The sequence below is a fragment of the Flavobacterium sp. WC2509 genome (assembly GCF_052683105.1).
This window is the reverse complement of record NZ_JBQZFG010000001.1, coordinates 692,057-807,399: the sequence shown is the minus strand read 5'-3', so window position 1 is coordinate 807,399 and position 115,343 is coordinate 692,057. Positions and strand designations below refer to the sequence as shown.

Here is a 115,343-nt window from a genome sequence, read left to right as displayed (position 1 = left end):
CCTGCTAAGATTAATTTTCTGCAGGTTTTTTTGTTTTTTGCCACAGATTTAAAAGTGAGCTAACTCTAATAAAAACTAAAGAAATTTAACCGCAAGGATTTTGATTCTTAAAAAAGCGCTAAGAGCGCAAAGCTTTGCGAACCTTGCGAAATACTGATATTGAGATGGAAATCTTGCGTACTTTGCGGTAAATAAAAGATTAATTGGCTTTAGTCTATGGTTTACTTGATTCCCAAATCCGCATAAAACTGATCGATTTCTTTGGTGTTCCAACCCATTGCAATAATTATACTTTTAGCTTTTCGGGCATTTTCTACTGCATTTTTTTTATCATTTATTTTATTGTACAATCTCGCTAATAACAGCGTGCTTTCGGCAGAATTATTAATTTCAATGGAGCGTTTTGCCCAAGAAATAGCTGATTTTAAATTTTCTTTATCATTTATATGTTCAATATAAATTTTAGAAATCCCATTAATCGTAGAATAATCATTCCAAGCCCATTTTTGAACAGATTCTAAAGTGGTCTGTTGGTATTTTTTCCAGCTTTTTGTAGCTTCATACATTTGTAAATCATACTTGAAAACCAAAGAATCTACTTTGGCGATAATAATGTTTTTTGCAAGTATCCTGTTTTTCGAATAGTTGATGGAATCCAAATAATTCATGTTTTGGGTTAATGTTCTTTTTACCACACTTACAATTTTCGCTTCCACTCTTTTTGGTGACGCCACTTTGGCAAAATCACTTTGATTATTTATTATTGTTTCGAATCCTTTTGAATTCAAATCATTAACGCCAAAAGCAACAATTTTCCAATTGATAGGAGTTATTAGTTGATCTTTGGATTGGGTTGCTAAATATTTGGCAGTAATGTCATCGCTTTTATCAGAATCAACACTTTTTCTTAAGGCATTCAAATAGAGTAAACAGTTTTCGGGATTTTTTATATCTTCATTAAATTTTCTTTCCAAATAAGGCAATTGTGTATTTGGATTCAACGCTTTTTGAGCTTCAGCAAGAAATTCTGGAGTGGTAAATTCGCCTCCAGTACTATAAAGATGGGTTTCTTTTTGATCCAAAAACAGAAAAGTAGGAAAGGATTTTACGTTGAATTTTTTCATAAAGTCTTTTCCTGTCTGTGTTTCTTGATCCATCATTACATTGATAAAATTGTCGTTGAAAAAAGTAATCACAGCAGGATCTTTCAAAACGGTGCTTTTCATTTTATTACAATGGGTGCACCAAGTAGCATAGACCATAACAAAAATTGTTTTTTTGGAAACTTTGGATTGTTCTAGTGCTGATTTATAATCGTTTTCTATAAAATTTATGGCTGTTTTTTGTGCTTTTAATGTTGCCGATAAAAGCAATAAAATAATAATAAAAGTATGTTTTACAGAAGCTTTCATGTAGTGACGATTTGGTGCTGAATTCTTTGATATTTTGAAGCTGCAATTTAATGCTTTTTGACTGTTTAAAATAGAGTTCCCTGTATTAATTGAGGTTTTGGATTGTCAGTAAAAGGAAAAGTATCAATTACAAAAAACTGTTTTACATTCTCATCAAATTGTCTCAAAACCACACTGTCGCAAATAAAATCTAAATTTATTGCGTTAAAAAATTGATTTGCTTTTTCTAGATTTTCAGGACTTAATCGTCGGGCAATGGAGAGATGTGGATTGTCACTTTTTTTCATATTATGGAGCCGAAGTGATTTGTTAAAATGCTTCATAATATGTTTCAAATCTTTTTTTGAATCACTGTCTGGAGCTATGAAAAATGCTCCATTTGGAAATGAACCAAACGTATTTACATTCACATTAATTGGACTCAAAGAGTTACATAATTGACTTATTTGCTTTTTAATAATTTCAATGATTTCGTCTGTAGCTGTGAATTCGCAAATGGTAATATGTCCAACAGAGTTTCTGCTATTGTACCAGCCTACTTCATTTGCCAACTGATCTTTCATATATTTTATCAGAACAAGAATTTCTTTGGGAGGATGAATGACGAGAGAATATAGCTTTTCCACTAGAATTTTTTTAATATGTAAAAGTAAAACAATTTATAGCAATTTTGTTTTACAATTTATAACCGTGGTTGGTAATTTTAGCTTATAATTGTATTTTTTACACTCATGTATTTTTAGAGTTGAAAAAAATAATTTTTTTTAAATAATTTTTTGATATCTAATTTGTTGAATATATAACTGCTAATGGAATTAATTTTCAAATTAAGTTATATTATCATGAAAATAAGATTGTAAAAAAGTTTTTATTCTTAAAATATTTGCAGAAAAATTAAAATAATCTTTAGTTTTGCATCCAAAATTTGTATAAATATTATTTAATTTCAATACTAATTTAGAATTCACAAAAACAGCGAAATACGCAATTATAATAACCATAAATCAAGCAGAACAAATAAAAAAACTTATGCTCTCAAAAACCAAATTATTACTATTTATCAGTTTACTATTTTTTAGTTCCAATATTGGAAAAATAGTAGCTCAAACGCGAGATACTATTCATCTTGAAGGACAATGGTCGTTTCAAGAAGATGCAAAGGATCAAGGTGTCAACGAAAAATGGTTTAGTAAAAAACTAAAAGAAACGATTGCTTTACCTGGATCGATGACTACAAACGGAAAAGGAAACGATATCACTATTAAAACCGAATGGACAGGAAGTATTTATGATAGTTCCTTTTACTTCAATCCTCGTTTTAAAAAATACAGAGAACCTAAGCCTAAATTCCCTTTCTGGCTTACACCAAAGAAAAGATATGTTGGTGCTGCTTGGTATCAAAAAGAGGTGATAATTCCTAATAATTGGCAACAAAAACACATCAGTTTGTTTTTAGAACGCCCTCACACCGAAACAGTTTTATGGGTTGATGGTCAAAAAGTAGGTATGCAAAACTCTATGGTATCTCCTCATGAATATGAATTGAGTAGCTTACTTACGCCTGGAAAACATACGCTGACTATTTGTGTAGATAACAGAATTAAGGATATTAATGTCGGAATTGATTCCCACAGTTTAACTGATCACACACAAGGAAATTGGAACGGTATCATTGGAAAAATAAAACTGATTTCGACTTCAAGTTTATATGTCGATAACATTCAGGCTTATCCAGATTTAGCCAACAAACAAGTACAACTTGTAATTGCTTTAGCTGGTATCAAGGATGATAAATACAATGGAACACTTAATATTTTTGGGAATAGTTTCAACTCTGCTAAGAAGAACCAAATCAAACCAATAAATGCTTCTTATAGTTTTACAGGTAAAAACGACACGATAAAAGTCAATTTGCCTATGGGAAACAATTTCTTGACTTGGGATGAATTTGATCCTGCGCTGTATAAATTAAAAATAGAGTTAACTGATAAAAAATCAGGTAAGGATGTGACTGAAACCCAATTTGGGATGCGAGATTTTAAAGCTAAAGGACGTAGTTTTATCATTAATGGTCGCCCTGTTTTTTTAAGAGGAACAGTTGATAATGCTGTTTTTCCACTCACTGCTTATCCTGATATGAGTCTTAGTTTTTGGGTTCGAATATTTAAAGTAATAAAAGATCACGGATTAAATCATGTGCGTTACCACTCTTGGAGTCCACCAGAAGCTGCTTTTAAAGCTGCGGATTTAGCAGGTGTGTATTTACAGCCTGAAGGACCAAGCTGGGCCAATCATGGTTCGTCAATTGGAAATGGAAAACCAATCGATAAATTCATCTATGATGAAACGAACAGAATGGAAAAATACTATGGTAATTATGCCTCTTATTGCATGTTGGCATATGGAAACGAACCTAGAGGAAATCAGGTTAAATATTTAACTGAATTCAATAATTATTGGATTAAAAAAGACAGCCGTCGTTTATATACTGGAGCATCAGTAGGAGGTAGCTGGCCTGTGATTGATAATAATGAATTTATGGTTCGTGGTGGCGCAAGAGATTTAGATTGGAAAAGAGCTACTCCTTTTACAACTGACGATTTTACTAAAGCTATAGAAAAATTCAATGTTCCTTTTGTGGCGCATGAAATGGGACAATATTGTGTTTTTCCAAATTTTGATGAAATTAAAAAATACAAAGGAGTACTCGAAGCTCTAAATTTTGAATTATTTCAAGAAGATTTAAAAGATCATCACATGGCTTCACAGGCTCATGATTTCTTTATGGCTTCAGGAAAATTACAAGCTTTGAGTTATAAATTTACTATGGAAAAAGCTTTGCGTACTCCTGATTATGCAGGATATCAATTGCTTTCACTAAATGATTATCCTGGACAAGGAACAGCATTAGTAGGGATATTAGACCCTTTTTGGGATCCAAAACCTTATATTAATAATGTAGAATTTAAAGAATACAGTAATAGCACTGTTCCATTAGCAGAAATTAAAAAATTTGTTTACACAAACGATGAAAGTTTCTCGGCAGCAATAGAAATTTCGCATTTTGGTAAAGAAAAATTAAACAAAAACATCAATTGGAAAATAACTTCTGAAAATGGAAATGTTTTCAAAAAAGGAACTTTCCCTTCAACTGAAATTAATTTTGGGCTCAACAAAATTGGCGCAATTGAAGCTGTTGAATTAAACAGTATTACAGTTGCTCAAAAGCTAACGTTCACCGTTGCTATTGAAGGAACTTCGTTTAAAAATCATTGGGAATTTTGGGTGTATCCAAAAACGTTACCAGAAATTAAGTCTGAGGTTTATTATACTGATATTTTGGATACTAAAGCTGAAGATATCTTGAAATCAGGTGGGAAAGTATATTTGAATTTGGCAGGAAAAGTGGTTAAAGGAAAAGAAGTTGTACAAACATTTTTACCAGTTTTCTGGAATACTTCTTGGTTTCAAATGAAACCTCCGCATACTTTAGGAATTGTTGTAGATCCTAAAAACCCTGTCTTCAAAGATTTTCCAACAGAATATCATTCTAACTTGCAATGGTGGAGTATTTTGAATAATACACAAGTCATGAACTTAGAGGATTTTCCAGATGATTTCAAACCACTTGTTCAGCCTATAGATACATGGTTTATGAACCGTCGTTTGGCTAACTTTTTTGAAGTAAAAGTTGGAAAAGGAAAACTTTTAGTTTCAAGTGTTGATTTGAATAATGCTAAAAAAGATGCTGCATCAAAACAATTATTTTATAGTATTCAGAAATACATGAATTCTGATGCTTTTAATCCTAAAACTGAAATTGACCTAAAATTGATTCAAAATATTTTGACAGAAGAGTCGAGAGAACAATTTAAGAAATATTCTAAAGACAGTCCAGACGAATTAAAACCGAAAAGCAGTCTCATTACTAAATAGAATTAATTTATTTTTAGCAAAAATAAGCCTATTTGTAAAGTGTTTGTAAAATAATAAAGTTTAGATTGGAACCTAAAAAAGTACAGTGAAAACTGTACTTTTTTGTTTTATAATATGTGGTCAAAAATGGTTGAAAATTATTCCACAAATTTTTTATGCAAGCTATTAGAAAAAGGATTTGATCTATGTCAACTGTGTATATTTAAATAATAATCAATCTATGATTTTTAAATAGGAACATTAAAGGTAATTCGAGTCCCTTCATTAGGAATCGAATTGAAGAAAACACGACCATTTATATATTGAATGCGTTCTTTCATAAAGAGCATTCCCATTCCAGACTCACTATTTCTCTTTTTCTCAACAGCATTTATGTCAAAACCTTTTCCGTTATCGTCTACGATGATACTCAAAAGAGTAGCGCTGTGGGAAAGCTGTACAATGATATGAGTAGAGTCCGCATATTTTATGGCGTTGTTAATAGCTTCTTGTGTGAGTCGATAGATGTTTATTTCGATTAAAGAATCTAATCGGGCACTAAAATCGGTTTTGTTATAAAATAAAATATTTTTTCCGGTTAGTTTAGAAAGTTCTAAAGTTAGTTTGGAAAGTGCAGAATTGAGACCATGATCACTCAATTCTGGAGGCATTAAATTGAAAGTTGCGGTACGAACTCCTTTGATAATATCGAGGGATAGTTTTTTTAAGTATTCTATTTTTAGGGCCGCTTTTTCTTTATCGTCTAGGTTGATACTTTCAAGGCTGAACTTTAATCCAGTAAGCATTTGACCTATTCCGTCATGAATTTCTCTTGCGATTCTATTTTGTTCGTTCTCTTGATTCTCGACAATCTTGCTTGAAATTATTTTTTGCTGGTTTAATTTGTTGTTAATATTTATCGTGTTGAGACGTTCCACTTCTTGAAGCGCTTTTTTACGTTCGGTAATATCAAAACAAATTATTAAGAGTTCAGATTCATCTTTTTTTATCGTTACTGGAATCAAAGAAAGATCCAGCCAAATAGATTGTTCTGCTCTGGTAGTAATATTTAATTCGCCTTGCCAGCCTCTCCGGTGGTTTTCGAGTACAATGCGATCGATGAATAATTGTTCTTTTTCGATAGGAGATAAGACTTCTCCAAACTTTATTTCGGTATGAAACGGATTGTACTGTATGAGTTTTGAAAATTTATCTCCAATATGAATTATAGTACCGTCAGGTGCAATTCGGCAATAGAGTAGAGTATTCTCCATTGCATAATTTAGTGATTTTAATTCTTTAACGGAGTTTTCTTTGGCCTCACTAATGATTTCGGTGTTGCGTGCTAGTTTTAAAGCTTTCTTCTCCGAAAATAATAATTTTGAAATTAATGTTTCTATTTTTTCATTGGTTGGTCTGAAAATAAAAATAAATTCTAATACCAGTATTAATAGAGTGAAAAATAAAATAGCATACTCAGTTCTACTTTGTAATCTAACTTTTTCGAGAGCTTCTTTGTCGTAATGACCAACAATTTCGTCCATTTTGTTTAAGAAAATAGCTGAATTTTCTATAATAATTTGAACGAGTTCCTGATTCTGTTGTTCGTTAATGCCTAGCTTTTTATTATTCAAAAATGTAGTAGAAGCTTGTAAAAGAGCCTCAAAATTTGGCTTAATAGCTGTAAATAAATCCGTAAGTGCTTTACTTTTTTCTTTTGGAAAACCAAGACTGTCGTTTCCTTTTTCAACGGCATATTGATTGAATTTCCAACGCTGAATGATCTCATTTATTTTGTCAATTTCAGCCTTACTTTTTTTGGCATCAGTTACAAAATTTAATATCAGAATTTCTTTAGTCAACTTTTGACTGAGGAATCTTTGTTTTCCCGAAAAATTGATAATACGAGAGTCACTCAATTGACTGTTAAGGTTGTATTGTATCAATAATTGACTCAATAAAACCGTAACAGCAATAGTTAATAAGGCAAATAAGTATAACCGCCTTAATTTTTTAAAAGAAATATTATCAAAAGATACTTTGGATTTTTTTTTCATGCTAGAAGACCCTAACTGTTTTTAAATTGGCCACAAATTGAAATGATTAAAAGGATTTTTGAAAAAAATAATCTGTGGAAATCTTTTTAATCTGTGGCTCTAATTTTTTTAAACCAAAATCAAATTACAATCCTAACGAATCTTTTATTAATTGAAGATTTTCTGGGGTGTAATTAATTTTTAAAGCTTCTTGATGTCCTTTTTCAGACATTTTATTCCAAGTTTTTAGAATGATGTTTTTTAATTTTTCGGTATCGTGTTTATGTACGAATGGGTCTAAATAAAATTCTAAGAAAACCAGACAAATAACATCTTCTAAAAGTTGTGTTTCTTCGTCTTTTTTAAGTAATTTTTTCTCAATTAAAAAAGAAACACGGTCTATAAATGCATCTTCATAACCTGCTTTTTTTAAGATTTCGGCAGTAGTTTTTGCATGGAATTTTTTTAAATCTTCTCGCCATTTTAAATATCCAACACGATCCATTGGATAGGTTTCTCGTGCTACTTTCCAACGGCAAATATGTTGTGCTTTGGCTGCTATTTGAACTTCTTCGGAAGCGCTTGGTTGAAAGTCCATTAGTCTTTCATACATTCTGTCCGAATATAATAATTCTTTTGGATAGGTTATATCCTGATATACTTCACTGTTTGGATCGGCTTCGTTTTCGGCATCAATCCACGCGCTGGCGTTTAAAAAAGGCATTGTTTTCATTTGAAAAAGTATAAAATCATTGGGAGCTACTAATTTTATAGGATTACAATTTTGTATGTCCTAATATAAGAAGTTACTATCACATAGTAATATGCTTATTTCAAAGATACATACATTATTCTAAAAACCCAACGAATACTTCATCTCCTTCAATTTTTACAGGGTAAGTTGCGATTTTAAAATCGTCTCCATTTAAATTAGAACCGTCTACTAATGAAAATGTTTTTTTGTGCATTGGACAAGCAATTTTCGGAACTCCATCTGCAGAACCTGTCATTCCTCTAGATAAAACCATTTCCATTTTATGAGGGCAAACATTTTGGCAGGCGTACCATTCATTTCTTCTTTCGAAGTTAAAAATCGCAATTTGCTTATTTTTATATTTAATACATCCGCCTCTATTACTTGGGAAATCTTTAATTTTTCCAGCTTTGAACCAAACTTTTACTGCACTTAAATTTACGGTTTCGTATTGAGTTAATAGGTCTTCCATGGGATTTAGTTTTGTTTTCTGATCCCAGCCCCACCTTATGAGGAGTAGCAGAGCTGAGAGCGGAAATTATTATTAATATTTTATGATTTAAGATTTGGCTTGGATTACCAAGCTTTTGGCATTTTTTGGTCTCTTAACTCTACGTATTCAATGTTGTCATCTCTTTCGTCTGAATTCACGAAGTGATTAAAACGTTTCATTAATCTAGGTTTTTCCAGAACTTCATTCCACTCACATTCGTAGCTATTTATTAAAGAAGCCATTTCTGTATCTAATGTTTCGCAAATTCCGATACGGTCAAAAATGATAACTTCTTTTAGATAATCTAATCCACCTTCTAATTTTTCTAACCAAGTTGAAGTTCGAACTAAAGGCCCTGCAGTTCTGATATAATACATCAAGAAGCGATCCATATATTTAAGTACAGTCTCTTTATCAATTGCTTCTGCTAATAAAACAGCATGTTTAGGATTTGCTCCTCCATTTCCACAGATGTAAAGGTTCCAACCTCCTTCAACAGCGATCAATCCAAAATCTTTACCTCTTGCCTCAGCACATTCTCTGATACAAGCCGAAACACCACCTTTGATCTTATGAGGAGCACGGATTCCTTTGTAACGATTTTCTAATTCAATAGCAAACCCAACACTATCATCCATACCGTAACGGCACCAAGCATTACCCACACAACTTTTTACAGCTCTTAATGACTTACCGTAAGCGTGTCCTGTTTCGAAACCATTATCGATTAATATTTTCCAAATAGCAGGCAAATCATTTAATTGTGCCCCAAATAAATCAAGACGTTGTGCACCTGTTATTTTGGTATATAAGTCGAATTGTTTAGCAACTTCTCCGATTACGATTAATTTTTCAGGAGTAATTTCACCACCTGCAATTCTAGGTACTACAGAATAAGTTCCATTTCTTTGAATATTACCCAAGAATCTATCATTTGTATCTTGCGTAGTAACGTGTTTATTTGCAGTATCATTATAAAGACTTGAGAAAACCGAAGCCACTACTGGTTTGCAAACCTCGCAACCGTCTCCGTTACCATGATGATCAATTACATCATAGAAATTCGAGTATTTATTAATTTTTACAATATCAAATAATTCTTGTCTTGTATAGTTGAAATGCTCACAAATACTGTCTTTTACTTCTTTTCCTAATGATTTTTGAGTTGCTTTTACCAAATCAACAACCATTGGCTTACAACCTCCACAACCAGTAGTTGCTTTAGTTAATTTTACAACATCGCTTAAAGTGTTTGCAGTACCGTCAATAAGAGAACAACAAAGTGCTCCTTTAGTAACGTTCTCACAAGAACAAATTACTGCAGTATCAGGCAAATCAGTTGCGCTTCCAAAAGTAGATGCTTCACCACCTCTTGAACCTAAAATCAAATCTTCTGGATTTGCAGGCAATGCCATAGCATTAGCATAAATTTGAAACAATCCGTTGTAATCAGATGAATCTCCTACTAAGATTCCTCCTAAAAGTGTTTTCCCGTCTTTGGTAACATTAATTCTTTTATAGATGCCGCTAAATTTGTTTTCATAAACAATTGCAGTAACATTTTCATTTTCAATAAAAGGATCACCAAAACTCGCAACTTCAACTCCAATTAATTTCAATTGAGTAGACATATCGATGGTTTCTCTCATCGTTTTATCCCCTTTAAGGATTTGTTCGGCAGCAACATCGGCCATTTCGTAACCAGGAGCTACAAGTCCGTATATCATGTGATTGTATAAAGCAACCTCCCCAATAGCGAATATATTAGGATCTGATGTTTGCATTTGGTTGTTTACCACGATTCCGCCTCTAACGCCTACTTCAAGCCCCGAAACTCTTCCTAGTTCGTCACGAGGTTTTATCCCAGCCGATATTACCAACATATCAACCTTTAACAATTCCTCATTGGCAAACATCATTCCTTTTATGCTCTCTTCACCATCTATATATTCAGTCGATTTATTAAGATGGATTCCTATATTCAATTCTTCAATTTTAGATTGAAGCATATCACTTGCGCCTTGATCTAATTGTCTTGGCATCAAACGTGGTGCAAATTCAACAACGTGAGGATTTAATCCCAAATCACGTACAGCTTTTGCAGCCTCTAATCCTAATAATCCACCACCAAGAACGGCAGCTTCAGTAGCACCATTGGCTTTTATTTTTTTGGCGTAAGCCATAATAGCATCAAGATCTTCGATAGTTCTGTAAACAAAAACTCCTTCTTTTTCTACACCTTCGATTGGTGGAACAAAAGCAGCAGAACCTGTCGCCAAAACTAAGTAATCATACTCATACGTTTTTTCTAAGTGCGTATGTATCGTTTTTTGCTCTCTATTGATATCTGTAATTAACTCCGAAGTGTTTAATATAATATTATTTTCTTCATACCAATTTGCTGTAGACATAGATAAGTCATCAGCCGTCTTTCCTGCAAAGTATTCACTCAAGTGAACTCTGTCATAAGCGCGTCTTGGTTCTTCGCCAAATACTGTAATTTGATAATTTTCTTGCCCAGATTTCGAAATGAATTTCTCGCAAAATTTATAACCTACCATGCCGTTTCCGACTACTATTACATTAATCATAATCTGTTAATTAAGTATTACTACGCAAACATACGTATAAATACTTAATTTGTGTACTTATTTTGTTGTTTTTTTTCTAAATTAGAATGATTTTTAATAGTGTCTAATTAGATTCGGATTAAATACGTAGTTATTTTTGGGTGTATCCTCGTTGCAGAACATTCTGGTTTTGAATACTATTTACAGGTGCAACAAGGTCAGGCTGTCCGCTGTATCTTTTCTTTTTTTAAAGAAAAAAAAGAAAAGGATGCCGCTTCCATCCTTCACACAACTCACTGCATAAAAGAACATTTTAGGATTAAAATAGTATAGAATACTTATTAAGTACTAAGTAAGAGGGTAAGAGTACCTATAATTTTGATAGGAGGTCCTATGTTTTAGGTAGGAGCTCCTGTCATTTTGGTAGGTTGTCCTATGGTTTTGGTAGGAGGTCCTTTAGTTTTAGTAGGTCATCCTATGGTTTCGATAGGAGCTCCTTTGGTTTTAGTAGGAGCAGCTATCTTTTTGGTAGGAGATCCTTTAGTTTTAGTAGGAGCTCCTATCATTTTGGTAGGTTGTCCTAAGGTTTTGATAGGAGTACCTTTAGTTTTGGTAAGTGCTTGTGAGAATGTATGCTAAACTTCAATCTAGTACAATTACTAAATTTTACTCTGTTAGTAATGTGAGGCCCGACAAATCCGCTTTTTCGTTTTTTAAAAAGGCATAAGTCATTTGGTCTACTTTGCAATCAATAAACACTACACGTTTCCATCTGCTATTATTTTTAAAAAAAGTATTGATTAGCGTTGCATTCTGGAAAGTTACTCGATAAAAACCGCAGTTTTCAAAATAACAATCTTTCAATATGCCATTGAAGACTGTATCGTCAAATTTTATTCCAATAAAAGAGGTACGGTTCCATATAGCATTATTGATTGTGTTTTTTTCGAAGTTACTGGATTTAAACGATGCACCGGTAAAATCGGTATTAGAGAAATCACAGTCACCAATATTACTTTCTGAAAATTCTGTCTCTTTCAATGAACAATTTTTAAACAGATTTTTGTCTATGTTAGAGCGTTGAATGTGGCTGCCACTGATATCTGAACTGGAAAAATCACAGCTATCAACATTATTGCTTTTTAAAAGAAGTCCAGATAAATCTGAACCAACAAACTTACAACGCTGGATATTGGAAGAACTAAATTTTTCGTGTAGATTTTTTAATCCAGAAAAGTCAATGTCAGCGAGGTTTGAACGTGACATATCCCAGCGGAGTTTATCCTGTTGCTTTTCGGATGGCAACCCAGCGGATGGTGCAATCAAAGGGGCATTAGCTGTAGCGGTGATGGCTATAGATTGAAAGTTTTCGGAAAAATAGTTTAGGTCAACACCCAAAATTTCAGCGAGACGATCAAGCGTAATGATGTCTGGCATTGATTCTCCTCGTTCCCATTTTCCAACTGCCTGTGGACTAATAAATAGACGTTCGGCAAGCTGGGCTTGAGAAATGTTTATTTTTTTTCGTGCGTCGGTAATTTTATCACCAATTCTATTTGACTTTAACATAGCGATTTATTTTATATTTTTCTAATTAAACTACCCGACAAAGATACTTCGGATCCATTTTCGAAATCAAATAAATACAGTTACGATTAGTTGTAAATAGACTACTTATGGTTGTTTTTTGACAACCAATAGTTGTTTTTTTAAAGATTCTATCGGAATGCGAAATTTGCACTGTATTTGAGACAAGATATGTTAGTTATTATGGAGTCGGATATAATTATAAAGAGATTTATAGGAAAAAACAGGAAGACTTTTTTATGGTGACGTTTCTTTAGTAAAAAGTGGAAAGGCATTTAATTTTTGGAAGCGATTTAATAAAACGTAAAAAGTTGTTGTTTAAATAAAAATAGTTTTCAGGAATACTAAAGCTCTAGCCCTGATAGTAGTGAAAATCCTTGTGAGCTGGAGTTCAGCTCACAAGATTGTAGCGTATAGCAGGTATCAGCTCCTAAATATTTGTATTCCATAGTTTTTTTGACTAAAACTTAGCCATTTAATGTTTACTAGATTTTAACTCATTCTCCTTTACCCTAAATACAACAATTTGTTCTATCAGCCAATAAGGAATTGGATGGTCAATAGGAAACTGAACCGAACCTTTTCCCTGTTTGTAATTGGAAAGTTCATTGGCAAACTCCGAGTGTCCTGTTGGTGTTGCATAAAACCCGATGTGTTTTTTATAGCCGGCAAAATAGACTAGAGGTTTTCCGTTTGTTTTGTAAGCAGGCATTCCATACGATATACTTTCAACGGCTTCAGGTGCTTTTTTGATAATCGATGCGCGGACATTTTCCAAGAGCAATTGTATGTCTTTTGGAAAAGTTTGGATGTATTCGTCAACAGATTTGAAATCAGTTTTCATAGTGTTAAAATTTATTGTTTGTGGTATTTATATAATGATTGCTAAGTCATATTTGGAAAATTTTAAACTCTAATAAATGTGTTTTTATCATTAACTAAATTACAAATAAAAAAGGTATTCTGGTCAAAGGCAGAATAATTCTAAATTACGTTTTTGAACTGTAACTATAAATTTTATCTATTGTAAAAAATATTATCATAAAATTAAATTTGGTAAATTCGTAAGTAAGTTTTTAAAAATCATCACATTATGGAAAGTAATACAAATCAGAATTCTAGCGGAGAAAGCAAATGTCCGTTTTCGGGAGGTAGTTCAAAACAAGGTGCTGGATCAGGTACAAAAAATACTGATTGGTGGCCAAATCAGTTGCAAGTAAAAATCCTTAGACAAAATTCATCCTTATCCAATCCGATGGGGGAAGATTTTAATTATGCAGAGGTGTTTAAAAGCCTCGATTTAGATGCGATTAAGAAAGACCTCCACGATTTAATGACAGATTCTCAAGATTGGTGGCCGGCTGACTTTGGTCATTATGGCGGTCTATTTGTTAGAATGGCTTGGCACAGTGCAGGAACTTATCGTGTTCATGATGGCAGGGGAGGTGCTGGTGCTGGTCAACAGCGTTTTGCTCCGCTCAATAGCTGGCCGGATAACGTAAGTCTTGATAAAGCAAGAAGATTATTATGGCCTATAAAACAAAAATACGGAAGAAAAATATCGTGGGCAGATCTGATGATATTAACTGGGAATGTTGCTTTGGAATCGATGGGATTTAAAACCTTTGGTTTTGCAGGAGGAAGAGCTGATGTTTGGGAACCTGAGGAGGCCGTTTATTGGGGTTCTGAAACTACTTGGCTTGGTGGAGATGAACGTTATAATAATGGTTCGGATGGTGTGCCGAAAGATCATGGAGTTGTTTCATCTGATGATGATGCGGATGGTCAAATTCACTCTAGAAATTTAGAAAAACCTCTTGCTGCTGTACAAATGGGACTTATATATGTAAATCCAGAAGGACCTGATGGTAATCCCGATCCTATTGCGGCTGCAAAAGATATAAGGGATACTTTTGACCGTATGGCTATGAATGATGAGGAAACGGTAGCATTGATTGCTGGTGGACATACATTTGGTAAAACCCATGGAGCAGGACCTTCCGATCATGTGGATAAAGAGCCAGAAGCAGCAGGTCTGGAATTGCAAGGTTTTGGATGGAAAAGCAGTTTTGGTTCAGGGAAAGGGGCTGATACAATTACAAGCGGATTGGAAGTAACATGGTCAAAAACACCAACGCAATGGAGTAATAACTTCTTTGAGAATTTATTTGGTTTTGAATGGGAACTTTCTAAAAGTCCAGCTGGTGCACACCAATGGATTGCAAAAAATGCCGAAGCAATTATTCCTGATGCTTTTGACAGTGCAAAAAAACATTTACCAAAAATGCTGACAACTGACTTATCACTAAGATTCGATCCTGCCTATGAGAAAATATCACGCCGTTTTCTTGAAAATCCAGATGAATTTGCTGATGTCTTTGCTCGTGCATGGTTTAAGTTAACCCATCGTGATATGGGACCGCGCTCTCGTTATCTTGGAGATGATGTTCCTCAAGAAGAATTGTTATGGCAGGATCCTATTCCAGAAGTTAATCATTTACTAATTGATGGAAACGATATCGTACAATTAAAAGAAAAAATAATAAATACAGGTTTAAGCACTTCGCAATTAGTTGCAACAGCATGGGCTTCAGCTTCAACATTTAGAGGATCAGATAAACGCGGAGGAGCAAACGGCGCGCGTATAAGACTGGCACCACAAAAAGATTGGAAGGTTAACAATCCTACTGTACTTAAACAGGTTTTGGATAAACTTGAAAGTATTCAGGCAGAATTTAACAATTCGCAGCTAATTGGCAAAAAAATTTCTTTGGCTGATTTAATTGTTTTGGCAGGTAATGCTGGGGTTGAGAAAGCGGCAAAAGAAGCAGGATTTTCAGTAACTGTTCCTTTTGTACCGGGTCGTATGGATGCGTCTTCAGAGCAGACTGATGTTGAATCTTTCGGGTATCTTGAACCCAAAGCAGATGGTTTCCGTAATTATCGCAATACAAAATCGGTTGTATCTACAGAAGAACTTCTTATTGATAAAGCAAATTTATTGACGCTAACTGCACCAGAATTAACCGTGCTTTTAGGCGGGCTGCGTGTGCTTGATATTAATTCTGATGGATCAAAGAATGGTGTTTTTACCCATCGTCCAGGTCAGCTTACTAATGATTTCTTTGTAAATCTTTTGGATATGAATACCAAATGGCAGGTATTGTCTGATGATAAGGAACTTTATGCAGGGAACGATTATAATACAGGTCAGCCGAAATGGATAGGAACGAGAGCTGATCTTGTCTTTGGATCAAATTCAGAATTAAGAGCCATAGCTGAAGTATATGCTAGTAGTGATGCAAATGAAAAATTTATAAATGATTTTGTTTCTGCATGGGATAAAGTAATGAATTTAGATCGTTTCGATTTAGTATAACTATCTAGTTTTTGATTATTATTTAAAAGGTGGCTAATTAAAGCCACCTTTTATTTTTTTAATCTAAACCGAAATTTTTTCAATTAAAATTTCATAACCTGATTTATCAAAATAAGTACAGGTCATTTCAATGATATCAACTCTCCATCGGGCAATACCGCACTGGCCAGCATGATTGCAAAAAGTTAAATAATCAGTTTGACCATCTTGGTGCATCACCAAAAATTCGATGAACCGCTCTTTATTGGCTGATGCAGCAATTTTTATTTCATCATATTTTTCATCAGCAGTAACGGAGTAATTATTTACCCCATAATATTGAACATGGCCATCATCTACAAAGGTATCGTATCCTTTTATGCCCAAAATGATTAAATCTTGTATGTAATTTGGAAAATCAGCACCACTTTTTACTTTAGCATGAGCCTCTTTTATTTGTTCGATTGTAAACATATTTCGTTGGTTTTTAAATTAATTATAAACTTATAAAATCATCACTTTTAGGAAAAACGCTCAGCGCATCCACCACAAGCTGTGGAGTAGGAGAGGCCAGTTTTCGTAGTTTGGTATCCATCCAGGCACCGTCTACGGTTATGACTGCACACAAAACATCTTCTTTATAAAACTCATGAATAATAGACCAACGCGAAGCATCAGCTTTCATTTTTGCCATTTTCGTTTGCATGATAATAACGTCTGAGAGTTTGATTTCTTTTCTAAAAACACATTCTTCTCTAAATAATATGGGACCAATGTGTTCTGTTTGCATTACTCTTAATGTTAATCCTAATTGTTCGAGTAGTTCAACACGATGTTGTGCGCCAAAATCATAATAGGCACTATGACGTAAGTGAAAATTGGGATCTAAATCAGACCAACGCAAGGATAATTGTTTGCTAAATGTTGTCATAAGAAAGGGGATGTTTTTTGTAAGCTATTATGTTTTATACAAAAATACCTTAAAAAGCAAAACAGGAGTGTTTACTTTTTAAGGTATTTTGCTATTATAAATTTGAATTTTAAAATAACATTTGCGCTAAAGGAGTAAGTGATTGAGCCGATTTAGGCAACAAAGGGGTAAGAGCAGTAAATTGCGCTGGAGTAATTAATTTTTTTATTTTAGCTGTAAAAGACTCTCTAGTGGCAGTCATTTTGGAAGTATAATCTGCAGCGTCAGTTTTCTTGGTAGGCAGAATACTTTTCTTTTTATTTAATATCTCATTTACTAATGAATTCACGGCTGGTTTTTGAGCATCGGTTAATTTTAATTTTGGAGATAATAGCCCCATAACCTGATTAGAAATACTGGCAACATCAAATGAACTTGCAGCTGCCGAGGTTGCTGTATTGGTTGCTTTTGTAATATCTCCCATGCTTTGTGCATTGGCAAATGTAAATGTTCCAAATAAAAGTGCTGTGATAATGAGTTTCTTTTTCATAGATGTAAAATGTTTAATTTATTAATCTTAGTTAAAGGTATTAAAAATTAAAATAGTTTTTTGACTGTTTTATAAAAAGGAAGCTTATTTTATGCTCAATAATACAATCTAAAATCCAGTAGTTTACAGAGAGCATAGTGTTTTTGATGTAATTCTTCAACAATTTCTATTACATCGTCTAGCTCTTGGCATAAACTAAAGAAAGCCTTGTCAATGGTACCGCTACTAGGTATTTTATTATAAGATGAACCATAACCCGAAACACCACGGGCACCTGTAATGTCCAAAAAATATTGGGCTTCTTCCTGATTTAAATCCAATACTTTGGCATTAGCAAAATGGACGATTTTACCTTTCATTTTGCCTTCAAAAAGTTCGGCTATTTCTTCAAAACTGTAATAGTAGTTATTGAGGCAAATGGTGTTTTTTTTACCCGGCATCACTAAATAAATGATTTCATAATCGCCAAAGCTATGATCATCATAAAGTAAAGCATTTAGGCTTTCTTCTAATCCTTCAATAGTATCACAGGTTTTGTAAATACTTGTAATGCCTTGTTCAATTGCTAATTGTTCTAAGTTTTTGACTACTTCGGTAGTAGTGCTTGTTTCTATGTCAGGAACTGCTTCAAGGCAGAAAATAAATTTATCGTTATTCATAATAATAGATAATGAATATACAAATATAAAAAAGTGTAGTGGAGTTTGTTTATTGAAATGGAATAGATTTTAAATGATTTGATTTATAAATTTAGCTTTAAAAAACAAATAAACAATCCCTTATTTTAGTTAAGGCAGATTATATTAATCTATGGATCTGCGATGAAAAAAAAACTAGATGTTACTTACTCTTAATAAAAAGAATGCTGGAATGTTACTAATAACACCCAGCATCTTTTGCTAACTAATTAAACTGTGAAATTTTATTTTTGAATTATATGAAAAAGCTGCTCAAATTTCGAAAGACAGCCTTTAGATTTTTTTATTGATTAAAATTATAAGTACAAAATTAGGTTTAATGGATGTAAATAAACGTATCAAAACTCGCCAAAACACTTCATATCTCGTCAAAACACTTTATATTTTGTCAAAATCATGTTTTGTGGATACTTTATTTTTTTAATATTTAAAAAGTATAAACTATAAAAAAAGTGTCTATTTTAATTGTTATTTATACTGTTTGACTGGTACTGATATGTTTTGGCAAATCTTGATAAGTTGATTATACTGCGTAATCTCTAGATTTGTTTTATTATTAACCTATTTAACTAAATAAAATAATGAAACAAACTTACATTAGATTATTTCTAATTTTGTGTATGATTTTTACACTGCCAAATGTCAATGCGCAACGCATTGTTCAAGACTTGGATAGAGGTGTGGTTGCTATACGTCCGGCCTCAACTAAGGCTTTTATATCTTGGCGTTTATTTGCAACGGAGCCTTCGACTGTCGGATTCAATTTATACCGATCTGCAGCTGGTGGAGCTCCTGTAAAATTGAATACTACTGATCTAACTCAAGGAACTAACTTTACTGATTTAACAGCTAATTTTACAGTATCCAATGAATATTTCGTAAAAGCCGTGATTAATGGTATTGAGCAATCAGCAAGCAGGTCGTTTATGATGCCAGCAAACACTCCTGTTCAATCCTATATGAAAATTCCAATAAATCAAACTCCTGCGGGATATGTTGTAAATTACGTACGTGTAGGAGATTTAGATGGGGATGGCGATTATGATTTTGTTATGGTCAAATTCCCATCAACTACAGGATTGCCTATAATAGCAGAAGCTTATTTACAAGATGGAACTTTCTTATGGCAGTTGGATTGTGGTCCAAACAGTTTAAATACCTACAACAATGAGCCAGGTTCATCAACATTAGATTGTGGACATGGAGATAATATTGAAGTGTATGATATTAATGAAGATGGCAAAGCTGAGGTACTTATTAGAACTGCTAATGGGGTAAAATTTGGAGACGGTGCTGTATTGAATTATCCGTCTGATAATAACGTTCAATTTATATCTGTTTTAAACGGAATGACCGGAGCAGAGATGTCAAGAACTCAGTATAACAATCCTTATTTAGTTGAAGGACCTATGAATGGTCACTTTGGAATTGCTTACTTAGACGGTATTCATCCAAGTCTAATTTGGGAAGCTAAGAATAGAACAGGTGATACCGATTTTAATGATATGACGACCGCTTGGGATTGGAAAAATGGAACATTGGTCCAAAAATGGCAATTTATTTCAGCTCAACAACAAAAATCACTTCCAACAGGACACCAAATACGTATTATTGATTTGGATGGCGACGGAAAAGATGAAATCTGTCCTCAAGGTTTTGTTATTGATGATGATGGTACTTTGAAGTATACTTTAGCAGATAAAGATATCTATCATGGAGATCGTTTTTTTATTGGTGACTTAGATGCTAAAAGACCAGGTTTGGAAATGTATGGAATTCAACAAGGGTATAGTAAATCTGGTATCATGTGGTATTATGGTGATGCCAAAACCGGAGAGATTCTGTTAACTCAAAAAGATCCTGCTAACCGAGATATGGCAAGAGGAAATGTAGGTGATTTTGATCCTCGTTTTTCGGGTTATGAGTTTCATACTTTCGTAGATTATCTTTATAATGTTTCTGGGGCTGCTACTTCTACCAGTAATTTTTCATCATATCCTAATTTTAGAATTTTTTGGGATGGAGATTTATTGACTGAGAATCTGGATTACGGAAGAATGATAAAATGGAATTATCTGACTAATAATGAATCGAGAATTCAAATTGATGGCTATAATAGTTTTTGGGGTGTAAATCCTAATGTTGGACCCAATACACCTAGTTTTGTTGGAGATATTCTAGGAGATTGGAGAGAAGAGGTTATTTATGCATCTTCAGACCAAACAGAATTGAGAATATATACCACTCCAATTACGACTAATGAGCGTATATACACGCTATCACAAAACCCAGCTTATTTAAATAGTATGCACGTTAGAGGTTATTATCAAGGACATTTGACTGATTTTTATATAGGTGATGGTATGCAAGAACCACCTCTTTCTCCGATACAAAAAGCGGATAAATATTGGGAAGGGACTACTTCTGTATGGGATAGCTCTTCGCCAAACTGGACTTCAACAACAGGGAACAAAATTTTCTCGAATGGAGATTCAGTTATGTTTGATGTTAGAGGAAATAATACCAATCCAATTCAGTTAACTACTGATTATTCTCCGTCTAAGATTATTGCAATGAATCCTCAAGGAAAAGACTATGTTTTTTCAGGAACCGGAAAATTGACAGGAACGATGGAATTTGTAAAAGCACTAGCTGGAGCTGTTACATTCAATGGAAATTATGATTATACAGGTGCAACTTCAATTACTGAAGGGACATTAAATGTAAATGGAAGTTTAGTAAGTAATGTTACGATAGAGCCTAAAGGTGTTATTGGTGGAATTGGTACTTTCAAAGGAGCTGTTACACTTAAAAAAGGATACAATATCGATGGAGGAAAAATAGCTCCAGGAAATGGTAACGCAGACAATTTAATAGGTTCTTTAATTATAGAAGGTAACCTTGTTGTTCCAGGAGATAATAATTTTGCTTTTGATATTGTTCCTACAGCGACCAAAATAAATGATTCATTAGTTGTAAAAGGAAATTTAACTTTTAGTGGAAAAAATACTTTGATTATCAAATTTAAAGATGGTCTTGCTAAGTCAGGAACGTATAGTCTTATAAAATGTAATGGAACACTTACAGCAAACGCCGCTGATTTTACAATTTTTGGATTGGATGGGGTACCAAGTGAAGTTTTAGTTGAAAATAACCAAATAAAACTTAAGGTTTTGGGTCTAAGAGGTCCTGGATTAGTAACATGGAAAGGAACTGTTGATAATGTATGGGATGTCTATAAAACAAATTTTGATTTGAATGGAGCCACAACTGGTTTTACTCCAAAAGACACTGTTAAATTTGATGAAACGGGATTGATAAAATCGGTTCAACTTTCAGATTTTGCTGATACTTCAGGTATAATTTTTGACGCTACATCTGATTACACAATCAATGGTACTGGTTCGATTGATGGTACTGGAGATTTGATTAAAAATAATACTAATACAGTAACAGTCAATTTAACAAAAAGTACCTATACTGGTAAAACCATTGTAAATGGTGGAACACTTGCTGTTTCAACTATTGATTTTGGAGGAAGTCCATCTTCAATAGGCGCTACGGCAAATACTGTGGGTAATTTTGTGGTGAATAATTCGACCCTGAAGATTAATCATAACAGTACTACTGATCGTGTTTTGACCATTACAGGAAATACAACGATTAACACTCCAAATACAAGTGAGTATGCTATTTTTCAAGGAGATATTACTGGTTCAGGTAATTTGATTAAAGAGGGAACCGGCGTACTTTATTTATTATATAAAAATTCGTATTCCGGAGAAACGATTTTAAAAGATGGAACTCTTTATTTAAGGGGAGCTTTAGGAAATGGTAATGGACTAGGAACATTGGGTAAATTAACTATTGAATCAGGTTCTTTTATCATGGAAAATAGGCAGGCAAATGATAATCCGAATTGGAACATTGTAGTGCCTTCGGGTAAATCGGGTTCTTTTACCCCTGATGGCAGATGTACGCTTAATGGAACATTAACAGGGGCAGGAACATTGATGCTTAACATTCCTTTTATCCGTACAGCCTTCCGTGGCGATTGGTCAGCTTTTTCAGGAGCTATTAATGTCAATGGTGATTTTAGATTGGATAATACTTTTGGATATAGTAAGGCTACAATTAATTTAATTGCTTCTTCTAGTAGTTATGCAACTACGGCTTATTCAGTAACCTCGTCAAGAACAATCAAATTTGGTGAATTAAATGGTGTAGCAGCAACTAGCCTTTCAGCTGCAAATTGGGAAATTGGAGCTAAAAACACCAATTCGGTTTTTAATGGTACTATAGCCTCAAATTTACTTACAAAAGTTGGTACAGGATCTTTGACATTGACAGGAAATAATACCTATGCAGGTGTGACTACTGTAAGTGCTGGGCAACTTATTGTAAATAATACAACAGGAACTGGCGCAGGAACTGGTGCTCTTACAGTTGCTAATGGAGCAGCTTTAAAAGGTACTGGAATTTTAGCAAATGTTATTACAGTTTCTAGCGGAGGTACTTTAGCTCCGGGTTATCCATCTTTTGGAACACTAACTAATAGTAAAAATGTAACGTTGAATGCTGGAAGTTTTTATGAGTGTGATGTGAATTCAACAACAGATACAGCTGATCTTCTTTCTACAGGTGCTAATGTGTTAACACTTAATGGAACACTTAAAATTACAAATCAAAGTGGAGTAGCTTATGTTATTGGAGATACTTTTAAAATTTTTAACGGAACTAATATTACTGGTAATTTTACAGCAATTAACCCTGCACAACCAGGAATTGGTCTAGTTTGGGATCTATCTTTATTGAAAACTACAGGGGTTATATCTGTAATTAGAGATCCTAATTTATCAACAATTGTATTTAACTCAAATACTGTTACGCCAGAAGCATCAGTTTATCCTAATCCAACTTCAGGTAACTTCACAGTAGAGTTAAACAGTTTGAATGAAGGAGATGGTACTATAAGTATAGTAAATATTAAAGGAGAAACTGTTCAACAACGTAATGTTACATTTGTAAAAGGAAATCAAACTTTATCATTTGATATTAGTAGGTTTTCAAGTGGAGTATACTTCGTTAAAATTAATGGAGTTGATGGTACAGTAACTAAAAAAATAGTTTTGGTAAATTAAATAAGAACTCATTATTAATTAAGCAGCTCGTTGCAAAATAGTAACGAGCTGTTTTTTTTTAATATAATTATAAAAAATAATGTTACAAAAACCAATCGAAAGGATTTGCAGTCGGTAAATGCAATTCTGTTATTATACAATTTGACGCTATTCAAAAAAATATTATTTTTGCAGATATAAAAAACAAAATAGAATTCGAATATGTGAAAATAATTTCTTTCAGACAACTATAGTTCGCAAACCATCAATCGGTTTGTGGCATTGTTTAATCTTTAAAGAAAGAAATTATGTTAACCTTACAACACATTTCATATACCCATCTCAATAAAAATTTATTGTTTGAGGACATTAATCTCACTATAAATAATCGTGACAAAACTGCTTTAATTGGCAGTAATGGAACCGGAAAATCGACCTTGCTTAAAATTATAGCAAAAGAATTACTACCCTCGCAAGGAAAAATAATCGTTGATACGGCACCCTATTATGTACCTCAAATTTTCGGACAATATAATCATCTAACTATTGCACAAGCATTACAAATTGAAGGTAAACTCAATGCATTAAAAGAAATTTTGAACGGAAATACAGCCGAAGAAAATTTTGAAATACTGCATGATGATTGGACCATTGAAAACCGCTGTAACGAAGCTTTAAAATATTGGCAGCTTAATGATTTGGATTTAACTCAAAAAATGGAAACGCTAAGTGGTGGGCAAAAAGCTAAAGTTTTCTTGGCTGGTATTTCTATTCATCAACCGGAATTGATTTTATTAGATGAACCGAGTAATCATTTGGATGTTTCAGGCAGACAATTGTTGTATGATTTTATTCAATCAACAAAATGTACTTTGATTGTAGTGAGTCATGACCGAAAACTGCTGAACTTTTTGGATTCGGTTTGTGAATTGAGTAAACACGGGATTAAAGTATATGGTGGCAATTATGATTTTTATGCCGAACAAAAGCAAATAGAAAACAACGCTTTAAATCAAGATATTCAAAGCAAAGAAAAGGCTTTGCGAAAAGCCAAAGAGAAAGAATCTGAAACTTTAGAACGACAACAAAAATTAGACAGTCGTGGAAAAGGAAAACAAGAAAAATCAGGTGTTTCCCGAATAATGATGAATACTTTACGAAACAATGCGGAGAACAGTACTTCAAAAATGAAGACAGTTCACGCTGAAAAAATTGGAGGTATTTCGAAGGAATTACAAGAGTTACGTTCTACTTTACCTGATTTTGATAAAATGAAATTCGGTGTTGATAATTCGGTATTACACAAAGGCAAAATAGTATTTACTGCAACGAATGTAAATTTTAGTTATAACAACGGTCAAGCACTTTGGAAACACAATCAGAATTTTCAAATCACAAGTGGAGAACGGATTGCGCTGAAAGGAAAAAATGGCTCTGGAAAAACGACTTTAATCAAACTAATTTTAGGGAGTTTAGAACCACAATCGGGAACAACGTACCGAACCGAAAGTAAATCGATTTATATTGATCAGGATTATTCTTTGCTCGACAATAAACTGGAAGTGTACGAACAGGCGCAACAATTTAATACTGCTGCAATGCAGGAACACGATATTAAAATGAGACTCAATCGCTTTTTGTTTACGAAAGAGGATTGGGACAAATCTTGTAGTGTATTGAGCGGCGGTGAAAGAATGCGTTTAATACTTTGTTGCCTTACTATTTACAGCCAATCACCCGATATCATTATTTTGGATGAACCAACTAATAATTTAGATATTCGAAACATTGAGATATTGGCAGCTGCTATTAATGAGTATCAGGGAACTTTGATTGTGGTTTCTCATGATGAAACTTTTCTAGAACAAGTTAATATTCAACGTGTAATTGATCTTTAAAAACACTTTCATCATTTTAGTAAAAATCAAATGGAGATTATAATTCTAGTATATTCTAGATTTATATGTTATTTTTGAGTCTATTCGAGAAAATTATGAAAAATTTAATTTCGATTTCAGTTGCTTTCATTTTATTGGCGTGTCAAAATAGTTCTGATGCGCTTACAACACTTTACAGTTTACCCAAAAAACTTAAAGAAGTTTCTGGAATTACTTATTTTCCTGAAACGAATTTGGCTTATACATTAGAAGACAGTGGGAATGATAATAAAATATTCGCTTTAAATTCGGAGGGGAAATTAGAAAAAACCATTACAGTTACCAATGCAACAAATGTAGATTGGGAAGATATTACAAAAGATAAAATAGGTAATGTTTATATAGGAGATTTTGGAAACAATGATAATGAACGTAAAGATTTATGTATTTATAAAGTTGCCAAAAGCGAATTGAGTAAAGAAAACGCAGTTTCAGAATATAAAATTTCTTTTTCATTTCCAGAACAGACTGAATTTCCACCAAAGAAAAAAGAACTATTTTACGATGTTGAAGGTTTTTTTGAATACCAAAATTACTTTTACCTTTTTACAAAAAATAGAAGTAAGGATTTTGACGGAACAGCTTTTATTTATAAAATTTTAAATGCGCCAGGCACTCAAAAAGCAACAAAGATTGGCGAATTTAAAACCTGTGATAACTACAATCATTGCGTGCTGACAAGTGCAACCATTAGTCCAGATGGAAAAAAAGTAGTTTTGTTAAGTCACGATAAAATTGTTTTATTTCAAAATTTCAATGGAGATTTATTTCATAAAGGTTCTCAAACAGAAATAAAACTGAATCACTTTTCGCAAAAAGAAGCGATAGTTTTTAAAGACAATAATACACTTTTAATTGCCGACGAAAAAACAAAGAAGATAGGAGGTAATGTTTATGAGTTTAAGTTGAAGTGATAAATAAAGTTGCTAAGATTCTAAGTAACTAAGTTTTTGACTTAGAATCTTAGTAACTTAGTAACTTTCCTAAAAACTATATGCTGCTCCAAAAATAACTCTTCCAGCTTCATCAGAAGATTTAAAATAGGTAATTCGAGCTGTTATAGTATTTACGGCATTTAACCAAAGTCCGCCGCCATAATCATTATGCCATTTTCTAGAATCTTCACCTTCAAGCCAGATTCTTCCGTAATCAAAGCCACCTAAAATTCCGTACGTCATAGGTACAATTGTACGTTGAATTTTACCAATAGTAAGTCTTACATCACTACTTTGAGAAAAATAGGAATTTCCTAAAAATCGCTCGTTTCTATACCCGCGTAAATCTTTATCACCTCCTAAGGTAGCACCTTGATAGAACTCATAATTGTTATTAAAAATTGTTTTTCCTTTCAGGTATGTAGCTAAAATTAATTTTCCGTTTTTGTCAATTTTATGAGTAAAACCCAAAAGACTTTCCAGTGTTGGGAAGTTTTGTTTGGTGTCTTCTAAATTTGCTGTCCAGCTGGCCTCAATTCCAAAAGCTATTCCTAAAGTAGGTTTTGCTTTAAAATCAGAATTTCTAAAACTATATTTGATTTTTGCACCACCAAAAGTCTTAGCGTTAAAAACATCAGGATCAATACCATTCAGAGTGTTTATAAATCGATCTTCGGTTTCTTCTATTTTCATTCTTTCCAAAAATGGCTGAAAACTAAATTCGCTTCCATAACGGCCGACATGGCGAATAGCACCAGCAACTTTTAACTGCTGAATGCGGACTCTGTTGTAATCCATACCCAATTCCTGATCATAATTTGGAGTTTCGTTTCCATACCCAAAATAGTTCTTCGCAAAATTGGGAGTTGTGTATTGCGATTCGACATCAATAACCCATTTTCCTAACAAGCCAGGAAAATGTGCAACATAATTAAACTCAAGTCCACCAGTTGCAAAGTAATAGAAGGCATTTAAAATGTGTCTTTGTGTATATGGATTCTGTTTAAAATTGTTAACCGTATAGTTTACATTAATACCCATTTTTACGCCATCATCGGGATTATAACCAATGTTTGGAATTCCAGAAATGACATTATATTTTGGTCTTTCGTAATTGTATAAATTCACATCATAATCATCCGTCAGTTGAGTTTGGGTTTTAGAATCTAAATTATAGGTGTTTTCTTTTGATTTAAAATCATACACGATAACTCTTTTTCCGTTCTCAACGTTATAAATATCATTGTTTTGTCCTCCGATTAAGCGAATTTTTATATTCGATTTTTTCTTACCAATAACCTGAAATATGTCATTATCATCCAAACCATAAATCCATAAATTTTTAGTTTTAGCGTCGTTGACATTTTTGGTATAAACTAATTCGTCACCTTCTTTTTTTACTCTAAAAACCTGAATTTCGATATTTTTACTAGCGTTATGATTAATGATAAATTTGTCTTTTTTATCGGTTCCAGCAATCATTACAGTTTTACTCAAAACATCAAAATATTCCGAAGCATATTTCTGAAGTTCTTTTTTTCTGTTTTTTAATTTAGCCTTAATATCTTCAATAGTTTCATCTTGAACTTCTTTTGGAAGTGATTTAAAAGCATCATCAATATCATTGTCTGTTAAATGCTCCTGAATATATTTGGCTTGAACTAACCAATCTTTTTCGTCAGCAGTTCTTAGAAAAGCTAAATCAAGTGGATAAGGTTCTCTATTAAGCCATTTTACATTGTCAATTTCTTTTTTAAAAGTTCGCATGTGACGAAGCGCAGGAATATTCATTAAAAGCGAAAGTAATGTTCCATCATACTTTGAAAAAGCCTGATCGCGATCTCGTGGAATTGGTTTGTAAATTACTTTACCATCTTTTTTGTATTCTCCCCAACGCCATTGATCACTGTGTCTGTCCCAATCTCCAATCAACATGTCAAATAAACGGGCTTTTATATATTCTTTTTCATCGACACTATATTTTTCGTCTTTATGAAGATTCTGCATCATATCATCGGTACCGATAATATCTGTTGGGTTGCCAAAACTTTTTACATCCAAATGGTTGTCTCCAGGACGCTCTTCTATCATGTATAATGCGTCACCAAAATTTGCATTAAATTCTCCCAATTTTTTTTGTTTTGGGATATAATATAAGACCGGATTTGTATGAGCTATTCCCAATTTTTCTGCCATATCGCCAACAGCAAATGGCGTATATGGATGAGAAGTTGTGTAAAAATCCAACAGGAAATTTTCAGCATAAGTATCCTCAAAATCATTTACTATATATTGATCTTTGAAAGCTACTGACTGTAAAAACTGTGTTGCACTTTTTTTCATGCCACGCATCACATATTCTCTTCCTTTTGAATCAGCCATTCTAAGCGAAACGGATTGATGTCCTCCACCTTCACGAATAGGTTTCAGACCTCCAAAAAGTGTGTCTAAAACAACGGTTTTAGCTTCGATTGGTAAACTGTAATATTTTCTGTAATGATTTCCGAATAAAAATTTATGGACTAAACTCTTTTGCGTCATTTCTTCAGAATAAATTGAAGTAACGAAACTTGGCGGAAAATTATTTGGAGTATCAGCTGCCCAATTAATCTCTTTGGCTTTTATAATTTCATGTTCAAACAGCAATTTTTCTGTATTATTTTCATTTCCAAAGTAAGCCACTTTTGCATCACCACTTTTAAATAAAGTAAGCACTGCATATCCATTTCCTCCGTATGAAAAATCACCTGGATTAATGGCTCTTGCAGCTTCAGATTTGGAACCGGCACCACTAATAATCTGTGGAATATTTTCTTTGTTGATATATTGAAGATTATGATCGTGTCCAGAAACTACGATTACATTTTTCTGCCTTTGTAAAAGTGTTTTAATTCTCTTGGCATAAATGGTATATTGTTTGTTTTGAAGATCCTGAGGACTCACTCCAGAAGTTTTTCGTAACAAATTAATAAAGGAACCTATTACAGGAAGCGGGATTTTTTGTTCCAAAGGAAATAATTGTTTTTCTAATGAAAACTGTCCTCCATGAGTCCCATTACTAAACAAAGGATGATGAATCGCAATGATAACTGTTTTTTCCTGATTTTTATTCAATAGATTTTCCAGTTCATCAAAAAAACCTTCTCTGGTTTTGATGTCGCAATTGTCGTTTATTGTTGGGTGATTATTCCAATCTTCTAGAAACCATTCGCTATCAATAGTTATCAAAGCGGTGAGACTGTCAATTTTCACATCTTCAATCGGGCAGCTTTTTCTAGGTAAAAAAGCTTTTTTATCATTTAAATATTTAGTTACAAAATCGGCCTGATGTTCCAGTCCTTTGCTGCCACTATACCAATCATGGTTTCCAGGAATAACAATAGTCTTTCCTTTAAACCCTTCGGTTAATTTTAATTGATTCGTTAATTTTTTTTCTGCTAAAGCTTTTTCGGATGCATTATTATCGCTAGGAAAACCTTTAGGATATATATTATCGCCTAAGAAAAGTAAAGTGGCTTTTTTATTCGATTTTTTTAATTTTTGATGTAATAATTCCAGCGTTTGCTGCGCTTGTTCTTCATCTGCATTTCCTGCATCTCCAATTAAATAAAAAGTGTGTGTAATTTTTATAGTATCAGTTGCGTTTTCATTTTCATTGGCACTCACATTTTTTCCGTATTGAGGTTTATGTGTCGCACAGGAACTCAGTATAATCAATAAAGCTATAGTGGTAGAATAATTTTTAATTGAAGTAATAAAACGATTATCCAGAAACAATTTCATAATTTAGTCAGATTAAAATATTCTTTATGAATCTAGTAGAACAATCAGAAGATTTGGTCAGTAATTTACTCAAAGATAAACTATCTAATCTATATTCTTACCATAATTTAAATCATACTCTTAATGTGGTTGGTGCAGTTAATAAACTTTGTATCAAGGACAACGTAGAAGGGATAGAAAAAGAAATGCTTTTGGTAGCTGCTTGGTTTCATGACACAGGTTATATCAATGGTGTAGAAGACCACGAAGAGGAAAGCGTAAAGATTGCTACTAATTTTTTAAAAGAAAAAGGGCAGTCCGATGAGTTTATAACAGCGGTTTCTAAACTTATTTTGGCGACTTCAAAATTTTATGTACCTCAAAACCAGTTAGAAAAAATAATAAAAGATGCTGACTTTGTTCATATTACGAGTTTAGAATATACTTCAACTTGTGAATTATTACGTTTTGAGTTAAAAAATACGATGAATCTTTCTTTTGACAGTTTAGAATGGGCAAAAGAGAATCTTAATTTTTTAATGAATAAACATCAATTTTATACGGATTATGCTTTGAAAAAATGGCAGCCTTTAAAAGAGAAAAATATAGAGATGGTTCAAAAAAAACTCAATAAACAAGAATTGAAAAAAGCGAAAGAAATAGAAGAAGTAGAAAAGAAGAAGATCAAAGAAGAAAAACCAGATCGTGGTATTGATACTTTATTTCGGGTAACGTTAGGAAATCATACGCGTTTGAGCGGTATTGCTGATAGTAAGGCTAATATTTTACTTTCGGTAAATGCTATTATTATTTCGATAGCTCTCTCTGTTTTGATTCCAAAATTGGATAGCCCAAAAAATGCACATTTGGTTGTTCCTACTTTCATTATGTTGATGTCTAGTGTTATTACTATTATTTTTGCCATCCTCTCTACACGGCCAAAAGTGACCAAAGGGGTTTTTACTAAAAAAGATGTAGAAGATAGGAATACAAATCTTTTGTTCTTTGGAAATTTTTATAAAATGCCTTTGAAAGACTATCAATGGGCTATGAATGATATGATGAAAGATCGAGAATATCTTTATAATTCATTAATTAAGGATTTGTATTTTTTAGGAATAGTATTAGAAAAAAAATACAGATTATTGCGAATTGGTTATAATGTTTTCATGTTTGGATTGGTACTTTCGGTAATTGCTTTTATAATCGCTTTTAAAGCAATTAGCATTTAATTTTCTGAAGTTTTTTCACCATTAATTTTGTAATAAAGCATCATAATTCTGTAATTCATATCATAGTTTTAAGTTCTTACTTTGTAGTGAACTTAAACTTTGTAATTATGAAATCTTTATCTATAATATTTTTAGTATTAGTGTTTGCTTCCTGTCAGAAACAACAGAATGAAGAGATCAATAGAGCAAAACAAGCTAGTATTGATTCTATGAAAACGGAAATCAATAGGCAAAAAGTTATTGATTCGATGCAGTTAGAAATGGCAAAAATTGAAGAAAAAAAAGAACGCCCCCAAAATGTAACTGTAGTAAATCAACCTGCATCCACTGCTGTGGCTCCTGCTAAAAAGAAAGGATGGAGCGGAGCAGCAAAAGGAGCCGTAATTGGCGCTGGTGTTGGTGCTGCAACTGGTGCAATTGTGAGTGAGAAAAAAGGACAAGGTGCAATAATAGGTGGACTAGTTGGTGCCGGAGTTGGTGCGGGAACAGGAGCTATTATTGATGACAGTGCAAAAAATAAAGAGAAATAAATAAATTATTATTTTTACAAAAGAGCCTTTGAATTTCAATCGAAATTCAAAGGCTCTTTTTATGTTTGAAAAATTCAATTTTTAAATCAGTATCTTTTTTAAAGATTCGGCAATGCTTCTCCATAAAAAATTATAGAAAGACTTCTCCTGAATTCGTTCTAATTCTATTTTTGCTTCTTCTGATTTTCCATCTGAATCATTTTTTAGAAGTAAATTGGCAACAGTACTTTTTAATTTGGCTTTTTTATCAGGATCTTCTTTTTTGTATAAAGTCACATTTAGATCGTGGTATTCTAAACTGGCATTACCGTGTGCGTTTTTGTCATTACCAACAATATTAAAAGTATAGGACTTAAAAACACCATCAAAAGAAGCATTGATATAAGGTTTTGTAAATTGGTACAATGCCTTAATGTCAAAATTTTGAATTCTACCTTTTATCGTAAAACCATCTTTTTTATCAAGTACATTGAATGTCCAATGCACTTTCAATGGTGAATTTTTCATAAAACGGCAATTGATTTTGATATCAACATCAGCAGTTTTTTTTAGGCCAAAACCACTTTTAATGTGAGTTGCTTTCAAATCAAAATGATCAAATGTTAATTTGGCCGGTCCTTTCTTAAAATTGATTTCTTCTTCGTAAACTAATTTAGAATGATGGATTAAAAGTGTATCTATTTGCAACGGAAATTTTATTTTTCGAAGTAATGCGTTATACAATGGCTTTTTACTTAAATCATCTTCGGGAATTTTGTTGCGATAAATATTAGCGTTTACACCATCTAGAATTAATGATTTGGCATTAAAGAAAAAAACATCATTTTTAAATCCCCAATCCATTGATTTTATATCTAATGAAGATGCTTTAATAGTAAAAAGATCTTTCTCTTTTGGTATCTTTTTTACAAATTCAGCGCGGGAATATTCTGGTAAATATTCGAAATCCTTTATGTGTAGCGTATGATTTGTAGTTCGTATTTCATGCGCTTTAATCGTGTAAAAATCATTAGGTTTGAAATACAGACTGTCACAATTTACAACGTATTTATCGAATAAAAATGGAATGGAACGTTCCAATACCGCATCAGTAATTACGATATCTTCTATTTTTGTAGTGATGTTTTGGGTACTAAGAATGGTTTTATCATCTTGTGTAGAAATAACAGCAAGTTTTCCTTTGTTTAAGAAAATATTAGACACTATAATAATTTTCTCAAATGGCTCAACGACCTCTTTTCTAACATTACGAGTGTTCTTGTCTTTTTTGTATAAAATGACATTGGGTTTATCAATTGTGATGCTTTGAGCTTTTATAATATCATTAAAAAGTAAATTCCAAATGCTAAAATTAGTTATAGTAATGGATTCAGTTTTAGCATAAACTCCAATTTTGTCAATACTGTTTTTGGGTTTTATTTTAGGAAGTACTACCGCATTAGAAATGTAAATATTGGCTGGAAGTAAATCAATTTTTAGCTCTTTATAATCAATGTTATAAGGAGTTTCGTTGTTTTCTTTTATAATTTTAGGAAGCTGGTTTGTAAGCCAAAAATTCAAACCAAAATTGGCTAAAAGCAATAGTGCTAAAAAAGCAACAATTCCGAGGATGATTTTTTTGGTTAAAGTCATTTCCAGTTATTTGATTTTAAAAACTATAAATTTAAAGTTTTAAAGCCTATCGCTATTTACATAATTAATGGTAAGTTTTATGAGTTTTAATTCTGTTCGTTTACTAAATCTTGGTAAGTACTATCTTGTTTATAATTTGGGATATTGGTATTAATTACTTTTACCCGAATTGCTCTTAATCCTGATACGCCTTGAAGTTCTTCAACTTCGAATTGCTCAATAGTTGGCTCTAATATTTTTTTGAATTGCAGGTATTTGATGTATTTCAAATATTCGTTTTGTTCCGAATTATGAGAGTACACAATAGTGATTTTTTCTTTTTGGGTTATTCTTTCTTTTGTCCCTTTTATTGTTGCTTTATCGATGCGTTTTTTGACCACTTCATAACGGGCATTATAAGTTCCGTCAACATCAAAACGTTTTTCATCCATTCGAAAACGAATAGAAATAGGGGAACTAAATACTAAAATTAGTGAAGTTACATCCAATTCATAAGGCAAAGTAGCTTTGAGCTGATGGTGTTCCAGTTCCATTTCGCACAATGTTTGCAGTTGCCAAAGCCTTAGATTATTTAAATACAGATTATCAAAAGGTTTTGTTGGGGCAATAGATTCGCCAATATAAAGGTTGTGTTCTACGCCGTCGGTTTTAAAACGTTCATAATAATGCGGGTAAATTAATTGGGCGTCTATTTGCTTTTGGTCCAAAATAGCAGCTAATTTTTTATTGATAATAGACATGGTATTATCAAATTTCTTTCGAGATTGATAGAACATTTTTGTTTTTTCATCCAAGCTATCAAAATAGTGTTGTTTTTCGATTTCATGTTCCACATCCATTTCGGTGTTTTGGAGTATCGGATGAATTTCGGTTTCAATATAATTCTGAATTTGTTGTTCTGTATCTGCTTTTAATATAGAATCGAGTTCGGTGTTAAAAGATTGTAATTCAAATATTCGTTGTTCCAGCAAAATGAAACTTTCATTTGATTTTTGACTTTCAAAGAGATTTATAAGCGTGTTTAATTGATTTTTTAAATCTTCTTTTACCGTTTTATTTCGATGTTCAGAAGAGCCTTTAATATCAATTTGACCATACAATGGATAGACTTCTTTGAATATAATTTCTTTAAAAATATAATCTTTTGAAGGAGAGTTTGACTGAAAATATTTCAGAGCTTCTCTTTTAAATTTCCAATAAACACTAGAATGAATGGCTGTATATTCTCTTTGAATAATGGCTTCAATTTGGTTTTGTTTATCAATCTTATAGCTTTCGAGATTATCAACCAAATAAGGTAAAAACAAATCCAAATTGATTGCATTAATGCTATTTAGGGCTTTTGGTTTTGATGAAACCAATTCAATAATCCCAAGAAGGGTGTCGTCTTTTATGACTGGTGCAAAAATGCAACTTTGTATATTTTGTTGTAGTAAATGATGTCCTAGCGTTTCATTTCCTTGAATTTTTGAAAATTGTTCAACATCAGAAATTATAATGTTTTTTTTATTTTCTATAATGGTTTTAAGACAATGACCATAAATACCGTTTTTACAATCCATTTCCCCAATATCATTCAAAATGTAACTTTTGGTGACTTTATCAGTGTAAGGCGGGATTGTAAATTTGTTTTCTTCTTCGTCGTATAGAATAAAACCAATTCCTAAATCAGGGATTTTAAAAATCGATTTAAAAATGGATTCAAAACTGATTCCAGATTCTGTTTGCGGCGATTTTGCTCTTAAAAGATTACTTTTTAAATTTGAGACAGCACTTTCTCGGGTAACATCAAAAAGGCTTACTATTCCAAATCCTTTTAATATCCAACTTTGAAGAGGGAATTTCTCTTTCCAAAGTTCAATATTATCATAATTATTCATCAACAGATTAATATCGTCCTGAGTAATTTTTGGCGCATTTTGAGTTGGGATAATTTCAATAAAATCGGCATTATATAAAATTCTGTAGTGATACATTACACCATTTGCATTTGGAATATCGTAGAATAAAGGTTTGTTGAAATCAAAATTCTGACCGTAAACTGCATTTAAAATCAGTATGCAATTAAGAATATAAAATTGATCCTCTTCAAAATCACGTATTTCCATGTCAAATGTCATTCCTGCATTTTGAAGGATTCTTTTAAACCTTTCAGAATAATTAAAAGTCACATTTTGGAAAGGAATAGTTATGGCTTTAATCTCGTTATTTGTTAATGCAGTAGGGAAGAGGTCCGCAAATAAATTATGGATTAGTTCTTCGTGTTTATTTATAAAGTTCAAATCGGGAATTCCTTCTCTGAATTCAGGATAAGGTTCAATTTCTTTGAGTAAAGCTTTGGCATAATTGGAGCGATAATCCACATTGGTTGCAGCAATTTTTTCCAGATTTTCTATCAATTTATGAAAGGAAATCAGCGTTTTAAATGGGCTTTTTGTGAATGCAGTATTGCTCATAACAGGTAAGTTTTCTAAAAGTAAAATTATGGCTGGTAATAAAGATAAATATATGAAATAATGACGAATGCTGTACTGTAATTCAAAAGGGGAATGGACTAAAATATAAATTTGTTTAGTTTAATATGTTTTATGCATAAATGAATGATTAAAGAATTGGATATCAACTTTAAATTTTAGTTTTGTAACTAAAGTTAATTACCATTAAAAGGATTAATCTTGATAAAAATTAAAAAGAAGTATAATGAAAGTTTTCCTGAAATTTATTTTAACACTTATCGCATTTTTCATTTTTAGCACTTTGCAAGCGGCTGAACCTTTTATCACCACAGAAAAAAAACCGAATGTGGTTGTACTTAAAGAAAAAACGCTACAGCTTTCTTTTTTTGTAAATGATAGAGTAGATAAAGGTATTTTGCGAGCCGTAAAAAATCTGCAATCTGATTTTGAAAAAGTAACAGGAGACAAGCCCACTATTTTTAATCAAATTCCAACTATTTCTTCACCTCTAATTATCATTGGAACAATAGGTACTAATTCAGTAATTGATGATCTGATAAAACAAAATAAAATTGAGGGTAAAGAACTGAAGAATAAAAACGAAAAATTTATAATTCAAAACATAAAAAATCCATTTAGAGGTGTTTCAGATGCTATTGTAATCGCAGGTAGCGACAAACGCGGAACAATTTACGGAATTTATGAATTATCAAAACAGATTGGCGTTTCACCATGGTATTACTGGGCTGATGTACCTGTGATGCAGAAAAAAAATATCTATTTCAAAAATGGGATATACACAGATGGTGAACCAGCGGTGAAATATAGAGGGATTTTTTTGAATGATGAAGCTCCTGCTTTGAGTGGTTGGTCTAAAGCAACTTTTGGTGGTTTTAATAGTCAGTTTTATGAGAAAGTTTTTGAATTATTGCTTCGACTTAAAGCGAATTATATGTGGCCTGCCATGTGGGGAAATGCTTTTTATGAAGACGATTCTGCCAATGGACCGCTAGCGAATGAAATGGGTATAGTGATGGGAACGTCACACCATGAACCAATGGCGTTGGCACAGCAAGATTGGAAACTTTATATCAAAAAAAATAATCTTCCGAATATTTGGGATTATTCTAAAAACAAAACGATTTTAGATCAATTCTGGAAATCAGGAATACAGCGAAGCAAAAATTGGGAAAAGCTAGTTACTATCGGAATGCGAGGAGACGGAGATGAGGCAATGAGTGAAGGTACCAATATTAGTTTGTTAGAAAATATTGTGAAGAACCAGCGTCAGATTATTGCTGAAGAAACTGGTAAAAATGCCAAAAACACACCACAGGTATGGGCTTTATACAAAGAAGTTCAGAATTATTATGATCAGGGAATGAGAGTTCCGGATGATGTAATTTTGTTGTTTTGTGATGACAATTGGGGAAATGTACGCAAACTTCCAGATCTCAGTAAACCTTTGCACAAAGGAGGTTATGGAATGTATTACCACTTTGATTATGTAGGAGGACCAAGAAACTCAAAATGGATAAATATTAGTCCAATACAAAGGGTTTGGGAACAAATGAATCTTAGCTATGAGCATGGCGTTGATAAAATTTGGATTGTAAATGTAGGCGATCTTAAGCCTATGGAATTTCCTATTAGTTTCTTTTTAGAAATGGCTTGGAATCCAAAACAAATCAATTCTACAAATATTTCTGAATTTACCGAAAATTGGTCAGCACAACAATTTGGCAGCCAATATGCTAAAGAAATCGCTAGACTTTTAAATACATATCCAAAGTATAACCGCCGCGTTACTCCCGAAATGCTTGACAGTAAAACGTACAGCCTTGAAAATTATAACGAATTTGAAACCGTTGTAAATGATTATAAAAATTTGACACTTGATGCTTATCGTATTTATGAAGAGATTCCGAATCAATACAAAGATGCTTATTTTCAGTTGGTTTTATATCCTATAGACGCCTGCAGTAATCTCTATGAAATGTATTTTGCGCAAGCAAAAAATAAAAAATTGGCCGATGATAAAAATGTCCTTGCCAATTATTATGCTGATAAAGTGAAAATGAATTTTGCTCGTGATTCGATTCTTCAAAATAAATACAATAACCAAATAGCTGGTGGAAAATGGACTCATATGATGGATCAGATGCATATTGGGTATAAAAGTTGGAATGATTCGCCTAAAAATATGCTTCCAGAAGTTACCTATGTTTCAGAAAATGAGAGAGCTAAAAAGATAGTTTTTAATGAAAAAAATGGATATGTTTCGATAGAGGCCGAGCATTTTTCTACAGCAAACAATTCAAAAAACACACATTGGGAAGTGATTCCTGATTTTGGAAAAACAAAATCTGGGATTACCACTTTTCCGCAAAATAGTTATCTGAAAGCTGATGGAAACATTTATATTGAATATGACATAAATTTCAGTTCTACTGGCGCATTTGAAGTGCAATTACTATTGGCACCAAGTCTTAATTTTAATAATAATAAAGGGTTGCGATACGAAATTTCTTTTGATGGAGAAAAGCCTCAAACTGTAAATTTTAATGGGAGTTATCGAGGTGAATTAGGACAATGGCAAACTGAACATATCATCAAATCGATTACGAAACATACTATTTTAAAACCAGGAAGACATATATTACGTTTCCGAGTATTAGAACAAGGAATTGTTTTAGAAAAGATTTTAATCGATACAGGCGGATTAAAACCTTCTTATTTGGGAGCGCCTGAAAGCGATATTATTTACGAAGATTGAATGCAATCGTTTTGAATTCTATTTAAAAAAGAAGTTATAAAAGTTTATAAAAATAGAAAGGCCACTTAAAAATTAAGTGGCCTTTCTTTAGTTCTGATTATTGTTATTTAACAATAATTTTTTGAGTAGACAATGTTTTTTTAGTTTCCGGATCTGAGAGTTTTACAATAAAAACACCTTTGGAGTGGATAGTTATATTTTCGGGTGTTTTGTCTTGAATTTTTCTTTTTAAAACTGTTTTTCCTGAAATATCAATTATGCTTAATTCTGATTCAGGAATAATATTCTCTGACAGAACAGTAAAAGTTCCATTGTTTGGTACTGGCCAAACTTTAAAAGATGTTTCAAGTTCATTTGGACTTTCTACCGCTAATTTTGAACTATATCCGCTCACGATATTTACTTTACGAGTCATAGTTCCTCCTGCATTATCAGTAACAGTAAAATCAAATGAGCATAAACCATTTGCTGCTGGCGTAAATTCTACTGTATCTGAATTTAGAACAGCATTTCCATTTACTGAATTTAATAATGAGTAATTAACACCACTTGTAAATCCTCGAGAAAGTTTTTGAATATTAATCACTACTTTATTTCCTGTTGGAGAATCATAGTGAGGTTGAGACATCCATTGTAAATAGGTGTCTAGATTAGTGTAACCATCGGAATTAGTATCAGCATTGGCATCCGAAAAATTTCCAACTGGTGAATTTACGTTAGTTCCCAAAATAGTTTCCCACCAATTTGGCAAACCATCTTGATCAGTATCCCAGTTAACATCTCTATTGATTACAGGATAATTTTCATAACCACCAACATCGGATTCGTTATCAGGAAATCCAGCTTTATTGGTTACGCTACCTCTGTATGTATACGTTCCGCCTAAGGTTTCAGTGATAATTCTTTGATCGTGATCATCAAATTCAGGTTGGGTACAACCTACATCAGAAAGCACAATTTTATAAGCATTATCAGCAGATTGTGTCGTTACATAAGAGGGAAAAAACGGAGTGTTCACAAAGTTTTGGAAACTGACAGTAACTCCAGTAATTCTTCTTCCGTTTGCTTGGTTACTTTCATTAAAATATCCAGGCATTACATTGCCATTAAAAAAACATTGTTGAGTTCCAGTTCCAGCACCTTCATTATCTGCACTAAAGGCAATAAATAAATCTGTACCAGCTCCTGGTTTATAATAATTATTGACAAAATTGACTTCTTTGGTCCCACCATCCGTGGATCTATGTCCCCAATTGTAAACGACATTATTGGTGATATCCATTCTTCCTGCATAAGCACCGTTTCCGTCTAATCCGCCGGCTAAACTCCAGTTACGTCCATAACAATGCGCTAAAAGATTGTGGTGAAAACTTCCTATATCACCACCTATAGAACCTGCATAACCATGCTCCGTTCCAGCAGGATAATTTTGATGCCCAGCCGCATTTAAGGCTTCTGAGATTAATGTTCTTTGCAGTGTAATATTTTTACCCGAACGGGAGCTAAAGGCTTCATCAATAGTCCAACTGATAGAACAATGATCAATTATACTGTAATTAGCACCTGTTAATCCCATTCCATCAAAAGTTGCTCCTCCGCCTAATCTCACTCTTACATTTTGAACAATAGCATCATTACCAGTTACTCCAAAAGGAGCAGAGCGTATACAAATACCTTTTCCTGGTGCGGTTTGTCCCGCAACAGTTACATAAGGTTGGCTCAAAACTAATCGTGAAGTAAGTTGTATAATTCCAGAGGTATTAAAAACAATAGTTCTTGGTCCAATATCATTAGTTACGGCTTCACGGAAGCTTCCTGGACCGGAATCATTTAAATTGGTTACGGCAACTACTTTTCCGCCTCTTCCTCCACGAGCAAAACGACCATAACCTTCGGCATCAGGAAAAGCTAGTTGAGCAGGACGGAAACGCCATACATCTCCTTTTACGACATCATTATTAGCTAAAACTTCATCGACACGCCAATAATAAGTGGTTCCCGTGTATAGTCCATTTGTTTGATAAGAGGAATTCGCTTTTGGTTGATTTCCTTTGTATTGTGGGGATGCCGTTGTTGCGGATTGTACAGATACTACATCTGTTCCGAAATAAATATTTTGGGAAACGGTAGTTGTTGATGGAGTCCATGATATTAGTTTACCTCCCGAATTTAGCTGAACATGTTCGTCATTATGTTGAGGAAGAGGGGTTGTTGCTTTAAGAGCGATGTTAGATGTGTTTAATTCTAATCCGTTTAGCATTACGTTTTTATAGGTTTCGTTGCCAGATGTTTCGGCAGCAAAAACAATTACTACATCGGTATTGGCAGTAGCCTGTAAATTTAAAAAGGCTGATGTTGCATCTGCAGTTTTTAAAGCTCTTACACTAGGAATTATATTATCTACTACTTGAGTACCATCGACTGTAATATCGATTGGGCTAAAAGAAAATACGGGACTGTCTACTGCATTTAAGAACGCTAATAAAGTATGATTTCCTGCGGGCAATCCGCTGATTCTAAGTTCTATTTGTCCTCCTTCGTTTGCGGTTGTACCTTTTACTGTAAGTCCATCACAAACTAATTTTGCATAAGAAGGAGCTTGAATACCTGCTTTATACCAATTCGTTCCTAAAGCATCTCCCTTGGTACCAATTCTGGTTACTGTAAAGGTAACACCATTTATGGTTTGGCTAGCTGGACTCGTCGTTACAACCCAAGGACTATAATCAGTATCACTTACTTCTGCAGATTGTCTTCCAGATTGGTCAAAATCAATTTTTACTACTGGAGTTTGGGCAAAAATCTTTGTCACAGGCATAGTAAGACAAGCTATTGCCATTACGAGCGAAAATTTTATTGAATTGTTAAACATTTTAATTGGTTAGTTGTTTGGTTAGTAAATAGTTTATGAATTCATATTATTTAATTAGTAAGAATAATATCTCAATAAAGGTGTAAAAATTTAATCATGTTGTTCTATTCTGTACTGTGCTGCATTGTGTGTTGTATTTAATTTGTTAGTATGATTGAATTAATTGGTTTTAATAAAAATTATTATTTTTTAATTTCTAAAAGTAAAAGGATATTTAAAAAGGCAACTATCTCAGAATTTGAGACTGTTGCCTTTTTAAATAAATAAATCTATTTTTCAAGTAATAATGCTTTGCCAGTGAAGTTGAATCTTCCAATTTGGGTATCTGTTGATTCATCAGGCTGTTTTCCTCCTACAGATACAGTAAACCATCCTGGTTCAACTACACGTTGGTCTTTTTTATTTATTAATGAAAGCTGTCTTGGCGTAATTTTAAAACGGACAGTTTTCGATTCACCCTTTTTTAGATTAATGCGTTCAAAGCCTTCCAATTGCCAGATAGGGCGTGGAGTAGAGGCTTTTTCATCTTTCAGATACAATTCAGCCACTTCGTCTCCATCACGGTCACCAGTGTTGGTTACCACTACAGAAACTTCAAAATCTTTTTCAGAATTAATATTTTTAGGAACTTGCAAATCACTGTATTTGAATTTTGTATAACTTAAACCAAATCCAAAAGGGTACAGTGGTTTTTTATGAAAATAGCGATAGGTGCGACCTTCCATATTGTAATTTTCGAAAGCTGGAAGTTGATCTACTGATTTGTAGTATGTAACAGGAAGTCTACCAGCTGGATTGTAGTCACCAAAAAGTACATCTGCAATAGCATTACCGCCCTGTTGACCAGGATATCCAGCAGTAAGAATTGCAGGAACATGGTCATTTGCCCAATTTATGGAGAGTGCACTTCCGTTTATTAAAACTAAAATGACTGGTTTTCCTGTTGCTACCATCGCTTGCATCAGTTCTTGTTGATTAGCTGGTAAGTCAAGACTGGTACGATCTCCACCTTCAAAACCATCAGCTTCTACTTTCATTTCTTCTCCTTCCAAACGCTCATTTAAACCTAATACAAGGATTATGGCGTCAGCTTTATTAGCAGTTTGAGTCGCTTCCTGTAATACATTTTCTTCTGGCTCCGCCCACAATAGTTGAGCTATTGCATCGCCATAGTAGTTTTGGTATTTAACTGTTATTTTGTATTTTTTTCCAGCTTCCAATTCTATTTTCTGTGCACGAATTCTAGGATTGTGTTTGTTTTTTCCGCCAGTACTTTTTCCACCTTCAATTTCAACAGTCATAAAGGGTTTTGACCATTCAGAAATATTGTATAATCCAGTTTTTGGAGCTACAAGATACCCCGTCCATTTAATGCTGTAATTACCCATTTTCATACGAGGATCCGGAGTGTCAATATCCCAATGAAAATCGATATTATCGTCTGTACGTGTAAAAAGTGGTTTTCCATTCCAATCAGCGTTGTCAAAGTATTCGCCCGTTAGTCCTTGTGTACCATTTTCATTTTGAAAGTAAATCGATGGAATAGCTTTCATTGCAGGAACTCCTTTAGCAAGATCTGTCCCTTTTGCGTATAGCACTTTTGCATTCGGCTCCAGTTTGTTTTTGATGCCTTTTAGCACGGTTACAGGATTGCTGGGAATACCGCTATAGTTTCCCCACAAAGACTGAATATCATCAGCATTTGGTCCTATTACGGCAATCGTTTTTATGTCTTTCGAAAGAGGAAGGGTTTGATTTTGGTTTTTCAAAAGAACAATGCTTTTTTGCGAAGCTACTCGGGCTAGCCAGTCATGAGCAGGACTATTATTTTCGGAATAAGGAATTTGAGCATAAGGCACAATTTCTTCTGGATCAAACATTCCTAATTTAAAGCGAGCGGTAAAAAGACGTTTTACGGCAACATCTATTTCTTTTTCGGTAATTAGATTGCGATCAATGGCTTCTTTTAATGTCTTAAAGTTGCTTCCACATTCTAAATCCAAGCCATTTTTTACAGCCAAAGCAGAAGCTGTTGCTGCATCGTTTGTAATTTTGTGGTATTTCCAAATATCAACGACAGCGCCACAATCTGACACAATATAACCATTAAATCCCCAATCTTTTCGAAGAATATTAAATAGAAATGGACTAGCACTGGCTGATTCTCCTCTAAAACGGTTATAAGCCCCCATTACTGAGTAAACATGACCTTCTTTTACCAAGGTACGGAAAGCAGGAAGGTAGGTTTCGTAAAGATCAATATTACTGGTTTCAGCATTGAATAGGTGTCGAGAAGGTTCTGGACCTGAATGAACTGCGTAGTGTTTCGCTGTGGCTATTACTTTTAAATATTTAGGATCATTACCTTGAAGACCATTAACAAAATTAAGCCCTAATTGACTCGTAAGAAAAGGATCTTCTCCATAAGTTTCGTGACCGCGACCCCAACGAGGATCACGAAAAATATTGATGTTTGGTGACCAAAAAGTTAATCCTTCGTACATACCGTGTTGTCCTCTTCTTAAATATTCGTGATGTTTGGCACGAGCTTCATCAGAAATTGCATTGGCTACATCAAAGATTAATTGACGATCCCATGATGATGCTATTGAAATAGATTGTGGAAAAACGGTTGCATAACCAGCACGAGCAACGCCATGCAAAGCTTCGTTCCACCAATTGTATTCTGGTATATCAAGGCGTTCGATGGCTGGTGAGGAATCCATCAATTGACTAATTTTTTCATCTATGGTCATTCTGGAGACCAAATCGTTTACCCGTTGTTCAGTAGGTAAGTCAATATTTTTATACGAGAAGTTTTTTTGGGCAAAAGTGTTTAGTGCTAACAGGTTCAATAAAAGCACTAAGTAATGTTTTTTTCTCATCGAGCTTTTTTAAGATATTTTGGTTTATAATTACTTTATCAATAATTGTTATGTAAAAATAATATGGACTTTTTATTTTCAATTATGATTTAGTACAAAATAAGCAATTTTGTTTTTTTTAAATTGGGATAAATCACTATTTAAAGGATGATGCAAAGCTTATTCTTACACTTTTAATTTTTTACACCATCAAAACAGGGGACAAAATGCTAATTAAGAAGGGGTATTTAGCTAGTGAGTTGTCGAATTTTAGGTTTAGACTATAATTATGATATTTTTGTATCAACATTAAGTTAATAAAAATATAAATTTTGAAACAAAAGGTAATTGTAATTCTTTTTTATTTGGTTAGTACACTATGTGTGTCCCAGCCCTCTGGAATATTGACTCATTTTTCGCATGATGTAAAATTGAGTCAATCCCGTATTATAGATATTCAACAAGATAAAAAAGGATTTATTTGGTTAGCCACTTATAATGGTTTGATTCGTTATGATGGATCTATTTTTCAAAATTTTAAAGTAGGACAAAACGACTCATTAAACTTACAATCAAATCGTGTAACAAAATTTAGATTTGATAAAAACGGACGAATTTGGATTCAGTCTGAAAAAAATGACATTTATTATTTCGATACAGATCAGTTAATTTTTCATTATCCAATTGAAGGAAATTCTACTCATTCTTCCAATGATTCTTTTAAAGATTTCAGAGTAATGCCTTCTGGGAGGGTTTGGTTATTTTCTGAAAATAAAAATTACCTGACTGCTTTTGAAGGAAATAAGCAAATTCACAAGATCGTTTTTGATTCAAAAAAACTATCTGGAAAAATCCGTGATGTTTTTGAAGACACTTTGGGAACCACTTGGTTTTTGACAGACTCAGGTATTTGCCGACTGAAGAAATCGGGTGGAGAGCCTGAGTATTTCTTTTTTAATATGAAAGGAAACTCTGGGCAACCTTATTCGTTTACAGCTGTTATGGAAACAGAAGATGATATATGGTTTGGAGGTGCCAATGGCAAGCTTACACGTTATACTAAAAAGTCAAGTACTTTTTTTGATTTTGAATTAGGTATAAAGGAAAATGTTATTCAGATAAAGTATTTATCAGATAGTAAAGTCTTGATAGTGACAGAACAAGGTTTTTATTTTTATGATACAAAAATAGGGAAACTGGATGTTTATAATAGTAAAATAGTGCCAGGATTCCCTAGTGGAAAAGTTTATTATTTAGGGTTAACCCGCTCGCGACAGTTTTGGTTTGAGGCTTCGGGTTCAGGAGTCTATCAATTTGATTTGATTACCAAAAAGTTAAAACACATGGAGGTCAATTCAAGTGATCCTTCTAGTGTTGGTGTAGACCGAAAAAGCTTTCTGCTTACTTCGCCTGACGGAACAGTTTGGATTCAATCCAATAAAGGTGCATTTGCTTATTGGGATGAAAAACAGAATAAATTAAGTTCTGTAATCCAGTGTATTAAGGAATCTAGTGAGACGTTTTCGGATGTAATGCATACGGCAATGTTCGACAGATTGGGGAATTTATGGTTTTGTTCTTATAAGCAAGGGTTAGATTTGATAACGTTTAATAATAATAATTTTTTAAGGCTAAACTTGGATTTTGCGAAGGATCGGCAAAAGCACAATGTTAGATGTCTGATGAAAGACAAAAATGGTAATCTTTGGGTTGCCAGTCGGACGGAAAAAATCACACTATTTGATTCTCATAAAAATAAAATAGGATTGTTAGGTGCTGATGGTACTTTGTCTGCTAATAGTCCAGGGTGGGGAGCAGATATTTACAGTATAATGCAGGATACCCAAGGGAAAATATGGATTGGAACACGAGGAAACGGGGTGTTTTGTTTGACTCCTAATGGGGCAAAATTCAATTATAATGTGAGTCATTATAAATATGATGAGAAGAATAGTTATAGCATCAACTCTGATAATATTTATAAAATTTTCCAAGCAGCATCTGGTCAGATTTATTTGGCTACATGGGGAGGTGGAGTGAATATTATTCGACAGTCAAGTGCGGGAATTCAATTTATTAATTGTAAAAATGAATTAAAAAACTATCCAATAAAAACGGCTGACAAAGTTCGTTCGATTGTTGAAGATAAGAATCATAGGTTATTTTTTATTTCATCTTATAAATTGTTTTCTTTTTCTGAAGGAAATAAACCAGCGAATCTAAAATTTAAAGAGTTTTCTCAAGTTTCCGGTAATGATATTTTGGATATTATAGTTACTTCTGATAACCGATTAGCATTGGCTACTAATGGGAAAGGTCTAATTTTAGCCGATTCAGATAAACAGGGTCGGTTAAAGGTTAAATCCGTTTGGAACGAAACGATTTCATTTCTTATTCAAGGAATTGTGTCTATGCAAGAGGATAAATTAGGTAAAATTTGGCTTATGGGCGATAATCAGGTAGTTCGTTTCGATCCCAAAAATAATAGTGCAGAAACGTTTCCTGAACTAAAATCCATCATTGGAAACGAAATATTTTCAGAGGCTACAAAATGTCTTCTTGCAAATGGAGAGATTATTTTTGGCTATTCCAATGGTGCTATTTATTTCAAACCTGAAGCAATTAAGCCTTTTAAATTCAAGCCCTATTTGGCAATATCTGGATTTACAGTTAATAATACAGAACTGCATGAAATAAATCCTGAAACTCCTAGAAATCCAGATTTACTTGAAGAAGTGACGCTACAGCATGATCAGAACTTTTTTAGGGTCCAATTTTCTGCCTTGGATTATATTAAAAATGAGAATATTGTTTATCGCTATAAATTAGAAGGAGTTGACAAACAATGGAATTATATAAAAGGAGGGCAGTCGATTAATTATACGAACTTGGATAGGGGAAAATATACTCTTATAGTAGCATCTACAAATGGTCATAATTTATGGGTAGCTAATGAGAGACGAATTAAAATCATTATTCGTCCATCCATTTGGGGGACAAATTTGGCTTATTTCTGTTATATTTTATTAGCCATTGGATTGTTTTTATCGATTCGCCGTGCAATTTTGATCATCTTAAAACTGCGTAGCGATGTAGAGTTACAGAAACAAATGGGTGAATTAAAGCTAAAATTCTTTACTGATATTTCGCATGAAATCCGAACACCTCTTACGATGATTACTGCTCCGGTAGAGAAAATGCTTTCAGATGATGATATATCGGATTTAGTAAAAACTCAACTTAAAGTTATTGAAAGAAGCAGTAATAAATTATTGAATTTGGTAAATCAGATTTTAGATTTGAGAAGAATTCAAGACAGAAGATTAGCAATTAGCGAAATTAATTTGGGTGAGTTTGCGACTAAAATATGTGAAAATTTTAGTGAGATGAGTTTACAACGTAATATAGGATTGAAATTAAGCATTGTTGATTCCAGTCCAAAAATATGGGCCGATACCGATAGCCTTGATAAAATTTTTGTAAATCTAATTTCAAATGCGTTTAAATATTGTCGTAAAGGTGATACAGTTGAAGTGATTATAGAAGAATCTGATAAACAGGTTTTTCTAAAAATAAAAGATAATGGCCCTGGTATCAATCCTATAATTCAAAAAAGATTGTTTGTGCGTTTTTCTAATTACAATGAAAATCCATACAATCCTAGTACAGGTATAGGTCTTTCTATTGTGAAGGATTTAGCGGATAAACACGGTGCAAGTATTATAGTCGATAGTACTTTGGATAAAGGAAGTTGTTTTCAACTTTGTTTTTTAAAAGGCTATAAGCATTTTGCTGAAGATGTTGACATTTTGTTTGAGGAAACGGATGAGTATGTAATGGATGAGGTGGAGTCTGAAAAAGAGCATGTTGAAATTCCATCGGATGTAATAATAGAAGGTAAACCAGTAGGTTTAATTGTGGAGGATGATCCGGAATTGAGGGAGTTTATTGTTTCTGTTTTAGAAAAGGACTATACAATTTATATCGCTGAAAATGGTATTGAAGGACATTTAAAAGCAGAAAGTCTATCTCCTAATTTCATTATTAGTGATATTATGATGCCAGAAATGGACGGTATAGAAATGCTAAAATTAATTCGAAATAACTTTGCTACTAGTCATATTCCAGTGATTTTACTTAGTGCAAAAACTGCGATCGAAAGTAAATTGGAAGGAATGGAATATGGAGCTGATGATTATCTAACCAAACCTTTTAATGTTAGTTTTTTAAAAGCAAGAATAAAGAATGTTTTAGAACAGCGCTTGCGTCTTCAGCATTTATATTCTACGGGTAATGTTATTGAAATTTCGGAAAAAGAACCGTTACAAATTTCCAATAAGGATAATAAATTCATGTTTCAAGTGATTGAATTTGTAAAGGAAAATATGTCTAAATCAGATTTCTCAGTTGATGAATTAGGGAAATTAATGTATATGTCACGAGCTAGTTTTTTTAATAAGCTTAAAAACATAACTGGAGTTTCGCCTGTCGTTTTTATTCGTGATATGCGATTGAATGAGGCTGCGGAGCTTCTTAAAAATGGAGATATGCTGATAAAGGAAGTTTGTTTTGAAGTTGGGTTTAATGACCTAAAATATTTTGGAAAATGTTTTAAAACAAAATTTAATTATACTCCAGCTGAATACCGTCATCTGCATCGCTAGGTAATAAATATAATTTCAAAATGATACTGGGTTTGTTTCGTTTTTAATTAACAAGCTCAGCAGATTTAGTGTTAAGGTTATTTTTGACAGGGGCTTTTAGTCCCTGTTTTTTTATTCGAGAATGAAATTTGAATTCTCTTCTTCATTTTTTCTCCATACTGTTTCAAATAGCGGTATAGGATATCAAAATACTCCTCTTTTTTAAAAATCGTATTCCTTTTTTATCTCAAATTTTAAAAAAGGGAAAGCCTTGATTTCCACTATTTAGGATTGCTTAATATTCTAAAATTTGGATCAAATAATCGTAGATAATAGGATGTGTGATTTCTTTCTGTATTTTTTATTTTCTCATATTTTTTTTACATAATAAAAAAAATATCCTAATTATTTATTGATTCAATAATTAATTAGCACTAAAATTAGTGATTTCACCCTTATCGAAAAGCAATATTTCTACCTCATTAGCAATTACTATATCTAGTTTTGCATCTTAACCAAACAAAGTCTTTCTATAGATTTTGTAAAATAATAACTAATTAAAACCAAGCTTATGAAACAAATTTGCACTTTCATCCTACCAGTAGTAATGGGTATGTTTATAGTGTTTAGCAACCAAAGTGATCATCCTATGGTAGAGAGAGCTAATAATGCTCTTAATCTGGCGACAAATGTTGAACCTTCTAAACGGTGTGTGACTTATATGCCAATTCTAGATGTAAACTATTTAGGAGAGTCATTCAACAAGTCAAATTCAACCAACATGGAATCATCTGGTACTAATAACACCATCTGTAAAGAATTTCAATTTTAAATTTTATGAAAAATATAAAAAATATAATACTTGAAGGAATGGTGCTTCTTTTGATGCTGTCTTCCTGTGCTAGTGATGAACTAAAATACGATTCTTCGGTTGTCAGAGATTATGCGCTACAATTGAACGGCAAACCTTGGAATATAAATGTAGGTATTTCAACAAGGCCTATTTTTATTTATAAAGAGAACGGAGATTATTTTGGTAATTACAGTTCACTCTATCGTTTTTCTCTAGACAATGGAAGTTACCATTTTATAGCTTCCGATATTCCGGAACAAATGGTCACTTTACCAGTAAATCTAAAAGACCTTGTTGTTCCTCAAGCACCTCTTGCAGATCAAAGAGTGGATCTTTCGGCCGCTGTGGTTTATGAATCTCCATTTAAGGATACGCTCAAATTGAACATTCTTAATAGATCGGGTACATTACGATTGAAATCTAAAGATGTCGTAGCGGATCCAAGTTATGCTATTATTAAAACGACGGTTTTTGTAAAACGAAATGGATATAAAGTTTCTGATGAAACATTTATAAAAGGAGACATGTCAGTTGCCAGATCTAAAAAAACAACTACAGGGGGAATTAACTATTTAGATGATTTTATTGTATTTCAAACTGACGAAGAAGCCAATAATGTTAGTGTCAAAATAGAGTTTATGACTGCAGATTCAGTTGTTGTCAAAACAAAAGAAATTGCGGGTACTTTTCCAATTTTACCGAATGGAGTTACGAATATCGATTTTAAATTGAATGACCCTGATACACCAATTATTAAAGATTATGTGGTAACCATTAATGGAGTAGTACAGACCAAATAAATAAAATCCAATGATCAACAGATTTTTAAAAATAAATCTAAATAAAATATAGTAGTTATGATAATAAAAAAACATATCATGAGCATCTTAACCGTCTTGTTCGTGACGTTTAGTGGTTATGCTCAGGACCTAGTAACTGTGACAGGAGTGGTGCGAGATAAAATGGGTCCGATTCCTGGTGCAACGATTATTGTAAAAAATGAAAAAACAAATGCATCCTCAGACTTTGATGGAAAGTTTTCTATAAAGGTAAGCGATCCGAACACGGCAGTTTTGTTAATTAAATTTATTGGTATGGAAGATTTGACCATACCTTTAAAAGGGCGTAAATCAGGTATTACTGCCCAAATGAATGAATCAACTAGTCAATTAAATGAAGTAGTGGTAATTGGTTATGGTACCCAAAAACGTGCCAACCTTACTGGTGCCGTTTCTAGTATAAAGGGAACAGTCTTAGAAAAGATTCCAACTAGTTCTGTAGCCGAAGCATTGGTTGGTAGAATACCAGGTGTTCAGATAACTTCTACAGATGGTTCGCCTGGTGCAGAAATAATGATACGAATTCGTGGAGGAGGTTCTATTACTCAGGATAATTCCCCTTTAATATTGGTAGATGGTTTTGAAGTTGCTTCCCTAAATGATATTCCACCAACGGATATAGAATCGACAGATTTTTTAAAAGATGCTGCAGCAACAGCTATATATGGTGCTCGAGGTGCTAATGGAGTTATTTTGGTAACTACAAAAACGCCTAAAGCAGGGAAAGTTTCTGTGAATATCAATAGTTATATGCAAATAAAAACGTTAGCGAATCGTCTGGATGTAATGGATCCTTATGAATTTGTTACGATGCAATATGAGTATGAGCGCAACAAAACTTCAAATCCAACTGCTTTTTATAGTCGTTATGGCCAGGCTAATGAAATGTATATTTATAAGGGTGATAAGGGTACTGATTGGCAAGATGAAATTTTTGGAGGTAACCCAATTGCTAGATACCTTGACTTTAGTATTAATGGAGGTACCGAAAAAACTAAATTCAAATTTGCGGTAACCAATCAGGATCAGCCAGGAGTATTGATTGGTAGTGGTTTAAAACAAACCAATATGAATCTAACTTTAAATACTAAATTATCAGATAAATTTACTTTTGAATTCCAATCTCGTTTTATAAATCAAACCATTGAAGGTTCCGGTACTGAAGGGGTTAACTTACTTGATGCGATACGTCAGGCACCTACTCTTGGTTTACAGGATTATATGACATTGCCTGAAGATGATACGTATTTTGATCCTGAGGATTATACACAAGTTAAACGTTTCAATCCGATAGAAGCAGCTGAGAAAAATTATCGTAATCGTGTTACACGTACATTCAATACAGTTGGAGCATTAACTTATAATATTATAAAAGGATTAAGTCTTCGCAGCTCATTTGGTTTCGAATACCAATATGCAGAAGACGGTCGTTTCTGGGGTACAGATACTAAAACAGCAACTGAAAATAATAATCTGCCGGTAGCGTCTTGGACAATGACTCAAAATCCTCGTTGGCAATTAAATAATGTATTAAGCTATAATTTTAAAGTGAATACAGTTCATGATTTTCAATTAATGTTAGGTCAAGAGATGAAGGATCAGAGTAGTACTAGTAAAACGTATACCACTCGTTATTTTCCTGAAACTATAACTGGCGAAAAGGCATTAGATAATCTTGCCTTGGGAACACCTTTTCAAAACTCATCGGTAGCAGGTTCACCAAATAAAATTTCATCATTCTTCGGACGTGCAAATTATGGTTATGATGATAGATATCTTGTTACAGTTACTGCTCGTGCAGATGGTTCTACAAAGTTTGGACCTGATAATCGTTGGGGAGTATTTCCTTCAGCAGCACTAGCTTGGAGAATATCAAATGAAGCTTTTTTGAAGGATAATGAAACCGTTTCTAATTTAAAATTACGTTTAAGCTACGGACTTTCGGGTAATGATCGTATTTCCGGAGATTTATATGCTAAATACTATGGCGTTTCACAAAACAAATCAGTAGGTTGGGGCGATACTAGTCATTACTATTATAATTTTTATAATGGTACCTATTTAAGCAATCCTGAGGTGAAATGGGAAACTACTTATACCACCAATTTAGGTATTGATTTTGGATTTTTTAAAGATCGAATTACGGGTACTGTCGAATTTTACTATAACACTGTAAAAGATTTGTTAGTGCCTTCTGATATTCCTGGAGCATCTGGTTTTAATAAAATCATGACCAATGTGGGACAAACATCTAATAAGGGAATTGAACTTGGAATTAATGCGAATGTGTTTCAGAAAAAAGATTGGAGTCTTGATTTAAACTTCAATATTGGATATAATGAAAATAAAATTGATGCGCTTTCAAGTGGAGAAAGTGAATGGATTCTTAGTTCAGGATGGGCAGGAACACAATTATTAAATGACGATGATTATCGTGCTTATGTTGGTGGTACTAAAGGTTTAATTTACGGTTATGTAAACGATGGTTTTTATACGGTAGATGATTTCAAATCATTCGATCCAATAACTAAACTTTGGACACTTAATGATGGTGTAACAAATTCGAAAAATTTGGCAGGAGATCCTCCACGTCCAGGAAATGCTAAATTTAAAAAGCTAACTCCTGTTGATCCAAACGATCCAAACACTTATGTAATTGGTGCAAACGACAGACAGGTTATTGGAGATACTAATCCAAAATTTTCTGGTGGATTTGGAATGAATGCGACATGGAAAAATTTTGATTTCACTGTCTTTTTCAACTATGTGTATGGCTTTGATGTGTACAATGCAAACAAAATTATGATGACTTCTTGGTATCAAAATACTCAAAATAATTTAGGGATGGAAGTAGGGTTGGAAAATCGTTGGAGAAACTTTGATGATATGGGGAATGATCTTCGTTACTCACCAGAACTTTTGGCCGATTTCAATAAAAATGCCACAATGTGGAACCCAACTACAATCGGTCGTCCTGTAGCAATGTCTTATGCCATTGAAGATGGTTCTTTTTTACGATTGAATAACCTTTCTGTAGGATATACAATTCCTTTAGGTATAAGCAAAAAATTAATCTTTAATCGAGTTCGTTTGTATGCAACTGGTTCTAATTTATTTATTTGGACTAATTACTCAGGATACGATCCAGAAGTTAATTTATCAACAGGATTAACACCTAACATTGATTATAATGCTTATCCAAGAACGAGAAATTACACTTTTGGAGCGCAATTATCATTTTAATTTATTTAAATCTTAAAACTATGAATAAAAAGATATTATTAAGTATTCTATTTAGTTTCGTATTGTGTTTTACAGCTTGCGATGATTATTTAGACGTACAGCCAGCAACGGGTTTTACTGAGGCTGAAGTTTTTGGATCGGAAAGTGAAATTCAAGCAGCAGTTGCTGGAATATATACACTTATGTTAACCGATGATGCCTATTCGAATCGTCTTGCTTTTGTTTTTAATCCGAATACCGATGTTGAGATGGCAAGTGTTGCGACCAATACTGTAAATGCTAACGGTTCTGATATTGCCTGTTTTCAACCAAAACCGTATTGGACAACTTTGAATTCTACTTGGAATGCGATGTACAAGATTATTAACCTGTCTAATGATGTGATCGAAGGAATCGAAAAATCTGATATTTATAAAGCAGACAGGAAAGACAAAGCATCTAATATTACTCAATTATATGGAGAAGCCAAAACACTTCGTGCGATGGTATATTTAGATATGATTCGTATTTGGGGTGATGTAGTGTTTCGTACTAAATCAGCAACTGCCGACGAGGATTTTAAAGTAGGTGTTACTGATAGAAATACCATTCTTGAATTTCTAATCGATGATTTAAAATCAGTTGAGCCATTAATGCAATATGCAAGTGAACTAGATTATGGTGTAGAACGTACTTCTAGAAGTTTTAATCAAGGTTTGATTGGTTTACTTGCTCTTACTCGTGGAGGATGGGCTTTGCGTCCTGATGGCAATGGAGCTAGTATTGGGAAAATGGTTCGTGGTGAAAATTATCAACAGTATTATGATATTGCAATCCAATATTTAGGTAAAGTAATTAATGAAAATAAACATGACTTAAAATTGAGTTACCGCGATTTTTGGGTTAAGCAAAACAATTGGGTAACACCAGTTAATGATGACGTTATATTTTCAATACCATTATTAAAAAATACTTCGGGCGAATATGGCTATGCCATTGGTATTCCAATTTTAGCAGGGACTCATCCTTATGGGAGTGCTTCAGGAGCTCTTAATTTAGCGGGTACTTATTTATTCTCGTTTGATGGTAAAGATTTGAGACGAGATGTTACTTGTGCACCTTATTCATATGATGCAAATCTAAAACAAGTAATTCGATTGGATATAGCAAAATTAGCTGTTGGAAAATGGTCTAAACTTTATGAGACTGCTCCATTGGGTAGTACAAGTACCAAAGCAACAGGTATCAATTATTCATGGATGCGATTTGCCGATGTGTTGTTGATGTATGCAGAGGCAGTAAACGAGCGTTTTGGTCCACGCGCTGATGCTCAGGAAGCTCTAAAACGCGTACGTCGTAGAGCATTTGATAAGGCAGATTGGACAGATAAAGTAGATAATTATGTAGCATCTAAATCAAGCCCAGATTTATTTTTCAAGGCTATTATGGATGAGCGTGCATGGGAGTTTGGTGGCGAAAGTAAACGTAAGTTTGACTTGGCTCGTTGGAATAAATATGGTGAAGTAATTTATAATCAATATTTCAAATTACTAAACTGGGGGAAAGTAGCTAATGGTGCTTATGTAGCTGGTGTAGATAATGTTCCTGGAAGTGTTTATTGGAAAGAAATTCCAGATCCTGTTAATGCAGGCAGAATAATTTTAGATATCAAAGGAATTGATCCCGTTTTGCAATCTAAGCCAGCAGGTTATACAGAAACGATTTTTGCATCAAGATGGTATTCATTAAATAGCGATAGTCAGGCTTATGAGCCTATAAATGATATCAAATGGAGTTTTAGAGGTTTTATCAATTTTAACAATGCTTCTAGTGTAACGCCAAATGATCCTTTGCGTTATTTATGTCCTTATCCATCTAAAGTGATTACAGATCATCGTGGTGCTATTCAGAATTATTATGGTTTTAACTATTAAATTGAATAAATTATGAAAAATTTAAAAAGGTCAATTTATATTTTATCATTTTTCAGCATGATTTTGCTGGGAGGGATATTAAATTCTTGTCAAGAAGACAATACAGCTTCTTATAATGAGGTTGGAGATTTGTTCCAACCTAAGTTTGTGCTTACAGCTCCTTTGGTCAAAAGCAATTCTATTGCTTTGGTATGGTACAAAGTAAATGATGCTGATTCTTATACGGTAGAATTACATTTAGACAATTACTATACTAGTTTGTTTAAATCCTATACTGTTACAGATACACAAATTCTGATGGATGATATTCCGTATAAAACGCAGTTCTACATTCGAGTTCGTGCGAATAAAACGGAAGGACAATTTACTTCACGTTGGAGTAATACGAGTGCATTGACTGAGGCTCGACCAGTAATTGTTGAAATTTTACAACCAGTGCAAAAGGTAAATATTACTGAAACAGATGTGACTGTAAATTGGATAATCGATGCTGCGAATCCAGCAGATAGTATTTCGGTTGTTCCAGCAAGTTCTAAGACACTTCCTAGTTTTGGACGTAAGCTAACGGCAGAGGAAATCAATCTTGGACAAGCTAAAGTGGTAGGTTTGGAAAAAAGCACCGCATACAATGTAAATGTTTACGACAACAAGAAACCACGTGTTTATGACAGACCTTATAATCAAGTAACTTTTCGTTCATCAGGGCCATCAGCTGGACAAATTTTGATTAAGAATGGGGATGATTTAGACAAGATATTGAGAGATAACAATTCTAACGCAGCAATTCCAGAAGGTACGGAATATTTCTTAGAAGCGGGTTCGTTATTCAAAATTACTCCATTTACTATTTCAAAAGGATTTAGACTTGTAGGTGGTGCAGGAGAACGACCTCAAATTGAAATGAACGGAAACTGGGATATTGCAGAAGGGGCATATTTGTCTGCATTAGCATTCGAAAATATTCGTTTTTATCAAACTATTGATGCGAGTTACTTCTTTAATAGTGGTAGAGCATGGACTATCGGAGAAGTTACTTTCTATAACTGTGTATTCAATTATTTTAAACGTGGTTTTTGGAGACATCAAGGAAATGGAAAATACAAGGAAGTTGGAGAGTTTAGGATGGAATATTGTACCTTACAGGATGTAGGAGGTCATTCTGGACCTTACGGAACATTTGCTCTTGGTTCTGCTGGAGCTGATAATTTTAAAAAAGCTGTTTTCTCAAACTGTACTTTTATGAAAGATTATTATGGGACTACCAATAATACGTTGAACTTTAAAAATTTATTCGATTATGGTACTTCTGCCTATCCAATTTATTTGGAATATAATAATATAACGATTTATGATTACGCTTATAACCGAGCTTTAATTAATATTCCAAATGCGGTAGGATCTACTTTGATATTTAAGAATGTAGTATTAGCCTCTCCTTGTGGTAAAGTAATTCAAGCGATTGCTGCAGGTTGCACTACTTCATATAATAATAATTATACCACTACAGATTATCTGCTAGGGCCTACAAGTATTCAAGGAACCGCATTAGGAATTAGTGCAGCAAACTTGTTTGTGAATCCAACAGCAGGGAATTTAACAATTAAAGATCCAAATTCTCCAGTTGCTATAACCAAATCGGGAGATCGTAGATGGATTCCTTAATAATGCTATTAGTTAGTTAATTAGTTAAAGTTAGTTAATAGTTCCAGACAGAAAAGAAGTATCCGCTTAGGATGCTTCTTTACTTGTCTTTGTTTTTCTAAAAATTATGAATAAACTCAATTTGGAGGGAACCAAAAGTTCTCTTTAGAGACTTTTTTGCTTTTTTGAAAAAAGTTTTTGATTAAAAAAATATTTAAAATGAGATTAAAACGATTGCTACTGTCATTAAGTTTTACGGTTTACACATTAGGAGCAAATGCTCAAGGTTGGAATGGCGACTTAGGAAATGGAAAGTATAAGAATCCGATTTTACATGTTGATTATTCAGATCCAGACGTATGCGCAGGTGAGGATGGTTACTATATGACTGCATCCAGTTTTAATAGTTCTCCAGGACTTCCAATACTTCATTCAAGGGATTTAGTAAACTGGGAGTTGATTGGATACGCATTGCAAAATCAATTTCCTGTCGAACATTTTCGTACGGTTCGTCATGGTGACGGTGTTTGGGCTCCTTCCATTCGGTATCACAAGGGTGAATATTATATCTATTGGGGTGACCCAGATTTTGGGATATATATGGTAAAAACCAAAAATCCTGCAGGTACTTGGGAAGATCCTCTATTGGTAAAAGCAGGCAAGGGGTATATAGATACTTGTCCATTTTGGGATGAGGACGGAAAAGCCTATTTATCTTATGCTTTTGCAGGTAGTCGCGCCGCTGTGAAAACAGTCTTGATGTTGTCTGAAATGAACTATGATGGTACTAAATTAATAGGGAATCCTGCAATGGTTTTTGATGGTCATAATGGTCACACAACTGTCGAAGGTTCTAAAATGTATAAGAAAGAGGGTTACTATTGGATTATGGCTCCTGCCGGAGGTGTAAAACCGGGATGGCAATTGGCTATGCGTTCCAAGAATGTTTGGGGACCTTATGAGTCTAAAGTTGTTTTACATCAGGGAAACACAGATATGAATGGGCCACATCAAGGAGGATATGTAGAGACTCCAAACGGAGATGGATGGTTTATACACTTTCAGGATCGTTGGGCTTATGGACGTATTGTCAATTTAGAGCCTGTTACCTGGAAAGATGGCTGGCCAATTATGGGAAAAGATATAGACAACGATGGTATTGGTGAGCCGGTTTCTGAGTGGACAAAACCAAATGTTGGTAAAAATTATCCCGCTACTCCATTGATTTCTTCTGATGAATTCAATGGACATCAATACGGATTACAATGGCAATGGCAGGCAAATCAGAACCCAGATGAACAATGGGGTTGGGTATCTGCTAATTTAGGATTTATGCGCCTTAATTGTATTCCTCGTGACGAAAGCATGAAAACAATGTGGATGATTCCTAACCAATTACTACAAAAGATGCCTGGACTAAACTTTACAACCACCACAAAATTCACTTTTCAAAACAATCCAGATGCAAAAGAATGCAATACTGGGCTAATTGTTTTTGGTGAAGATTATGCATACATCGCTATTGAGCAAGATGCTGAAGGAAAGCTCAAATTAGTTCAGCGTTCAATGAAAGATGCCCGTACTTCTAAAAATGGTGAGACAGAATTGGCGTCAATAGCAATTGATCAAAAAACGGTTTATTTCCGTGCCAAGGTTGAAGCAGTACAAAACAAAGAACCTTATGATTCAAGAGTTACTTTTTCGTATAGCACTGATGGAAAAACATTCAAAGCTTTTGGGAAATCTTTTAAGCCTGTTGCAGGACGTTGGGTAGGAGCAAAAATAGGATTGTTTGCTACCGGAACTAAACGCATCAGTGATAGTAGTTATGCTGATTATGATTGGTTTCGAGTAGAAGAAAATAAATAATTATGAATAAAATTAAATATTGTGTGCTCTCATTTTTGGTTTGTCATCTGGTTTCATTTGGACAAGCAAAGGATAAACCTGAAATAGCCCCAATGGAGTGGGCTAAGAGAATGGCAGATTCTGATCAAAAACGGGTTCCGAATCCGGTATTTCTTGATGGAGTAAAATTTCCTAAATGGAATTATACCAATGGTTTGGTAACGCTTGCAGATCAGAAGTTGTATGAATATACTAAAGAACAAAAGTACTGGGACTACGGAGTTTTGTATGCTGACCAGTTAATTGATAAAGAAGGAAAGATTCTTGGTGGCTACGAATTGAAAAAGTACAGTCTTGATTTAATAAATTCTGGAAAAATACTTTTTGAAATCTATAAAAAAACAGGAGATGTACGCTATAAAAAAGCAATGGATACACTCCACAAACAATTGGAATCACACCCAAGAAACTCAGATGGCGGTTATTGGCACAAGAAAAGTTATCCTTGGCAAATGTGGCTTGACGGTGTTTATATGGCAGACCCATTTTCGGCACAATATGGAGCAGTTTTCAATGTTCCAAAAGCAATTGATGATGCTATTTTACAGGCAGAGCTTATTCAAAAACACACTTTCGATTCTAAAACTGGTTTGAATTTTCATGGTTATGATGAGAAGCGGGCACAATTTTGGGCAAATAAAGAAACAGGACTTTCTTCTCATATATGGGGACGCGCTCAAGGCTGGTATTGTATGGCTTTGGTAGATATTTTAGATTTTGTTCCAGCAGATCATCCCAAGAGAAAAGATTTGATAAAAATTGTTCAAAAAGTATTCACAGCTGTTCTCAAAGCACAGGAAAAAGATTCAGGTGTGTGGTGGCAAGTTATGGACCAGCCTGGACGGAAAGGCAATTATTTGGAATCAACCTGTTCGACCATGTTTGTTTATTCGTTTGCCAAAGCATATCACAACGGGTATGTCGGTTCTAAGTTTTTAAAATCGGCACGAACAGGTTTTAACGGAATCCTGAAACAATTCATAAAAGAGAATCCTGATGGAATTATTTCTATTACACGATGCTGTTCTGTTGCAGGATTGGGCGGAAAAAAACCAGAAGACAGAGATGGTTCATTTGAATACTATATTTCTGAACCTATTGGTGATAATGATGCTAAAGCAGTTGGCCCATTTGTTATGGCTGGTATCGAATTGCAAAAGGTTTTAGATAAAAAGTAGAATGATTATATAAAATTCAATCTAAACACATAGAAACATAGATTTTATTTTAAAAAGTAGAATATCAAAAGAAACACATTTCTTACACATAGCTATGTCTTTTAATGAATTAGTGAAACGCCTTTTTTTTGAGTTAGAGAAGCTATGTTTCTATGTGTTTAAAAAAAATATCAAAATTATGATAAAAATTAAAACAGTTTCCTTTATCGGATTAGTAATGTTCTCCCTGATTTTCTGTAACAATATCGTTGCTCAAAATAAATCTAAAACAAAAAGTAAGGCGTTAGAAGAAACGAAACTTCCTTTTAATATGCCAAATGTGCAGATTCCAAAATTTAAAACGGATACTTTGAATATTGTTGATTTTGGGGCCATTCCAAATACTAAGGAACTGTGTACAAAAGCCATCAACGATGCTATTACCAAATGTTCGAAATCTGGTGGAGGAGTTGTTGTTATTCCTTCTGGAATGTGGACTTCAGGGCCTATTTATATGAAAAGCAATGTCAATTTACATGCTAAAAATGGTGCTTACATTTTGTTTACGAGTGATTTAGATCAATATAAATTGGTTAATACTTATTTTGAAGGGAATAAAGTTATCCGATGCGAATCTCCTATTATGGGATTTGATCTGGAAAATATTGCCATTACTGGACAGGGAATTTTTGACGGAAATGGTTCCAAATGGAGACCTGTTAAATCTAGTAAAATGGGTGAGGAGCAATGGAAAGAACTTATTAAGTCTGGTGGAATTCTATCTAAAGATCGTAAAACCTGGTATCCTTCAGAAGGTTCTTTTATAGGAAATGAAGAAAAAGATAAACTTCCAAAAATAGCAACAGTAGACAATATGAAACCCTACAAACATGTGCTGCGCCCAGTTATGGTAAGCCTTGTTAATTGCAAAAAAATGCTGTTGGATGGTGTCACTTTTCAGAATTCCCCTGCTTGGAATGTGAATCCGCTGATGTGTGAAAACGTAACAATAAGCAATTTAACTATACGTAATCCTTGGTATTCCCAAAATGGAGATGGTCTTGACATAGAATCTTGCCGAATCGGAACGGTAACCAATTGTAGTTTTGATGTGGGTGATGATGCTATCTGTATAAAATCGGGTAAAGATCAGGAAGGACGCGAACGCGGAAAGCCAACGGAGTTATTTGTAATCACCAATTGTGTAGTGTATCATGGTCATGGAGGTTTCGTAATTGGGAGTGAGATGTCTGGTGGGGTTAAAAATCTATTTGTTAAGAATCTCACATTTATCGGTACAGATTGTGGATTGCGTTTTAAGTCCGTTCGAGGTAGAGGCGGGTTAGTAGAAAATATTTGGATGGAAGACATTAGAATGCGTGATATACCTGGCGATGCAATAAACTTTAATCTGTACTACTTTGTTAAGGGAGCAGTTGAAGACCCTGTTACTGGCGAAATGGTTGTGAATAAAGAAGTTGTAACTGTAGAAACTCCTGCCTTCAAGAATATGTATTTCAAAAATATTTATGTCGATGGAGCTAAACAAGCCTTAAAAATTATGGGTATCCCAGAAATGCCTGTCCAAAATATCCAATTTAAGAATATGATTATTCAATCAGAAGCAGGTATTCAAGTTAATTATGGAACTAATATTGAATTCGACAATGTCAACCTAAAGCTAGAAAAAACAGGCGTTTCGGCAAGATTTTTTAACAGTCAAAATATCGATTTAAAAGGATTTAATACTTCTGGAGAAAACAAAGTTTTTATGGTTGGAGGAACCACAACCAAAAATGTGACTTTGAATATGCAAAACAGAAAATTAGATTCTGATAACATAAATGTACTAGAATCGATTAAAAGCGAAGTAAAAATAATTGAGTAAAAAGGTTATAAATGTTTGTCCCCAAATTGTCATATAACCATAACTGATCCTACTTAAACTTTATAAAACAGAATACAAATGAACTTTTAATTTGAATTATAAAAAACCTTAAAAGGGATTTTAATTGATTCGAATTTTAATTTAAGAAGAATATAATGAGCTATTTAACTAAACCAAACAAACTTAAAAATGAAAAAACAATTACTTATTTGTTTATTGCTGCTACTATTTACAGCAATAGGCTTTTCGCAAACAGTTCAGAAAATTGAAGCTGAAAATTATAATTTAAACTCTGGAGCAAAGAAAGAAACGAATGCCGCTTTTTCTGGAGGTGGAAATCTTGGGTATATTAAAAACAATACCTGGGTTAGTTTCACTGGACATGTTTTTAATCAATATGACACTAGTTTTAATGTAATGGCTGCTGGAGCAACCGGAGGAACCATTGAGTTTCGATTGGATTCGGCAACAGGAACTTTAATCGGAACAGCCACTGTATCAGGATCCACATCATTTACAGATTACAAAATGTTTTCGACTACAATTACACCTACAACCGGAACACATGATTTATATCTTGTTTTTAAACATCCGACAAATACTGGATATTTATTCAATATAGATTATTTAGAAAAAATAACGACTGTTCCAGGCGCAGTTACTTATACTTTGGCCACAAATGTCAGCCCTGCTTCATCAGGCACAGTTTCTTTGAATCCTGGGGGAAGCCAATTTATTCAAGGAACTGCAATTACATTAACCGCAAATAAAAACTTTGGGTACAATTTTGTTCGATGGGTAGATGGTAATGGAGCACTAGTTTCAACTGCAAATCCATATACTTTTACCATTAATTCAAATGCTACTCTTGTTGCAGAATATGCTGTAGTTGATACTTATACTTTGACCGTAAATGTTAACGGAGCATTCGGATTAGGTGAATATACTGTTTCTCCTACTGGTAAGGATGGTGCATTTTCTGTTTACGAAAAAGGAACGAATGTTACGATAACCGCTGTTGAAAATGACATCGTTAAATTTAGTAATTGGTCTAATGGATTAACAGCATTGAATACTTCAGTAACAATGGATGCAGATAAAAGCATAACAGCAACTTATGATAATGTATCGTTTATCGCAGGTTGGACATTTAAAACCGATCAATATGCTCATCCGAGGGTTGCTGAATTATACTCTAGTGCTGACAACAAACCACAGTTATTTGCTTATAATATCAATGATAATATTGTTACTCCCAATGTGAGACTTCAAAATAGAGGAGGAAAAAATGGCTTTTGTGTATGGAATACTATTAGAGGAGATTTTTTCTATTTTATGACTTCTTTCTCAACAGTTGGATACAAAAATATTAATATCTCATCTGGCCTGATTGGTTACTATTATGGTTGTGATCAATGGACACTTCAATATTCACTAGATGGTGTAAACTTTGTCGACATGTCTAGCTTAACTACTATAAACACGAGTTCAATTACATCAATTGGAGGAATACTTCCAGTGGAAGCAGAAGGAAAAACGAAAGTATATATCAGATGGATTCCTAATGTGAATGGGACAAAACATGGAAGCGCTATAGATGTAACTGCAACAGTTTTGTCTAATGTTATGGTAAAAGCCGATGAGGTTCTTGTTTTGGATGGAACAGCTCCAATACTTCAATCCACGCTTCCTGCAGCAGCTTCAACCACAGTTGGTGCTAGTGGAAATATTATTTTGACGTATGATGAAAAAGTAAAATTAGGAACTGGAACTGTATCTCTTAATGGGAAAGTTTTAACTCCAGAATTTGTAAATAAAACTGTCAAGTTCAGCTATTTTGGATTAGACTATAACACACAATATACTTTCAATCTGCCAGCTGGATTAGTTATAGATCTTTCTGGAAATAGCGCTGGAGCAGTGAATTTGACATTTAAAACAATGGTAAAGCCAGTTCCTGCCAAACGTATATTTAATTTGATTGTAGATGCTAATGCAACTGCTTTGCAAGTGGCTTCTGGGAAATATGTAAAAACCATTGCCGAGGCATTTAATGCGGCACCAGCAAATTCATCAACGAGATTTTTGGTACTGATTACTAATGGCACTTATAATTTAGGTGGTGATGGTATAAATCCTCAAGGGAATGTTTTACAGCTTCCATCAGGGAAAAATAACGTATCCTTAATTGCTCAATCAAAGGATAAGGTAATTCTTCAGGGAAATCCTGGGCAAGGGATTAAAAATGCTGTTCTGTCTATTGAAGCCAATGATTTATACATGGAAAATATAACTATCGAGCATACTGACGGAGTGGTTAATTCTGGTCAGAAACCTGCTCTTAATCCTGCTGGAGATAGAAATGTTTATAACGGAGTTAGATTGAGAAGTAGACAAGATACCCAAGTTACCGGGGGTACTCGAAGTTTCTATTATAAATCTACAATTGAAGGAGATGTCGATTTTATTTGTGGAGGAGGAACGCATTGGTTTGAAGAGTGTAAGCTCGTTTCTGTTGGAGGTGGTTATATTGTAGCTCCCAATCATATTGCTAGTGACCAATATGGATATGTCTTTAATAATAATACAATTACCGCAGCTACAGGATATTATTTAGGACGTCCTTGGCAAAATTCTCCTAGAGCAGTTTATCTAAATACAACAATGGTAAATGAACCTAATACTCAAGGTTGGACAAGTATGGGAACTTTGCCTGCAATTTTTGCAGAGTACAATAGTGTAAATGCAAATGGAGTAGCTATTAATACAGCCAATAGAACGAATGTGTTTTCAGTAAGTGGTGTTAATCAAACAGGAAATTATAATCCTGTATTAACTAGTGTACAGGCAGCTGATTATACAATAGAGAATGTTCTTAGCCGAGCAGACAAATGGGATCCGCGTTTAGTGGTAGAACAAATAGCAGCACCAGCTAATCTTTCTAATCTAGGGAACAACAAACTTAAATGGGATGACAATCAATATGCTATTTGCTATGTGGTGAGCAGGGATGGTAAAGTGTTAGCAATCACAACTGATGCCACATATACTGATACTTCTGCAACAGGAGGGAATTACGTGTATGCAGTACAAGCGGCTAATGAATACGGAGGTTTAAGTACTATCAACACTCTAAATACTTTAGGATTGGAAACAATAAAAGAATCAACTGGGGTAACTGCATATCCAATGCCTACAAATGGTGTTGTCAACCTAACGTTGCCTGAAGGAATTGGAAGTCTTAATTATGATATTTATTCTATTCAAGGACAAAAGGTAAAAAAAGGAGTGTTGCCAGCTAATATGGCTCGTTCAATAGATTTAGGCACATTAAATTCTGGTGTTTACATTATTAGTATGAAAAATACAGAAGGAGTTATTTATAAAGTGAAAGTGATTAAAAATTAATGCGACGAGCATATAACTATTTAACAAAATTAAAAACTAAAGTAAAAATGAAAAAACAATATTTTATTTCCTTATTGCTGATATTCTTTTCAGTAATGGGATTTTCGCAAACGGTTCAACGAATCGAAGCAGAAAATTATAGTACTTTTAATGGAGTAGCTACAGAAATTAATGCAGCTCTTTCTGGTGGTAAGAATATAGGAAGTTGTAAAAATGGATATTGGGTTAAATTCGCAGGACATGTCTTTAATCAATATGATACCCGTTTTGATATTGCAAGTGCCTGTAAAACGCAAACAGGATCGCCAACAGTAGGTTCTTTCGCTGGGACAGTTGAATTAAGAATCGATGCGGTCAATGGTGCTCTAATTGGTACAGCCAATATTAATGCGACTTCAACTGCAAATTGGACAACTTATCAAATTTTTCCTGTTACTATAGCAATTACTACGGGAGCACATGATTTGTATTTTGTATTTAAACCTGTTACTGGAAATACGTATGTAGGTAATTTTGATTATTTTGAAAAAGTAACCAATGACCCAGGTGTTGCCATTTATAATTTATCAACCAATGTGAGTCCGGCTTCTTCGGGAACAATTATTGCAAGTCAATCCGGCACCCAATTTGCTGATGGCACTCAAGTAAGTTTGACGGCAAATCCCGAATATGGATTTGTTTTTTCGAAATGGGTGGATGAAAACGGAGCCCTTGTTTCAACCAATAGAACAATTGCGTTTGCCATGACAGCAAATACTACTCGTATTGCGCAATTTGTAGCAGAGACTTTTCCTGACGTTGCTACTACCCAGATTCTACCTAATATACCTTCAACCCAATATATAATTACCGAGGCAATATATGGGGGCAGTACCTCTAATCTTGATAATTCGGTGGCAATAAATGCAGCAATAAATGCAGCAAACGCCGCGGGAGGTGGTACGGTTGTTATTCCTGCCAATGCTTCACCTTTTTTAAGTGGCCCTATCACGTTGAAAAATAATGTCAACCTTCAAATTTCGACCGGAGCAACTTTACAATTGATGCCTTACGGAAACGGAAATGGGCTTCCTGCTGGTTCTTATCCTAACAGCGGAACAGCAGATAGTTATACAACATTTATCTATGGAGAAAACCTTACCAATATTGCAATAACTGGAGGAGGTACGATTGAAGGAGACGGTAGTGCTTGGTGGACAGCCTTTGATGCCACTGGTATTGGTCGTCCAGGTATAATACGTTTTAAGGCTTGTAATAAGGTTTTGATTTCTGATATTTCAGTACACAACGCTCCAAACGTTAGTCTTACCATGGGAAAAAGCGGTAGCGGCCGTGGATTTAACGCAACAATCAAGAATGTAACAGTTATAGCACCTGAAACTGCTCCAAATACAGATGCCTTAGATGTGTGGTACTGGGATGGATTGGATGTTTTGAACTGTAAATTCTCTGTAGGTGATGATGATGTGGCTGTAGATGCCAATTCTCAGAATATTAAAATTAAAAATTGTGCTTTTGGAGAAGGTCATGGTGTTTCGATAGGAAGTTATACTTCTAATGTAAATAATGTTTTTGTGGATAATTGTAGTTTTAATGGTACTTCAAACGGATTTCGTCTGAAATCAGCCATTGACCGTGGAGGAAATGAAACAACATTCTACTATTCGAATATAACGATGGATAATGTATCGACTCCGTTTGCGATTACCAGTTGGTATCCCAAAGAGCCTACAGCTGCGCCATCAACTCTAATACCAGGAACAATCACGAGTACAACCCCAACATGGAAAAATATTACGTTCAAAAATATTACCGTAAACAACTCCACAAATGCAGGAATGTTCTATGGTTTACCGGAATCTCCGATTACCAATGTTGTTTTTGATAACGTAAAAATTAACGCAAACTCTGGAATGACTGCCAATTTTGTGACAGGATTAGTATTTCAAAACTGCTCTTCAATCACTATTCCAACCGGTAGAGGAAATGCTATCACTTCCTATAAGGCTGAAACGGTTAGTGCTAGTAATGTAATAAACGGAGTCAATACAATATCGGGAGCTTCAACGTCATGTAATTTGTCTGTGGAGGATATACATTTTACTAATAAATTTTCTATTTATCCAAACCCAGTAAAAGGAGATAATTTCACTGTAAATACGGATTCAGGTATTGCAAAAATTATAGTTTATACGCTTTCCGGTGTTAAAATTAAAGAGGTAAATGGGAACGATTCAACACAACAAACAGTTGATATAAAAGATCTTTCTGCGGGGTATTATATTGTAAAAACTGTTTTGAGTAATGGAAAAATCAGCAATTCTAAGTTAATTAAAGAATAAAACGATACTCAGTACTTTAATACTATGGGATACAAGAATGGTTTTCTGAAGAGGTTCGATTTTGAAACACTTTCACCAAAATCATTCTTGGCAATTCCCCAATTCATAAATCAAAAAAGATTTTTTAAAAATTAAGTGTGAAAGAAAATAAGATAAAACTACTTGTTTATGAGGTAGTTGTTTTCACTGAGTGCTAAACTTTAAACGTTATAAGGTATGAATTAATAAAATTATTGAACCGAAACACCTTCTAGATCTTAATTTATTAAAATTTGGATAAGGAAGGATTTGAAACTTTATTAATAAATCAAAAAACAAAACTAAAAAAATATTTATTATGTCTAAAATTACTCAAAATTATTTTCAAGAAAAAAGTAAAAGAACAACCAAAGGATTGTCTCTATTTGTGTTATTATTAATTGGAACACAGATGAGCTGGGGGCAAAAGCAAATTATAGGCTCCTTTCCGGCAATGGAAGGAGGGTTTGAAGTGACGCCTTATACTATAGTTACTAATGGAAATTCAACAATTCCTACAGCTCAATGGCAAACCAATGCATCATCATTTACTGCGGCTTTCTACAATGCAAGTACAGATGCTTCGAATGTAAGAACTGGTATTCAAAGTTTATCTATTTCAAACACTGGTAATTCAAAATATTTGACTAGTCCCAATGCTGTACTGAGCCCATTAACCGAATATACCGTACAGTATTTCATTAAGTACACTAGTGATGTTACTAATACTGTTGCATCACCTTTATTGACGGGTGCAGTTAGTGCAACTGCAGGTCCTACCACATATGATGGAACTCTTACAACTGGTATATGGATAAAAGCTTATAAAACAGTAATTACAATAGATCCTGTTAAGTCAAATTCTGCTGGTTTAAATGGAAAAACTGCGACCACTGCGACCGCAGCTTATCTTGATGATTTGGTACTATATCAGGGACCTTATGACGCAACCGCCCCAGATGCACCAAAAGCACAGACTGTAAGCGGTCTTAATGTAAGTTGGACTGCACCAGATAATGGAGTTGACGGAGGTGGATATCTAGTAGTTCGTTATTCCACAAGCCCTAATGCCAGCAATATCCCAAATGCAAATGGTATTTATGCCAAAGGCAATACCATCACAAATGGTGGAAAAACGGGAACTGTTGTTTATACAGGAATTGCAACCTTATTTACTGATGATGTTCCAGGATCGGTTTCTGGTTCTGATTATTATGAAATATTTACTGTTGATAAAGCTTTTAATTATTCTACGAATTTAGTTATAGCATCATCCGCTGCATTGAAAGTTGATTCTCAAAGTTTTAATGAAAACAAAGTAATAGTGTATAAAAAAGACGGTGTTTTAAATGTAAACTCGACAGGAAGCAACATCAACAACATCAAGGTATATGATATTCAAGGAAAATTGCTTGCAGAACAAAAAAATCTAAATTCAAATACTGTAGTAATTAAAAACTTAAAAGCGACTAACCAAATATTGATTGTCAAAATAACTTCTGAAGACAATTTGGAAGTAATCAAGAAAGTAGCCAATTAATAGCTTCTGATATTTTATAAAACAAAATACAAAATGATGTTATTGATGTGGTTAAATTTCGAAGTTAATCAAAGAATAAATGAATGGTTACAAGAATAATCGTTAAATAAGTTTTCAAATTTTGGGGCTAAAGTTTCATCTTTCGCCCCTTTAATTCCCTTTTATATTTAATATTAATTTTTAATTTTTTTTACTAATGAGCAATAATTTAGCTTTTGCAGATTACGCAGTATTTATCATCTATTTTATAGTAGTATCTGTTTATGGATACATCATTTATCGTAAACGCGAAAGAAATGAACACGATGCCAAAGCCTATTTCCTGGCTGAGGGAACTTTAACGTGGTGGGCAATTGGAGCCTCTTTAATTGCTTCCAACATTTCGGCAGAACAATTTATCGGAATGAGTGGTGAAGGATTCTTTTTAGGAATTGCTGTTGCTGCTTATGAGTGGTTGGCAGCTGTTGCTTTGATTATTGTGGCGGTTTGGTTTATTCCTGTTTATTTGAAAAACAAGATTTATACCATGCCTCAATTTTTGAAAACTAGATACAACGAATCAACGGCTTTAATTATGGCGGTTTTTTGGTTGTTTTTATACGTTTTCGTGAATTTGACTTCTATATTATATTTAGGTGCTGTTGCCATCAATGGATTAGCTGGAGGTGAATACCTGCACGTTATTATGGTAGGATTAGCAGTTTTTGCTTTAATTATTTCTTTAGGAGGTATGAAAGTAGTGGCTTATACCGATGTAATTCAGGTTGCCGTTTTAATCATTGGAGGTTTGGTTACTTCTTATATTGCTTTGACTACAGTTGCTCAATATTTTGGTTTTGGTCAGGATGCTATTGCAGGTTTTCAAGTATTATTAGAAAAAGCACCAGAGCATTTCAAAATGATTATTCCTAGACCTACAGAGACTTCTACTCAATTAGAAATTGATAAATACTTAACTTTTCCTGGATTAATGTCTTATTTGGCAGGTATTTGGATAATCAATCTTAATTATTGGGGTTGTAATCAATACATTACTCAAAGAGCTTTAGGAGCCGATTTGCAAACTGCCCGTACAGGAATTTTATTTGCTGGATTTTTAAAATTATTAATGCCACTTATCGTAATGTTGCCTGGTATTGCTGCTTATGTTTTATACCAAAACGGACATTTACCACAATTAGTTGGTGGAAAAGATGGAGCATATTCTGCAATGTTAACTTTCCTTCCTACAGGTTTAAAAGGATTATCTGTTGCAGCTTTAACAGCAGCGATTGTTGCTTCTTTGGCTGGTAAAGTAAACAGTATTTCGACTATTTATACATTAGACGTACACAAAAAATACATTCAAAAAGACGCATCAGATAACTCTCAGGTAAACATCGGAAGATATGCGGTTTTTGCGGCCATGCTTTTGGCTGTTTTGTTTACTTGGAATGATGTACTTGGAATTGGTGGTGTAGGTGGTTTTACTTATATTCAAAAATATACTGGTTTTATTAGTCCTGGAGTATTCGCTATGTTTTTCCTTGGGATGTTCTGGAAAAGAACAACTGGTACGGCAGCTATTGTTGGTGTAATTTCAGGTTTCTTATTATCAGTTTTATTCAATGAATTTGCACCTGCATTATTCGGAAATGAAACATTATTGTATACTGCTTGGCCTACTGGAAAAATCGTAGACGGAATTCCATTATACGAAATCCCTTTTCACATTTGTATGGGATTATCATTTGTATTTACTATGCTTTTAATGATCGCTATCAGTATGGCTGGTCCAAAAGTAAATCCAAAAGCATTCGAATTGGATACAGAAATGTTTAAATTAAAACCACAAACGACAGTAATGATTGTTATCACTTTGTTGATTATTTTTGCTCTGTACGCTAAGTTTTGGTAATAGTTTGAATTAAGGATATATGTCAATGTTATTAAGTTAGGAGATTAAATGACAAAATAATTGCTGATTTTTGATTAACGATTTTTGATTTCAGATGTAAAAGTACTCGTTAATCGACACTCTAATATTTAGTTACACCAAATCTGAAATCAAAATCGTTAATCCTCAATCTAAAATCACTTAACTTAATGGCATTTGGACGCATATTGGTCTAGATTTTTGACCAAAAAATATTTAATAATTAAAAATGAGATTATTTAATAAAATTATTTTGTTGCTATGTCTTTTTCTGAGTTTCCAAATTGGGGCTCAGAATAAGAGTAGCATTATTCCAAAGGATACTTCTTATAATGTAGCCAATGAATTTAGGAAAAACAGTAAGCGTTTTCCAGAAATAAAAGTGGCTAAAGATATACTGCCAGTTGGAGTTGTTGAACATAGAGAACTTATTTATACAACATTAAAAAATACACCTTTTGGCGACAGAGATTTACATTTGGACGTTTTCTCTCCAAAAAAATCTGGAAAATATCCCGCTTTAATTATGGTTCATGGTGGAGGATGGAGATCAGGAAATAAAACATTACAGATTCCGATGGCACAAAAATTAGCAGCCAAAGGCATCGTAACGGTATGTGTCGAATACCAACTTTTGTTGGAAGCAAAATATCCAGCAGCTGTTTTTAATATCAAATCGGCGGTAAGATGGATGCGTGCCAATGCAGAAAAGTATAATATTGACCCAAATAAAATTGCTATTTCAGGTTGCTCAGCCGGCGGACAGCTAGCTATGCTCGTTGGACTTACAAATGGAGTTGCATCCAAAGAAGGAGATCAGGGTAATTTAGGTTTTTCAAGTGATATTCAGGCTATTGTTGATATTGATGGAGTGGTCGATTTTATGGCACCTACATCTCTTAATTTAACCCGAAAACCGAATTCTCCAGATGTAGAATGGCTGGGAGGTACTTTTTATGAAAAACCAGAAGTTTGGAAAGATGCTTCAAGTATTTTCTGGGCAAATGAAAAGTCTTGTCCAATCTTGTTTATCAATAGTGGATATCCAAGATTTCACGCAGGTCAGGATGAGTTAATCGGAATGATGAAAGATTGGGGAATCTATACCGAAGTCCATAAATTTGATGTAAAAATCCATCCTTTTTGGCTGTTTGAACCGTGGGTAGATCCTACAGTTGATTACATTTATACCTTTTTAATTAAAAATTTAAATAAATAATACCTATTTGTTTTATGAAATAAGCATCACTGAAAATTGGAGGTAATCACCAAGGGAGCTATGCGAATTACATATGACAAAAAAAATAATAAATATTTCCATATGAAGAAGATTGCTATTTTAAAATACATTTTTTTATGCCTGCTTGTTTCTCAATCATTTTTTGCACAAACGGCCAAATTTAAAAAAGGTAAATACAATTTTGTTGTAGCACAAGACGGAAGCGGCGACTATAAAACGGTGCAAGAAGCATTTAATGCTGTTACAAAATTAAAGTCGGAGCGCACTGTTATTTTTGTAAAAAGTGGAACATACAAAGAAGTTATAACTTTAGAGGCCGATAAAAATAACGTCACTTTAATTGGAGAAGATATGGATAAAGTTATTTTGACTTTTGATAATTATTCAAGCAAAATAAACCCAGTAACGAATAAAGGCTATGGTACAGGTGGCTCTTCTAGTTGCTTTATAATAGGGGCTGATTTTTATGCAAAAAACATAACGTTTGAAAATTCTTCGGGAGCAGTAGGTCAGGCATTGGCAATTAGTATTCAGGGAGATAAAGCGGTATTTAAAAACTGTAAATTTTCAGGTTTCCAGGATACAATGTATGGAGCAGATGGGAGACAATATTTCAAGGATTGTTATATAGAAGGTTCAACAGATTTTATTTTTGGTAGCTCTACGGCATTTTTTGATAATTGTAAATTATATACCAAAGGCGGTAGTGCTATTACAGCAGCTTCTACCAAAGAGTATATAAATTTTGGCTATGTATTTAACAATTGTAAAATTACCGGAACTGGATCACGCATCACTACATTGGGCAGACCATGGAGGCCTTATGCAGCTGTAGCTTTTTTAAACACTGAAATGTCCGATGCTATAAAGCCCGCAGGTTGGGATAACTGGAGAAAAGTAGAAAATGAAGCTACAGCCAGATATAGCGAATATAATTCTTCGGGAACTGGCGCTTCTCCAACTGAAAGGGTAAAGTGGATGAAAAATTTAACAGCAGATCAGGCAAAATTATATACAGTAGAAAATGTTTTTAAAACTACTTATGCAAATCCTCCAGTTATCGATAATTGGAATCCAAACAAGGTTATTAATTTATACAAATAGAATTTATGATGAGGCTTCCAAAAAAGGTAAGACTGGTATTTGCAATTTTAATTATTGTTTTAGTAACCACAACTTCATTCGCACAGAAACAACGAATAGTACAAGATATATCCAATAACAATTGGCAACTTTGGTTAGATCCTGCTGCCCAATGGCAAAACGACGTATTGTTTACTCCTCCCGTAGATATTAAAAAATTACCTATCAATCTTCCAACTGGCGGTTGGGAAGTACTTCAAAAAGGAGAAAGCAAAACAGTACATCTTCCGGCAACAGTCGAAGAATTTCATTGGGGAATGAATAAGAATCCGTTTGGAGTTGCGGGTAATTATTTGGGGATTTCATGGTTTACAACTCAAGTTGAGGTTCCTTCATCAATGAAAGGCAAGCGAATTGTTTTGCATTTTGAAAGTGTTCGTTTTAGAGCTGAGGTATTTGTAAACCAAAAACTGGCAGGTTATGATTTAGTTAATGGAACTCCTTTTGATGTTGATATTACCGATTATGTGACCATCGGAAAATCAAATTCCATAGCGGTTCGAATTACAGATCCAAATGGAAATTTCGATTGGAGAGACAGTTCCAATTATATGTGGGGCGATTACCGCACGAATCCAACACACGGTTTTGGCGGAATCACAGGAAAAGTTAGTATTGTAGCTACTGAAGATGTTTTTGTGAATGATATTTTCATCAAAAACAAACCCGTCCTTAATGAAATTGATGCCGAAATTTCGTTGACAAATAATACTACGGCAACTTTTAAAGGAGATATTTTATTAGAAGTAAGCGAAAGAAAAACAGGTACTTCAGTTTGGAAACAAAGCTTTCCAATTGAAGCGACTACTGGAGAAAACAGTCCAAAATCTTTTACTATTAAAATCGATAATGCAAAACTTTGGGATGTTGACAATCCTAATTTATATGTATTAAAAGCTTCGCTTAAAAACGAGAAAGAGCTAAAAGATGTTGTGGAGAAAAAGTTTGGTTTTCGTTGGTTCGAAGTCAAAGATATCGATGGCGACAAACAGTTTTACTTGAACAACAAACGCATTGTGATAAGAACAGCAATATCTTGGGGTTTTTGGCCTGTAAACGGAATTGCACCAAGCGATGAATTGGCCAAAAAACAAATTGCAGATGCCAAAGCGATTGGTTTGAATATGCTTAATTTTCATCGCACCATTGGTCAAACAAATGTTTTGGATTATGCCGATGAAATGGGATTGCTTTACTTTCAGGAACCTGGTGGAAATCAATATCCTGCCAATCAATTCAATCCTAAAAATGATTTAGAAAAGAAACAAGCTAATTTCTATTTTGCTGCTCGTGATGAAAAGTTCTTTAGAATGATAAAACGTGACAGAAGCCATCCTTCATTGGTTATTTATAATATGCATAATGAAAGAGGAGCAGAGCCACAAAAAAGAGACAGTCTGCAAATGTTGACTGGTCATAAGTTGGATCCAACAAGAATAATGACTTACAATTCCAGTAATGGTCCAATAAAAATAGGGAAAGATCCACGTTTTAAATTACATCTATTGCCATATAGTGACCAGTTTCATGATTATGGCTGGTTCGACCAGCATCATGCAGGCGGTCCAGGAGTGTATCATGATAATTTATACAAAAGCACTACTAATTATGCAAAGTACACAGACCATAAAGATGAAATTATTTATTATGGTGAAGAAGGCGCGATAGGTACGCCACCAAGATTGCAATTGATTAGAGATGAAATTCTAAAAAGAGGGGCAACTATTGGCTGGGAAAGTGACGATTATTTGAAATGGTATGATGCTTATGATGATTTCCTGAAAAAAAGTGACTTTCAAAAATCGTTTCCAAATGTGGACAGCTTGACCAGAAAAATGGGTAATGTATCTTTTTATTACCAAGGAAGAACGATTGAAAATGTCCGAATCAATAATACTATAGATGGTTATGCGGTAAATGGTTGGGAAAGTATGAAACTGGAAAACCATTCGGGAATTGTAGACAATTATCGAAATCTTAAAGGTGATGCCGATTTAATTGCTCGCTATAATAAACCCTTGTATGTGGCAGTAAAATTGACCAATAAGGTTTTGTCTGTAAAAGATACAACGACTGTTGATTTTTTTATTGTAAACGAAAAAGACATCAAAGGGAAATTTGATTTAAGAGTTAAAGCCACAAACAATAAGAAAGAAATTGTTTGGACAAAAACAATTCCAGTAACCGTAAGCGGTGGAATTAAGTATGGAGAATTATTGTCTTCTAAAAATGCTTTTGTACCACAAACAGAAGGATACACAAAAATTACTGCCGAATTGGTGTCCAAAGATAATTCAGTTATCACCACAGGAAGCGACGAATTATTTGCCGTAAAATTAAACAAAGAAAAAATAGCTTCCAATATTATAGTTGCCGATACTACGGGGGTTGTTGGTAAGTATTTTGATTCTGAAAAAATTAATTTCAAAACCTACAAAAGCGGAACTCCATCTGGAAATTGTCTGGTAATTGGAGCTTTTAAACCACAGCAAACAGGAAATCCATTGGTTACCGATCTTTTAGAATGGGTAAATAATGGAAACACAATTGTCGTAGTCAATGATATAGATATTTGGTCAACGTATTTTGCCAAAAAAGAAGTAGCTGATTACAGAGGATTTAAGACATTAGGAACTTCTTGGTACGGAGGAAATTATTTTGTAAAAGAGAGCAAATGGTTCGAAGGTTTGCCACAATCTTGCGTGTTCAATTGGGAATACCAATGTTTTGCAACCTATAACAAAAACAGAATCGGGCTACGAATGTTCAACGGCGAAACTATCGTTGGTTGCGTTTCCGATCATAAGCAAGAAGTCTATTCTGCTCTAAGTATAGTGCCTCACGGAAGAGGGAAAATCATCTTTTGTGCGCTGGATATTTTTGCTTGTATAAAAGAAAATGCTATACTTAAAAAAGCAGAAGGTGATGGTGAAAATGCCGCTATGAACACTTTTAACGTATCCATTAAAAATAAAGCAAATATTGTGGGACAACAGCTTTTACTGAATTTATTGAAATAATTTGAGTTGAAATATTTTTTTGGAAACAACCAAAACAAGAGCCTGAAAACATTGAGTTTTCAGGCTTTTTTTATGGAATGAATTCTGTTGAAATGGAACAAGTGATACCAAAGAAAATTATTGGACGTGATTTTCAATCTCTTTCAAAAAATAAAGATAAATCTCAGTTTCTATTAGACCTCGTAGAGGTTAACTGTTTGTAGAAATAGAAATTTGTTTCAATGATCAAGCTCCTTGGGAGCGACCTGTATTTGTATATTTTAGGTCGCTCCCAAGGAGCTTGATGGCTTGGGTGTGTTATTTTCTACAAACAGTTAACCTCTACGAGGTTTTGTTTTGAATTCTATTTAAAGAAGGTGAAAACATTGGATTAAATTATATTAGGCATTGTACTCGTTTTATTGGTGATTTTTAATTAAAACCATCATTTTCAATTCAATACCTCTAATGAAATATTTTCTATTAAAGAATCTTGCGAATAAAAAAAGTATTTTTTTAATAGGTTAATATGTCTATAGTTTTGAATGATACGTCCATTTAGATGATAGATCATTACTATAATTTTATATTTAATTAACAGATCCGATTTTATTATTTTCTAAATTAGATAGGGCACTAAAAAGATTTTAATAAAATTTAGGTATAGTACTAAAGTCTCTATAAATCCGCAGGGTATGATACTTTTAAATGAAACAAAATAAATTTCAATTATTGAGAAAAATTAAACAAACAAAAATTTAAAACTGCAAGTAAAATGACAGAAAAGACATTGAATAATAATAAAGTAATGAAAATTCTAGCTTCTTTTTTGGCTGTTTTTTTCTTATTTGTAACTAATGGATATTGTAAAAACCAAAACGATACCAAAACAGCATCAGCAGTATTGGAAAGACTTATTGGCAATCGTGCGAATGAGTTTGATTTGAGCATTGTTGAAAATAAAGACTCAAAAGAAGCGGATTGGTTTGAAGTAGAAACATCTGCAAATCGGGTAAAAATTAGAGCAACCTCAAATACCGCCCTTTGTTATGCGAGTTATAATTTCCTTAGAGATATTGGAGCCGTTTTGGTGAGTTGGGAGGGAAACAGAATCAATTTACCTAAGACTTGGCCAAAATATTCAAAAAAAGAATCTACACTATTTAAATATAGAGAGTATTTAAACGCTTGTACTTTTGGTTATACAACTCCGTGGTGGGATTGGAAACGTTGGGAACAGGAAATAGATTGGATGGCGTTTCACGGTATTAATCTGCCTACCGCATTGGAAGGGCAAGAAGCAGTTTGGCAACTATTATGGAAAGAGTACGGACTAACAGACACTCAATTGCAAGCGCATTTTGCAGGACCTGCTTTTTTGCCTTGGCAGAGAATGGGAAATATCAATAGCCTTGAAGGGCCGTTGCCACAAGATTGGATAAATAAAAAAGAAGACGTTCAAAAGAAAATATTACAAAGGATGCGAGCATTAGGCATGCATCCAGTTGTGCCGGCTTTTAGCGGTTATGTGCCAAAAGCATTTGCAGAAAAACATCCAAATTCAAAAATCAGTGAATTAAAAGATTGGTCAGGAGGAGGTTTTGCGAGTACCTATTTATTAGATTCCAAAGATCCTTTGTTTAAAGAAGTTGGAAAACGTTTTATAGAAATTTACACAAAAGTATATGGACAAGCTGATTTCTACTTGGCTGATTCCTTTAACGAAATAACACCGCCAGTTTCCAAAGAACATAAATATGAGGAACTGTCCGATTATGGGAAAACTATTTTCGAAACTATTAATGAAGCTTCTCCAGGTGCTACTTGGGTTATGCAAGGCTGGCTTTTTGGAGATAACAAAGAGTTTTGGACAAAGGAAGCAACCAAAGCTTTTCTTAGTAAAGTGCCAAACGACCGATTAATGATTCAGGATTATGCAAATGACCGATATAAAGTTTGGGAAAACCAAGAAGCTTTTTACGGAAAGCAATGGACTTACGGATATGTGCATAATTATGGCGGATCAAATCCTGTTTATGGAGATTTAAATTTTTATAAAAATGAGTTGACAAGTTTGTTGAAGAATCCTAATAAAGGAAACCTTACTGGTTATGGTGCAATGCCAGAGGGATTAAATAACAACTCAGTAGTTTATGAATACATTTATGACCTTCCGTGGTCTCAAGGAAAAGAATCCGTAAATGATTGGTTGCAACACTATTTAAACGCCAGATACGGAAAAACTTCGACTTCTGTTTTAAAAGCTTGGCAATTATTATTAGAATCCGTTTACAGCACTAAGTATTGGGAAACACGCTGGTGGAAGGACAGAGCCGGTGCTTATCTGTTTTTTAAAAGACCTACATTAAAAATAACTGAGTTTAAAGGCAATCCCGGAGATAAAGAAAAACTGAAACAGGCTATCGATGTTTTGAATAAAGAAGCTAAAAACTTTGATAAAAAGAATCTCTTTAATTATGATTTAATAGACGCTTCCAGACATTATTATTCACTTCGAATTGATGATTTACTAATTGAATGTGTCAAAGCGTATCAGGCAAAAGACATTGTAAAAGGAGATGAATTATTTAAAAAGATAGAAAAGTACGCTTTGGATATAGACACTATGATGTCAGGTCAACCTTTGAATAGCTTAGATAATTGGTTAAAATCAGCTTCGGATTATGGAAGTTCTCCTGATGAATCCAAATTGTACACAAAAAATGCAAAAACATTAATAACGCTTTGGGGAGGAGAAGGTCACTTGAATGATTACGCATCCAGATCATGGCATGGCATGTATAAAGGATTTTATTGGCCAAGATGGAAAATGTTTTTACAGACATTAAAAGAATCTGCAGTCAATAATAAACCATTTGATGAAACGAAGGAAAGAGAATCAATAAAACAATGGGAAACAAAATGGACTGAAAGCAAAGAAATGCATCAGTAGTTATCAATTCTATGTGTTTGAATTAATTACGTCCAACGGATTTGATATAAATATTTAACCAATAATTTAACCAAAAAATAAAAGCAATGTTAAAAAGTGATATAGACAAAGCTACAAGTTTTGAAAAGAGATTTGAGAACATAGGAACTGCAGTTTATGAGAACTCAGTAATAGGTTCCAAATCAGTAGCTAAAGAAATAGCAGATTTAATACGAGAAAAGCAGTCTCAAAATCAGTTATGTATATTGGGTTTGGCAACAGGATCCAGCCCAAAAAGCTTATATGCGGAGCTGGTTCGTCTTCATAAAGAAGAAGGATTGAGTTTTAAAAATGTAGTATCATTCAATTTAGATGAATATTACCCAATGGAACCAGATTCTATAAATAGTTATGTGCGATTTATGAAGGAGCTACTATTTAATCACATTGATATTTTACCAGAAAACGTACATATTCCTGACGGTACTTTATCAAAAGAAGTGATTGGGGATTATTGCAATGATTATGAAAGAAAGATCGAAGCGTTTGGAGGTCTTGATTTACAAATTTTAGGAATTGGAGGAAATGGTCACATTGGATTTAATGAATCGGGGTCGTTGCAAAATTCTAAAACCCGTTTAGTTGCTTTAGATCATATTACGCGTGTGGCTGCAAGCAAAGATTTTTCGGGTTTGAATAATACGCCAAGAACAGCGATTACTTTAGGTGTGAAAAAAATCATGGAAGCCAAAAGAGTTATACTGCTGGCTTGGGGCGAAGGAAAATCGAATATTATTAAAGATTCTGTAGAAGGTCCTGTGACGAATCAAGTTCCTGCTACTTTTTTGCAAGAGCATAATAATACCACTTTTGTATTAGACAAATCTGCAGCTTCAAAATTAACACGAATCAATACACCATGGTTGGTTGAAAATGTAAATTGGACAGATACACTAATACGAAAAGCAGTTTTAGGTTTGGCTTTGCATTTGAAAAAACCAATACTTATGCTAACTGATGCCGATTATATCGAGAATGGGATGAGTGATTTGCTAGCAGATTTAGGCCCAGCTTATGACATTAATATTCAAATTTTTAATAAACTGCAAAATACCATTACGGGTTGGCCAGGAGGAAAACCAAATGCCGATGACAGTAAACGTCCAGAGAGGGCTGAGCCTGCAAAAAAACGAGTACTTATTTTTAGTCCACATCCGGATGATGACATTATAAGTATGGGTGGAACTTTTAAACGTTTGCATGAACAAGGTCATGAGGTACATATAGGGTATCAAACTTCGGGAAATATTGCTGTTGCAGATGATGAAGCTTTACGATTCGCCAATTTCGTATGTGATTACAATGAAAAATTTAGAATCGCAAATAGTGAAGCTGATAGCATTTACAATAAATCACTTGAATTTCTTAACAATAAAAAGAACAGTGAAATTGATATTCCTGAAGTTAGAAATATTAAAGGCTTGATTCGAAAAGGGGAAGCTCAAGCTACATGTCATTTTGTGGGATTGCCAGATAGTCAGATTCATTTTATGGAATTACCGTTTTATGAAACAGGTACTATCGAGAAAAAACCATTGGGAGAAGAAGATATTCAGATAACTATGGATTTGATTGAAAAAATAAAACCGCATCAAATTTATGCAGCAGGAGATTTGGCAGATCCACATGGTACTCACAAAGTATGTTTGGATGCGATTTTTGAATCTGTAAAACGATTGAAAGAAAAAGAGTTCATGAAAGATTGCTGGCTTTGGCTTTATAGAGGTGCTTGGCAGGAATGGGGAATAGATGAAATCGAAATGGCGGTGCCAATGGGACCAGATCAGGTGTTAGAAAAGCGTAAAGCAATCTTCAAACATCAATCTCAAAAAGACGGAGTGGTTTTTCAAGGTTCAGACAGCAGAGAATTTTGGCAGCGTGCCGAAGATCGAAACAGAGAAACTGCAGATTTATATCATCAGCTTGGATTATCACATTATGCAGCCATGGAAGCCTTTGTAAAATGGGTGTATTGATAGGATTTTAACTATACAATAATAACGAAATAAGCTCGGTAAGTCTTATTCTCATTGGGTTTGCTAAAAATATCCATATTTGTGAATAATCTGTCCATTATTTTAACAAATCATTAATATTAATTTTGACAAAGAATTAACCAAATAACTAATTTAAATTCAATATGGAAAAACTTAAAATTTTATTATTCGCCTTTTTTGTAGGCTTATCAATTAATTGCTGGGCGCAAAAGGCAGAAGTGTCAGGTGTGGTTTTGGACGAGAAAGGTTTAACATTGCCTGGAGCAAATGTACTTGAAAGTGGAACTCAAAATAGTGCCACGACAGATTTTGACGGAAGATTTAAAATCTCTGTTTCAAACAAAAATGCAGTATTGATAATTTCATTTGTTGGGTTTGTAGAGAGACGTCTTCAATTAGATGGAGCAAAATCTAATTATACAATTAAGTTAAATTCTAGTGCGACTAGTTTAGAACAAGTAGTAGTGGTTGGTTACGGAAAAGGATCTCGTAAAAATTTAACATCAGCTGTTGCTTCTGTAAAATCTGATCAATTGAATAATGGTGTAATCGCTGATGTTGGTCAATTATTACAAGGTAAAGTTGCGGGTCTAAACGTTTCGACTAGTGGTGACCCTACTAAACCATCTTCAGTAGTTTTGCGTGGAGCTTCAACATTAAACAGTTCTCAAGGACCATTTTATGTTGTAGATGGTATTCCAGGTGTTGATATTTCTATTATTGCGCCAGAGGATATTGTTACTATTGATGTATTGAAAGATGCTGCTGCAACTGCTATTTATGGTAATCGTGCTGCAAATGGTGTTATTATGGTAACAACAAAAAGAGGAAGTAAAGACAAAACTCAAGTTAATTATAGCAATTATTTTGGTTTCGAGCAGGTTTCTAACCAACTTGATATGATGAATTCTACTCAATTAAGAGAATTCACAACTAAAAATAAATTAAATTTTACCCCACAAAATGATAAAGGAGCCGATACAGATTGGCAAAAAGAAATCCTTAGACCAGGTTACGCTAACTCAACAAGTCATAACCTTTCGATGAGTGGTGGTGGTGAGCACGGTAATTATTATGCAAGTTTAACTTATATCGATAAAGAAGGAGTTCTTATAGGGAATAACTTTTCAAGAGTAATTGCGCATTTAGCAGTTGAACAAAATGCTTTTGATGATCATGTTAAATTTGGTTTGAATGTTACTAATTCAAATAGCGGATACAATAATGTGCCTCAGCGTAACGCAGTACTTTTACAGTCAGTGAGTCACCTTCCTGTTTCACCAGTTACAAATCCTGATGGAACTTATTTTGAAAATTTCATTCAAACAGGTTATTTCAATCCAGTTGCTATGATCAATCATGCAGATGATGATACGAAAACTAATAATTTTGTTGGTAGTTTCACAACAGAAGTAAAACTTCCTTGGGGATTCACTTATAACTTAAATCTTTCTTATCAACAATTAAATTCATTGCATGGTGAGTATTATGATAGTTACTATCAACAATATAATAGTGCGAATTTCTACAATAATCCTGATCCACCTCAAACTCGTACATTAGTGAATTTTGGTGTAAATGGATCAGCATTAAGAAATTCATACCAGACTTCTAACACTATTGTAGAGAGCTTTTTAAATTGGGACAAGACTTTTGGTGAACATAAATTGAAAGCTGTTATCGGTTATTCATGGCAGGAAGATGTTTTGGGTGATGGTTTTCAAGCAACAAACACTAATTTTCCTGTAGACGATGTTAGCTATAATAATCTTGCTTTAGGTAATTATGCAGCAGTTTCAGGGTATAGAGTTGATTTTGGTGACAGTAAAGCGTATCAGAAAAAACGTTTAATTTCTGAATTTGCACGTTTGAATTACAATTACAAAGACAAATATCTTTTACAAGGATCGATAAGAAGAGACGGAGGTTCCGTATTTGGATCAAACAATCAGTGGGGTTATTTCCCTTCAGTAGGTGGTGCTTGGAGAATTGATAAAGAAGGTTTCATGCAAAATCAAAAAGTTTTCACTGATTTAAAACTTCGTGCAAGTTATGGTGAAACAGGTAACTCTTCTGGATTTAATGCTTATACAGCTCAATTTATCTCAGGAAGTCTAGGTACGTTTTATAACAATGGGCAACAAACAGGTGCCTATGGACCAAATCAAGCTGCTAATCCAGATTTAAATTGGGAAAAAACAGCCACTACAAATATTGGTGTTGATTTTGGTATACTTAAAGGGAGAGTATCTGGTTCTGTTGAGGTGTATGACAAGAAAACGACAGATATGATTTATAATTATACTGTAAATCCAGCACTTGTACCAGTAGGAACAATTGTAGCAAATGGAGGTAATATGTCAAACAAAGGAGTTGAAGTTTCCTTAAATATTGTTCCAATTAAAACCGAAAAATTTAGCTGGACAACAAATTTAAATTATTCACACAACGAAAATAAAATTACCAAATTGACAAATCCATATTTTATTGGTGGAGATTCAATACGAAGAGTTCAACCTGATGGAGGTGGTCAAACAGGTAGTACTTTGCAAATTTTTAAAGAAGGAAAACCTCTTGGACAATTCTTTACACTTCAATATGAAGGAAAAAATGCAGCTGGTGTTTCTCAATACCTTGCAAAAGATGGTAGTTTAACAACGAATCCAGCTATTGGTACTGATTACCATTATGCAGGTAGTGCACAACCTAAATTTTTATTGGGATGGGATAATAATTTCACTTACAAAAAATTTGATTTGAACATATTTTTCCGTGGAGTATTTGGTAATAAAATTTTCAACGCTACTCGTGCTGACTTATTCAGACCAAGTACTGCAATGACAAACAATATTCTTGTAGAAGCTGCAAATGAATCCCCAAGTGACCTTAATGCTTATAAATATTCAACACGTTTCATTGAGGACGGTAGCTATTTCCGATTAGACAATATGACCTTGGGTTATGATTTTGGAAAAGTTGGTAAGTACATCAAAAAGTTCCGCATCTATGAGACAGTAAATAACGTGTTTGTTATTACTAAGTATAAAGGAATTGATCCTGAAGTAGAACAAGGAGGAACAGCTCCGGGTGTAGATTCAAATAACTTTTATCCAAAAACTACAACCTTTTTGTTTGGTTTGAACGTGATATTCTAAAAATTAAATTGTAAACACTATGAAAAATATATTAAAATATTTAGGGCTTCCAATACTTGCTGTTGGTTTATTATGGTCTTGCGAGGATCTTGATGTGCCTATCACTACACAACTTACACCAGATGTATTTCCACAGAATTCATCACAATATATTCAATCATCTGGTGCAGTATATGCTGCTTTCCGTGGAGATTTCGCATTTTCCTGGTGGTGGTCACAGTCTATAACTACCGATGAAGCTATTATGCCTGCACGTGGTGGTAACTGGTTTGATAATAGAGCCTATGCTTGCCAACACTATCATGATTGGACTCCAGACAATGGAGTTGGTCCTTGGGATTGGGCAGAAAAAGTTATCGGAACGAGCAATCAGACCATTGCAATTTTAGATAAAGCAATGCCTAGTGGTACAGAAAAATCAACAATGATTTCTGAATTAAAAACGATGCGTGCTATTTCTTATTTTATGTTGATGGATTCTTACGGAGGTGTACCATTAGACACGGTAAATGGGGATTTTACCTCTAAAGCCAGATCTACTCGTATTGAAGTTTTTAATTTCATTGAAAAAGAATTAAAAAAGGCTCTTCCTAATTTAAATGCTGCATCTGGTATAACAACTTATGGTAGACCAAATAAACAAACAGCGAATGCTTTGCTTGCTAAGTTGTATTTGAATGCTGAAGTTTATACAGGTACTCAACGTTATAATGATTGTATTTTGGCTTGTGATGAGGTAACTAAGTCCGGATTATATGCAATTGAGCCAAGAGCTACTTATTTACAGATGTTTTATCCAACTAATGGTCCTGCAATGAAAGAATTTATTTTTGCAGTTCCTTATGATCCTGCTGCTACAACTGTAGGTTTCAATGGACAAATGTATCATGCTCGTTACGATGTGCCTCGTTCTGAAAGAACAAAGTTTGGTCTTCCTTTTACGCCAAGTGCGCCTAGAAGTACTTTACCATCATTTTACGCTTATTTTGACGATGCTAATGATATTCGTAACAAACAATGGTTAACAGGTTTACAATTCTTGAATGATGGTGTTACTCCAGTAAGAGTTACGACAACTAAGAAAGGATATGATCAGTTCTATACAGGTTCAGATGCTAGTGCTACTTATACGTATCAGGTAAACTTAACACCAGATATTGTTCTTCGTCAGAATCCAGCTTTGTTCGATTGTGGAGATGATGAGATTGCATGGAATATGGGGTACAGAAACATTAAATTTTATCCTGATGCTACTTCAACAAGCCGTAATCAAAATAATGACGTACCATTTTTACGTTTTTCAGATGTTGTCTTGATGAAAGCGGAAGCAATTCTTCGTGGAGGTAGTCCAACTTTGGGAGAAACAGCTCTTTCATTGGTAAACAAGGTTCGTTCGAACCGTTCTACTTCTGCTGCGTGGTCAGGTGTAACTTTAGAAGATCTTTATAAAGAAAGATGTCGTGAATTTGCTTGGGAAGCATGGCATAGAAACGACATGATTCGTTTTGGTAAATATGAAGGTCAATGGGGATTCAAAACAAATGCGGAGACATATCGTCGTATTTTCCCAATTCCAACTTATGCTAAGGCTTTAAACCCTAATTTAGTTCAGAATCCTGGTTATCCACAATAAAAAAAATAGTTTTAAACAATAGCTGCAAGTACGGTTTAATTCTATTACTAAAAAGGAGAGGAAGATTTAATTTCTTCTCCTTTTTTATTAAAAAGTTTAAGAAGTCTCATTTTTCACTCTTGAATATTAGGATGATTTTTTTAGGCTTTATTATTTTGCTGTTATCGACTGATAACAAAAATCAAATAATCTCTTTGCAAACTTTTTTTTGAATTGATTAATTGGTCTATAAAAACCAATTCAATTGATACAAATGTACAGCTCTCATGAAGTCCTATCAATATAAATAGAAGACATGAAATTAAATAAAATTTATAAAGTTGGATACATTGGAATAAGTCTTGTCCTTATTTTATTAGTGTCATGTAAAACGGGAAAAACAGCTTCTCATCCAAAGGAACAGTCAAATGAACAATTGGTGGATAAGGTGTACCCTTTGCTCGATACTGAAAATTCAAGGTGGTTTTTCTTTTCCTCTGCAAGCCGACCGTTCGGAATGGTCAATTTAAGTCCTGATACAGCAATTAATGGTGATTGGGGAGGCGGATATAAGTCCAATATAGATACAATAAAAGGTTTTAGTCATATTCATGAATGGCAAATGTCTGGGGTTTCGGTAATGCCTGTAACAATTTCCAGCGAGAATAAAGTTACTATTTTCAAAGATTTTTATTCTAAATTCAGTCATCAAACAGAGAAAATAACGCCAGGTTATCATTCACTTATATTGGATAGATATAAAATAACTACTGAATTAACCAGTACCAAAAGAGTAGGTTTTCATAGATATACGTTTCCTGTTAATGCTCAAAAAACAATTCTTTTCAATTTGAATACAGTTTTGGGGCCTTGCGATAATACCAATGGAAAATTAGAAAAAAATAACGACTACGAACTTTCCGGTTCATTAGTATTAAGCACTAATTTTAGACGTCCAAAACCATTGACAGTTTTTTATAAAATTAAATTTAATGAACCTATTACTTCGATAGAGCACAATGATGCTACTGGTAATTATTTAGTTAATTTAGGTAAAACCGATAAAAAATTATTGATGAAAGTAGGGATTTCTTATACTTCGGTTGAGAATGCTTCCATTAATATTCAACAAGAATTACCACATTGGGATTTTGATAAAGTTGTTACAGAATCAAAAACTGAATGGAATAATTTATTAGGAAGAATTAAGGTCGAAGGCGGAACAGAAACCGATCAAAGACGATTTTACACGGATCTTTGGCACGCTTTGCAGGGGCGAAAAATGATTAGTGATGCAAATGGCGCCTATCCTGACAACACGGGAGAAAAATTCAGAATTGGACAATTACCACTTAATGAAAATGGAAAACCAAAATTCAATCAATATAATTCTGATTCGTTTTGGGGAGCTCAGTGGACAATAAATACACTTTGGGGGCTTGTCTATCCTGAGATTATGGAAGAATTTGTTCATTCATTAATGCAATATTATAAAGATGGAGGGATGATTCCTCGTGGACCATCTGGAGGAAATGATACGTATGTAATGACTGGGGCTTCGACTACGCCTTTTATTGTTAGTGCCATTCAAAAAGGTTTAATAAAAGAAGATTTAGAATCCATTTATGTTGCATTGAAAAAAAACCATATGCTAAATGGTATTATGGGAAAAGCCGGATACGAGCATAATACAAATAGTGGTGGAGGATTAAAATATTATATGGAAAAAGGCTTTGTTCCTTATCCACTACCAGATGGTGAATTTGGCAGTCATCAGGATGGAGCCAGCATGACTTTGGAATATGCGTATCAGGATTGGACTTTGGCGCAATTGGCAAAAAAACTAAATCATGAAGAAGATTATAAGTATTTTTTAGCTAGATCTAAAAATTACCAAAATGTTTTTGACAAAACAGTAGGATGGATGCGTCCTAAAGATGTGGATGGAAAATGGCGCGAAAATTTCGACCCGTATCAATATGAAAATGGGTTTATAGAATCAAATGGAGCGCAGTCAACTTGGTTTGTGCCACATGATATTAATGGTTTAGTGGAGTTAATGGGGGGAAAAGAAAAAGCGATAGAAAAATTAAACACTCAATTTGAAACTGCAAAAAAGCAAAATTTTACCTCTGGAATTTCTCATGATGCGGAATTGCATCCTGAGTTTAGCCGTATTCCAATTAATTTTGGTAATCAGCCTTCAATCCAAACTTCCTATATTTTTAATCTATTGGGAAGACCTGATTTAACGCAGTATTGGACAAGAAATGTGGTAAAAGAAACTTTTAGCGGATTGGCTCCAAACACAGGTTACAATGGAGATGAAGATCAAGGTTTAATGGGAAGTTTAAACGTATTGCTCAAAATTGGTTTGTTTCAAATGAACGGTGGGACAGAGGAAAATCCAGAATATTTGATTGGAAGCCCATTGTTTAATAAAGTGTCTATTCAGTTAAATCCAAAGTATTATAAAGGCAAAAATTTTGTTATTGAAGCCATTAATAATAGTGCAGAAAATGTTTATATAAATGAAATAAAATACAATAATCAGCCTCTGAAAAACTTTAGTATTTCTCAAAAGGATATTACAAGTGGAGGTGAATTAATTTTAGAAATGGCTGATAAGCCAAAGCATTAATTCCTTAAATTGAATGCTGTCAATAAGATGCAAAACAACGACTAAAGAAATAAAATAAGCAAATGAAAAGATATACTAAGGTTATGATTTTTTTAGGGGTATCGTTATTCTTTACTAAGATTGACGCCCAAAATCAGCTTCATAATTATGTAGATCCCATGATCGGGTCAGAAGGGGATGGTAGAGTTTTTGTCGGTCCGTCATGTCCTTATGGTATGGTAAAACCAAGTCCGGATTGTACCGTGAGTCCAAATAGTGGATGGTTGCCGTTACCAAAGGAAGTAACAGGATTTAGCCAAGTTCACGTAAGCGGAACTGGTGGCGGACCAAAATATGGGAACATCCAAATCATGCCTTTTTCTGGTGCTTTGGATAAGTTAGATCAAACTTCTCTTAGAGCTGAAGAAAATGTAAAGTTGGGTTATTATGAAACGGTCTTTAAAGAAAATCAGATAAAGACTGAAATTACAACTGCCGAGAAAGCTTCTTTCTATCGCATTACGTATCCCAAAAACGCATCCAAAGAGTTAAAGATTGATCCAGGTTTTTTCTTGGGTGAAAATCCTGTACCCAACTCAAGAGAATCGCAACAATTTGTGGGATCCCAAATAGAAATTGTTTCGGATACCGAAGTGAGAGGCTACAGCAGAATTAGAGGCGGATGGAATAACGGTCGTGCTTATACCGTTTATTTTTGGGCAGTTTTCGATCAGCCAATTGCTAAATATGTAACTTGGAAAGACGGAAAATTTTATGCCAATCAATCGGCTCAATTTGATTCAGGGAAAAAAACTGGAGCTTTGCTTTCTTTTGGAACAGCAGGAAAACAAGAACTAAACGTTAAAATCGGAATCTCTTTTTTAAGTGAATTAAAAGCAAAAAATAATATTCAGGAAGAAATTCCGCATTGGGATTTTAATAAAGTTTTATCAGCCTTAGAAAATAAATGGGAGCAATTATTAAGTCGCATTAAACTTTCACCTGATACTTCTGTAGAGTATAAAAAAATGTTTTACACAGGTTTGTATCACACGATGATAATGCCTGTTGACAGAACAGGAGAGAATCCTTTATGGGAAAATGATGGACCGTATTATGATGATTTTTATACAATTTGGGATACTTTTAGAACATCTAGTCCTTTGATAACGCTGATTGACACAAAGCGTCAGGTTGAAATTATTAATGCCATGCTCAATATCTACAAGCATGATGGTTATTTGCCGGAAGGAAGAAGCGGAAATGATAACGGCCGTACGCAAGGCGGTTCTAATGCCGAGACTGTACTAGCCGATGCTTTTGTGAAAAAGGTAAAGGGAATCGATTATGAGTTGGCACTGCAAGCCATGCTTAAGGATGCTGAAGTGCCACCGGGAGGAAATGAAGAGAGAGAAGGAAGAGGTGGATTGAAAGAATATTTAAAATTAGGCTACGTGCCTTATGGAATTGACCGCGCAGGAAACCGTACCATGGATTATGCGTACAACGATTACAATATTGCGATTGTTGCCAAAGGTTTGAACCACACCGATACTTATGACAGATACATAAAACAATCCGAAAATTGGAAGAATTTATGGCGTGACGATTATGAAAATAATGGTTCGAAAGGATTTATCATGCCGAAAGATGCTTCTGGAAAATGGTTGGATGATGTTGTTTTTGGAGAATCTAAAATTCAGAAACCAACATTTAAATATACTCCAACAATTACTGAGTCTCCTTGGTATGTGTGTCATTGGTGCGTATTTTTTTATGAAGGAACGTCTTGGGAATATTCATTAAGTGTTCCGCATGACTTGCCCGAAGTAGTTCGTAAATCAGGTGGTGATTTGGCTTTCCAAAAAAGATTGGATACATTTTTTGACAACAAATTATACGATGTTTCAAATGAGCCTTCTTTCTTGGCGCCTACGATGTATCATTGGATAGGAAAACCATATTTGAGCAGTGACAGAATCAAGGGAATTATTAAGGAGAGTTTCAATACTTCCCATGCAGGGCTGCCGGGTAATGACGATTCGGGAGCGATGTCTTCTTGGTTGGCTTTCCACATGATAGGATTGTATCCAAACGCTGGTCAACCTTATTATTTATTGAATACGCCTTTAATTGAAGAAACCACTTTGCAGTTGGAAGAAGGTAAAACTTTTAAGATAACGGCTAAAAATTTGAGTGATACCAAGAAGTATATAAAATCGGCTTTGTTAAATGGAAAACCTTATAATCAAGCATGGATTTTACACGAAGATATCGTTAAGGGAGGCGAATTGATTTATGAAATGGATTCAAAACCTTCGACTTGGGGAACAACTATTTTACCGCCAACAAAATAAAAATATTCAAAGATGAAAAATATAATTTTAGCAATCGTTTTTTGTTCGCTTTTCCAAGTAGTGAAGGCACAAGATTATACACCTACGATTAAAAACAAAACCGAATTAAATTATGTCTGTAAATTGCATGGACAAACGAGAACTCTAACCTTAACCACTAAAATGGCTGACGATAAGCTTGTCATGAATTTGGATACAAAAGGTGTAAAAAACAGCAATATCATAATTAGTCAGGAAGGCTTGAAAAAAGGAAATGCGTTAAGTTTCAATCAAGGCGAGGATTTACAGGTTATAGTCTTGAAACCGACAGAAACTTTCTTTATGATTTCGCAATCGGCTTATCAGGATTTACTAAAAAACAACAAGTTTGTTTATAACAACACAACTTATGTTTTAGACCAAAGTGTGGACAAAAATCTTTTTTGGTTAGACGGAAAAGCAATTGATGTTTTACACGTAATCGCACAGATTGACGAAACAGAAATGTGGATTGTAAAAAATCCTGATTACCCTTTAATCTGTAAAATGACCAAAAATCCGCTTGGTATAAATTGGTCATTAGTGAAAGTAGTTGATAAGTGATTTATTGATCTTAGAGACTCTGTTTATTTACCGCAAAGTTCGCAAAGTTTTCATCTCTTTATAAGTATTCCGCAAAGTTCGCAAAGCGTTGCGTTCCTTGTGTTTTTCGAAAAGTAAAATCCTTGCGTTCCTTGCGGTAAAAAATAACATTACTATTAGAGTTTGCTTTACGATTGATAAAGTCATTTAGTTTTTCATAAACGCCCCTTTTATTAACTTAAACCAACCAAAGAACTACAGTATGAAACATCAAATGAGCCGTGGAGAATTTATTAGATTATCGAGTTTAACATTAGCGGGAGCTTTGGTTAGCGATATTGTTTCTGCCAATGATTTTTTTTCAAATAATAATACAGCGAAAGAAGATATTCAATTAATGAAAAAACTCATTTTGAACAATGATGCTAAAGTGAAAAGCATATTGAATAGAGCGCCAATTGATCCAACTATGCGGGTCAGTAATTTTCGTCCTATAGCAAGTTCCATCGCAATTATGTCGGCTTCAATATCCAATTCTGGATCTGAATATTATAAGTCTAAACTTGTTGCAGACAAACTAAATCAAGCAATAGACGTTTTGTTGAAAGAACAATATCCTGATGGCACATTAGACGCTGGTGGAAATATGCAATCCCCGCCGGATACTGCCTTTATCCTAGAAAATATTTGTCCAGCAGCAACAGTATTGAATCTTGAAAAGCAAAAAGATTTAGAGCCGTTGAGAAACAAATTGAAAAAATTTATTATAAATGCAGGCGAAGCTATGGTTACAGGAGGTGTGCATACTCCAAATCACAGATGGGTTATTTGCGCTGCTTTGGCAAATATAAATTCACTTTATCCAGACGCCAGATATGTTCGAAGAATTGATCAATGGCTTGCGGAAGGTATTTATATCAATGAAGATGGAGATTATTCAGAGCGAAGTGGCGTGTATTCTGCGGTGATCGACAAGGCGTTAATTACGATGGCAAGGTTACTGAATAAACCAGAATTATTAGAGATAGTCACCAAAAACCTAACGACTTATTATTATCATACAGAAACTAACGGAGACATAGTTACGGTTAATTCCAAAAGGCAGGATCAATTTATGAATTTGACTATTGTGAAATTTTATTCTGCATACCGTTATATGGCAATTCATACCAATAATCCAATGTTTGCTCATATGGTTAATCTTATTGAAAATCTTCCAAGTTTTACCAATGAAGTGCTGTCGGATTCGTTAGTTTTTTTTATGGAAAACAGTGAGCTCCGAAAACAAATTCCTGTTGTAGGCAAGGTTGAAAACGATTTTGAAAAGTTTTTTGCAGTATCTAATTTGGCGAGAATCAGACGCGGAAAAACTTCTGTAACATTATTCGGAGGTAATGATAAACCTATAATAGTTGTTTCGGGGAGGTCTTCAAATCCTAACTTTTTGATGTATAGAAAAGGCGACTCAATACTAAAATACATGCGTCTTTCGACTTCGTTTTTTAGGCTCGGCTATTTTAGCAGTGATGGCATTGTCAAAGAAGGAAATAAATACATCTTGAAGGAAACTAAAGAAGGAGATTATTATCAGCCTTTAACTCCAGAATTTTATAAAGCCAATGGAGATTATAAATTATCGGAATCTCCCGATGGAAGATTTTGGAATAAAATGGACTTTGATTCAAGAACTAAAAGTAATGTGAAAAAGCAAGTCACAGTCATTGAAGTTACAGAAAACAATGGAAGTTTAAGTATAGATTTTAAAGTAGATGGTCCGCCAAATGTTGAAGTGACAATCGAAATGTGTTTTAATGAAGGAAGCAACATTGCTGGAGCGGTAAAGGATGAAAAGAAAAATTATTTTCTTAAATCTGGATTAGGCACTCTAACCACAGGAGTAGATACCATCCAATTCGGACCAGGAAAATGCGAACATCTGAACATAGAAAATCTAGACAGCGAAGAATATACATATCATCAAGGGACTTTGCGTACTAGTGGAGATCACGTTTACATAACTGGATTTACGCCTTTTCACCATAAAATGACAATTTCGTAATAATCTAAAGATTTTTTTTGGGGATTGTTGGAAGTATATTTTTAATTTTACGAAAATTAAATTAAATCTATAAAATATTTGAAATTATGAAATTACCATTTATTACTGCTTTACTATTTTCTTGTATTTGTTTTGGTCAAAATAATACAGACACCAGTTTGTATATGAAGGGCGAAAAATCAGATAAAATAACGTATCTGACTGACATAGGTTCAGAATCAGGAGATTTATACAAAACAATTGGACATCACGGCCCAGCAATCGAAAACGAGTGGATGGGATTGAGAATCTATTTTAGTGATAAAGTAGCTATCGATGTTTATAATAAAGCAAAAGCAGGTTTAGAGTTGAAAAAAGCACAATGGTATCCAACTCCAGAACAGCAAAAAGAAGGTTGGGGAGCTGATTATTATAAAGTGGCTTCTACAGTAGGTTTAGGAGGAGTAAAACTTTGGGACGGAGAAAAAGTTGTTCCGTTGAATCCTGTAACAAATCGTTTAGCTCGCGTTGGAAAAACAGACACCACTTCATGGATGGAAATGATTTCAAAAGGAGTTCCATACAAAGGGAAAAAAGTAGATATTTTAGTTCGTGTTACTGTGTTTTCGGGTAAAAGAGATGCTAAAGTAGAAGCAGTTAGTTTAACTGGAGAAAAAGTGCAATTTGCTACAGGAGTGAATTATTTTAAAGATTTTCAAACCAAAAAAGGAGCTAATTATATCGCTGTATGGGGAAAACATCCTGAAGACGTAGCTGCAGAGGTTATAGAAATTGGAGCAGCAATAATGTACAATCCTAAAGATTATGAAAAAAATACAGATGATGGAACACAATATTTGTTAATCTCAAAACCAACTAAATCTTTAGAAACAAAAATCATTTCTTCAAGTGCAAGAGAAACAGAATTAAACACTTTGGATAAATTAGAAGCTTTTATAAAAAAGTAAGATTATTTAAAAATATTGTTTCCCAAAGTATTGAAATAAATCAAACGGGAAAGATCCTCATAAAGGATTAATTATTAGAACAAAAAAATAGAAATTAAGAGTAAGTAATGGCTGTAAACATTCGAAAATATTGTCCTATTCTATTAATTTTAGGAGTCATTATTTGCAGCTTTACAACTGATGGCATACGTCTTAATGATATTCAGGTTATCGGTAGCCATAATTCCTATAAGATGGCTATCGAGAAACCTTTGTTTGATTATTTATTCAAAATAGATTCTTCAAGAGCAAAATCATTGCAATACAGTCATATTCCTCTGGAACAGCAATTGGATTTAGGTTTGCGAAATTTAGAATTGGATGTTTTATATGATCCCAACGGTGGTTATTACTCGAACCCGAAAGGATTAGAAATTGTGAAAAGTATGGGGCAAGTACCTATGGCTTTCGATAAGGAGCAAAAGCTTAAAAAACCAGGTTTAAAAATGTTTCATATTCAGGATATTGATTTTAGAAGTCATTATTTATTGTTTCGAGAAGGTTTATTAGCTTTAAAAAAATGGTCTGATAAAAACCCAAATCACACGCCCATTTTTATTTTGATGAATACAAAAGATCAAGCTGTTGAAAATTTGCGAAAGCCATTGCCTTTTACAACAAAAGCTTTGGATAGTATTGATATAGAAATAAAAAGTGTTTTTTCTAATAAACAGCTTATTACGCCAGATTTGGTAAGAGGAAATTTTAAAACATTAGAAGAAGCAATTCTCAAAAAAGGATGGCCAGAATTGAAGGATGTAAAAGGGCGTTTTCTTTTTGTATTAGATGAAAAGGAAGATAAGATCAATCGGTATTTAGAGAATCATTTCTCGCTAAAAAACAGAGTTTTATTTGTCAATAGTAAAGAGGGGAATCCTGAAGCAGCATTCCGAATCATAAATGACCCGATTAAGCATTTTGATTATATAAAAGAATTAGTATCGAAAGGTTATATGGTTCGCACCAGAGCCGATTCTGATACCAAGCAAGCCAGAACCAATGATTATACTTCGTTTGAAAAAGCCAAAGCATCCGGAGCACAAGTAATTTCGACCGATTATTATGTGCCAAGTAAATTGTTTAAATCGGATTTCAAGATTTCTTTTGAAAACAACACTTTTGAAAGAATAAAATAATTCTAAAATAAATTCCATGTTAAGAATATCGGCTTTAATAGCGCTATTACTCTCTTTTAGTGCCTGTAAATCGCAACAAAAAGAAAGGAAAGCTCCTTTGCAAATTGCTTTCATTGCCGATGTTCATTTACAAGATATTTTCCCAAAATTTGAAGATAATAATTACCAAGGAATTAAAAATCCAGTGACAGGCAAATATGCGAATATCAGAACGATGAATTCGCAATTGCATTCCACGAGAATTTTTAATGAAAATTATTTTGCCTTTTTAGCAGCTTTAGATGATATTGTAAAAAGAGGAATTACACAAGTAGTCCTTCCCGGTGATTTTAGCGATGATGGGCAACCAATACATGTTCGAGGATTAAAAAAAATACTTAACGAATATTCCAAAAAGTACGGCATGTCATTTTTTGTGACAACTGGAAATCATGACGCCGTTAAACCCTTTTCTGAGGAAGCTACCAAAACCGATTTTTTAGGGAAAGATGGTAAAGAGCAAATTATCAGCAGTTCTAAAACCTTGATTAAAAAGGAAAACCAATTAGAACCTATCATCACATCTGATATAAAAAATGGGGGGTACAAAGAGACTTTATATGAAATGGCCGATTTTGGTTTTTATCCAAAAAAGAATTATTTGTATTGGCAAACTCCTTTTTCAGATTATAATTATGAAAACTACAATTTTGATAAAGCCTTAGCCGAATCTCCTTTAGAAAAAAGAACTTATACTATTAAAAATACCAATTTATCTCTTCCCGATGCCAGTTATTTAGTTGAGCCAATAAAAGGAGTTTGGCTTTTAGCAATAGATGCCAACGCGTATGTTCCAAATCAAAAGTTATCAGGTTTATTGAATAATCCGAATGATTTTTCTGGAGCAAGCATTGGTTATAATAATGTGCTAAAATATAAGAGTCATTTAATAGATTGGATAAAAAAGGTTTCTGCGGAAGCAAAACAAAAAGGAAAAATATTGATTGCATTTAGCCATTACCCAATGGTTGATTTTAATGATGATGCTTCACCTGAATTGAAATTGTTATTTGGTTCCAATAAAATGCAGCTAGACAGAGTTCCCAATGAAGAAGTTGCCCAAATATTTGCCGATGCAGGTATCCAAATTCATTTTGGCGGACACATGCATATCAATGATACAGGGGTTCGAACAACTGTCAAAGGCAATACGTTGTTTAATATTCAAACGCCATCATTGGCAGCGTATATGCCCGCTTATAAGATATTGACTATTTATTCTAATTCTGAAGTTGAGGTAGAAACGATTGTGGTGGGTTCGGTTCCAAAGTTTAATAGCTTGTTTCCTTTTTATGAAGAAGAATATGCCCATTTGCAAAATATAAAAAGCCCAAATATTTGGAATAAAGACATTTTGAAAGCCAAAGATTATGAAGAATTCACCCAATGGCATCTGAAAGAATTGGTGCGTCTTCGGTTCTTACCAGAAGATTTTCCAGTTGATTTTTTAGGGTCTATTCTAAAACTTTCGGGTAAGGATTTATTACAAATCAACAAAAACACTTTAGAAATTAACAACGAATTATTATCGAATAATTTAACTATCAAAGATTTTGAATTATGGACAGGTTTTGACATGATATTCGATTTTTACAGATTAAAAAATGCTGATGAATTAGCTATTCCAGAGATTGGTGGCGATAGGTTAAAACAATACCAAATGGTTTGTGAACAGCTCGAAAAATCGAATGATGAGAAGTTGGTTTTATGGTCAAAAATTGTTTTAAAAACAATGAATGGACAACCAGCAAATCATTTCAAAATAAATTTAACCACTCACCAGATAGACCGAATAAATTCTTAGCGACCCTTAAAGTTTCTTAGCTCAAAAAATCGTAAATTGCTTATTTAATTCCTTATATGAAACCAAATCCCTTTATATTATTATTTTGTTTAGTCACTTTTTATTATTCTCATTCTCAGAATATTAAATTTGATCATTATAATGACAATAATGGGTTGTCCCACAATTCAATTAGACATATTGTACAGGACAAAAAAGGGTTTTTATGGTTTGGAACGTTCTCTGGACTGAATCGTTTTGACGGGTATCAGTTTAAAAACTATATGAGTTCCTCACCGGGTAATAATAGATTGTACAATGATGACATCACAGCATTAGAATTAGATGAAGCTTCGAACCATTTATGGATAGGTACCCGAAAAGGTTTGACACTCTTTAAAATGGATACGCATGTGTTTGTGACTTTTTTGCCTAAAAAAAATGACCCAAACAGTTTGCCCGAAGGAGAAATAAGATCGGTATATGTAGATAAATTCAAAAGGGTTTGGGTAGGGACTAAAAATCAGGGAGCTTATCTGTTTTATTTGGAAGAAAATAGATTTGAAAAGATTCCGATTAAGGATTTTGCTTATGTAAAAGAAATTTTTGAAGACAAAAAAGGAAACATTTGGATAGGGAGTTATGATAAAGGATCTGTTGCCAAAATAACATTAGACAGTAAAGGAACAATCGTAAAAATGAATAATTATACGCTCTCGGTTCCTTATTCTAATGAAAAAAATCCATATGTCAATTTTATTTATGAAGATGCTAAAGCCGATATTTTTGTGGGAACGCGAAAAGGTCTTTATAAATTAGATAAAAAAAACGATCAATTTGTAAATTTATATATTGAAAACAAAGATATCAGAGGCAATTTAGGACCGTATTTTTTATCTGTTGCCCAAGCTCCTGATGGTAAATATTGGGTAGGAACTTTAGGAGGATTGTTGGTCTGCAAGCAATTAGAAGATATTCAAAAAGGCGATTATAAATGGTATTATTCTATATTATCAGATGACACTTCTATCGTTGATAATCTGGTTTCGGCTTTGTATTTTGATCGCGCAGGTGTTTTATGGATTGGTACAGAAGACGGTCTGGACAAGTTTGATCCTTACGAAAACCAATTCACACTTAATAAAGAGATTTCACGCTACATAGGTAATCAGGCACCGCGTATTAGAGGATTCTCTAAAACGTACGATGGAAAAGTAATTGTAGCAACCAGTCATAACGGACTTTTTATTTCAAGTGCAAAAGGATTTCTGCCTCTGTATAATAAATCCATCGATATATCCAGTATCTATTCTGAAGACGGCAAAATCTTTTATTGTGGTCTTTGGGATGGGAAAATGCTAGTGTATAATTATAGTAGTAATTCATCAAAAGAAATCAATCTGGGTTTTGATACCTCGCCAATATTTGCTTTTAATAAAATTGGAGATCAATCGATGATGGTAGGTTCTTTTGGAGAAGGAGCGGTTATTTTGAATACAAAAACGTTAGAAGTACAGACTTCGAAAGGAAAATTACTGCCTGGTTTTCAGATAAATGCCATTGAAAAAGATGCTCAAAATAATGTGTGGTTTGCAACCGAAACAGGTGTTGTGAAATACAATCCAATATCAGGTAAAATAGAAACGTATAAATCACTTTCTAAAAGAGAAAACGGTATTCCCAACGAAGATAATGTCAGTGATATTATGATCGACAAAAAGGGTAAAATATGGGCTTCTACACGTTTTGGATTATGCTTGTACAATCCTAAAAGCAACACTTTTTCGACAATAAAAAACTTTAAAGAAATCTCTGGTACCTGGATTACCGATATGTTGTCCGACGCAAAAGGAAATTTATGGCTAAATATTAATAACAATAGTATTGCCTGGGTAAAATCGGATTTTAAGGATATTAATATTTACCATGTAAACAGTGGTAATAGGCTGGATGTTTTTAGCTCAAGTGGTTTTTTTAATTTTAATAATTCTACTATTTTTCTGGGTGGTAAAAATGGTGTTATTTCATTTTCTCCACAAACCATGAAAAGAAATAAGTGGTCGCCTGAACCGTTTATTACCGAATTTAAAATTCAGAATGACGAGGTTTTTCCTGAAATGGAAATTAACGGACAAGTACCGCTTTTAAATGATATAAATTACGGCAAAAAGGTAGAGTTGAGTTATAAAAACCGTGATTTCTCGCTTCAGTTTTCTACTCCCTCTTTTACAAATGAAAAGCTTAATAAGTTTCAATATATGTTGGAAGGTTTTGATAAGAATTGGATCACCACCAATAGTAATTCGAGAACCGTTCAATATACCAATCTTTTTCCGGGTAAATATATTTTTAAAATAAAATCAAGCAATAGTGACGGGCATTGGAGCAAGATAGTTTCTTATGAAATAGTTATTCTGCCTCCTTTTTGGTTGACACCTGTAGCATTATTACTATTTATGGTACTATTATTTGTGATTTTCTATTTTGTTAGAAAAGAGATTAGAAACCGTATTAGATTAAAACAAGAATTACTAACTGAAAAAATAAATCGGGAACAAGATATTAAGCTAAATAATGAAAAGCTTCGTTTTTTTACCAATATCTCTCATGAGTTAAGAACACCTTTGACTCTAATTTTGGGGCCTGCCAAACAATTAATGGAGGAAGGAAATGCAAGTGACTATCAAAAGAGCAGGTACAATCTGATTCATCAAAATGCGAGTAGAATGTTAAACTTGGTTAATCAAGTACTCGATTTTAGAAGAGCTCAGGCGGGAGAATTAAAACTAAAAGCTTCAGAAACAGATATTGTGTCTTATTCTAAAAATATCTTTGATTCTTTTAAGGAATTGGCTTTCAATAAAAATATTGTTTTAGGTTTTAATACTGAAAACGAAAATATAATTGGTTGGGTAGATAATGACAAGTATGATAAAATTCTATACAATCTTTTATCTAATGCTTTAAAATTCACCAACACATACGGTAATGTAGATTTGTTTATTCGATTAAAAGATGGCGAAGAAAATATATTGGTTATTGAAGTAAGCGATAACGGAATTGGAATTCCTTTAAAAAGTCAGGAAAAAATCTTCAAACGCTTTTATCAGGTGAGCAGCAGTAAAACTCATAATACAGGATCAGGAATTGGTTTGTCATTGGTAAGGTCATTGGTGACACTTCATAAGGGAAATATTAAAGTAGAAAGTGAACCTGGCAGTGGAAGTATATTTACAGTTGAAATTCCAATTGATCGTACTTTTTATACTGATAAAGAAGTATTCGAATATGTTATAAAAAATGATAATCAAAGTATGTCTATCCCTGAAAAGCCGATAAAGAAAATACTTCAAAATACTGACTTAAAACAAAAAATATTAGTAGTTGAAGATAATACAGAACTTAGAAAATTTTTAGTTGATTATCTATCCGATTACTATAAAGTGTACGATGCAGAAAACGGAGCGGAAGGACTGAAAATTTGCAGACAAATTAAACCAATTCTATGTGTTGCAGATGTTATGATGCCTGTTATGGATGGACTCGAATTTTGTTCGGAATTAAAAAAGGATGAGTTTATCAGCCACATTCCAGTTGTTTTATTAACGGCACTTTCTGAAAATGAAGATAAGGTAAAAGGATATGGTATTGGCGCAGATGGGTATCTCGTAAAACCTTTTGAGCCTTCGTTGCTTAAAACGGTTATAGAAAACATCATTAAATCAAGATTAGAATTAAAGGAAAAATTCTCTGGTGAAGTAGAAAGCAAGGTTGGTTTATTGACGCATTCTCCTATTGATGAAGAGTTTATGACAAAAATTACAGCTTTAATAAATGATAATTTGAGTGAATTAGAATTATCAACAGAATTCCTATGCGATAAATTAGGCGTTAGTTCTTCAAAATTATATCGAAAAATTAAAGAGCTTACCGATTTGGCCCCAAATGAATTTATTAGAACCATACGTTTGAAAAAAGCGGCTCAACTTTTAAAAACAAAAAGATATAATGTTTCTGAAGTTACGGAGTTAGTAGGATTTAATGATCCGTTATATTTTAGTCGTTGTTTTAAAAAGCAGTTTGGGTTTCCGCCAAGCAAATTAATTAATGGCTAATTCTTTAAAGTGATATAAATCAATAGTGTAATTCAAATCTATCCATGTTTTTGATGAATTAATCCATTTCATTTTCTATTTGTAATTCTATTTTTGTCTTGTAATTTTTAATTTAAATAGCATGAAAAAGATAATAGACACAGATAATCCATTGCATAATTTGGACGAATGGGAAGATGATTTATTAATACGTTATCCAGATCCAGCAGAAAACACAAAAGAAAAAGAAGAGTTTAGAAATTATGTTGATTCAGAAAGAGTAGAAACAGTTAAAGAATTTTACAGAATGAATCATACGTACCAAACTTATGATTTTGTATGTAGCAAGGAGGAGGAGTTTTTGCAGTTTAATAAAAAAAGAATGTCACTTTGGGAAGCGGTAGATTTTTTAAATACCCTTGTTGATGATAGTGATCCAGATATTGATTTAGATCAAACGCAACATCTTTTGCAAACTTCGGAAGCAATTAGAGCTGATGGTCATCCAGATTGGTTTGTACTTACCGGTTTTATACATGATCTTGGAAAAGTTTTATGCCTGTTTGGAGAACCGCAATGGGCAGTAGTGGGAGATACTTTCCCTGTTGGTTGTGCCTATTCAGATAAGATAGTATATCCAGAATTCTTTAAAGAAAATCCAGATTATACAAATGAAAAATTCAATACCAAATTGGGTGTTTATACCGAAAATTGTGGTTTTGATAAAGTAAAAATGAGTTGGGGACATGATGAGTATTTGTACCAAATCATGAAAGATTACTTGCCAGAACCAGCATTATACATGATTAGATACCATTCATTTTACTCACAGCATAGAGAAAATGCCTATGCTCATTTAATGAATGAGAAAGATGTAGAAATGTTCGAATGGGTCAAAAAATTTAATCCATACGATTTATACACAAAGGCACCGGTTAAACCAGATGTAAAAGCACTGTTGCCTTATTATAAAGAATTAGTAGCCAAGTATTTGCCAGAAAAACTTAGTTTTTAAAATTTAAGTCATTATTTTTTATAATGTGCTTATATTGATTGTTGCAAGAGCAATCTTAACTAAGAACCCATTTAATTAAGTTAATTAGTGTACCATTTTTATTGGCTTTTAGACGTTTTTATAGCCTTTAATAATGAAATAAATGGGTTCTGGTTAAAATAGTTTTGCTGAATTAAAATGATACAGTTTAAAAATTCCTATTTGGAAGATAACCAGATTAATACATGAAGAAAATTAGAACTAGAGTACTTTTATTTTGCCTGTTTGTAATGTATGGGATAACTGTTTTTGGTCAAGAAAAAAACAGTAGAAATGATTGGGAAAACCCAGAGGTATTTCAGATTAATAGAGAACCTGCGCGAGCTTCATTCCTTCCTTATGCAGATGAAGCATCAGCAATAAGAGATAATTATACTAGTTCGCCTTGGTATTTTTCGTTGAATGGGAATTGGAAATTCTCCTGGTCGCCAACACCAGATGAGCGTCCAAAAGATTTCTATAAAGTAGATTATAGTACTATAAATTGGAAAGAAATTGCAGTGCCTTCAAACTGGGAATTGAAGGGCTACGGTATTCCAATTTATACCAATATTACGTATCCATTTGAGAAAAATCCTCCTTTTATCAATCATTCAGATAATCCTGTAGGGTCTTATAAAAAAGATTTTGTTATGCCCGAAAATTGGGATAAACGTCACATTTATCTTCATTTTGAAGCAGGAACATCGGCTATGTATATTTGGGTTAATGGAGAAAAAGTAGGTTATACGGAAAACACCAAAAGCCCTGCAGAATTTGATATTACAAAATATGTAAAAGCAGGAAAAAATAATTTAGCTGTAGAAGTTTACAGATGGAGTGATGGTTCTTATCTGGAAGATCAGGATTTTTGGAGACTTTCAGGGATTGACAGAAACGTTTATTTGTACAGTACCAATGACATTCGTATTGCCGATTTTTTTGCAAAACCTGATTTGGATTCCAATTACAAAAACGGAAGTTTGAATGTAGAAGTTAATCTGAAAAACTTGAGTTCTGTTGCCGTTAATAACCAAAAAGTGGTGGCCAAATTGGTAGATGCTTCAGGTGCAACCATTTTTACTAAAGAGGTAAACGTAAATTTTTCGGCAAATAAAATTCAAACAATTAATTTCTCTCAAAATGTAGCTAATCCTAAATTATGGAGCAGTGAAGCACCAAATTTATACACATTGCTTCTTACATTAAAAAGTAAAAATGGCAGTATAATAGAAACTGTTTCTACTGAAATTGGATTCAGAAAAGTAGAATTGAAAGGCGGACAATTATTGGTAAACGGAGTAAGATTAATGGTTCATGGTGTAAATATTCACGAGCATAATCCTGTAACTGGGCATTATCAAGATGAAGCCACGATGATGAAAGATATCAAATTGATGAAACAACTGAATATCAATTCGGTGCGTTGCAGTCACTATCCAAATAACATATTGTGGGTAAAATTGTGTAATAAATACGGTATCTTTTTAGTTGATGAAGCCAATATTGAAAGTCACGGAATGGGAGTAGAAGGACAGCCTCTAATTTGGATGAATCCAAAAACGAATCCGGGTCATCTTCCGGAATGGCATGCTGCTCACATGGATAGAATTTACAGTTTGGTCGAAAGGGACAAAAACGCGCCTTCAGTAATCCTTTGGTCATTAGGTAATGAAAGTGCCAACGGACCTGTGTTTCATGATGCTTACAAATGGATAAAAAAGAGAGACAATACCCGATTGGTTCAATTTGAACAGGCCAAAGAAAACGAAAACACCGATATTGTTTGTCCGATGTATCCAAAAATTGAATACATGAAGGAATATGCTTCGCGTAAAGAAGTTACTCGTCCTTTTATCATGTGTGAATACTCGCATGCCATGGGGAACAGCAGCGGAAATTTTCAGGAATATTGGGATATTATCCGAGGCAGTAAAAATATGCAGGGCGGTTTTATTTGGGATTGGGTAGATCAGGGATTTGAAATGAAAGACGAAACAGGTCGCAAATATTGGGCGTATGGAGGTGATTTGGGAAGCCAAAATTATACCAATGATGAAAATTTTTGCCATAACGGATTGGTTTGGCCAGATAGAACACCACATCCAGGAGCTTTTGAAGTAAAAAAAGTGTATCAGGATATTTTATTTGAACCTGTTGATATTAAAAACGGAGTAATTGAAATAATAAATGATTTCGGATTTACAAATTTGAATAAATACCACTTTAGATATCAAATTTTAGAAAACGGAAAAAGTATCAAAGAAGGTACAATTGACGTTGTTCTGAATCCGAAATCAAAAAAACAGTTTAAAATTGATTTGCCAAAATTACCATCAAAAGCAGGTGTAGAATATTTATTAAATGTTTTTGCTTATACGAAAACAGGTTCTGAGTTGTTGCCTCAAAATTTTGAAATTGCCAGAGAACAATTTGTTATTGAAAGCGAAAACTATTTTGCGAAAGCAGAACAAGTAAAATCGGCTTCAAACATTAAAGAGGAGAAAAATGAATTTGTTTTAAGCGCTTCAAATGTTGTCGTTAAGATTAGTAAAACAACAGGATTGATTTCAAAATATACTTTAAACGGAGAAGAATATTTTAAACAATATCCAGAACCTAATTTTTGGAGAGCGCCAACAGACAATGATTTTGGAAACAAAATGAATGTAAAAAACAATATTTGGCGTACAGCTGGAAAAAATACCACCTTAGAAAATATTCAAGTCATTGAGGAAAATGGGAAAAGTTATGTAGTGGCCAAAATGAAGCTTAATGATGTTTTTTCTGAGTATACTATCAAATATGCGTTGCGTAATGACGGAGCTTTAGAAGTGTTGCCTTCCTATAAAAAAGGAAATGCTCCCTTGCCTGATATGCCCCGTTTTGGAATGATTTTCTCTCTTAAAAACTCGTTGGAAAATCTTGATTATTATGGAAGAGGACCTTGGGAAAATTATTCGGATAGAAACGAATCGTCGCTCAAAGGAATTTATCAAAGCAAAGTAGCCGATCAATATGTGCCTTATACACGTCCGCAGGAAAATGGATATAAAACGGATATTCGTTGGTTTACACTTTCAAATAATAATGGTAAAGGATTTGAAATAAAAGGATTGCAGCCTTTATGCATGAGTACTTTGAATAATTATCCAAGTGATTTTGATGCCGGTTTAACAAAAATGAATAGGCACCTGAGCGACATTACACCTAGAAATGAAGTGGTAGTTTGTGTTGATTTGGCCCAACGTGGATTAGGAGGAGATAATAGTTGGGGAGAATTACCGCATGAACCGTATTTATTGAAACAAAATGAATACAGCTACGGATTTGTCATAAAACCGATAGAATAAAAAATAAGTAGCATATTCCCCTTGTAGTTATGCTATTTCCCCAAGTCATACAATCGCTTCCCCAAGCGATTGTATTGGCTTACCTTATTAACGAAAAAAATATCATTAAAAAGAATTGGTACTCATCAAGAGGAACCAATAGTTGCAATATGCTTTTAAATAAGTAAAATATGAGTACTACTAATACAAATGGAAGATTAGTTTCTTTGGATGCTCTAAGAGGTTTTGTGATGTTTTGGATTATGAGTGGAGAACATATAGTCCATGCTTTGGCAAAGGCAATGCCTATTCCAGTTTTTATCTGGATGTCATCACAAATGCATCATACAGACTGGAACGGAATTACGTTTTACGATATGATATTTCCCATATTTTTGTTCGTTGCCGGGGTTTCGATGCCTTATTCTTTCGAAAAGAAAATGAGTAATGCAGGAGTAAAGACTCCTATGGAATTGCCATCTACCGAAAAACGAAAAATATACGGATCCATGTTGAAAAGGACGTGTATTTTATTGATTTTGGGATTTATAGTCAATGGCTTATTGCGATTTGATGGCTATGAACAAACCCGTTTTGCGAGTGTATTAGGACGCATTGGACTGGCTTGGTTTTTTGCCGGGATTATCTATTTAAATTTTGATTTAAAGAAACAAGTGCTTTGGTTCGTGGGCATTTTGGTTGGTTATTTTTTAGTTATGAAGTTAGTACCAGTTCCAAATTTTGGAGCTGGTATTTTAACGCCAGAAGGCTCTTTTTCAAGCTATATTGACCAACAGTTTTTGCCAGGGAGAATACACAGCAAAGTATATGATCCCGAAGGTTTGTTCTCGACTATACCAGCGGTTGCCACCGCTTTGTTGGGAATGTTTTTAGGAACCTTTTTGAAAAGCTACGCGAATGCTTTTTCGACTAATAAAAAATTACTGATACTGGTCGCTTCAGCAATTGTTTTGATTGGTATTGGAATGCTTTGGAATTATAGTTTCCCAATTAATAAACGTTTGTGGACCAGTTCTTTTGTGTGTTATGTGGGTGGATTTAGTATTTTGTTTTTTACCTTTTTTTATCTACTCATTGATGTATTGGGTTATCATAAATGGGCATTCCCTTTATTATTAATCGGTTCCAATTCTATTCTGATTTATATGGCGTCCGAAGGATTAGTGAATTTTAAATATACAGCAGAATTTTTATTTGGCGGAGCTATCAAAATGTTTCCGATTATCTGGCAACCTGTGTTTACAACCATATCAGTAACGTTTGTACAACTCCTTTTACTTTATTTTCTATACAAAAGAAAATGGTTTTTGAAAGTTTAATATTGAACCTAGAAATGAATTAAGAATTTCCAAAACAACAACCCGAAAAACCAACAACCAATAACCAACAACCAAATTTTCACACCTATTAACTAAAAATAAACCAACCGAATTATGAATACATTACAACTTGCTGATTACATTGTTTTTATTATTTACTTTATCATTGTTACCGCCTATGGGATGTATATTTATAGAAGTAAAAAAAATGCATCTACCAGCTCTCAAGAATATTTTTTGGCCGAGGGTTCACTTACCTGGTGGGCTATTGGAGCATCATTAATAGCCTCTAATATTTCGGCGGAACATTTTATTGGGATGAGCGGTTCTGGATTTGCACTCGGATTGGCTATTGCTTCTTATGAGTGGATGTCGGCAGCAACACTAATTTTAGTGGCTGTATTTATTATTCCGGTATATCTAAAAAACAAAATATTTACGATGCCACAATTTTTGGCAAAAAGGTATAATGATACTGTGAGTACTATAATGGCTATAATTTGGCTGTTGATTTATGTTTTTGTCAATCTTACTTCCATTATTTATTTAGGGGCTTTGGCTATTTCTTCTATTGCACCTATCAGCTTTGAGGCTTGTATTATAGGACTGAGTTTTTTCTCTATCATCGTTACTTTAGGTGGAATGAAGGTAATTGGATATACCGATATGTTTCAGGTTATCGTATTGATTCTGGGAGGTTTGGTTACTACTTATTTATCGTTAACGTTGTTGTCAGAACAGTTTGGATTTGGAAAAGATATTATTAAAGGACTTTCTATTATTGGTAAAGAAGCGCCAGATCATTTGCATATGATATTTGATAAATCGAATCCTCATTACGCAGAATTACCTGGAATGTCAGTGATTATTGGTGGTATGCTTATTAATAATCTGGCGTATTGGGGTTGTAATCAATATATTGTTCAACGAACTTTGGGTGCTGATTTAAAAACGGCCCGTAAAGGAATTTTGTTTGCTGCTTTTTTAAAATTAATGGTTCCAATTATTGCCGTTTTACCAGGTATTGCCATGTATGTAATGCACCAAAACGGAATGTTTCAACAGGAAATGGTAGATGCAGTAGGAACTTTAAAACCCGATCATGCCTATCCAACATTGATGAATTTATTGCCTGCTGGGTTAAAAGGAGTGGCTTTGGCAGCTTTAACAGCAGCAATTGTAGCTTCATTGGCAGGTAAAGCGAATAGTATTTCGACTATTTTTTCTTTAGACATTTATAAAAAATATTTTAATAGAAACGCATCCGAAAGAAAATTGGTGATTACCGGAAGATTATGTGTAGTAGTTTGTATGGTTATTGCGGCCCTTGTTGCTCCGGCATTAAAATCATTGGATCAAGCGTATCAATTTATACAGGAGTATGTTGGTTTCTTTTCACCAGGAGTTCTTGCCATTTTTTTACTGGGAATGTTTTGGAAAAAAACAACCGCCCAAGCTGGACTTGCCGGAGCATTGCTGACTGTGCCTATCGCAGCAGTATTAAAGCTTCTGCCTATGTGGACCGATGGTGCTTTTCCTGATTATCCTTTTTTAGACAGAATGACTATTGCTTTTTTTATAATAGTAGCTCTGATGATGACAATTAGTCTCTTGAAGCCTGAACCTATTAAGCAACATGAAGAACATAAAATTGAAGTTGATACCGCACTATTTAAAGTGTCCTCAGAGTTTGTCATTGGATCGTTCCTAATTTGCGGAATATTAATAGCTTTATATACTGTTTTTTGGTAGTATTTAAATTGATTAAATAAAATGATGATGAGTAATTATAAAAGATTTTTTAGAGGTTGTATCATTTTGCTTTTTCTTTTCCAATTAAGTTTTAGTGTGGAAATGTATGCCAATAAACGGAAAGATTATTTGGTCACGGCTTTTGGGGCTGTGGGAGATGGCAAAACATTAAATACTAAAGCTATTCAAAAAGCAATTGATGCCGCGAATAAAAATAAAGGTGGAAGAATTGTTTTTTCGAAAGGTGTTTTTTTAACAGGCAGCATTGTTTTGAAAAGCAATGTTGAGTTGTTTTTTGAAAACGGGACAACGTTATTGGGAAGTATAAATCCAGATGATTATCCAAAGTACAATGATGCCCGAGCTTTGATAATTGCTCATGCTCAAAAAAATATTTCGATAACAGGAAAAGGAATTATTGATGGACAAGGAAGAGAATTGGCTTTGGCAGTTGACAGTTTGCACCATACGGGAGTACGAATCGATCCAAATTATAATTATAGAAGACTTCGCCCAAGCGATGGCAGGGGAAAATTGATTTTTATTTCGGAATGTGATTCGGTTAAAGTGACAGATGTGTTGTTGAAAAACAGTTCGGGCTGGGTGTTTTCTTTTCGAAAATCAAAAAATATAGTTATTGACTACGTTAATGTGAATAGCCGTGCGTATTGGAATAATGACGGAATTGATTTAGACGGCTGCGAAAATGTAAGGATTACCAATTGCGATATCAATGCTGCCGATGATGGTATTTGTTTAAAGTCAGATTCTCCAGGATTGTACAACAATAATTATTACATAGCCAATTGTTCGATTCGGTCGAGTTCATGCGCGATAAAATTTGGGACAGGTTCTTTTGGCAGTTTTAAAAACATAATAATCGAAAATATTACCGTTTTTGACACTTTCAGATCGGCGATTGCCATTGAATCTGTGGATGGTGCCGAAATTGAAAATATTACCGTTTCGGATATCACTGCCGTAAATACAGGAAATGCGATTTTAATTCGATTGGGTCATAGAAATGGAGATAAACCGGGCTATATTAAAAATGTATCCATTAAAAATGTAAAAGCCCAAATCGCTTTTGGACGACCAGATATTGATTATGATTTGCGTGGGCCAGAAGTAGATTATTTCCATAATCCTTTCCCAGCTTCGATTGCCGGAATACCGGGACATTCGATAGAAAACGTAACTTTAGAGAACATTGAAATTACGTATCCGGGAAGAGCCTCCAAAGGAATGGCTTATTTGCCTTTGTGGCGTTTAAAAGACGTGTTGGAAAATGTGAAAGGGTATCCAGAATTCACCATGTTTGGAGAGTTGCCATCTTGGGGATTTTATGTTCGCCACGTGAATGGCATTCAAATGAAGAATATAAAATTGACTCTTGAAAAAGAAGATTTTCGTCCGGCTTTTGTTTTTGATGATGTAAAAGAACTTCGAATGGGAAATATTGCTGTTCCTTCAGATAAAAACAATCAAATTATTTTTAAAGATGTTTCTTCGAGTACTCTTGATACGGAAGCTTTAAAAAGAAAAAGCGAACCTAAACAAAGTACGTTTGAATTGCCTGCGAGATAAAATTTAGATGAGTATGACCTTATAAATAAAAACAAATGAAAAAGAAATCTATAATAGCCCTGATCGTTTTTTGTATTTCATTGACCACTGTAGCGCAAAAAGTATATGATGTCAAAAAATATGGAGCCAAAGGAGACGGAAAAACCAATGATGCCGTTGCGATTCAAAAAGCCATTGATGCTTGCAGTGTAACAGGTGGACAAGTATTGATACCAGCTCCATTTACCTTTTTGACGGGACCTTTCAATGTAAAATCAAATGTGGATTTGCATATTGAGGGAGGTGCTAAAATTTTAGCAAGTCCAGATGAAAAATTATACACTGAAAGTGCTTTTGGTGCCAACAAAGGAGAAGGTACCATTTGGATTGGTGGCAAGAACATCGAGAATTTTACCATTAGCGGAAGCGGAAAAATTGACGGAAACGGAATTTCGTTTATGGGAGCCGAAGAGGCAGATGCTTATGTGTTGAAGCCTTTTAATGTCTTGGATCCGCGACCTCATGTGCTTACCATTATAGGCGGGAAGAATATCCGAATAAAAGATGTTCATATTGGGAATTCTGCCTATTGGACGGTTCATCTTGTGGGTTGCAACGATGTTGTCATTAGTGGAATCACTTTGTTGAACAGCCTGAAAGTTCGTAATAGTGATGGAATTGACATTGATCACAGCAAGAATGTCCGTATTAGCGATTGTTATATCGAAAGCGGTGATGATTGCATTTGTCTAAAAAACAGAAGAGAATTTGAAGAATTTGGTTCTTGTGAAAATATTGTTGTGACCAATTGTACGATGACTAGTAGCAGTTGCGCCATCAAAATTGGTTCCGAAAATATGGATGTTATCAAACAGGTGCTGTTTAATAATTGTATCATAAAAAACAGCAATCGTGGAGTAGGTATTCAAAATCGTGATGAAGGAACGGTAAGTGATGTGATTTTTTCTAATATGATTATTGAAGGGAAATTAACAACAGATACCTGGTGGGGGAAAGCAGAACCTATTTATGTAACGGCTTACAGTCGTGCCAGCGGCAACCATAAAGACGCCAACTGGCGTTTTCCAAAAGGAGCTACTGAAGGCAAAGTGGGAGCGATAAGCAATATTTATTTTACCAATATTCAATGTACCGGTGAAAACGGAGTTTATGTCAGCGGAGAATCGAAGGATAAAATCAAAAATATAGTTTTTGAAGGAGTCAATATTTCTATTGATAAAACATCAACTTTCCCTGGAGGAATTTATGATCGTCGCCCTTCCAAAATGGATGGTTTTGTGAAAGGCAGCACTTCGGGATTTTATTTTGACACCGCAGAAAATATAAAAGTTCAGAATTGTTCGGTGACTTGGGGAAAGAACAAGCAGGATTATTTTAAATATGCTGTTGAAAGTAAAAATGTTGATGTTTTGAAAGTGACTAATTTAGACGGAGAATCTGCTTTTCCAGATAAATATGAATCTGTGAAAAAATAATGATTATCAATTTTGAAAAATATTGCTTCGATACAAATTAAATAGTGTCGGAAGAAAGTGAATTGTTTTGTTGGTTTTATATGAAAAAAGGGGAGACATTAAATATCTTCCCTTTTTTTGTTTAATAGAATCGAAGTCAGTTAAAAATAATTGATAAGGGTATTACGGTTAACTCGTTTTTAAGTTTGGTCGATTCTTATTTTTTCAAATATTGATCGAGTGGTACCAATAAATTTTTGGCATTGCCCATTTTATCAGAAAGTGTTTGCGCTTCTGAAATCATATTCGTTGTTAAACCGCGAGTTCCTGTAATGTTTTTTCTAGCATTATTTTCAGGTGATTGATCGACTTTGGCAGAGAGTAGGAGTAGAGCTACTCCAGCAACCTTATTCTCTTTTACGCCTTGAGCTCGTATATATAGCATTCCCAAATTTCCAATAGCAAGTCCGTCTCCCTGCACAGAGGCTTTTCGATACCATTTATTTGCTTTTGCAAAATCAACTGTCGTTCCCTTGCCATTTTCATAAAGTACGCCTAAATTAAATTGCGCAGCCGCATTTCCCTGCTCGGCTGCTTTACTATACCAAACAACTGCTTCGCGTTCATTTTTGCTAACTCCAATGCCTTTTTCATACATCACAGCCACATTAAATTGAGAATCTGCATGTCCTGTTTTAGCTGCAGTGAGAAATTCCTTGTAAGCAAGGGGCATGTTGTTAGCATCAACCGCTACAATACCAGCTTTGAAGTTTTTATTTTCTTTAGTTTGTCCTTGAGTTTTTACGGTCAATACCAAAGTAATAATTAAGGATAGGCTTAGTTTTAAAAAAATGGATCTGAATGGTTTCATTTGCAATAATTTATTTTTCATAAATATACACAACATATTATTTAATGCGCTAATATATAAGAATCAATTAATCTTTATATTTGACTCATTAAATTAATAAAATGAGCGAAAAAACTAAACCGTATGCCTTAATTACGGGCGCGAGCAAAGGCATTGGAAAATCTATTGCTTATGAATTGGCTAAACAGGGTTATCCACTATTGCTTGTGGCGAGAAGTGGCGAGGAATTAAAAGCACTATCTGATGATCTTCAAATTAAATACGGCATCAATGCTGCTGTTTTATCGATTGATCTTTCGACAAATGGGGCATCGCTAAAAGTATTCGATTGGATAAAAGGGAATAACTATCCAGTTGGCTTTTTAGTTAACAATGCAGGTTATGGTGTGTGGGGCGATTTTAGTCAGTCTTCTCTAACCGACCAGCTTGGCATGATGCAACTTAACATGAATGTAGTTGTAGAACTTTCACATTTATTGGTACCCATACTTTCACAAGAAAAGCACGCCTACATTTTAAATATATCGAGTACTGCTGCATACCAAGCTGTACCTACGCTAGCTATTTATTCGGCAACAAAGGCTTTTGTTTTATCGTTTACCCGTGCCTTGCGTTTCGAACTTGCCCAAACTTCAATTTCAGTAACCTGTTTTAGTCCAGGCCCAGTTGATACTGGTTTTGCTGCGACAGCTGGTTTAAACGCTCTTAGCAAAATGGCCGAAAAGTTTAATATGCAACCTGATGAAGTTGCAAAACTTGCGGTAAAAGCCATGTTCAACAAAAAATCAGAAGTTATTCCAGGTTTTACAAATATCATTTCGGTTTATGCCAATCGCATACTACCAAAGGCATTTATCGAAAAAACGGCTGCAGGGATTTATAAAATTTAATTTTTTCAAAAAAAATAAAAAATATTCTTTGCAAAAAAAGAAATTATATTACATTTGCATAAATATCTACTAATTCTATAGAGTATATCTAATATGAGAAATAAGTTTAATTTTACTAAAGATCGAATGCACGCCAACACTATGCGAATGTGTTGCTGTTGTTGCTGTTGCAAATCACTTTAGATAAAATTACAAACATTATTATTTCATTTATTAAATATATTTATCATGGTATCTTCTTATAAAACTTTTACCCTTACTGAGCAATTAACTGCTGAGCAGATTAACTTTTTTAACGAATATGGTTTTATCCATTTCAAAAAATTTATAAATCCAGAAACTGTTTCATCAATCATTGATGCCTCGAAACAAGTGGAGCAAAAATTGATTGACAATGACCTTCAAAAAGTAAATGGTGTTCCAATTAAATTTGGAAAAGATTTAGATGGGTCTCCTATTGTGCAGCGTTTTGCTTTTATCAACCAACATCATCAAACCTTAAGCGGTCTTCTACTTGATCCAAGATTTAATGGTTTATTACCATTGGCAGGCGATGGCGCAAGATTAGGTACTGAAGAAAAAGATGGAATGGTTTTCAATCATT

63 protein-coding genes (1 of these 63 cut by a window edge) are annotated in these 115,343 nt (G+C 33.8%); 45 read left to right on the top strand and 18 right to left on the bottom strand.

The features are described 5' to 3' along the window. Positions 1-221: 221 nt before the first annotated feature. Both ACUN3A_RS03035 and ACUN3A_RS03030 read right to left on the bottom strand, forming a co-directional pair. Complete coding sequence (locus ACUN3A_RS03035; protein WP_445549880.1) at positions 222-1,412, bottom strand: thioredoxin fold domain-containing protein; 1,191 nt, start codon at positions 1,410-1,412, stop codon at positions 222-224. Positions 1,413-1,477: 65 nt separating this feature from the next. Next, entirely contained in the window at positions 1,478-1,975 is a 498-nt protein-coding gene (locus ACUN3A_RS03030) for a 2'-5' RNA ligase family protein (RefSeq protein WP_445549879.1), read from the bottom strand. A 466-nt stretch (positions 1,976-2,441) separates the two neighbouring features. Between ACUN3A_RS03030 and ACUN3A_RS03025 the strand changes: the two genes are divergently transcribed. Next, complete coding sequence (locus tag ACUN3A_RS03025; protein ID WP_445549878.1) at positions 2,442-5,348, top strand: exo-beta-1,4-galactosidase; 2,907 nt, start codon at positions 2,442-2,444, stop codon at positions 5,346-5,348. Between the two features lie 227 nt (positions 5,349-5,575). Here ACUN3A_RS03025 and ACUN3A_RS03020 read toward each other — a convergent pair whose 3' ends face one another. From ACUN3A_RS03020 to nirB, 4 genes are all read right to left on the bottom strand, one after another. Further along, a complete protein-coding gene (locus ACUN3A_RS03020) occupies positions 5,576-7,384 on the bottom strand; it encodes an ATP-binding protein (RefSeq protein ID WP_445549877.1) in 1,809 nt (602 codons plus the stop codon). A gap of 124 nt (positions 7,385-7,508) precedes the next feature. Beyond that, positions 7,509-8,096: a DUF4202 domain-containing protein gene (locus tag ACUN3A_RS03015; protein WP_445549876.1), complete on the bottom strand. Its 588-nt coding sequence runs from the start codon at positions 8,094-8,096 to the stop codon at positions 7,509-7,511. 115 nt (positions 8,097-8,211) lie between these two features. After that, entirely contained in the window at positions 8,212-8,589 is a 378-nt protein-coding gene (gene nirD / locus ACUN3A_RS03010; protein ID WP_445549875.1) for a nitrite reductase small subunit NirD, read from the bottom strand. Positions 8,590-8,693: 104 nt separating this feature from the next. After that, positions 8,694-11,201 (bottom strand): nitrite reductase large subunit NirB, encoded by a 2,508-nt coding sequence (gene nirB, locus ACUN3A_RS03005; protein WP_445549874.1) that lies wholly within the window; start codon positions 11,199-11,201, stop codon positions 8,694-8,696. A gap of 399 nt (positions 11,202-11,600) precedes the next feature. Here nirB and ACUN3A_RS03000 point away from each other — a divergent pair, with 399 nt between their 5' ends. Next, on the top strand, positions 11,601-11,819 hold the full coding sequence (locus ACUN3A_RS03000) for a hypothetical protein (RefSeq protein ID WP_445549873.1): 219 nt from the start codon (positions 11,601-11,603) through the stop codon (positions 11,817-11,819). 27 nt (positions 11,820-11,846) lie between these two features. Here the strand turns inward: ACUN3A_RS03000 and ACUN3A_RS02995 are convergent, their stop codons facing one another. Then, the gene (locus ACUN3A_RS02995) at positions 11,847-12,749 is read right to left on the bottom strand and encodes a helix-turn-helix domain-containing protein (RefSeq protein WP_445549872.1); all 903 of its coding nucleotides are present in this window, start codon (positions 12,747-12,749) and stop codon (positions 11,847-11,849) included. Between the two features lie 493 nt (positions 12,750-13,242). Further along, positions 13,243-13,611: an iron chaperone gene (locus ACUN3A_RS02990; protein WP_445549871.1), complete on the bottom strand. Its 369-nt coding sequence runs from the start codon at positions 13,609-13,611 to the stop codon at positions 13,243-13,245. A gap of 249 nt (positions 13,612-13,860) precedes the next feature. Here ACUN3A_RS02990 and katG point away from each other — a divergent pair, with 249 nt between their 5' ends. After that, the gene (katG, locus tag ACUN3A_RS02985) at positions 13,861-16,146 is read left to right on the top strand and encodes a catalase/peroxidase HPI (RefSeq protein WP_445549870.1); all 2,286 of its coding nucleotides are present in this window, start codon (positions 13,861-13,863) and stop codon (positions 16,144-16,146) included. Positions 16,147-16,209: 63 nt separating this feature from the next. Here the strand turns inward: katG and ACUN3A_RS02980 are convergent, their stop codons facing one another. The 4 genes from ACUN3A_RS02980 to ACUN3A_RS02965 form a co-directional block, all read right to left on the bottom strand. After that, positions 16,210-16,599: a DUF1398 domain-containing protein gene (locus ACUN3A_RS02980; RefSeq protein ID WP_445549869.1), complete on the bottom strand. Its 390-nt coding sequence runs from the start codon at positions 16,597-16,599 to the stop codon at positions 16,210-16,212. A 22-nt stretch (positions 16,600-16,621) separates the two neighbouring features. Then, positions 16,622-17,056, bottom strand: coding sequence for an acyl-CoA thioesterase (locus ACUN3A_RS02975; RefSeq protein ID WP_445549868.1), 435 nt, complete (start codon positions 17,054-17,056; stop codon positions 16,622-16,624). A gap of 109 nt (positions 17,057-17,165) precedes the next feature. Continuing rightward, positions 17,166-17,585, bottom strand: coding sequence for a hypothetical protein (locus ACUN3A_RS02970; protein ID WP_445549867.1), 420 nt, complete (start codon positions 17,583-17,585; stop codon positions 17,166-17,168). A 95-nt stretch (positions 17,586-17,680) separates the two neighbouring features. Further along, the gene (locus ACUN3A_RS02965) at positions 17,681-18,244 is read right to left on the bottom strand and encodes a DUF6642 family protein (RefSeq protein WP_445549866.1); all 564 of its coding nucleotides are present in this window, start codon (positions 18,242-18,244) and stop codon (positions 17,681-17,683) included. Between the two features lie 620 nt (positions 18,245-18,864). Here ACUN3A_RS02965 and ACUN3A_RS02960 point away from each other — a divergent pair. The 3 genes from ACUN3A_RS02960 to ACUN3A_RS02950 all read left to right on the top strand — a co-directional run bounded on the left by ACUN3A_RS02960 (position 18,865) and on the right by ACUN3A_RS02950 (position 26,254). After that, positions 18,865-23,424 (top strand): rhamnogalacturonan lyase family protein, encoded by a 4,560-nt coding sequence (locus ACUN3A_RS02960; protein ID WP_445549865.1) that lies wholly within the window; start codon positions 18,865-18,867, stop codon positions 23,422-23,424. A gap of 287 nt (positions 23,425-23,711) precedes the next feature. Beyond that, positions 23,712-25,301, top strand: coding sequence for a ribosomal protection-like ABC-F family protein (gene abc-f, locus ACUN3A_RS02955; protein WP_445549864.1), 1,590 nt, complete (start codon positions 23,712-23,714; stop codon positions 25,299-25,301). A gap of 95 nt (positions 25,302-25,396) precedes the next feature. Further along, positions 25,397-26,254, top strand: coding sequence for a hypothetical protein (locus ACUN3A_RS02950; RefSeq protein ID WP_445549863.1), 858 nt, complete (start codon positions 25,397-25,399; stop codon positions 26,252-26,254). A gap of 69 nt (positions 26,255-26,323) precedes the next feature. On the opposite strand, the gene ACUN3A_RS02945 is transcribed toward ACUN3A_RS02950, so the two are convergent. Beyond that, positions 26,324-30,058 carry a metallophosphoesterase gene (locus ACUN3A_RS02945; RefSeq protein WP_445549862.1) on the bottom strand — a complete coding sequence of 1,245 codons (3,735 nt, stop codon included), beginning with the start codon at positions 30,056-30,058 and terminating at the stop codon, positions 26,324-26,326. A 26-nt stretch (positions 30,059-30,084) separates the two neighbouring features. On the opposite strand from ACUN3A_RS02945, the gene ACUN3A_RS02940 reads away from it, so the two are divergent. Together ACUN3A_RS02940 and ACUN3A_RS02935 are read left to right on the top strand one after the other, a co-directional pair. Continuing rightward, entirely contained in the window at positions 30,085-31,269 is a 1,185-nt protein-coding gene (locus ACUN3A_RS02940) for a Pycsar system effector family protein (protein WP_445549861.1), read from the top strand. A gap of 107 nt (positions 31,270-31,376) precedes the next feature. Further along, positions 31,377-31,799 (top strand): YMGG-like glycine zipper-containing protein, encoded by a 423-nt coding sequence (locus ACUN3A_RS02935; RefSeq protein WP_445549860.1) that lies wholly within the window; start codon positions 31,377-31,379, stop codon positions 31,797-31,799. A gap of 81 nt (positions 31,800-31,880) precedes the next feature. Here the strand turns inward: ACUN3A_RS02935 and ACUN3A_RS02930 are convergent, their stop codons facing one another. Both ACUN3A_RS02930 and ACUN3A_RS02925 read right to left on the bottom strand, forming a co-directional pair. Further along, positions 31,881-33,431: a hypothetical protein gene (locus ACUN3A_RS02930; protein WP_445549859.1), complete on the bottom strand. Its 1,551-nt coding sequence runs from the start codon at positions 33,429-33,431 to the stop codon at positions 31,881-31,883. An 86-nt stretch (positions 33,432-33,517) separates the two neighbouring features. Continuing rightward, positions 33,518-35,887: a GAF domain-containing protein gene (locus ACUN3A_RS02925; RefSeq protein ID WP_445549858.1), complete on the bottom strand. Its 2,370-nt coding sequence runs from the start codon at positions 35,885-35,887 to the stop codon at positions 33,518-33,520. Positions 35,888-36,131: 244 nt separating this feature from the next. Between ACUN3A_RS02925 and ACUN3A_RS02920 the strand changes: the two genes are divergently transcribed. Beyond that, positions 36,132-38,663: a glycosyl hydrolase 115 family protein gene (locus ACUN3A_RS02920; protein ID WP_445549857.1), complete on the top strand. Its 2,532-nt coding sequence runs from the start codon at positions 36,132-36,134 to the stop codon at positions 38,661-38,663. A gap of 103 nt (positions 38,664-38,766) precedes the next feature. Here ACUN3A_RS02920 and ACUN3A_RS02915 read toward each other — a convergent pair whose 3' ends face one another. Then, on the bottom strand, positions 38,767-41,502 hold the full coding sequence (locus tag ACUN3A_RS02915; protein WP_445549856.1) for a T9SS type A sorting domain-containing protein: 2,736 nt from the start codon (positions 41,500-41,502) through the stop codon (positions 38,767-38,769). A gap of 302 nt (positions 41,503-41,804) precedes the next feature. Then, a complete protein-coding gene (locus ACUN3A_RS02910) occupies positions 41,805-44,420 on the bottom strand; it encodes a glycoside hydrolase family 3 C-terminal domain-containing protein (protein ID WP_445549855.1) in 2,616 nt (871 codons plus the stop codon). A 311-nt stretch (positions 44,421-44,731) separates the two neighbouring features. Here ACUN3A_RS02910 and ACUN3A_RS02905 point away from each other — a divergent pair, with 311 nt between their 5' ends. From ACUN3A_RS02905 to ACUN3A_RS02740, 34 genes are all read left to right on the top strand, one after another. Then, positions 44,732-49,063 carry a two-component regulator propeller domain-containing protein gene (locus ACUN3A_RS02905; RefSeq protein WP_445549854.1) on the top strand — a complete coding sequence of 1,444 codons (4,332 nt, stop codon included), beginning with the start codon at positions 44,732-44,734 and terminating at the stop codon, positions 49,061-49,063. Between the two features lie 628 nt (positions 49,064-49,691). Beyond that, on the top strand, positions 49,692-49,874 hold the full coding sequence (locus tag ACUN3A_RS02900) for a hypothetical protein (protein ID WP_445549853.1): 183 nt from the start codon (positions 49,692-49,694) through the stop codon (positions 49,872-49,874). Between the two features lie 5 nt (positions 49,875-49,879). Next, entirely contained in the window at positions 49,880-50,695 is an 816-nt protein-coding gene (locus ACUN3A_RS02895; RefSeq protein WP_445549852.1) for a hypothetical protein, read from the top strand. Positions 50,696-50,773: 78 nt separating this feature from the next. Next, entirely contained in the window at positions 50,774-53,977 is a 3,204-nt protein-coding gene (locus tag ACUN3A_RS02890) for a SusC/RagA family TonB-linked outer membrane protein (RefSeq protein WP_445549851.1), read from the top strand. A 20-nt stretch (positions 53,978-53,997) separates the two neighbouring features. Further along, positions 53,998-55,890: a RagB/SusD family nutrient uptake outer membrane protein gene (locus tag ACUN3A_RS02885; RefSeq protein WP_445549850.1), complete on the top strand. Its 1,893-nt coding sequence runs from the start codon at positions 53,998-54,000 to the stop codon at positions 55,888-55,890. Between the two features lie 12 nt (positions 55,891-55,902). Beyond that, positions 55,903-57,552 (top strand): DUF5123 domain-containing protein, encoded by a 1,650-nt coding sequence (locus ACUN3A_RS02880; RefSeq protein WP_445549849.1) that lies wholly within the window; start codon positions 55,903-55,905, stop codon positions 57,550-57,552. Positions 57,553-57,750: 198 nt separating this feature from the next. After that, positions 57,751-59,400 (top strand): glycoside hydrolase family 43 protein, encoded by a 1,650-nt coding sequence (locus ACUN3A_RS02875; RefSeq protein ID WP_445549848.1) that lies wholly within the window; start codon positions 57,751-57,753, stop codon positions 59,398-59,400. Positions 59,401-59,402: 2 nt separating this feature from the next. Beyond that, positions 59,403-60,617 carry a glycoside hydrolase family 88/105 protein gene (locus tag ACUN3A_RS02870; protein WP_445549847.1) on the top strand — a complete coding sequence of 405 codons (1,215 nt, stop codon included), beginning with the start codon at positions 59,403-59,405 and terminating at the stop codon, positions 60,615-60,617. Between the two features lie 178 nt (positions 60,618-60,795). Beyond that, the gene (locus tag ACUN3A_RS02865; RefSeq protein WP_445549846.1) at positions 60,796-62,484 is read left to right on the top strand and encodes a glycoside hydrolase family 28 protein; all 1,689 of its coding nucleotides are present in this window, start codon (positions 60,796-60,798) and stop codon (positions 62,482-62,484) included. Positions 62,485-62,673: 189 nt separating this feature from the next. Continuing rightward, positions 62,674-65,892 carry a pectinesterase family protein gene (locus ACUN3A_RS02860; RefSeq protein WP_445549845.1) on the top strand — a complete coding sequence of 1,073 codons (3,219 nt, stop codon included), beginning with the start codon at positions 62,674-62,676 and terminating at the stop codon, positions 65,890-65,892. 47 nt (positions 65,893-65,939) lie between these two features. Next, complete coding sequence (locus ACUN3A_RS02855) at positions 65,940-68,234, top strand: glycosyl hydrolase family 28 protein (RefSeq protein ID WP_445549844.1); 2,295 nt, start codon at positions 65,940-65,942, stop codon at positions 68,232-68,234. Between the two features lie 337 nt (positions 68,235-68,571). Further along, on the top strand, positions 68,572-69,792 hold the full coding sequence (locus ACUN3A_RS02850) for a T9SS sorting signal type C domain-containing protein (RefSeq protein ID WP_445549843.1): 1,221 nt from the start codon (positions 68,572-68,574) through the stop codon (positions 69,790-69,792). A gap of 196 nt (positions 69,793-69,988) precedes the next feature. After that, entirely contained in the window at positions 69,989-71,689 is a 1,701-nt protein-coding gene (locus ACUN3A_RS02845; RefSeq protein WP_445549842.1) for a sodium/sugar symporter, read from the top strand. A gap of 247 nt (positions 71,690-71,936) precedes the next feature. Continuing rightward, positions 71,937-72,926 carry an alpha/beta hydrolase fold domain-containing protein gene (locus tag ACUN3A_RS02840; RefSeq protein WP_445549841.1) on the top strand — a complete coding sequence of 330 codons (990 nt, stop codon included), beginning with the start codon at positions 71,937-71,939 and terminating at the stop codon, positions 72,924-72,926. 102 nt (positions 72,927-73,028) lie between these two features. Then, positions 73,029-74,051 (top strand): pectinesterase family protein, encoded by a 1,023-nt coding sequence (locus ACUN3A_RS02835; protein WP_445549840.1) that lies wholly within the window; start codon positions 73,029-73,031, stop codon positions 74,049-74,051. 8 nt (positions 74,052-74,059) lie between these two features. Then, entirely contained in the window at positions 74,060-77,110 is a 3,051-nt protein-coding gene (locus tag ACUN3A_RS02830; protein WP_445549839.1) for a glycoside hydrolase family 2 protein, read from the top strand. Between the two features lie 754 nt (positions 77,111-77,864). Next, positions 77,865-80,042 (top strand): alpha-N-acetylglucosaminidase, encoded by a 2,178-nt coding sequence (locus ACUN3A_RS02825; protein WP_445549838.1) that lies wholly within the window; start codon positions 77,865-77,867, stop codon positions 80,040-80,042. Positions 80,043-80,128: 86 nt separating this feature from the next. Beyond that, on the top strand, positions 80,129-82,057 hold the full coding sequence (gene nagB / locus ACUN3A_RS02820) for a glucosamine-6-phosphate deaminase (RefSeq protein WP_445549837.1): 1,929 nt from the start codon (positions 80,129-80,131) through the stop codon (positions 82,055-82,057). A gap of 164 nt (positions 82,058-82,221) precedes the next feature. Continuing rightward, entirely contained in the window at positions 82,222-85,233 is a 3,012-nt protein-coding gene (locus ACUN3A_RS02815) for a SusC/RagA family TonB-linked outer membrane protein (RefSeq protein ID WP_445549836.1), read from the top strand. A 19-nt stretch (positions 85,234-85,252) separates the two neighbouring features. Further along, positions 85,253-86,866 (top strand): RagB/SusD family nutrient uptake outer membrane protein, encoded by a 1,614-nt coding sequence (locus tag ACUN3A_RS02810; protein WP_445549835.1) that lies wholly within the window; start codon positions 85,253-85,255, stop codon positions 86,864-86,866. Positions 86,867-87,161: 295 nt separating this feature from the next. Next, on the top strand, positions 87,162-89,486 hold the full coding sequence (locus tag ACUN3A_RS02805) for a GH92 family glycosyl hydrolase (protein WP_445549834.1): 2,325 nt from the start codon (positions 87,162-87,164) through the stop codon (positions 89,484-89,486). Between the two features lie 62 nt (positions 89,487-89,548). After that, positions 89,549-91,822 carry a GH92 family glycosyl hydrolase gene (locus ACUN3A_RS02800; protein WP_445549833.1) on the top strand — a complete coding sequence of 758 codons (2,274 nt, stop codon included), beginning with the start codon at positions 89,549-89,551 and terminating at the stop codon, positions 91,820-91,822. A gap of 12 nt (positions 91,823-91,834) precedes the next feature. Further along, positions 91,835-92,404, top strand: coding sequence for a hypothetical protein (locus ACUN3A_RS02795; RefSeq protein WP_445549832.1), 570 nt, complete (start codon positions 91,835-91,837; stop codon positions 92,402-92,404). A 241-nt stretch (positions 92,405-92,645) separates the two neighbouring features. Beyond that, positions 92,646-94,442 (top strand): hypothetical protein, encoded by a 1,797-nt coding sequence (locus ACUN3A_RS02790; protein WP_445549831.1) that lies wholly within the window; start codon positions 92,646-92,648, stop codon positions 94,440-94,442. A gap of 86 nt (positions 94,443-94,528) precedes the next feature. Continuing rightward, positions 94,529-95,389, top strand: a complete 861-nt coding sequence (locus ACUN3A_RS02785; protein ID WP_445549830.1) for a DUF4861 family protein — start codon at positions 94,529-94,531, stop codon at positions 95,387-95,389. A 107-nt stretch (positions 95,390-95,496) separates the two neighbouring features. After that, positions 95,497-96,564, top strand: coding sequence for a phosphatidylinositol-specific phospholipase C1-like protein (locus tag ACUN3A_RS02780; RefSeq protein WP_445549829.1), 1,068 nt, complete (start codon positions 95,497-95,499; stop codon positions 96,562-96,564). Positions 96,565-96,580: 16 nt separating this feature from the next. Continuing rightward, positions 96,581-98,407 carry a metallophosphoesterase family protein gene (locus ACUN3A_RS02775; protein WP_445549828.1) on the top strand — a complete coding sequence of 609 codons (1,827 nt, stop codon included), beginning with the start codon at positions 96,581-96,583 and terminating at the stop codon, positions 98,405-98,407. A gap of 56 nt (positions 98,408-98,463) precedes the next feature. Beyond that, positions 98,464-102,501, top strand: coding sequence for a hybrid sensor histidine kinase/response regulator transcription factor (locus ACUN3A_RS02770; RefSeq protein ID WP_445549827.1), 4,038 nt, complete (start codon positions 98,464-98,466; stop codon positions 102,499-102,501). Positions 102,502-102,622: 121 nt separating this feature from the next. After that, positions 102,623-103,495: an inositol oxygenase family protein gene (locus ACUN3A_RS02765; RefSeq protein ID WP_445549826.1), complete on the top strand. Its 873-nt coding sequence runs from the start codon at positions 102,623-102,625 to the stop codon at positions 103,493-103,495. Positions 103,496-103,719: 224 nt separating this feature from the next. Next, positions 103,720-106,866: a glycoside hydrolase family 2 TIM barrel-domain containing protein gene (locus ACUN3A_RS02760; protein WP_445549825.1), complete on the top strand. Its 3,147-nt coding sequence runs from the start codon at positions 103,720-103,722 to the stop codon at positions 106,864-106,866. A gap of 170 nt (positions 106,867-107,036) precedes the next feature. Next, positions 107,037-108,185, top strand: a complete 1,149-nt coding sequence (locus ACUN3A_RS02755; protein WP_445549824.1) for an acyltransferase family protein — start codon at positions 107,037-107,039, stop codon at positions 108,183-108,185. Between the two features lie 114 nt (positions 108,186-108,299). Further along, positions 108,300-109,937, top strand: coding sequence for a sodium/sugar symporter (locus tag ACUN3A_RS02750; RefSeq protein WP_445549823.1), 1,638 nt, complete (start codon positions 108,300-108,302; stop codon positions 109,935-109,937). 27 nt (positions 109,938-109,964) lie between these two features. Next, the gene (locus ACUN3A_RS02745) at positions 109,965-111,524 is read left to right on the top strand and encodes a glycoside hydrolase family 28 protein (RefSeq protein WP_445549822.1); all 1,560 of its coding nucleotides are present in this window, start codon (positions 109,965-109,967) and stop codon (positions 111,522-111,524) included. Between the two features lie 35 nt (positions 111,525-111,559). After that, a complete protein-coding gene (locus ACUN3A_RS02740; RefSeq protein WP_445549821.1) occupies positions 111,560-112,999 on the top strand; it encodes a glycoside hydrolase family 28 protein in 1,440 nt (479 codons plus the stop codon). A 196-nt stretch (positions 113,000-113,195) separates the two neighbouring features. On the opposite strand, the gene ACUN3A_RS02735 is transcribed toward ACUN3A_RS02740, so the two are convergent. Next, positions 113,196-113,849: a tetratricopeptide repeat protein gene (locus ACUN3A_RS02735; protein WP_445549820.1), complete on the bottom strand. Its 654-nt coding sequence runs from the start codon at positions 113,847-113,849 to the stop codon at positions 113,196-113,198. A 101-nt stretch (positions 113,850-113,950) separates the two neighbouring features. On the opposite strand from ACUN3A_RS02735, the gene ACUN3A_RS02730 reads away from it, so the two are divergent. Beyond that, entirely contained in the window at positions 113,951-114,739 is a 789-nt protein-coding gene (locus ACUN3A_RS02730) for an SDR family NAD(P)-dependent oxidoreductase (RefSeq protein WP_445549819.1), read from the top strand. A 228-nt stretch (positions 114,740-114,967) separates the two neighbouring features. Next, positions 114,968-115,343: the beginning of a phytanoyl-CoA dioxygenase family protein gene (locus tag ACUN3A_RS02725; RefSeq protein ID WP_445549818.1), read on the top strand. The gene runs 431 nt beyond the window's last position; only the first 376 of its 807 coding nucleotides appear in the window; it begins with the start codon at positions 114,968-114,970; its stop codon lies beyond the right edge, outside the window.

Excerpts from the sequence above, each read along its gene's own strand:
- ACUN3A_RS03035 (WP_445549880.1), bottom strand. The coding sequence starts at position 1,412 with ATGAAAGCTTCTGTAAAACATACTTTTATTATTATTTTATTGCTTTTA.
- ACUN3A_RS03030 (WP_445549879.1), bottom strand. The coding sequence starts at position 1,975 with ATGAAAGATCAGTTGGCAAATGAAGTAGGCTGGTACAATAGCAGAAAC.
- ACUN3A_RS03025 (WP_445549878.1), top strand. The coding sequence starts at position 2,442 with ATGCTCTCAAAAACCAAATTATTACTATTTATCAGTTTACTATTTTTT.
- ACUN3A_RS03020 (WP_445549877.1), bottom strand. The coding sequence starts at position 7,384 with ATGAAAAAAAAATCCAAAGTATCTTTTGATAATATTTCTTTTAAAAAA.
- ACUN3A_RS03015 (WP_445549876.1), bottom strand. The coding sequence starts at position 8,096 with ATGAAAACAATGCCTTTTTTAAACGCCAGCGCGTGGATTGATGCCGAA.
- nirD (WP_445549875.1), bottom strand. The coding sequence starts at position 8,589 with ATGGAAGACCTATTAACTCAATACGAAACCGTAAATTTAAGTGCAGTA.
- nirB (WP_445549874.1), bottom strand. The coding sequence starts at position 11,201 with ATGATTAATGTAATAGTAGTCGGAAACGGCATGGTAGGTTATAAATTT.
- ACUN3A_RS02995 (WP_445549872.1), bottom strand. The coding sequence starts at position 12,749 with ATGTTAAAGTCAAATAGAATTGGTGATAAAATTACCGACGCACGAAAA.
- ACUN3A_RS02990 (WP_445549871.1), bottom strand. The coding sequence starts at position 13,611 with ATGAAAACTGATTTCAAATCTGTTGACGAATACATCCAAACTTTTCCA.
- katG (WP_445549870.1), top strand. The coding sequence starts at position 13,861 with ATGGAAAGTAATACAAATCAGAATTCTAGCGGAGAAAGCAAATGTCCG.
- ACUN3A_RS02980 (WP_445549869.1), bottom strand. The coding sequence starts at position 16,599 with ATGTTTACAATCGAACAAATAAAAGAGGCTCATGCTAAAGTAAAAAGT.
- ACUN3A_RS02975 (WP_445549868.1), bottom strand. The coding sequence starts at position 17,056 with ATGACAACATTTAGCAAACAATTATCCTTGCGTTGGTCTGATTTAGAT.
- ACUN3A_RS02970 (WP_445549867.1), bottom strand. The coding sequence starts at position 17,585 with ATGAAAAAGAAACTCATTATCACAGCACTTTTATTTGGAACATTTACA.
- ACUN3A_RS02965 (WP_445549866.1), bottom strand. The coding sequence starts at position 18,244 with ATGAATAACGATAAATTTATTTTCTGCCTTGAAGCAGTTCCTGACATA.
- ACUN3A_RS02960 (WP_445549865.1), top strand. The coding sequence starts at position 18,865 with ATGAAACAAACTTACATTAGATTATTTCTAATTTTGTGTATGATTTTT.
- abc-f (WP_445549864.1), top strand. The coding sequence starts at position 23,712 with ATGTTAACCTTACAACACATTTCATATACCCATCTCAATAAAAATTTA.
- ACUN3A_RS02950 (WP_445549863.1), top strand. The coding sequence starts at position 25,397 with ATGAAAAATTTAATTTCGATTTCAGTTGCTTTCATTTTATTGGCGTGT.
- ACUN3A_RS02945 (WP_445549862.1), bottom strand. The coding sequence starts at position 30,058 with ATGAAATTGTTTCTGGATAATCGTTTTATTACTTCAATTAAAAATTAT.
- ACUN3A_RS02940 (WP_445549861.1), top strand. The coding sequence starts at position 30,085 with ATGAATCTAGTAGAACAATCAGAAGATTTGGTCAGTAATTTACTCAAA.
- ACUN3A_RS02935 (WP_445549860.1), top strand. The coding sequence starts at position 31,377 with ATGAAATCTTTATCTATAATATTTTTAGTATTAGTGTTTGCTTCCTGT.
- ACUN3A_RS02930 (WP_445549859.1), bottom strand. The coding sequence starts at position 33,431 with ATGACTTTAACCAAAAAAATCATCCTCGGAATTGTTGCTTTTTTAGCA.
- ACUN3A_RS02925 (WP_445549858.1), bottom strand. The coding sequence starts at position 35,887 with ATGAGCAATACTGCATTCACAAAAAGCCCATTTAAAACGCTGATTTCC.
- ACUN3A_RS02920 (WP_445549857.1), top strand. The coding sequence starts at position 36,132 with ATGAAAGTTTTCCTGAAATTTATTTTAACACTTATCGCATTTTTCATT.
- ACUN3A_RS02915 (WP_445549856.1), bottom strand. The coding sequence starts at position 41,502 with ATGGCAATAGCTTGTCTTACTATGCCTGTGACAAAGATTTTTGCCCAA.
- ACUN3A_RS02910 (WP_445549855.1), bottom strand. The coding sequence starts at position 44,420 with ATGAGAAAAAAACATTACTTAGTGCTTTTATTGAACCTGTTAGCACTA.
- ACUN3A_RS02900 (WP_445549853.1), top strand. The coding sequence starts at position 49,692 with ATGGTAGAGAGAGCTAATAATGCTCTTAATCTGGCGACAAATGTTGAA.
- ACUN3A_RS02895 (WP_445549852.1), top strand. The coding sequence starts at position 49,880 with ATGAAAAATATAAAAAATATAATACTTGAAGGAATGGTGCTTCTTTTG.
- ACUN3A_RS02890 (WP_445549851.1), top strand. The coding sequence starts at position 50,774 with ATGAGCATCTTAACCGTCTTGTTCGTGACGTTTAGTGGTTATGCTCAG.
- ACUN3A_RS02885 (WP_445549850.1), top strand. The coding sequence starts at position 53,998 with ATGAATAAAAAGATATTATTAAGTATTCTATTTAGTTTCGTATTGTGT.
- ACUN3A_RS02880 (WP_445549849.1), top strand. The coding sequence starts at position 55,903 with ATGAAAAATTTAAAAAGGTCAATTTATATTTTATCATTTTTCAGCATG.
- ACUN3A_RS02875 (WP_445549848.1), top strand. The coding sequence starts at position 57,751 with ATGAGATTAAAACGATTGCTACTGTCATTAAGTTTTACGGTTTACACA.
- ACUN3A_RS02870 (WP_445549847.1), top strand. The coding sequence starts at position 59,403 with ATGAATAAAATTAAATATTGTGTGCTCTCATTTTTGGTTTGTCATCTG.
- ACUN3A_RS02865 (WP_445549846.1), top strand. The coding sequence starts at position 60,796 with ATGATAAAAATTAAAACAGTTTCCTTTATCGGATTAGTAATGTTCTCC.
- ACUN3A_RS02860 (WP_445549845.1), top strand. The coding sequence starts at position 62,674 with ATGAAAAAACAATTACTTATTTGTTTATTGCTGCTACTATTTACAGCA.
- ACUN3A_RS02855 (WP_445549844.1), top strand. The coding sequence starts at position 65,940 with ATGAAAAAACAATATTTTATTTCCTTATTGCTGATATTCTTTTCAGTA.
- ACUN3A_RS02850 (WP_445549843.1), top strand. The coding sequence starts at position 68,572 with ATGTCTAAAATTACTCAAAATTATTTTCAAGAAAAAAGTAAAAGAACA.
- ACUN3A_RS02845 (WP_445549842.1), top strand. The coding sequence starts at position 69,989 with ATGAGCAATAATTTAGCTTTTGCAGATTACGCAGTATTTATCATCTAT.
- ACUN3A_RS02840 (WP_445549841.1), top strand. The coding sequence starts at position 71,937 with ATGAGATTATTTAATAAAATTATTTTGTTGCTATGTCTTTTTCTGAGT.
- ACUN3A_RS02835 (WP_445549840.1), top strand. The coding sequence starts at position 73,029 with ATGAAGAAGATTGCTATTTTAAAATACATTTTTTTATGCCTGCTTGTT.
- ACUN3A_RS02830 (WP_445549839.1), top strand. The coding sequence starts at position 74,060 with ATGAGGCTTCCAAAAAAGGTAAGACTGGTATTTGCAATTTTAATTATT.
- ACUN3A_RS02825 (WP_445549838.1), top strand. The coding sequence starts at position 77,865 with ATGACAGAAAAGACATTGAATAATAATAAAGTAATGAAAATTCTAGCT.
- nagB (WP_445549837.1), top strand. The coding sequence starts at position 80,129 with ATGTTAAAAAGTGATATAGACAAAGCTACAAGTTTTGAAAAGAGATTT.
- ACUN3A_RS02815 (WP_445549836.1), top strand. The coding sequence starts at position 82,222 with ATGGAAAAACTTAAAATTTTATTATTCGCCTTTTTTGTAGGCTTATCA.
- ACUN3A_RS02810 (WP_445549835.1), top strand. The coding sequence starts at position 85,253 with ATGAAAAATATATTAAAATATTTAGGGCTTCCAATACTTGCTGTTGGT.
- ACUN3A_RS02805 (WP_445549834.1), top strand. The coding sequence starts at position 87,162 with ATGAAATTAAATAAAATTTATAAAGTTGGATACATTGGAATAAGTCTT.
- ACUN3A_RS02800 (WP_445549833.1), top strand. The coding sequence starts at position 89,549 with ATGAAAAGATATACTAAGGTTATGATTTTTTTAGGGGTATCGTTATTC.
- ACUN3A_RS02795 (WP_445549832.1), top strand. The coding sequence starts at position 91,835 with ATGAAAAATATAATTTTAGCAATCGTTTTTTGTTCGCTTTTCCAAGTA.
- ACUN3A_RS02790 (WP_445549831.1), top strand. The coding sequence starts at position 92,646 with ATGAAACATCAAATGAGCCGTGGAGAATTTATTAGATTATCGAGTTTA.
- ACUN3A_RS02785 (WP_445549830.1), top strand. The coding sequence starts at position 94,529 with ATGAAATTACCATTTATTACTGCTTTACTATTTTCTTGTATTTGTTTT.
- ACUN3A_RS02780 (WP_445549829.1), top strand. The coding sequence starts at position 95,497 with ATGGCTGTAAACATTCGAAAATATTGTCCTATTCTATTAATTTTAGGA.
- ACUN3A_RS02775 (WP_445549828.1), top strand. The coding sequence starts at position 96,581 with ATGTTAAGAATATCGGCTTTAATAGCGCTATTACTCTCTTTTAGTGCC.
- ACUN3A_RS02770 (WP_445549827.1), top strand. The coding sequence starts at position 98,464 with ATGAAACCAAATCCCTTTATATTATTATTTTGTTTAGTCACTTTTTAT.
- ACUN3A_RS02765 (WP_445549826.1), top strand. The coding sequence starts at position 102,623 with ATGAAAAAGATAATAGACACAGATAATCCATTGCATAATTTGGACGAA.
- ACUN3A_RS02760 (WP_445549825.1), top strand. The coding sequence starts at position 103,720 with ATGAAGAAAATTAGAACTAGAGTACTTTTATTTTGCCTGTTTGTAATG.
- ACUN3A_RS02755 (WP_445549824.1), top strand. The coding sequence starts at position 107,037 with ATGAGTACTACTAATACAAATGGAAGATTAGTTTCTTTGGATGCTCTA.
- ACUN3A_RS02750 (WP_445549823.1), top strand. The coding sequence starts at position 108,300 with ATGAATACATTACAACTTGCTGATTACATTGTTTTTATTATTTACTTT.
- ACUN3A_RS02745 (WP_445549822.1), top strand. The coding sequence starts at position 109,965 with ATGAGTAATTATAAAAGATTTTTTAGAGGTTGTATCATTTTGCTTTTT.
- ACUN3A_RS02740 (WP_445549821.1), top strand. The coding sequence starts at position 111,560 with ATGAAAAAGAAATCTATAATAGCCCTGATCGTTTTTTGTATTTCATTG.
- ACUN3A_RS02735 (WP_445549820.1), bottom strand. The coding sequence starts at position 113,849 with ATGAAACCATTCAGATCCATTTTTTTAAAACTAAGCCTATCCTTAATT.
- ACUN3A_RS02730 (WP_445549819.1), top strand. The coding sequence starts at position 113,951 with ATGAGCGAAAAAACTAAACCGTATGCCTTAATTACGGGCGCGAGCAAA.